The organism is Paenibacillus sp. XP01 (assembly GCF_057364885.1).
In genome coordinates, this window is the sequence record NZ_CP139481.1 from 5118439 (window position 1) to 5233781 (window position 115343).

94 protein-coding genes and 3 rRNA genes (2 of these 97 only partly in view) are annotated in these 115343 nt (G+C 50.6%); 33 read left to right on the top strand and 64 right to left on the bottom strand.

Annotated elements, in window-relative coordinates:
* Together SNR34_RS23165 and SNR34_RS23170 are read right to left on the bottom strand one after the other, a co-directional pair.
* Positions 1-339, bottom strand: partial view of a membrane-associated protease 1 gene (locus SNR34_RS23165; protein ID WP_236421108.1) — the 5' portion only. 87 nt of this gene lie to the left of the window's left edge; only the first 339 of its 426 coding nucleotides appear in the window; it begins with the start codon at positions 337-339; its stop codon lies beyond the left edge, outside the window.
* 131 nt (positions 340-470) lie between these two features.
* On the bottom strand, positions 471-2639 hold the full coding sequence (locus SNR34_RS23170) for a transcriptional regulator (RefSeq protein WP_343262672.1): 2169 nt from the start codon (positions 2637-2639) through the stop codon (positions 471-473).
* Positions 2640-3449: 810 nt separating this feature from the next.
* On the opposite strand from SNR34_RS23170, the gene SNR34_RS23175 reads away from it, so the two are divergent.
* Positions 3450-5525 carry a vWA domain-containing protein gene (locus tag SNR34_RS23175; RefSeq protein WP_486180260.1) on the top strand — a complete coding sequence of 692 codons (2076 nt, stop codon included), beginning with the start codon at positions 3450-3452 and terminating at the stop codon, positions 5523-5525.
* On the opposite strand, the gene SNR34_RS23180 is transcribed toward SNR34_RS23175, so the two are convergent.
* The 4 genes from SNR34_RS23180 to SNR34_RS23195 all read right to left on the bottom strand — a co-directional run bounded on the left by SNR34_RS23180 (position 5498) and on the right by SNR34_RS23195 (position 8160).
* The gene (locus SNR34_RS23180; RefSeq protein WP_486180261.1) at positions 5498-5644 is read right to left on the bottom strand and encodes a hypothetical protein; all 147 of its coding nucleotides are present in this window, start codon (positions 5642-5644) and stop codon (positions 5498-5500) included. The two genes, SNR34_RS23175 and SNR34_RS23180, sit on opposite strands and share 28 nt — an antisense overlap.
* Positions 5631-6620 carry a serine/threonine protein kinase gene (locus SNR34_RS23185; protein WP_236421111.1) on the bottom strand — a complete coding sequence of 330 codons (990 nt, stop codon included), beginning with the start codon at positions 6618-6620 and terminating at the stop codon, positions 5631-5633. Before SNR34_RS23185 ends, SNR34_RS23180 begins: the two co-directional genes overlap by 14 nt.
* A 238-nt stretch (positions 6621-6858) precedes the next feature.
* A complete protein-coding gene (locus SNR34_RS23190) occupies positions 6859-7734 on the bottom strand; it encodes an alpha/beta fold hydrolase (protein ID WP_236421112.1) in 876 nt (291 codons plus the stop codon).
* Positions 7735-7959: 225 nt separating this feature from the next.
* Positions 7960-8160, bottom strand: coding sequence for a hypothetical protein (locus SNR34_RS23195; RefSeq protein WP_486180262.1), 201 nt, complete (start codon positions 8158-8160; stop codon positions 7960-7962).
* A gap of 55 nt (positions 8161-8215) precedes the next feature.
* On the opposite strand from SNR34_RS23195, the gene SNR34_RS23200 reads away from it, so the two are divergent.
* Positions 8216-9220: an outer membrane protein assembly factor BamB family protein gene (locus tag SNR34_RS23200; protein ID WP_339278458.1), complete on the top strand. Its 1005-nt coding sequence runs from the start codon at positions 8216-8218 to the stop codon at positions 9218-9220.
* 85 nt (positions 9221-9305) lie between these two features.
* Here SNR34_RS23200 and rnhA read toward each other — a convergent pair whose 3' ends face one another.
* Entirely contained in the window at positions 9306-9968 is a 663-nt protein-coding gene (gene rnhA / locus SNR34_RS23205; protein WP_339273934.1) for a ribonuclease H, read from the bottom strand.
* 118 nt (positions 9969-10086) lie between these two features.
* Positions 10087-10470, bottom strand: coding sequence for a hypothetical protein (locus tag SNR34_RS23210; protein ID WP_339273935.1), 384 nt, complete (start codon positions 10468-10470; stop codon positions 10087-10089).
* A gap of 225 nt (positions 10471-10695) precedes the next feature.
* On the opposite strand from SNR34_RS23210, the gene SNR34_RS23215 reads away from it, so the two are divergent.
* The gene (locus SNR34_RS23215) at positions 10696-11352 is read left to right on the top strand and encodes a DUF421 domain-containing protein (protein ID WP_236421116.1); all 657 of its coding nucleotides are present in this window, start codon (positions 10696-10698) and stop codon (positions 11350-11352) included.
* Positions 11353-11439: 87 nt separating this feature from the next.
* Here SNR34_RS23215 and SNR34_RS23220 read toward each other — a convergent pair whose 3' ends face one another.
* The 4 genes from SNR34_RS23220 to SNR34_RS23235 all read right to left on the bottom strand — a co-directional run bounded on the left by SNR34_RS23220 (position 11440) and on the right by SNR34_RS23235 (position 14877).
* Positions 11440-12030, bottom strand: a complete 591-nt coding sequence (locus tag SNR34_RS23220) for an NADPH-dependent FMN reductase (RefSeq protein ID WP_339273936.1) — start codon at positions 12028-12030, stop codon at positions 11440-11442.
* 363 nt (positions 12031-12393) lie between these two features.
* Positions 12394-12960, bottom strand: a complete 567-nt coding sequence (locus SNR34_RS23225) for a nitroreductase family protein (RefSeq protein WP_339273937.1) — start codon at positions 12958-12960, stop codon at positions 12394-12396.
* Positions 12961-12998: 38 nt separating this feature from the next.
* Positions 12999-13766, bottom strand: coding sequence for an ABC transporter ATP-binding protein (locus SNR34_RS23230; RefSeq protein WP_236421120.1), 768 nt, complete (start codon positions 13764-13766; stop codon positions 12999-13001).
* Between the two features lies 1 nt (position 13767).
* The gene (locus SNR34_RS23235) at positions 13768-14877 is read right to left on the bottom strand and encodes a FecCD family ABC transporter permease (RefSeq protein ID WP_339273939.1); all 1110 of its coding nucleotides are present in this window, start codon (positions 14875-14877) and stop codon (positions 13768-13770) included.
* A gap of 147 nt (positions 14878-15024) precedes the next feature.
* Here SNR34_RS23235 and SNR34_RS23240 point away from each other — a divergent pair, with 147 nt between their 5' ends.
* The gene (locus tag SNR34_RS23240; RefSeq protein WP_486180263.1) at positions 15025-16104 is read left to right on the top strand and encodes an ABC transporter substrate-binding protein; all 1080 of its coding nucleotides are present in this window, start codon (positions 15025-15027) and stop codon (positions 16102-16104) included.
* Positions 16105-16200: 96 nt separating this feature from the next.
* Here SNR34_RS23240 and SNR34_RS23245 read toward each other — a convergent pair whose 3' ends face one another.
* A complete protein-coding gene (locus SNR34_RS23245; protein ID WP_236421142.1) occupies positions 16201-17559 on the bottom strand; it encodes an amino acid permease in 1359 nt (452 codons plus the stop codon).
* 297 nt (positions 17560-17856) lie between these two features.
* On the opposite strand from SNR34_RS23245, the gene sigK reads away from it, so the two are divergent.
* Positions 17857-18558: an RNA polymerase sporulation sigma factor SigK gene (sigK, locus tag SNR34_RS23250; protein WP_236421123.1), complete on the top strand. Its 702-nt coding sequence runs from the start codon at positions 17857-17859 to the stop codon at positions 18556-18558.
* A gap of 121 nt (positions 18559-18679) precedes the next feature.
* On the opposite strand, the gene SNR34_RS23255 is transcribed toward sigK, so the two are convergent.
* The 5 genes from SNR34_RS23255 to SNR34_RS23275 all read right to left on the bottom strand — a co-directional run bounded on the left by SNR34_RS23255 (position 18680) and on the right by SNR34_RS23275 (position 23871).
* Positions 18680-19921, bottom strand: coding sequence for an MFS transporter (locus SNR34_RS23255; RefSeq protein WP_343262678.1), 1242 nt, complete (start codon positions 19919-19921; stop codon positions 18680-18682).
* Between the two features lie 37 nt (positions 19922-19958).
* Entirely contained in the window at positions 19959-20882 is a 924-nt protein-coding gene (locus SNR34_RS23260; protein WP_236421125.1) for an ADP-ribosylglycohydrolase family protein, read from the bottom strand.
* A gap of 331 nt (positions 20883-21213) precedes the next feature.
* Positions 21214-22119, bottom strand: coding sequence for a hypothetical protein (locus SNR34_RS23265; RefSeq protein WP_486180264.1), 906 nt, complete (start codon positions 22117-22119; stop codon positions 21214-21216).
* A gap of 151 nt (positions 22120-22270) precedes the next feature.
* Positions 22271-22927 carry a YkyA family protein gene (locus SNR34_RS23270; protein WP_486180265.1) on the bottom strand — a complete coding sequence of 219 codons (657 nt, stop codon included), beginning with the start codon at positions 22925-22927 and terminating at the stop codon, positions 22271-22273.
* Between the two features lie 41 nt (positions 22928-22968).
* Positions 22969-23871, bottom strand: coding sequence for a polysaccharide deacetylase family protein (locus SNR34_RS23275; RefSeq protein WP_486180266.1), 903 nt, complete (start codon positions 23869-23871; stop codon positions 22969-22971).
* A 234-nt stretch (positions 23872-24105) separates the two neighbouring features.
* Here SNR34_RS23275 and SNR34_RS23280 point away from each other — a divergent pair, with 234 nt between their 5' ends.
* Both SNR34_RS23280 and SNR34_RS23285 read left to right on the top strand, forming a co-directional pair.
* Entirely contained in the window at positions 24106-25044 is a 939-nt protein-coding gene (locus SNR34_RS23280) for a DMT family transporter (protein WP_486182506.1), read from the top strand.
* Positions 25045-25057: 13 nt separating this feature from the next.
* Positions 25058-25894: a sulfurtransferase gene (locus SNR34_RS23285; protein WP_486180267.1), complete on the top strand. Its 837-nt coding sequence runs from the start codon at positions 25058-25060 to the stop codon at positions 25892-25894.
* An 80-nt stretch (positions 25895-25974) separates the two neighbouring features.
* Here SNR34_RS23285 and SNR34_RS23290 read toward each other — a convergent pair whose 3' ends face one another.
* From SNR34_RS23290 to SNR34_RS23305, 4 genes are all read right to left on the bottom strand, one after another.
* Entirely contained in the window at positions 25975-26436 is a 462-nt protein-coding gene (locus SNR34_RS23290) for a hypothetical protein (RefSeq protein ID WP_486180268.1), read from the bottom strand.
* A gap of 47 nt (positions 26437-26483) precedes the next feature.
* Positions 26484-26825 (bottom strand): hypothetical protein, encoded by a 342-nt coding sequence (locus tag SNR34_RS23295; protein WP_486180269.1) that lies wholly within the window; start codon positions 26823-26825, stop codon positions 26484-26486.
* A gap of 891 nt (positions 26826-27716) precedes the next feature.
* Positions 27717-29849 (bottom strand): RHS repeat domain-containing protein, encoded by a 2133-nt coding sequence (locus SNR34_RS23300; protein WP_486180270.1) that lies wholly within the window; start codon positions 29847-29849, stop codon positions 27717-27719.
* Entirely contained in the window at positions 29846-31072 is a 1227-nt protein-coding gene (locus tag SNR34_RS23305) for a hypothetical protein (protein ID WP_486180271.1), read from the bottom strand. The genes SNR34_RS23300 and SNR34_RS23305 overlap by 4 nt, the downstream gene beginning before the upstream one ends.
* A gap of 506 nt (positions 31073-31578) precedes the next feature.
* On the opposite strand from SNR34_RS23305, the gene SNR34_RS23310 reads away from it, so the two are divergent.
* Positions 31579-31962: a hypothetical protein gene (locus SNR34_RS23310; RefSeq protein WP_486180272.1), complete on the top strand. Its 384-nt coding sequence runs from the start codon at positions 31579-31581 to the stop codon at positions 31960-31962.
* 129 nt (positions 31963-32091) lie between these two features.
* Here SNR34_RS23310 and SNR34_RS23315 read toward each other — a convergent pair whose 3' ends face one another.
* The 3 genes from SNR34_RS23315 to SNR34_RS23325 form a co-directional block, all read right to left on the bottom strand.
* A complete protein-coding gene (locus SNR34_RS23315; RefSeq protein ID WP_486180273.1) occupies positions 32092-33699 on the bottom strand; it encodes a WG repeat-containing protein in 1608 nt (535 codons plus the stop codon).
* Between the two features lie 210 nt (positions 33700-33909).
* Entirely contained in the window at positions 33910-35832 is a 1923-nt protein-coding gene (locus SNR34_RS23320; protein WP_486180274.1) for a serine hydrolase, read from the bottom strand.
* A 391-nt stretch (positions 35833-36223) separates the two neighbouring features.
* Positions 36224-36925, bottom strand: a complete 702-nt coding sequence (locus tag SNR34_RS23325) for a CPBP family intramembrane glutamic endopeptidase (protein ID WP_486180275.1) — start codon at positions 36923-36925, stop codon at positions 36224-36226.
* 92 nt (positions 36926-37017) lie between these two features.
* On the opposite strand from SNR34_RS23325, the gene SNR34_RS23330 reads away from it, so the two are divergent.
* Positions 37018-37761, top strand: a complete 744-nt coding sequence (locus tag SNR34_RS23330; protein WP_339273953.1) for a MerR family transcriptional regulator — start codon at positions 37018-37020, stop codon at positions 37759-37761.
* A 185-nt stretch (positions 37762-37946) separates the two neighbouring features.
* On the opposite strand, the gene rrf is transcribed toward SNR34_RS23330, so the two are convergent.
* The 4 genes from rrf to SNR34_RS23350 form a co-directional block, all read right to left on the bottom strand.
* Positions 37947-38063: ribosomal RNA gene (gene rrf / locus SNR34_RS23335) — 5S ribosomal RNA — on the bottom strand.
* A gap of 141 nt (positions 38064-38204) precedes the next feature.
* Positions 38205-41253, bottom strand: a 23S ribosomal RNA gene (locus SNR34_RS23340).
* Between the two features lie 382 nt (positions 41254-41635).
* A 16S ribosomal RNA gene (locus tag SNR34_RS23345) occupies positions 41636-43187 on the bottom strand.
* The 16S, 23S and 5S rRNA genes sit together here, the layout of an rRNA operon.
* A gap of 362 nt (positions 43188-43549) precedes the next feature.
* Positions 43550-44092 carry an AAA family ATPase gene (locus SNR34_RS23350; protein WP_236415820.1) on the bottom strand — a complete coding sequence of 181 codons (543 nt, stop codon included), beginning with the start codon at positions 44090-44092 and terminating at the stop codon, positions 43550-43552.
* A gap of 317 nt (positions 44093-44409) precedes the next feature.
* Here SNR34_RS23350 and SNR34_RS23355 point away from each other — a divergent pair, with 317 nt between their 5' ends.
* On the top strand, positions 44410-44925 hold the full coding sequence (locus tag SNR34_RS23355) for a MerR family transcriptional regulator (RefSeq protein WP_339273954.1): 516 nt from the start codon (positions 44410-44412) through the stop codon (positions 44923-44925).
* Between the two features lie 4 nt (positions 44926-44929).
* A complete protein-coding gene (locus SNR34_RS23360; RefSeq protein WP_486180276.1) occupies positions 44930-45841 on the top strand; it encodes an SRPBCC family protein in 912 nt (303 codons plus the stop codon).
* Between the two features lie 411 nt (positions 45842-46252).
* On the opposite strand, the gene SNR34_RS23365 is transcribed toward SNR34_RS23360, so the two are convergent.
* The 3 genes from SNR34_RS23365 to SNR34_RS23375 form a co-directional block, all read right to left on the bottom strand.
* On the bottom strand, positions 46253-46774 hold the full coding sequence (locus SNR34_RS23365; RefSeq protein WP_486180277.1) for a DUF4303 domain-containing protein: 522 nt from the start codon (positions 46772-46774) through the stop codon (positions 46253-46255).
* A 119-nt stretch (positions 46775-46893) separates the two neighbouring features.
* Positions 46894-47505: an NUDIX hydrolase gene (locus SNR34_RS23370; RefSeq protein ID WP_486180278.1), complete on the bottom strand. Its 612-nt coding sequence runs from the start codon at positions 47503-47505 to the stop codon at positions 46894-46896.
* A gap of 356 nt (positions 47506-47861) precedes the next feature.
* On the bottom strand, positions 47862-48656 hold the full coding sequence (locus SNR34_RS23375) for a HipA family kinase (protein ID WP_486180279.1): 795 nt from the start codon (positions 48654-48656) through the stop codon (positions 47862-47864).
* Positions 48657-48911: 255 nt separating this feature from the next.
* Between SNR34_RS23375 and SNR34_RS23380 the strand changes: the two genes are divergently transcribed.
* Positions 48912-49919, top strand: coding sequence for a phosphotransferase enzyme family protein (locus tag SNR34_RS23380; protein ID WP_486180280.1), 1008 nt, complete (start codon positions 48912-48914; stop codon positions 49917-49919).
* A 162-nt stretch (positions 49920-50081) separates the two neighbouring features.
* On the opposite strand, the gene SNR34_RS23385 is transcribed toward SNR34_RS23380, so the two are convergent.
* Entirely contained in the window at positions 50082-51047 is a 966-nt protein-coding gene (locus SNR34_RS23385) for an alpha/beta hydrolase (protein ID WP_236415804.1), read from the bottom strand.
* Positions 51048-51391: 344 nt separating this feature from the next.
* Here SNR34_RS23385 and SNR34_RS23390 point away from each other — a divergent pair, with 344 nt between their 5' ends.
* Both SNR34_RS23390 and SNR34_RS23395 read left to right on the top strand, forming a co-directional pair.
* A complete protein-coding gene (locus SNR34_RS23390; protein ID WP_486180281.1) occupies positions 51392-52567 on the top strand; it encodes an aminotransferase class I/II-fold pyridoxal phosphate-dependent enzyme in 1176 nt (391 codons plus the stop codon).
* A 213-nt stretch (positions 52568-52780) separates the two neighbouring features.
* A complete protein-coding gene (locus SNR34_RS23395) occupies positions 52781-54865 on the top strand; it encodes a methyl-accepting chemotaxis protein (protein ID WP_486180282.1) in 2085 nt (694 codons plus the stop codon).
* Positions 54866-55359: 494 nt separating this feature from the next.
* Here the strand turns inward: SNR34_RS23395 and SNR34_RS23400 are convergent, their stop codons facing one another.
* From SNR34_RS23400 to SNR34_RS23420, 5 genes are all read right to left on the bottom strand, one after another.
* Positions 55360-57411, bottom strand: coding sequence for an iron ABC transporter permease (locus SNR34_RS23400; RefSeq protein ID WP_486180283.1), 2052 nt, complete (start codon positions 57409-57411; stop codon positions 55360-55362).
* Positions 57408-58418, bottom strand: coding sequence for an ABC transporter substrate-binding protein (locus SNR34_RS23405; RefSeq protein ID WP_486180284.1), 1011 nt, complete (start codon positions 58416-58418; stop codon positions 57408-57410). Before SNR34_RS23405 ends, SNR34_RS23400 begins: the two co-directional genes overlap by 4 nt.
* A gap of 235 nt (positions 58419-58653) precedes the next feature.
* Positions 58654-59199 carry a CueP family metal-binding protein gene (locus SNR34_RS23410; protein WP_236415794.1) on the bottom strand — a complete coding sequence of 182 codons (546 nt, stop codon included), beginning with the start codon at positions 59197-59199 and terminating at the stop codon, positions 58654-58656.
* Positions 59200-59375: 176 nt separating this feature from the next.
* A complete protein-coding gene (locus SNR34_RS23415; protein ID WP_486180285.1) occupies positions 59376-60026 on the bottom strand; it encodes a hypothetical protein in 651 nt (216 codons plus the stop codon).
* 48 nt (positions 60027-60074) lie between these two features.
* On the bottom strand, positions 60075-60959 hold the full coding sequence (locus SNR34_RS23420) for an alpha/beta fold hydrolase (RefSeq protein WP_486180286.1): 885 nt from the start codon (positions 60957-60959) through the stop codon (positions 60075-60077).
* A 156-nt stretch (positions 60960-61115) separates the two neighbouring features.
* Between SNR34_RS23420 and SNR34_RS23425 the strand changes: the two genes are divergently transcribed.
* Entirely contained in the window at positions 61116-61829 is a 714-nt protein-coding gene (locus SNR34_RS23425; RefSeq protein WP_486180287.1) for a MerR family DNA-binding transcriptional regulator, read from the top strand.
* 182 nt (positions 61830-62011) lie between these two features.
* On the opposite strand, the gene SNR34_RS23430 is transcribed toward SNR34_RS23425, so the two are convergent.
* From SNR34_RS23430 to hcp, 7 genes are all read right to left on the bottom strand, one after another.
* Positions 62012-63385 (bottom strand): glycoside hydrolase family 30 protein, encoded by a 1374-nt coding sequence (locus SNR34_RS23430; RefSeq protein ID WP_486180288.1) that lies wholly within the window; start codon positions 63383-63385, stop codon positions 62012-62014.
* A gap of 21 nt (positions 63386-63406) precedes the next feature.
* Positions 63407-65044, bottom strand: a complete 1638-nt coding sequence (locus SNR34_RS23435) for a type 2 periplasmic-binding domain-containing protein (RefSeq protein WP_486180289.1) — start codon at positions 65042-65044, stop codon at positions 63407-63409.
* A 31-nt stretch (positions 65045-65075) separates the two neighbouring features.
* Positions 65076-65963 (bottom strand): carbohydrate ABC transporter permease, encoded by an 888-nt coding sequence (locus SNR34_RS23440; RefSeq protein WP_486180290.1) that lies wholly within the window; start codon positions 65961-65963, stop codon positions 65076-65078.
* Between the two features lie 29 nt (positions 65964-65992).
* Positions 65993-66988 (bottom strand): ABC transporter permease, encoded by a 996-nt coding sequence (locus tag SNR34_RS23445; RefSeq protein ID WP_236415780.1) that lies wholly within the window; start codon positions 66986-66988, stop codon positions 65993-65995.
* 304 nt (positions 66989-67292) lie between these two features.
* On the bottom strand, positions 67293-68303 hold the full coding sequence (locus SNR34_RS23450; protein ID WP_236415778.1) for a LacI family DNA-binding transcriptional regulator: 1011 nt from the start codon (positions 68301-68303) through the stop codon (positions 67293-67295).
* A 172-nt stretch (positions 68304-68475) separates the two neighbouring features.
* The gene (locus tag SNR34_RS23455; protein WP_486180291.1) at positions 68476-69882 is read right to left on the bottom strand and encodes a PTS transporter subunit EIIC; all 1407 of its coding nucleotides are present in this window, start codon (positions 69880-69882) and stop codon (positions 68476-68478) included.
* A 198-nt stretch (positions 69883-70080) separates the two neighbouring features.
* Positions 70081-71373, bottom strand: coding sequence for a hydroxylamine reductase (hcp, locus tag SNR34_RS23460; protein ID WP_486180292.1), 1293 nt, complete (start codon positions 71371-71373; stop codon positions 70081-70083).
* A 273-nt stretch (positions 71374-71646) separates the two neighbouring features.
* On the opposite strand from hcp, the gene SNR34_RS23465 reads away from it, so the two are divergent.
* Positions 71647-72027: a BlaI/MecI/CopY family transcriptional regulator gene (locus SNR34_RS23465; protein WP_236415774.1), complete on the top strand. Its 381-nt coding sequence runs from the start codon at positions 71647-71649 to the stop codon at positions 72025-72027.
* Positions 72024-73577 carry a M56 family metallopeptidase gene (locus tag SNR34_RS23470; RefSeq protein ID WP_486180293.1) on the top strand — a complete coding sequence of 518 codons (1554 nt, stop codon included), beginning with the start codon at positions 72024-72026 and terminating at the stop codon, positions 73575-73577. Before SNR34_RS23465 ends, SNR34_RS23470 begins: the two co-directional genes overlap by 4 nt.
* 72 nt (positions 73578-73649) lie before the next feature.
* Here SNR34_RS23470 and SNR34_RS23475 read toward each other — a convergent pair whose 3' ends face one another.
* Positions 73650-74039 carry a VOC family protein gene (locus SNR34_RS23475; RefSeq protein WP_236415772.1) on the bottom strand — a complete coding sequence of 130 codons (390 nt, stop codon included), beginning with the start codon at positions 74037-74039 and terminating at the stop codon, positions 73650-73652.
* Positions 74040-74296: 257 nt separating this feature from the next.
* On the opposite strand from SNR34_RS23475, the gene SNR34_RS23480 reads away from it, so the two are divergent.
* On the top strand, positions 74297-75637 hold the full coding sequence (locus tag SNR34_RS23480) for an MFS transporter (RefSeq protein ID WP_343261086.1): 1341 nt from the start codon (positions 74297-74299) through the stop codon (positions 75635-75637).
* Between the two features lie 118 nt (positions 75638-75755).
* Here the strand turns inward: SNR34_RS23480 and SNR34_RS23485 are convergent, their stop codons facing one another.
* Both SNR34_RS23485 and SNR34_RS23490 read right to left on the bottom strand, forming a co-directional pair.
* The gene (locus tag SNR34_RS23485) at positions 75756-76421 is read right to left on the bottom strand and encodes a DUF2625 family protein (protein WP_236415844.1); all 666 of its coding nucleotides are present in this window, start codon (positions 76419-76421) and stop codon (positions 75756-75758) included.
* A gap of 58 nt (positions 76422-76479) precedes the next feature.
* Positions 76480-77019, bottom strand: a complete 540-nt coding sequence (locus SNR34_RS23490; RefSeq protein WP_339273976.1) for an SMI1/KNR4 family protein — start codon at positions 77017-77019, stop codon at positions 76480-76482.
* A gap of 264 nt (positions 77020-77283) precedes the next feature.
* Here SNR34_RS23490 and SNR34_RS23495 point away from each other — a divergent pair, with 264 nt between their 5' ends.
* Together SNR34_RS23495 and SNR34_RS23500 are read left to right on the top strand one after the other, a co-directional pair.
* Positions 77284-78495, top strand: coding sequence for an MFS transporter (locus SNR34_RS23495; RefSeq protein ID WP_486180294.1), 1212 nt, complete (start codon positions 77284-77286; stop codon positions 78493-78495).
* A complete protein-coding gene (locus SNR34_RS23500; RefSeq protein ID WP_339273978.1) occupies positions 78492-79067 on the top strand; it encodes a TetR/AcrR family transcriptional regulator in 576 nt (191 codons plus the stop codon). The genes SNR34_RS23495 and SNR34_RS23500 overlap by 4 nt, the downstream gene beginning before the upstream one ends.
* Before the next feature lie 64 nt (positions 79068-79131).
* Here SNR34_RS23500 and SNR34_RS23505 read toward each other — a convergent pair whose 3' ends face one another.
* The gene (locus SNR34_RS23505; RefSeq protein WP_486180295.1) at positions 79132-80763 is read right to left on the bottom strand and encodes a DUF1593 domain-containing protein; all 1632 of its coding nucleotides are present in this window, start codon (positions 80761-80763) and stop codon (positions 79132-79134) included.
* Positions 80764-81177: 414 nt separating this feature from the next.
* Between SNR34_RS23505 and SNR34_RS23510 the strand changes: the two genes are divergently transcribed.
* Together SNR34_RS23510 and SNR34_RS23515 are read left to right on the top strand one after the other, a co-directional pair.
* The gene (locus tag SNR34_RS23510; protein WP_236415766.1) at positions 81178-81741 is read left to right on the top strand and encodes a DUF1697 domain-containing protein; all 564 of its coding nucleotides are present in this window, start codon (positions 81178-81180) and stop codon (positions 81739-81741) included.
* Between the two features lie 117 nt (positions 81742-81858).
* Positions 81859-83445 carry a choice-of-anchor I domain-containing protein gene (locus SNR34_RS23515; RefSeq protein WP_486180296.1) on the top strand — a complete coding sequence of 529 codons (1587 nt, stop codon included), beginning with the start codon at positions 81859-81861 and terminating at the stop codon, positions 83443-83445.
* A gap of 211 nt (positions 83446-83656) precedes the next feature.
* On the opposite strand, the gene SNR34_RS23520 is transcribed toward SNR34_RS23515, so the two are convergent.
* The 5 genes from SNR34_RS23520 to SNR34_RS23540 all read right to left on the bottom strand — a co-directional run bounded on the left by SNR34_RS23520 (position 83657) and on the right by SNR34_RS23540 (position 91517).
* A complete protein-coding gene (locus SNR34_RS23520) occupies positions 83657-85906 on the bottom strand; it encodes a carboxylesterase/lipase family protein (protein WP_486180297.1) in 2250 nt (749 codons plus the stop codon).
* A 537-nt stretch (positions 85907-86443) separates the two neighbouring features.
* Entirely contained in the window at positions 86444-87721 is a 1278-nt protein-coding gene (locus SNR34_RS23525) for an amidohydrolase (protein WP_486180298.1), read from the bottom strand.
* Positions 87722-87758: 37 nt separating this feature from the next.
* Positions 87759-89273 carry an AbgT family transporter gene (locus SNR34_RS23530; protein ID WP_236415762.1) on the bottom strand — a complete coding sequence of 505 codons (1515 nt, stop codon included), beginning with the start codon at positions 89271-89273 and terminating at the stop codon, positions 87759-87761.
* 311 nt (positions 89274-89584) lie between these two features.
* A complete protein-coding gene (locus SNR34_RS23535) occupies positions 89585-90889 on the bottom strand; it encodes a hypothetical protein (RefSeq protein ID WP_486180299.1) in 1305 nt (434 codons plus the stop codon).
* A 37-nt stretch (positions 90890-90926) separates the two neighbouring features.
* Positions 90927-91517 carry a TetR/AcrR family transcriptional regulator gene (locus SNR34_RS23540; protein WP_486180300.1) on the bottom strand — a complete coding sequence of 197 codons (591 nt, stop codon included), beginning with the start codon at positions 91515-91517 and terminating at the stop codon, positions 90927-90929.
* A 169-nt stretch (positions 91518-91686) separates the two neighbouring features.
* Between SNR34_RS23540 and SNR34_RS23545 the strand changes: the two genes are divergently transcribed.
* The 3 genes from SNR34_RS23545 to SNR34_RS23555 all read left to right on the top strand — a co-directional run bounded on the left by SNR34_RS23545 (position 91687) and on the right by SNR34_RS23555 (position 95165).
* A complete protein-coding gene (locus SNR34_RS23545) occupies positions 91687-92619 on the top strand; it encodes a ketopantoate reductase family protein (protein WP_486180301.1) in 933 nt (310 codons plus the stop codon).
* A gap of 352 nt (positions 92620-92971) precedes the next feature.
* On the top strand, positions 92972-94555 hold the full coding sequence (locus tag SNR34_RS23550) for an alkaline phosphatase (RefSeq protein WP_486182507.1): 1584 nt from the start codon (positions 92972-92974) through the stop codon (positions 94553-94555).
* 244 nt (positions 94556-94799) lie between these two features.
* Positions 94800-95165: a VOC family protein gene (locus SNR34_RS23555; protein WP_343261100.1), complete on the top strand. Its 366-nt coding sequence runs from the start codon at positions 94800-94802 to the stop codon at positions 95163-95165.
* A 27-nt stretch (positions 95166-95192) separates the two neighbouring features.
* Here SNR34_RS23555 and SNR34_RS23560 read toward each other — a convergent pair whose 3' ends face one another.
* On the bottom strand, positions 95193-96440 hold the full coding sequence (locus SNR34_RS23560; protein WP_486180302.1) for a GNAT family N-acetyltransferase: 1248 nt from the start codon (positions 96438-96440) through the stop codon (positions 95193-95195).
* Between the two features lie 90 nt (positions 96441-96530).
* On the bottom strand, positions 96531-97226 hold the full coding sequence (locus tag SNR34_RS23565) for a DUF4274 domain-containing protein (RefSeq protein WP_486180303.1): 696 nt from the start codon (positions 97224-97226) through the stop codon (positions 96531-96533).
* A 465-nt stretch (positions 97227-97691) separates the two neighbouring features.
* Between SNR34_RS23565 and SNR34_RS23570 the strand changes: the two genes are divergently transcribed.
* Complete coding sequence (locus SNR34_RS23570) at positions 97692-98072, top strand: hypothetical protein (protein ID WP_486180304.1); 381 nt, start codon at positions 97692-97694, stop codon at positions 98070-98072.
* Between the two features lie 150 nt (positions 98073-98222).
* On the opposite strand, the gene SNR34_RS23575 is transcribed toward SNR34_RS23570, so the two are convergent.
* Complete coding sequence (locus tag SNR34_RS23575; RefSeq protein WP_486180305.1) at positions 98223-99698, bottom strand: methyl-accepting chemotaxis protein; 1476 nt, start codon at positions 99696-99698, stop codon at positions 98223-98225.
* A gap of 308 nt (positions 99699-100006) precedes the next feature.
* On the opposite strand from SNR34_RS23575, the gene SNR34_RS23580 reads away from it, so the two are divergent.
* Positions 100007-100606, top strand: a complete 600-nt coding sequence (locus tag SNR34_RS23580; protein WP_486180306.1) for a hypothetical protein — start codon at positions 100007-100009, stop codon at positions 100604-100606.
* Between the two features lie 38 nt (positions 100607-100644).
* Here SNR34_RS23580 and SNR34_RS23585 read toward each other — a convergent pair whose 3' ends face one another.
* On the bottom strand, positions 100645-101052 hold the full coding sequence (locus tag SNR34_RS23585) for a hypothetical protein (RefSeq protein ID WP_339273992.1): 408 nt from the start codon (positions 101050-101052) through the stop codon (positions 100645-100647).
* Between the two features lie 93 nt (positions 101053-101145).
* Complete coding sequence (locus SNR34_RS23590; protein ID WP_486180307.1) at positions 101146-101787, bottom strand: SMI1/KNR4 family protein; 642 nt, start codon at positions 101785-101787, stop codon at positions 101146-101148.
* Between the two features lie 281 nt (positions 101788-102068).
* Between SNR34_RS23590 and SNR34_RS23595 the strand changes: the two genes are divergently transcribed.
* The gene (locus tag SNR34_RS23595; protein ID WP_486180308.1) at positions 102069-102446 is read left to right on the top strand and encodes a PilZ domain-containing protein; all 378 of its coding nucleotides are present in this window, start codon (positions 102069-102071) and stop codon (positions 102444-102446) included.
* 148 nt (positions 102447-102594) lie between these two features.
* On the opposite strand, the gene SNR34_RS23600 is transcribed toward SNR34_RS23595, so the two are convergent.
* The 4 genes from SNR34_RS23600 to SNR34_RS23615 form a co-directional block, all read right to left on the bottom strand.
* Complete coding sequence (locus SNR34_RS23600) at positions 102595-103047, bottom strand: collagen-like protein (RefSeq protein WP_236415747.1); 453 nt, start codon at positions 103045-103047, stop codon at positions 102595-102597.
* A 220-nt stretch (positions 103048-103267) separates the two neighbouring features.
* Positions 103268-105163, bottom strand: a complete 1896-nt coding sequence (locus SNR34_RS23605) for a beta-glucoside-specific PTS transporter subunit IIABC (RefSeq protein ID WP_486180309.1) — start codon at positions 105161-105163, stop codon at positions 103268-103270.
* 131 nt (positions 105164-105294) lie between these two features.
* Positions 105295-106146: a BglG family transcription antiterminator LicT gene (licT, locus tag SNR34_RS23610; RefSeq protein WP_236415745.1), complete on the bottom strand. Its 852-nt coding sequence runs from the start codon at positions 106144-106146 to the stop codon at positions 105295-105297.
* A 475-nt stretch (positions 106147-106621) separates the two neighbouring features.
* Positions 106622-108079, bottom strand: coding sequence for a glycoside hydrolase family 1 protein (locus tag SNR34_RS23615; protein WP_236415744.1), 1458 nt, complete (start codon positions 108077-108079; stop codon positions 106622-106624).
* A 724-nt stretch (positions 108080-108803) separates the two neighbouring features.
* Here SNR34_RS23615 and SNR34_RS23620 point away from each other — a divergent pair.
* The 3 genes from SNR34_RS23620 (at position 108804) to SNR34_RS23630 (ending at position 111571) form a co-directional block, all read left to right on the top strand.
* The gene (locus SNR34_RS23620; protein WP_486180310.1) at positions 108804-109868 is read left to right on the top strand and encodes a suppressor of fused domain protein; all 1065 of its coding nucleotides are present in this window, start codon (positions 108804-108806) and stop codon (positions 109866-109868) included.
* A 17-nt stretch (positions 109869-109885) separates the two neighbouring features.
* Positions 109886-110641 (top strand): LuxR C-terminal-related transcriptional regulator, encoded by a 756-nt coding sequence (locus SNR34_RS23625; protein ID WP_339273996.1) that lies wholly within the window; start codon positions 109886-109888, stop codon positions 110639-110641.
* 111 nt (positions 110642-110752) lie between these two features.
* Positions 110753-111571, top strand: a complete 819-nt coding sequence (locus SNR34_RS23630; protein ID WP_236415740.1) for a hypothetical protein — start codon at positions 110753-110755, stop codon at positions 111569-111571.
* Positions 111572-111729: 158 nt separating this feature from the next.
* On the opposite strand, the gene SNR34_RS23635 is transcribed toward SNR34_RS23630, so the two are convergent.
* Positions 111730-113475, bottom strand: coding sequence for an ABC transporter ATP-binding protein (locus tag SNR34_RS23635; RefSeq protein WP_339273997.1), 1746 nt, complete (start codon positions 113473-113475; stop codon positions 111730-111732).
* Positions 113476-113621: 146 nt separating this feature from the next.
* Here SNR34_RS23635 and SNR34_RS23640 point away from each other — a divergent pair, with 146 nt between their 5' ends.
* Together SNR34_RS23640 and SNR34_RS23645 are read left to right on the top strand one after the other, a co-directional pair.
* On the top strand, positions 113622-115064 hold the full coding sequence (locus tag SNR34_RS23640; protein ID WP_486180311.1) for an ABC transporter permease: 1443 nt from the start codon (positions 113622-113624) through the stop codon (positions 115062-115064).
* 12 nt (positions 115065-115076) lie between these two features.
* Positions 115077-115343, top strand: the start of a protein-coding gene (locus SNR34_RS23645) for an ABC transporter permease (RefSeq protein WP_486180312.1). The gene runs 1248 nt beyond the window's last position; the window shows 267 of its 1515 coding nt (coding positions 1-267); it begins with the start codon at positions 115077-115079; its stop codon lies beyond the right edge, outside the window.

A 115343-nucleotide genomic window follows, 5' to 3' on the forward strand; every position in this document is an offset into this window, starting at 1 on the left:
GGTATCACCGAAACGTTCGTTGTAATCCACGACGAATGCGTTCGGGAAGTAGATTTTGCGTACCACTTGATCGGCTGCAATGACTTCCAGCGTCACTTTGCGGTAGCAATCCGCCTTCTCGGCAGGAACGAGGGACCACAGCGCAAGCTTCATCGTGTCGTCGGCATTGTCGCCGTCCGTTGCGGTGATGATTTTGCCGCTGATGCGCAATGTTGCGCCCACATCCGTGGATCTTGCGTTGGAGTCATCCGGTGTATCCGTGTCGTAAGCGACCGTGCGGATGTTATCCATTCCCAGCTCGATTGTTTCTGCGCCTTCCACTTTCAATACAAAACCCATGAATTGTTACCTCCTTGGAATGATAAAATGTCTCCGGCCTTGGCCCGTTGAACGGAACCATTCCGGAATATATATGTTATAAAGGTACGCCCTGAGGCGAGACCTCTAAAACCGAAATGAATGGGTGCCCACTACGCTCTCATGGCGCTGGTGCCTTTGGTAATCATGACCTCGAGGTTCTTCACGTTGCCGTTGAACACCAGGTCAATGTGGCACATGTTGCTCTTCTCGTCGATGATATAGCTCATGTCGTCGCCTTCCTGAATGATCGAATTGACCGATCCCCGGCTGCCAAGCCATTTGCTCTTCTGGCTGCTCGGATTGTTGCTGAAGAACTTGACGATGTTTTCATGCTTGAAATCACCGGTTTGGAAACGCAGCAGGCGCTCGATGTAGGTGCTGACCAGCGTTTTGTAGATCGAATCATAACCGTCCTCGGACATGGCCATGCTTCTGGCTTTGTACACCGTAATCCGTTTGATGTCGCTGTCCTGCAGCTGCGCGTTCTCCGAAGAGAAAATGAAGCCGAAGTTTTTCCGGTTGATGGCATCCTTGATCGTATTCGTGAACCCGGAAATTTCCTTCGTCATCGTGGTTACGACGCGCAAGCTGTTGTCGCCCGCCTCGATATCGAAGCGCACCCCCGGATAATCGCGATTGACGTTTTTGAACGCGGCCCGCAAATATTCCGGACACTGGTACGCGGCAACGATACCCGCAGCGACATAGGAAGCCCCTACATACACGCCTTCGATCCAAAGCTTCAAAATGTCTTCCTTCTCTTTGGACAGTTCCACGCCATGTTCGGTCTGGAGCATCCGGCTGTCGATAATGACGCCTGACTTCTCCTTCGGAATGATCGTGAAATTCGGTGCGCTCGGAATGGCGAATTCGCTGTATTCCTTTCGGGTCAACATGGCGCATTTGTCGACGTACTTGTCGATCCCGGCCGTCGCCATGCTGCTGAACGTGGAATCTTCCCCGGATTCGAAGCTGAAGAAGACCTGGATTTTGTAATCCTTGATGACGTTGAGCAGCATTGACAGCGATTCCATGCTGTTGCCGTCCTGTTTCACAACCTTGTCGTTACCCCGGAAGCGTTCGCGGCTTACTTTGACGTTGCCGGTATTTTCAAGCTCCACCGAAGGGACGATGCCGAACCAGATCGTATCGGTGAAATCGTTTTTGGCATTGACCGTGTTCAGGTACGTTTCGAGCCGCGGAATATTGCTGCTTTTCACCAGCATGTCAAGTTTGGCATTGGTGATCAGCATGGACGGCTGCATGCCTTTGTTTTTGATCGCATATTGGTCAAAGTACATTTTGACGCCCAAAATTTTCTCGACGAGCGGTTTGACCGTTTTCACGAAATCATCCTTGGCCGTCTTGTAGAACTCCAGGTATGTATTGTAGTTCTGCACCTCAACGGCCGTATCCACTTCACTCTGTACCGCCGGAAGCGGGCAGAATGTACGGACAACCAGATCCTGAACGTAAGGGGATGGCGATTCGGACAAGGAATCGTAATCATCCGCGAACACCTGTGTCAGATCCGTGCTGGAAGACTCATCGAGTAGCATCAACTCGTTGTTATCACTCTTCGGAGCTTCGATGATTTTCAATTCTCCGCTCTCGCCGATCGTCAGTTGACCAACTTGAATCGCCTCGGATGCCGTCTCTTCCTGGGCCCTGCCGAGCAGAAGCCGGGTTTTGATATCTTCGATCGCGAGCGGCAGCATCGCCATCACGTTGTTGTAGTTCCGGCTGGCTTCCTCGAACATGACGTTCAGCTTGTCCCCGACATCCAGCTTCTTCGGATCTCCGTCGTCCAGCTTCTCGTATTGCCCGTACATGTAATGGATTTCCTTCCGGACTTGCCGGATGTCGTCCATCACCTTTTTCGGCGAAATCATGTCGAGCAGGTTCTCGAACTTGAAGTCGACGTTGGTAATTCCCTGGCTGCGCTTGGTATCGATCAACGTAAACAGCATTCTCAGGAAATCGTTGCTGTGATCGATCTTGATCTCCGAAACGGCCTCGTCCGGAATGTTTTCCGGCTTTTTAAGCGTATACATGACCTTCTGATTTACCGCATTGAAGAAAGAGTACACGCTGGGAGAGAACTTGTCGAGAAACTCGTCAAAGCTGCGAACCAGCAAATGCTCGTTGATTTCTTTGACCTTGTCGTCACTCAGACTGTCGATGCCTTTGACATCGCCCACAATCGTGATCAGGTCCAGCTTCTCCGGGTTGATCTCTTCGAAAAGCATCGTTCGATTGGTTTGATTAATAATGTCCATTCAGTCAGCGCTTGCCCGGAAACATGGGCATTTGGAGCAAACGCTTACCTCCCTCCATCAATTTTTGACACTCCGCCCGCCTCCATCCGCCTTTGGTCATGAGCTTGCAGAATCATCAGGATTCGGCAGACATGCGACTGATAGATCGTGCCGTCAACATACACCCGGAACTTGCGAACCAGATTTATGCCGTTTGTTTGGAGATTTATGGAATTCATCTTAATCATCAGCAATATGTTTTGTCAATATTCCCCTATATAGGACTAAAAGCTCAATTTTGCCTGTCGAATATTCCTAAAGGACTAATTTTTGTAATTTACTTCATTTCCTGACGGAGCGTGCCGATGATATAGAATATACTAGAATTTGGATGAGATACAATCTTTTTAAACGGATGGGGTTTAGCCCCTATTCAAGATTTAAAATACTTGTAAACAAACCGATTCGCTTAGCTTTTATATACATAACGACATGTAACCCGGTTAAATCGAGCACCAGCAAAGACTTAAAAAACACATAATTTATCACGTTTATATAAACCGCAAAATACAAACACACGTTAACGGAGAGGCAGAACCAATCTGGAGAAGCAAAGCGTTCGCTAAAAGCTTTCTGAAAGAAAGCTGCATCGGAAGCATAGGCTGTTCACCGGATTTTCCCCCTTAGAAAAGGGGAATCCCAAAAATCTGGGGATAACAGCGATCGGAAGATGGTACTGCACTCGCAGTGCCCTAGTGTGAATGATTAGTGCGGTCTATATAGCTTGAAACAATCATGTACTCGACCAGAAAGGAGCTTCAAATGCCTCTCATGAAACGAAAAACACTCAAACTATGGATGATGATCATGCTCTTCATCCCCCTGATTTTGCCTCCATTTCATTCGGATCGAGCTTCTGCCGCTTCGGCAGTCAAGACCCAGTCATATCAGGGCCTCGATGCCATGTTTGTACTGGATGTCAGCTATTCCATGAATGAGACCGACAAGGATCGCATTGCCGAAGAAGTCATCCATATGTTTATGGACATGAGCAGCGGACCCAAGACAAGGCTGGGCTTTGTCGCTTATAACGACAGGGTCACTTCCTCCATACCGTTAACGGATATCTCCTCTTCCGGAGCCCGGAACGCTCTTCGGGGCCGCATTGACGGTCTGAAACGTTCCGGTTATACGGATCTGGGACTTGGATTGCGACGCGGTGCGAGTCTCCTTGCCCAATCGGGCGATGATCAGCGCAAACCGTTCATGATCTTGCTTTCCGATGGCGAAACGGATTTGCGCGGGTCCACGAACCGAACGGTCTCCGATTCTTCCAAGGATGTGGACAACGTGATCGAAATGGCCCAAAAGGCCGGCTACCCGATATACACGGTCGGGCTGAACGGGGATGGCACGGTCGATCCGGCAGAGCTTGAACGCATCGCTTCCGAGACGGGCGGTTCATCATACATTACCGGCAGCGCGGACGATCTGCCCGAAATCTTCAATCGGATCTTCGCGGATCAGATTCAATCCGTTCTGGTATCGGTCGCTGCGGTTACCGCCACCGGGGCGATGCAGGAGGTCACGGTGGATATTCCGAATTCAAGCATGGCCGACGCCAATATCATCATGCTCTCTGACCATGCCGTTTCGGAGGCCCAGCTGTATTACCAGTCCAGCAACGTCAGCTTCATCCGATCGGACAAATACGCCCTGATGAAGATTATTCGGCCGGTCAAGGGACAGTTCAAACTGAAATTCAAGGGGCGCAGCGGCGATTTGGTTAAAATCAACTTGCTGGGCAACTATAACTTGTCCGCAGCAGCCGCCATGGCAACGGAGAAGCCGGCGAAAGGCACAACGATCACCTTTGAAGCGGCACTGCATGACCAGACTGCGGAATCCAAACCGATTGAAGATTTGAACGTGTACAAAGGCCTCAAAGCCGAACTGGTCATTACACCATTGAAGGGAAACACGGAGCGCGTTCCTTTGAAAAATACCGGAAAAGGTTTTACAGGGGAGTATGTGTTTGCCCAATCGGGTTTGTATACATGGGGTGTGCGAATCGATGGACCTGATTTCTACAGGGAGATCACGCCAGTCAAGGTGGATATTACGAATCAGGCTCCTGCCGCAACGGGGAAAATCATGGACTTGTCGAAGGATGATGGCGACGCGCTCGTTGATCTGAATGCTTATTTTGAAGACGCCAATAAGGACCCTCTTACCTACCAGCTCGTTGAAGGTGACAACGGCAAGTTCGAGAGAGCTTCGATTAACGGAAATCTATTGCAGTTGTCGTCCCTTCGTACAGGAAATTCCACCATCCAGATTACGGCAACAGACCCCGAAGGAGCAAGCACCACGGCGGAGATTTCGCTTCAGGTTCATTCCTTCCGCGAGAAACTGATGCTGTATTCGGGGCTGGCTATCGTTGTTGCGTGCGGACTGTTCGCGCTGTATTGGTTCGTGCTGAAACCGAAGCCCGCGTTCCGCGGCAGATTGGAAGGATATTTTCTCGCAACGGCAAGCGGGGAGGACATTCCGGTTACCCATTGGCCGCTGACCTCGATTGACCGCCGCAAAGTGAATCTTGGGGAGTTGTTCGACCGGATGGACATCGGCATCAAGGTGCCGGAATCCGGACGAATCTGGCTGGAAGCAGGTAAAAAAGAAACGCTGCTGGTCAGACACGACACCAATTGTACCGTGGTTCGGGGCCGGACGCCAATTCAACGCAAACAAACCGCTGCACTGGAATACAATGATAAATTGTATATCACGTTTGAAGACGGCGTTACCGAAATCGAAATTAGGTACAAAGCAATCAAGCCGAGCACTAACATTTATGTAGGGCAATCCAGAGAACCGCATCAGAAGTCCGGAACATCGGCGATGTAAAAAAGAAAGCCGACTTCGCCTTGCGCGCAAGGCACTCCCATTGTTTTCAATTCAATGAAGAGTGCCTTGCCGCTATAAGGCGAGGCCGGCTTTTTGAGTTTTCGTTCATGCTGTTTCATGCTTGGAGCCGGTTCGGGCTTCGTACACTTGCGTATGCTCCTGATCCGACTCGGCCCATTCCACATTCCCCGGTTTGCGCACTTTCCACACCATGGCCTGAAGCTGAAGGGCGCGTTTGATCCAGCTTAGGGAAGAGCAGCGTTTCTCGGAACGGACCGTCAACCCCCAGCGAATGACGGAAGAAAGCCATCGGGTTACATACTCGTTATAGGCACGAACCGCGAGCAGTTCATCCCGGAACAAACGCTGTTTTACATCCGTCGGCGGCTGGCCGCACGTCCAATAATACAACAAGGCTGCCAAACTATACAGATCCGAGGTCGGTCCTTGCACCGATTTCTCGGAATAAAACTCAAGCGGCGAATACCCTGCTGATGTAAAAATCGTTTGCTTCTGCCCGGCGTCCACCGGACAGCGCACGGCAGAGCCGAAATCGATCAGCTTTGGCGTGCCGTCTTCCAGCACCATAATGTTGGTCGGTTTGATATCCCGATGAAGGATGCCCTGCTTATGCACGTATTCGATCGTATCCACCAGCGGCAGCAGCGTCGTGCCGATAAAGTCGGCATCAAGCCGGTGGTTATGCTCCTTCAGGTAGTCATTCATCGGCACGCCGTCGCAATACTCCATGATCACATACCCTGTGTCATTGGCTTCAAAATGGTCCACATGCCGAACGATGTGTGGATGATCCAGTGCCGACAGCAGTTCACCTTCCAGCATAAACGCAGCGAGAAGCTCCCGATATTGCCCGCCATATCCCCGCGAAGCGCAATATGCGCTTTTGTGATCCGACTTGCGGCCCGCCAATCTTCGTGGAAAAAACTCTTTGACGACAACCTTGGCACCCGTGGACCGATCTCTTCCGGCATATACGATGGTCAGTTCGCTTCGGGCGATCACCCGTCTTACCTGATATGTATTGTTCAAAACGGTGTTGCGCTGCAGCGCGTCTTTTTCGTTGCCTTTTCGCATGACTTACCTCTTTTCAAGCTATTCCTGCACAACCGGTTTCATGTGCACCATTTGAAGCACCCACAGGGATCCAGCTGGAAACGTAATCCCATGGTTTACCCCAAACGATGCACTTTGAAACACGGTCCTGCTGTTCAAGGCTTAAATCCCGTCGTTTTAACATGGTTGAACTACCGAATGGCATCAGGTCACTTCGGTCCCAACACCCGTCCTTTAAATTTACTTTTACAGCTGGATGCTATGATCCATAGTTCTCCCGAAGAAACTGACCGATGTCCTTATTCATTTGCACCAGCGCTTCCTGGGATGGATAATGGCCCGTATCATACGTGATCGTCCGTACGTTCGGAATAATCTCCCGCGCACGTTCCACCAGTCTGTCTGCCGGGAAAAAGATGTCTCTTTCCCCTGCCAGCAGCAGAGTGGGCGCTGCATAATCCTTTAGTTCTTCCTTCTCCGTCAGCTTGGGCAGATCCTGCTCCAAACTGACGTGTTTGAATATTTTGCCGACGATATTTTTATCCGATTCTTTCATGCAGCCACAGGACACGTTATCCGCGATCTTTTGCAGTGAAGCGGCAGAAGAAGTCATTTTGTATTTGAAGAACGGAAGGATGACGTCTTGCGCCATTTTGATCTTTGAACCGGCAGCAATTCCCGCAGGCATGACCAACACAGAGCAGGCGATCCGGTCCGGAATGTACGTAGCCAGCCTCAGTACGATGCCGCCGCCAAAAGAAGCCCCGATAAACGCGCTTTTTGGGATCTCGTAATGGTCCAGCAGATCGGCAGCCCACATCGCAAAGCTGTCAAACCTCGCAGAGATTCGCGCTTCCTCACTGTAGCCTGGATGTCCGATCGTGTCTGGAGCAATAATCCGGTAATCGCCGAACAACGAAGAGAACCATGCCAACGTCATCGGATTCACGCAATTGCCGCCTTGCAAAATAAACAGCGGTTTGCCATCCTCCGGTCCAGTCAATAACACATGGGTTTTGCCGAAGCGCGTGTCCACGTACTCCCGCCGAATATCCCCGCCGAGCTGCCCCAAACAGGCCTCGTATTCCTCCAGAATGCTGCTCTTTCCTTCTTCACTTCTATAAATGGAACTCATGTCTGCCTCCTGCAATATAATGCCATTCTTCTTGACATAGAAAAAAGCCCGTCAGTGACAAGCTCCCTCGCATGTAACTATCATTTGGAACTGATTATAAATTGGAAACTGGAAAATGTAAATAACGATTATTGCAGACGTTGTTTTTACGTCATTATGGCCCCTTAATTTGCGATATGGACGGGATTTCACCCCTTTTTATAAGAAAAAAAGGCTTTGTTTTCGTTAAGCTCCTTTTCGCTGTTTCTTTTCCTCGCTTCCGGCATTATACTTATCGAGGTAAAAATAACCAAAATTAAATCCAAGGAGGAGTACTATGCGTAAAGGAAAATGGTTGTATTTCATGTTGATGGCAGGATTAGCTGCAGTCCTATCCTTAAGTGGGCCAGCATCTGCATCCGCCGGATCATCATTGCCCAAGCCCAATTGGGGAAAAACGTTAGCATCTGAAGCATACGGATTTCCCCAAGCACCTTATCACGTGCCAAATACCAATACGGTATACATTCATTCAACATCATCCGTCCAATCGGAAACCAAGATATGGGAAGTGGGGATCGTTTCAGCCGTCGATCGAACAACGGGAAAAGAAAAGTGGTCTTATCCTTTTTATAAAAAAGGGATGGCCTATCCTTGGAGTACCAAAATGGCTTATAGCGCTAAAGGCTCCGTATATGCCCTCGTAGAAGATGGCAGGGGTACAAAGCTATATTCGGTCAATTCGTCCGGTAAACTGAATTGGATGCTGCCTGTACCTGCAGCCAATGAACTTGTTGTGATGAACGATGGAACCATTATATTGATCAACCCCAGCAAACGGGATGCCAATGGAAAATTTGTCCCATGGGCCTACGCCTACGGCACAAACGGGAAAAAGCTGTCGGAGCGGGCTCTCGGGGATCAGTACAGCGTAGTGGACGGGACATATCTGGTTTCACAGGTTGGAGGTTTGGTTAAATCAAAGATTGACGTCTACGGCTCCAAATTGAACAAGCAGTTTACATATACACCACCTAGCAATGCGTATATTGATGTTGCGGGATTTTCCTGGGTTTATAATAGCAGCGATCTCCTTCTCCGCATGAACGTGCCTTCCAAGGGGAACCAGTTAATTGCTCTCAATGCTAAAGGAAAAACATTATGGGTCCGCAGCATCGCCGGGAATGCCACGGTTCAGTCCGTAGGAAAGAACTATGTGGTGTATGAGAACGGAGAAATGAAGGTATACGGCGCCAAAGGATTGCTTCTTAAAAAATCCATGAAACTGACCGATCCGATGCAGGTCGTCCATAAAACGATCGACCATCAATTGTTAATCAACGAGAACGAGTACAAGAGTGTCTTGGACCCTGCCACGTTGAAAACGATCTATCATCTCCCTTATGACGAAGAAACATCAGAATATTACTATGCGGGGAATGGCTACTTGTATGAGGTAAAAGATTTCTTTAAGTTGTCCCAGTACACATTGCCAGCTGTACAATAGGTTTAAAAAAACAGCAGCCGTTTCTGCAACGGACTGCTGTTTTTTTTGTTATATCGTTCCTTTTGGAAAATGGAGCATGCCGGCCTTATTTACGTCCGTAATCCGCCTTGATTTCGCCCCATTCCTTCGTTTGCCATTTCAATACCTTGTTGGGGTACGTATTCGTCTGCAGCCACCGCTCCGCACGGTCGATCATCAGCCAGATTTCTTCCGTTGAAGCATCGCGCGGCAACGTCGTGGATACCTTTTTCTGCTTCAGCCATTTCATGGCATTGACGGAATCAGAGTATACCGTCTTGCTGCTTCCTCTTTGTTTGAGGTATGCCAAGGCATGCACGATGGCCAAAAATTCTCCCAAATTGTTCGTTCCCTTGTTAATCGGGCCCACCGAGAACAGAATCTCTCCCGTCTTGGTATCCACGCCCTTGTATTCCACCGGCCCCGGGTTGCCGCGGGTACCCACATCCACCGAGATGCTGTCGTAATCGACGGTTTCTGACGTTTCCATCCCTGCACTCCGTCCGGCGCTGCCCGAGCGGGCTTTGGACGAAGCGCCCGAACCGGCAGCGCCGGAGCCCCAATTGCCTTTCCAGCCTGCATGGTAAGCCTGCTCTGCCGCTGCTTTGGATTCGTATGACTTGTATTTTGCACCTGCATATTGATCGGTCTGAGCCTTGCATTCGGCCCAAGTGCTATATACGCCGGGTTTCTTGCCTTCCCAAACGACATAATATTTCTGCTTTGCCATATCCCTTTACCGCTCCTCGGTTTACTGCATTCAATACATTCAATAACCTATTGTAAACGATCGGAAGGACGGAATGAAAGCCGTTGTTTCATCTTTTTCCTATGTATGACGGTTATCTTCATCCCTTTAATATTTCCGAGGCAACGACCAAAAGCTTATTTTCATTATGTTTGATCTGGCATTCCAAGCTTTCCAGGCAGCTCTGGATTTGTTGGTCGGATAGCCTGTCCTTGATTTGCTCCAACAACATCAATGCCTGTGCGCTCACTTCCAGAGCGGGATCACCGATATATGGAATGATGTATTCTATATGTAAAATATAATCCTGTTGATCAAGTGAGGATAATGCAATGGCGATTTCGTTTCGCAATCTGTCGTTTTCCGTTGTTTTCAGCAGTTCAAATAGTACATTTAATGGAGAAATGTCCTTGTTCTGGGCCATTTCCGTTACTTGTTGAATCACGTCTTCAGAATCTTCCCCGGAAAGAAGTTCTTGGATCATGTTCGAATACATCGTATCTATCTTGCATCACTCCTCATTGGTTGGAAAGGCTACCTTATATTAATATCGGTCATTCCCGCATCCTGGAATCTAGGATAATGGTCCTTTTTATCACTTGGGACTTTTTTCCTCGCCCCCTTCCTTTCGGGGATAGAACTGCATAATTCACCCATACCGCGAGAAGACTAAAAAAAGAACAGGACCGTACAGAAAGGAAGGCTGCTCATGGACTGGATATGGAAATCCATCTTGCTTGCGCTGACGGGCATCATTCTGCTGCGGATTGCGGGACGCAAATCCATCTCGCAAATGAGCGTCGCCACGACGGTCATCATGATCTCGATCGGAACCACGATCGTACAGCCCATTGCGAATCACGAACTCGGCAAAGCGATTGGATCAGCGGCGGTTTTTATTGCGATTTTGCTCGTGGTCGAGCAGCTTCAGCTGAAATTCAATATTTTCGAGCGGCTCATGAGTGGAAGTTCCAAAATGGTGGTAGAAGACGGAAAGGTGATTATCCCCAACCTGAAACGCATGCGTTACACCGTGGACCACTTGGAGATGCAGCTGCGGCAAAATGGCATTTCGAGCATCAGTGATCTGGAATCGGCTACAGTCGAGCCCAATGGTCAATTGGGCTACGTATTGAAACGCCATGCGCGTCCCGTAACGATCGGGGAACTGGAAGAACTGCTGAACGGCAAAATGCTCCTGGATGCCCAGCATGCGGGAGTCAAGGCAGCGGCCAACGAAGCATCCAGCGATGTGCAGCCAAAACACCCCCTCGGTCCTTTGCCCGAAAACGGTAACTCCACGGATATTTTCGAGGAAGTCGGCACGGGCGGTCACACCATACCGATCGATCCCAAACTGCAATAATCGTTATGATGAACAGATCGCCTGCGGCGGCTCCCAAATAAAAAACTGACGCCGGTGATTACCGACGTCAGTTTTCAGTTAGGTACATTATCTTAATGTTTTTAAAGCGCCGCTCCAAGCATTCACTTGGTCCAGCATGGCATTCACATTATCCAGGTGCAGCGCCTGCGGTTTGAAGGCTCCGTTCTCGAAATCCGTGAACAAAGACAGTGTCGGGTGTACCCGCACGTCGGCGATCAACAGTTCGCCCATAATGCCGCGCAGATGTTCAGCCGCACGCGCACCGCCCGTCGAACCGTAACTTACGATCCCCGCCGCTTTGTTGTTCCATGCTTCGCGCGCGAAATCCAGGGCGTTTTTCAATGCACCGGTAATGCTGTGGTTATACTCTTGCACGATGAACACAAATCCATCCAGCTCGTTGAGCTTTTGGTTCCATGCTGCGATGCCCGGTTCTGAACCGTCGGTTGTGCCAAGGAATGGCAATTGGTAATCCGAGATATCCACGATTTCATAATTGGCATCTCCACGTTTGTCTGCAATTTCTTTGACCCATGCCCCTACCTGCGGGCTAACGCGGCCTTCGCGAGTGCTTCCCAAAATGATTCCGATGTTCAATTTAGTCATGGTTACTTCCTCCTCGGACGTTTGTCCAAATATTTTTTTCAAGAAACCCATCTTTCATCCATCCAATCCATATTACAGGTATTTTATTATTGACCTACAAATCAATGCGGCTCTGTTCATCCTGCTGACTTCCTTCATTGATCACTACATGGAAAAGGCAATTCTCCTTACGGATCGTGTCCTCTTAATGTCGTGTGCTCAATTTAAGTTACTTTATGTAAGTGATTATAATTTCTTCACTGAGTATTGTCAAGTAAGTTGGTGAAATATTTTTAAGCGAGTATAGACGACATATATTATGCGTACAAAAACAAAAAAAGACCACTTCTAGCCATCCCAATGGCTTGGAAATGATCCATGCTATTCCACGCTGCTTATAGCAACCCCCCCTCCGAAACCTCACGGGCTACGGACCTAATTGTAAATGGTAAGCTTCTCTTCGGCTGCCGTTCTTGGACGCGGCTTGGGTACAACCTCCGGATAACCGATATGCAGCACGCCGACGACCCGTTCTCCGGGCTGAACGCCCGCCATCTCGCGGAACGAAGGCGCGAACTGATAAGCATTCGTTTTCCATACGACGCCAAGCCCCTGTTCCCACGCAGCCAACTGAAAGCATTGCACCCAGCTGCACACTGCGCCGAAGTCTTCGATCCATTGTTTCGGACGCGAGTCCTCTTTCATCACAACCACCAGGTGAACGGGAATCGTCATGTACTCGGCTCTTCGCGACTCTTCCACCCTTCTGCGGTCGTCCGCGGATAATGCATCCAGCACGGCTTCCGTGAAAATATGGCGGGAATCGCCCGAAAACTGAATATATCGCCAGGGTTCGCGCAATCCATGCGTAGGTGCCCAATTGGCCGTATCGAGCAAGGAAAGCAGCATGTCCTGGGATACGGGATCACTTTTGAACTGCCGGATTGACCGGCGTTCTTTGATGGCTTTGGCAACAGGTGTATGCTCCACCGTGTATTTCACGCTATCCCTCTCTTTCCGGACTCCCTCTTTATCGTGTATTAGCGCGCGTTAAGATACGCAATACCAAGCCCGCCCGTAACCGGGTTTTGATAGATTTCGCAGTCGACGTCGAACACTTCTCCAATCATTTCGCGGGTGAGAATATCTGCCGGCTTCCCATGCACCACGATCTGCCCCTTCTTCACTACGTAGAGGTAGTCGCAGTATTCTGCCGCCAGTTCAAGGTCATGCAGCGCAGCCAAAATGCCGATGCCCAGCTCGCGGACCGTGTTCAGGATCTGCAGCTGGTATTTGATGTCCAGATGGTTCGTCGGTTCGTCCAAAATAAGAAATTCGGGCTGCTGCGCCAGTACGCGGGCAAGCACCACGCGCTGCTTCTCTCCGCCGGACAAGGAAATGTAATTGCGATCCGCATGTCCGGTCAAATTCACCTTGGCTAGGGCCTGCTCCACAATTTCGTAATCCTGATCATTGTCGGTTTCAAGCAACCGTTTATGCGGGGTTCGCCCCATCATGACCATTTCGCGCACCGTAAAATCAAAGCTCAGCTCATTGAACTGGCCTACCACGCCCATATGTCGGGATACGGCCTTTGGGCTTGATTTCAGAATGTCCATGTCGTCCAGAAAAACGCTGCCCTGCTGCGGCTTGATCACCTTGTATATGCTCTTGAGCAAGGTGGACTTTCCGCAGCCGTTCGGGCCGATCAGGCCGACGAATTGTTTGCCGTTGACCTGCAGCGAAATGTTGCGGATGATGTCGGTGTTCAGCACCGAGATGGATACATTTTCAACGTTCAGTTTCATTTTACTTTCCTCCAAAGCCGTATCCTTTTTTGACCAGCATATACATAAACATCGGCGCACCGATCATGGCCGTGATGATTCCGATCGGCAGCTCTACGCTGGAAATCAGCGAGCGCGCAATGACGTCCGTCCAGATCAGGAAGAGCGACCCGAACAGGATCGATACCGGCATGACTTTCCGGTGATCCGAACCGACGAGGCCCCTCACGATATGCGGAATGATCAATCCGACAAAACCGATCATGCCGCAGCTTGCCACCATAACCCCTGTCACCAGGGCGGTCAGCAGCATATAGATCCGGCGGAATACGCTAAGGTTGATGCCCAGCGTCACGGCTGCTTCATCGCCAAGCAGCATGGTGTTAAGCACGCGGGACTGCAGCAGGAAGAACAGAATGCCTGCCAGCACAACGGTTGCAATTAACGGCAGTTTGTTCCAGCCGGAAGCGGCAAGGCTGCCCATCGTCCAGAAGGTGACCGTTTTGATGCCCTCGGCATTGTTGGCAAAATAAATAATAAAGTTGGAAAAGGCGGTACAAAGCGCGTTAATGACCATCCCGGCAAGCACCAGCTTGACCGATGTCATTTTGCCCCGGATGCCCGCAAGAGCGAGAACCAATAGCGAGGCCCCCATAGCACCGGCAAAGGCCCAAAAAGCTACACCCGTCTGACCCAGCCAACCTGCCGCGCCAAAACCGATCAGAATCGCAAAGGTCGCTCCCAAGGAAGCACCGGAGGAGATGCCCAAAATATACGGGTCGGCAAGCGGATTCTGCACGGCAGCCTGCATCACCGTACCGCACAGCGCAAGACCGGCACCGATGAACATTGCCATCAGCACGCGCGGGAAACGGATCTGCCAAATAATATCGGTAAATGATCCCGCTTCAACAGGCGTCGCTCCCCACTGGAATCCCGTCAATTTGTACCATAAAATTCGGTAAGACTCGGTTAGCGGAATACCCACCTGACCAATGGACACTGCAATGCCTACCGAAATGAGCGTCAAAACCAGCAATGCTGCAATCAGCAGAGCAAAGCCTGCACGACTGTGGATCAAAGACTTTCTTTTCCCCGCTTGCGGTGCATGAACCTGAACTGTCTGTCCCATCTTTTCCCCCATCATTCCGTTAGATATGAATACATTTGACTTCCAAAATCAATAACGCTGCATTTTCCTCTTTACAACGCATTTTCTCGGATTATAATTGAGAATGATTATCTTTGTCAATTCAAAAAAAGAAAAGGGGATCATCCAATGTCGAACATTGTATTCAGAAAAACGGCGCTGCTCTGCTTGAGTCTTATGCTTGTCCTGCTCGCGGCATGCTCCAATGCAGCATCCACCAGCACCACCGAAAAAGACGCCGACACGGCAGCTTCTTCCGCCACAGCAACGCCAACCGAAACAACAACGGAAACGGTTGGCAAAACGACCTATCCGCTCACCATTGAAAACTTCACGATCTCCGGCGAAGGCGGCGAATGGAAGCCGAAATCCCAAACGTTCGAAAAAGCGCCTGAACGCGTCGTGGCCAACACCCAATCGGCAGCCGAAATGCTGATCAAGCTAGGCTTGACCGATAAAATGGTCGGCGTCGCCGCCCTGTACGGCACGGTTACCCCTGACGTGGCGGACGAATTTGCGAAAATTCCGGTATTGTCCAAGGACTATGTCGGCAAAGAGCTCGTTGTCGGGGCCAACCCGGATCTCGTCCTGGGTCGCGGCGACCTGTTCGCAGATGCCGATTGGGGCGTAGGTACGGTGGATGGTCTGAACGAAATGAACATTCGCACATTCCTGCAAACAACCAACCACAAAGGAACACTCGACAGCCTGTACAACGACATCAAGCAGCTCGGCCAAATCTTTGACGTACAAGCCAAGGCGCAAGAGTTCACGGACAGCCTGAAAGCCCGCGCCGAAGCGATCAAAGCCGGCGTGGCCGCTCAGCCTGAACGCACATTTGCTTATATCGTTCCGGCGACCGAAGATTCCGTTACGGTGAGCAGCATGGCAAACGACACGTATCAGTTGGACGCGCTCAGCCTGTTGAAGCTGAAAAACACATTTGACGGGGTACAAGGCGAAGTGAGCGTGGAGCAGCTGATCACCGCCAACCCGGATTACCTGCTGCTGTCCGGTTATGCCGGTTCCCCGGATTTGGACAAGCTGGTCAACAATCTGTACGCAAACCCGGCGTTCCAAAGCATGAATGCCATCAAAAACAAACAAATCTACGTCACCGACTTCAGCCAGTTCTGGGGTTACGGCTATCAAATTTTCGACGGCATCGAGAAGCTGAAACAGGAAATGGACGCAAATCCGATCAAATAATCGATCTTGGCATGCAGTCATCAAAAAGAGCAAGAGGAAACGCAATTCCCCTTGCTCTTTCTTTCATTTCAAACCCCGGAATCCGATCTTATCCGATCAGCGTCTTGCCTTCCCATTACGCATTCGGAAAGCATAGATGCCGAGAAGAAGGACAAACCACACTGGCGTGACAAACAATGCCGTTCGCGTATCGTCCGCCAATGCCAGAATGACCAGCACAAACGCCAGAAATGCCAGGATGACGATATTGGAGAACGGGTACAGCGGCAATCTGAACGGATTGTTCCTGGCCAGCTCTGGCCGGGTACGGCGGTATTTCCAATGGCAAATGACCATGATCCCCCATACGAAAATAAAACATACGGTGGAAACACTCGTCACCAGCGTGAATACCCCTTCGGGCATAATATAGTTCAGGACAATCGCGATCAAAATGACGGAGGTGGAGAAAAATAAGGCATTGGACGGGATCTTCCGTCCATTCAGACGGCCCGTCATACGCGGAGCATTGCCGTCTTTGGCCATCGAATAGATCATGCGGCTTGTACTGAAGATGGCGCTGTTGCATGCCGAGGCTGCCGACGTCAGCACGACGAAGTTAACCACGCCTGCGGCGGCTGCAATCCCCACTGCGGCGAACACTTGCACAAAAGGACTCTCGCTCGGTACGATCGCGTTCCAAGGATAGATGCTCATGATAATCAGCAGCGCACCCACGTAGAAGATGAGCACCCGGATCGGAATCTGATTGATTGCCTTCGGAATGACCTTCTGCGGGTCACGGGTCTCTCCTGCCGTCAGGCCGACAAGCTCCATGCCAACAAACGCAAAAACGACCATTTGGAACGACAACAGGAAGCCATGCGCCCCATGCGGGAACCATCCGCCGTGAGCCCACAGATTGGTAAAGCTCGCGGCCCCTTTGTCCGTGGTGAAACCCTGAATGATCATGTAAAGACCGACGACGATCAGCGCAACGATCGCCAGCACCTTGACAAGCGCAAACCAGAATTCCATTTCCCCGAACAGTTTTACGGTAGCCAGGTTCATCAGCAGCAGAATCACAAGCCCGATGAGTCCCGGCATCCATTGGGGAACTTCCGGAAACCAGAATTGCGTATACAGCCCCACCGCCGTAATGTCCGCCATCGCGATGGATACCCAGCAGAACCAATACGTCCATCCCGTAACGAACGCGGCCGTATTTCCCAGGTAATCACGCACGAAATCCACGAAGGAATGATACTGCAAATTGCTCAATAACAGCTCACCCAGCGCCCGCATCACGAAAAACAATACGATGCCTGTGATGATGTAGGCGAACAGAATGGAAGGCCCCGTAAGCTGGATCGTTTTCCCGGCCCCGAGAAAGAGCCCCGTTCCGATTGCACCCCCAATCGCCATGAGCTGGACATGCCTGTTTTTTAATCCTCTCGTTAACGTTTCTTCCTGCATGGTTGCAATCACTACTCTCTCTCTTTCTTTCTGTACATGCTCTCTTGGTTGTAAAATAGTTTATCCATTATCATATAATAAAAGAGGCGGAATACCTATCATTTTTTTCATGCTCGCACCGTCCTAACAGACATCCCATTTTTAATATTCAAATTCAGTTTAAGCCTTCTTGCAAGCGAATCCGCTCCTTTTTGCGGCGTACATGCACTTCTGGGCAACCGCCTACATACAATAGATCGACCCTGTTCCTTCACATGCTCAGGCCAGATCGTTGTAAAACTGCAGGAGGTGTCACCCGTGCCCGGATTATTTACTGCCATTGCCCTGTTTATCAAAGAGTTAACGCTGCTTGTATCGTATGTCAAAAACAACGCCTTCCCCCAGCCCCTCGCCGAGGACGAGGAAGCCAAGCATTTGCGCCTCATGGCTGAAGGCAACGCCCACTCCCGCAATCTGCTGATCGAACACAATTTGCGCCTCGTCGCGCACATTGTGAAGAAATTCGACAATACCGGCGAAGACCTGGAAGATCTCATCTCCATCGGCACCATCGGTTTGATCAAGGCGATCGAAAGCTTCCAGCAAGGCAAAGGGACCAAACTGGCTACATTCGCAGCCCGCTGCATCGAAAACGAAATTCTGATGCACCTTCGTTCGTTAAAGAAAACCCGCAAGGACGTTTCCCTTCATGATCCGATCGGTACCGATAAAGAAGGCAATGAAATCACCTTAATTGATATCCTCGGAAGCGAAGCCGACGACGTCGTTGACAAGGTGCAGCTAAAAATCGAGAAAAGCAAAATTTATCGCAACCTGGACATTCTCGATGACCGTGAAAAAGAAGTCGTGATTGGCCGTTTCGGCCTCGAAGCAGGCGGCGAGGAGCGCACCCAGCGCGAAATCGCCAAGGAACTGGGCATCTCCCGTTCTTACGTCTCCCGCATCGAGAAACGGGCGTTAATGAAGCTTTATCACGAATTTTATAAACAAAAGAACTAAACGACAAAACCTCCGCTCCACGAAGACCCGTGGTAACGGAGGTTTTGCCATAGAATCAGATGTTATGCTGAGGAATACCGGGTATGCTCAAACTCGCCTCTATGTCATGCCGTACACAAATTTAGTGGACAGGCACCGTCTCCGTCCCGTCTGCCGTTTCCGGAAGCCCTTTTTTGCGCTCAGTGGCCACGCTAAGCAGCAGTCCGAGCAGCCCGAGGGCGGCAATCGCTGCCCCATAGAGCGGAACCGAGATCAGTCCCGTATGCGTGATCGCCAGCCCGCCAAGGTACGCGCCGCCAGCGTTTCCAAGATTGAAAGCCGAGTGGCTGGACGTGGTCGCCAGGAGCGGAGCTTCGCGAGTCATGTTCATGATGCGAATCTGCAGTCCAGGCATGATGCCAAAAGCAGCGACGCCCCAACAGAAAACGGTCGCAACCCCCAAAATCGGATTGCCGAGCGTCAACGTTAACAGAGCAAGGATCGCGGCCAACACGCCGAAGTTGACGACCAAGGACGGCATAAGCTTCCAGTCTGCCAAACGGCCGCCAACGATGTTGCCCAGCGTAACTCCGACGCCGAACAGCACCAGGATCCATGTCACGCTCTGTTCGGCAAACCCGCTAATGTCAGTCAGGAGCGGCGTAATGTAAGTAAAGACCACGAACAGGCTGCCGGTGCCGAGCGCGCCGACCAACAGTCCAAGCAGTACCTGCGGACGAACCAGATTGCGGAACTGCTGCCCCAGATTTGCCGGTGCCCCCTGCTCAAGCACGGGAATGAAACGAATAATCCCGAGCAGCGACACGATGCCGAGAATCGTGATTGCGCCGAATGAGGCGCGCCATCCCAGCTGCTGGCCGATGAATGTGCCAAAAGGAACGCCGACGATGTTGGCGATCGTGAGCCCTGCCAGCACGACCGACACCGCTGCCGCCCTCCTCTCGGGAGCAACCAGGCGCGTAGCCATCAGCGAGCCAACGCCCAGAAATGTGCCGTGGGCGAAAGCAGTCAAGATCCGGGCCGAAATCAACAATCCGTACGTTGGCGCAACCACGGATAATGCATTGCCTGCGATGAAAATGCACATCAGCAGCACCAGCAGTTTTTTCTGCTGAATTTTATGCGTGAATACGGTAAGCAAAGGAGCTCCGACCGCAACGCCAAGCGCGTACCCGGTGATCAGCTGGCCTGCTTGCGGAATGCTTACGCCCAAATCCTGCGCCACATTGGGCAGCAGCCCCATGATGATAAATTCGGTCATGCCGATGGCAAAAGCGCCGATCGTCAAACATAACAGCGATAACGGAAACGCCCGCTGTTTGCCGGAGCCTTTTCTTGAAGCTGTTGAAGCCGTGTTTTTCATATGATGTTCTCTTCTCCCATCCCGCTTGTCTGTCTCTCTATGTGTTCCCATGCTTCTTCCATAAACCCTGTATCAGGTCATGCAGCGTATCTTTCATGGCCAGCTGCTCGCGCCAGCGCTGCGGGATGCCTTCCACACCGTAATAGGCGCCTGCAATCTGGCCGTATACGGCGCCCGTCGTATCCGCATCGTCGCCGAGATTGACGGCGAGCAGCGCTCCCTCTTCAAAAGAATCGGATCGGTCAAACGCCCAGAGCGCCGCTTCGAGCGAACGAACGACATACCCGCTGCCTTGAATCTGCGGAGGCTCCTTATGACGGTACGAGCCTTGGACAATCTCTTCGATGGCTGGCACATAAGGGCGACCTGCCCGCCAGCGATGCCCCGTCTCCGCATGCAGCATCTGCTGCTTGTCCGCCCCTCGAATGCCGGCGACCAGGATGGCGGCGAGCAGTTCGCACGCTTCCACGCTCTCGGCAGCGGCATGCGTCGTGCGTGAACTCAGCCCCGCATAATGCACGGCATCCTCCGGTACGTGCGCGTACGCCATCGCAACCGGAGCCAGACGCATGATGGAACCGTTGCCTGCCGTCATCGGGTCCGTCGACCCGCTGTAAGGCTCGCCGGTCAACTCGAAACGGTGCAGCGCATTTCGGGTAGCCCCGCCTATGTCGAAGCAGGTGCCCGTGCTGCTCATGTAACCGACTTTGTACCAATTCGTATACCTGCGCATCTGGTCTGCAGGGTCGAAGCTTTCTTTTCGAATCAGACTCTCTGCCAGACACAACGCCATCGACGTATCATCCGTCCATTCGCCTGCTTTCAAACCAAATACGCCCCCGCCAACCATGTCGGTCATCGGTTCGAATGTACCAGGCTTGCTGAACTCCACCGTCGTGCCGAGCGCATCTCCCGCAGCCAGTCCGATCAGACAACCTGCGAAACGATCCTTTTGCAGCATGTCAAGCACCTCCTTTGTTACTGTCAGCTGCCAGGATTGAAGGGTCGAATCGACAATCCATGAACAAAGCTTCTTTTTTATTGTAAAATGTCGAATCGTGTTGATTTGCCCAGCGGGCTCTTTGACTCAAAAAAAATCCCATAAAATACAGCTGGACATAAGTGTATCCGGTTCACTGCTATCATGTAAAGGGCATAGCGCTAATGCGGCCTCCGAAACTTTTACGATACGTGCCATATCAGCGCTAATGACATGCTTAAGAATTAAGAAATACGCAAGAAAACCGGAAGGATTCCATGCGCGATGCATCGTTCCTTCCGGTTTTTTACGATTATTTGGCGATCTCGGCATCGTTCTTGATGGAGTTCAGCGAAGCATATGCCATAGGCAGGAAGCCTTCGGACGGCTCGCCTACCGGTGCATCGATTCGGAAAACGAATCCATGGCCGTCAAGTTCCTTCACGATAAAATACTGCGATTTATGCTCATTCTGGGCCATCATGTAGAGACGGGCATCGGCCATTGGGCCCTTCGCCAGCTCTTCTTTGCTCAGCTCTCTGACTTCCCCCGTCTCCGACAGCTCTTCCTTTGCATCCATTGCCAGTTGATCCAGATTAAAATCCGCAGGCAGCTTTTCAATGTTTACGACGTATTCGGGATCGATCTTCATCGTTAATGCATTCTTGCTCGCGTTAAACGCCATCGGTTCGAACACGTAGAGCGAGTATCCGTCGCCTCTCGTCAAAGTAACCGGGCGCTTTTCCGTCATGCCTTCAACCGTGACTTCAAGCTCTGCTTTCCCGGCCCGGTTCGCGCCTGTGCCGCCATCCGTTCCGCCAGCGGTTGCCTCATCGTCTGTATTGATTTTGGTGATATCCTTCAGCACGAGCTGTTTGGTCGAAGCATCGCCTTCGAACGTTTTTTCAACATATTTAAAATGCACCTTGTCTTCATCATCGATATCGTCGAACAACTTCTGCACGTCCTCGCCCACCTGGAAAGCCATGGCCTCCCCGTTCACGCGAATCTCGACCGTATGCGGATCGGCCCATCCCGTCAAAATGCCTTCTGCCTCAATCACAGCACTTTCTTGTTCTTGCGGCTGCTCCGGTGCCGGCTGCTGCTCTTTCGTATCGTTTGCGGGCGGCTGCATGGCAGGACTGTTGCCACAGGCCACCAGCGAAAAACCCATCATCAAAACGACCAATGATGCACCAAGTTTCATTTTTGCTCCCATATCAACACCTCCGTTAGCTTATACGCATCGCTGCTTGTCCATGTTGCTGACGTCTAATCGGCTGTCTGGAGAATGCAAAATGCTCTTATAGTAACTTACACCGCTGGATGAGGGATCAATCACGAGCCGTCAGCATCCTGATCGGCATACGCTAGCTTGGCTGTTCCATGTTGACCAGCTTGGCGTTGGCGTTATTGAACGCTTTCGTTTGCTGGTTGAATTGTTCCCTTAACTCTGCCAGCTTGCCGTACTCGCTATTGCGCAATCGGATGGCCCGTTTAATCTTCACCAAATTGGGCTCTGCCTTCTTGCGCATCATATCGTATAGCTGCTGGTCGGCATCCAGGCTTTGTTGGTACGCCGCGACATATTCCTCAAATGTGCCTGCTCTGGTCTCATAACGCTCCAGCACCGCTTGCGCCTGGGCAAGTGTTTCCTCTTTTTCAAAGGAAAGCTCTCCAATGGATTCCCGCAGCCCATCCAGCTGCTGCTTCGTCTGCTCCATCACCGCCATGGCCTGATCCAGCAGTTCCCTGCGCTGATCCACATGATCCTGCGCCTGATCCAGCAAGACTTCCAGATTGCTGTTTTTGTTCTTGCCCTTCTGCAGAATCGTTGCATATAACTCCAGATCCTCCCGTTCATGACGGGCAATCTCTTTTAAGCTCTCGTTGATCTGCTGGTCGCCCAGCACCAGCTGATTGATTTGATTCGCTGCCGGTTCTTGCGGCTCGCCGCAGGCACTGACCACCATCATCAGCAGCAGCATGCTCGCAACAACAAGAAGCGCCCTTCCTTTTCTGGCCACTTTCGTCTCTCCTCTCTCGATCTACAGGTCCGTCATGGATGTCACAAACGTGTGTCCCCGCTGAAATTGGCCGTGAAATGCGCATTCGGATCGTATACTTCGAACTCGTACCCTTTATTCTCCAGCAATTTCAGAATGCGCGGCAACGCCTGTACCGTTTGTTCACGCTCGTGCATCAGGATCACTTCCCTGTCCCGGTGCACGGAGCTGCGCACGCGTTCCACGATTTTATCGGGCTGGCCGGGCAGGTTCCAATCGAGCGAATCTACCGTCCAATCCCACATTCTGAATCCGGCCGCGGCAATGTCTCCGCGGAAGGTTTCCCCGATTTGCGGGCTGCTTCCATATGGCGCTCGAATCAAGTCCGGCGTGAACCCGACGATGTCCTTCACCATCTTCTGCTCCTTCTGGAACTCCTTCACAAAGTTCGCGGAGCTGCCGCTCTTGTAGAGCTTTTTATAGTTGTGCGTCATGCTGTGAAGCCCCGGATAGCTGCCTTCTTCCACAAGACGTTTCACCGCCGATTTATGCTGGTTCAGCTGGCTTCCGATCATGAAAAAGGTTGCCTTCGCTTCATGCTGCTTCAAAATGTTAAGAAGAGTGTCCGTATATTCGCTTGGCCCGTCGTCGAACGTTATGTATACCACCTTGCGCACCTGCCCGAGAAACCGGGTAGGCTCCTCTTTGGTGCCTGAAGTCATTTCCATCATACCCAGCCGTGCAGGCTGTTCGATAGCTGCCGTCGGCGGCGGTGCCATGTAACTTTTAACCCAATCGGTCATTCCGGCAAATATGTAGGTTACTCCGAGCACGAACACAGCCAATAGCATGACTGCCGTGATCACTCTGCCGTATCGGATGCGTCTTCGTTTATGCGTCTTTACTCGGCTTGTTCTACTTGAAAAAGTTCCATTCTCTCTCGCTGTCTGTTGTTGAAATCCCACTTCCCGGCCACTTCCTTAACTTCATTTTTTCACGATTATTGGTATATTATATCGGTTCTTGTCTCTATATAGAAGATTAATAGAAAAGAAGACGCGGTGAATGACAGAAAAGTTACAAGGCCGGTTACAATCTGCTTATTTATTTTTCCGGATTCTTTTCCTGTACGGCATTCCACTGTATAATGAATTGATTTAGGCAATTGACAACAAGAAGGAGTTACATTCATGACAAGCTTGAACCGTGCCGGGAAGCCCATCTTCCTGCTGTTTTTTCTCGGCATAATCGCCATCTCGTTTTCTTCCATTTTTGTGCGCTGGTCCTCGGCCGACGTGGCCGTGATTGCCATGTACAGACTGTATCTGACCAACCTGCTGATGCTTCCCTTTGTGTGGAAATACAGGCATGAGATGCTTGGCCTGAAATTCAGGCAGTGGCTGCTGCTGCTTGCTTCCGGAGTCATGCTTGCCCTGCACTTCTTGCTCTGGATGGGCTCGCTTCGACTGACGAGCGTTGCCAGCTCCACCGTCATTCTGGCTCTGGAGCCCATTCTCATTCTGGCCGGCTCGGTGTGGCTGTTCCAAGCTAAAGTCAATCGCATGATGCTCATCGGCATGGGCATTGCCCTGCTCGGGTCGATTGCAATCGGCGCAGGCGATTTCCAGGTGTCCGGAACGGCGCTGAAAGGAGATTTCCTATCCTTGCTCGGCACGATTGCCGTAGCGATTCATATGCTGCTGGGACAATCGTTGCGTTCCGGGCTGAGCGCTTTTTCGTATAATTTCTGGGTGTTTTTCGTTGCCGCAAGCTCCCTGGCGATTTATAATCTGGCCAACGGACATGCGTTTGGCGGTTATGCCGCCAGCGAGTGGGGCATCTTTCTGCTGCTTGCCATCGTGCCTACGCTCTTTGGGCATTACTTGTTCAACTGGCTGCTGAAATACATGAATGCCACCACGGTATCCATGGGCGTGCTCGGGGAACCCGTATTCTCTTCGTTGCTGGCATGGATGCTGCTCGGCGAATCGCTCAGCGCACTGCAAATGTCTGCGGGCGTGGTCATCATTTTCGGGGTATGGATCTTTATCCGTTATGGCAAAACCGAACCCAAACCTGCATCCCCGGATGCTTCTGCGGGACAAGGTTCAGGTATATTAACCAATCAATCTACCTAAGGCGGTGTATGTTATGAAAAATATCGTGTCCATGCGCTGGCTGCTCGCCAGAATGTACGAACCGGATATCGTCATTGTCGACTGCCGGTTCCTGCTCGGCCAGCCGAATGCCGGCAAAGAAGCTTATGACACAGCCCACATTCCAGGGGCGGTGTATCTCGACCTGGAGCAGGATCTGTCCGCTCCCGTTTCAACCCATGGCGGGCGTCACCCGCTGCCCGACCCGGCCGAACTCGCTGCGCGGCTGACCAAAGCCGGCATCGGCTCCAATGCCCGCATCGTCGCTTACGACGATCAAGGCGGCATGAACGCCGCCCGGCTCTGGTGGCTGCTCCGTTACCTGGGCCATGAACAAGCTTACGTCATGGACGAAGGCTTCACGGCCTGGCAAAACGCCAAGTTCCCGGTAACTGCGGACGTGCCTGTGCGGATTCCGTCCACGTTCGATGCGAACGTGCAGCCGCACATGCTTGCCAGCGTAGAGGATGCACAGCATGCCTCGGCGAACGGCTCAGCCGTGCTGATCGACTCCCGCGATGCCCGCCGCTATGCGGGGCTCGAGGAACCGATCGACGCCAAGGCCGGACATGTTCCGGGCGCGGTGAACTATTTTTGGAAAGACGTGCTCGGCCCCGAAGGCCGCTGGCTTAGCGTGGAGCAGCTGCAGGAACGCTTTGGCAACTTGGGTAAAGATGAGCCGATCATCGTGTACTGCGGCTCCGGCGTCTCCGCCTGCCCGAACGTGATCGCGCTGGAAGAAGCCGGATATACAAATGTGAAACTGTATGCCGGAAGCTGGAGCGATTGGATTAGTTATGAGGGGAATCCGGTGGCGACGGGGGAGAGGTAGAAACAGTATATACAATACAAAGGCCCGTGAAGATCGCGGGCCTTTTGGCATTTTCACATCGGCAGTTTAAGTCCAGAATATCAATTACTATAGCTTTTTATATTGGATGCCCTTAGATAGTGCTTTATCTTAGGTAAAACTACATGCTTAAAGTCTGATTTCTGATCGAAAACAACTAAAACTGGTGAATCCTCATCTTCGATCATATAGAACAGATAATCGAACTGAGCCAGTTCGGCGCCTTTAGGAAGAACGATACATCTAAAGAAATTGTCAATCCACATTGCACGCTCAAGATCCGTCTTCGTTTTCGTTTTATACCAAATGATTTCGTTAATATAGCCCAAGTTTACGCCAAGGATAATCCATTCATCACTCACAATCACTTGATTTGAAAGAATGAAATTTTTATCTTCTTCTGATTCATGACATAAATTACTCTCAATCATATGCAAACAGAATTTCCTCGTTCTCAGTACAACAATCAAAGATCGCCAGCTGTTTTTGACTTTATGAAATTTTTTCAAATAAGTATTACTCAAAGTTTGTCCCTCCGAATTTACGGCGCTAAATAAATTTCATCAGGGCGTTATTTAAGTTTCAAAATTGATTTCACTTGATTCAACCCATATGACATTTTTTGATTTATTAAAAACAATAAAGAAGTAATTTCTATATACACCCTGCTATCTTCTGGATTTTGCGCAAAAATTTCATTAGTTTCGTTTAAAATAATTACCTCAAAATCACTTTTTTTAATGACAAAATGATCAGTTAATTCCAACTCTTCTCCTAAAGAAGCGTTATTTAGAAAGTAAACAATGTCACTAACCATGTGTTCTCTAACCTCAATATCCATAAAAGATAATAGCATGTTAACCGCTTTCGCTTTATTCTTATCATAAAATTTTTCAATATCAAACTTGTTCATGTACTCCCCTCCTAATATCATTTAGGATAAACACTCCAAATATTGCTCAGACCAAATCAGAAAGGACCATCGGTAAAGAAATTAACTAACATTGCACCAATAGGTACTGTGCTTCATTAGAGACCTTCTATGATAAAAAAATCGTCTTCTACTTCCCATCGAAAGTAAGCAATATTTTATAAATTCCTTTTTTATCTTGGTTATACATTATAGGAACGATTAAAATCACATGGTTATAGTCATAATCTGGGTAATTATCATTAGTGAAAGAGATGCTTTTAACATAAACTTCTATTAATTCTGGATCAAAGTTTGGAAAAACTTCGTTGAATTCATCTGCATCTTCGATTCTATAATTGTTTATATTTAGCCAGAAGCCATCTATTGCTTTTTGTTCTGCATCAATTTTATTAAAAAATAATCCGAAATGACACCATGTTATTGTCCTTTTGGCAATGGAACAATGTTCCAGTCCCTCGACATTAAAGGACAGCCGGCTAATTAGCCGGCTGTTTAAAAAAACTTACACATGTGGCTCTACTTTCTACCGTCCTGCAGTGTGTTGTACAGCGTTTATAAAGGCTGGGACAAAGTACCATAATACAAGGATGGACACCACTCCCAAAATCATGGTAGATACGTTCAAATTGGAATTCCATTTCTTTATCAGAATGATAAATGAAATAATGTCAATAATTAAGGAAGGTATACCATAAAATAACAATATCGGCATGCCAATCAAGTCTAGTGATTTTTGAAAATTAGATGTTGTCCTTAATAAAAACCATATAAATACGGAGAAATTAATGAACGTAGTGGCGATCCAAATATATTTAATCCATATCGACATTCTGTCACCTCCAAATTCCGTAACTCTTAGAACTATCACTGTCATTTCAGTTTCGGTTCAATATATTTCTTCCATACATTAACATTACTATGCATAGAGGAATGATTTACGATTCCCTGCCCTTTCCAATATAATTCTCTCTCTTTTTCTGGAAGTATGACTTCGATATTTAGAGCATTTTCAAAAGTTCTTTTTGCTTTCGCACTCTTTTTAATGCTACCTCCATTATTTTGAACAATATCATAACTGTTATATACTTGTAGATGTTGCCCAACTTTTGTTGTCAGTTGATATTCACGTACTGGAGTAGCTATAGTGATCAATGTTTCAACATGAACCCCTAAATCAGCCAAATTGTTGGCTACCATAATTGCAACATTTCCCCCGTGACTATGCCCTATAAGTCTGATTGGTTCCGTAGGATCAGATAAGTAATATTTGTATATTCTATCTGTTATATCTTTTGCTGCTTCATCACGAGCTGAAACATTATTATCTCCACTCCAACTTAGTCTCGTAACAGACTCATCTAACATCCCCTCAAGATAACTACGAAAATCCTTAGTCCAAGTATCCTTATCGCTCCATGTCCCATGAATTAACCAAGCGACATGACCACTCGGATCCACATACTTCAACGGATTATTGCTTACATACGAATACAAGTTCAAACTCAACGGATCATTAAGTTCACCTTCGTACGTATCCTCGCCAATAAACCGTGCCATACCAGGATCATACCAACGAGCTCTCAAGTACTGAAGTCCTACCGTCTCGTCCCAATACTCGCCCGCATAACGGAGAACATTCGGAACGGATTCATCCGTTGTGAGCGGGCCTCCCCAGATGTCATACGTGTACTCGTTCAACACTTGTCCGGCCTCATCCACAAGTCCGACCACATCACCGTGCCCATTGAATTGGTAGTATTCCAATTTTCCAGTTTTTTTGTCCTGGCGTGCCCATAGTTGTCCATATAGGTCATAGATATAGGCATAGGTCAGTTCAGCTTTCCCAGAAGTCACTTTAGCTTCCGCCATCAGTTTGGCTTCTTCATCGTAGTAATAACGGGTGGATTTGTCTCCTTCATTGCGTTCATACAGCAAACCATCCCCGTTATAGCTATAGGTTACTGTTTTGCCTTCCCCGGTCGCTTTAACCAATCGATTTTGACTATCATACGTATATTCTGCATCTTTCAGTCCATATACCTTACCGCTGCCGGTACTGTATCGGTTGCCATTGGAATCGTACGTGTATGTTTCCTTCTGTGAACCAGCTTCCGTTTGAATGCGGCTGAGTTCATCATACGTAAACTGATCACTTGTCCCATTTTGAGTTCGGGACGTAATGTTTTTGTTTCCATCGTATTCATAGTTGAATTGATGGATAGCGGTCGTTCCTTGTGAAACGGTGACTCCTGACAGATCGTAACCATCGAACTGATAACTGGTACTAAGGCCTTTGCCAAACGATACGTTTTCCAGCAAACTGTTCGACGCGTAGCTAAAGGTCATTCGATCTACAGGCGTCTGAGCCGATGCTGCGAGTGTTGAAGCGCCCCCTGTTCCCGAGGAGATATCCATGGAAGTGACCCGGTTCATCGTGTCCAGTTCACCGTGTACCCGCAAGGATTGTCCTTTCGCATCAGTAAGGGTATATCCCAAACGCTGCTGGGTATTGTTTTCATACTCCAGCTGGGTACCATCCGAGAAGGTCAGCCCACTGAGCATACCGTCCGTATCACGGTAAGAATAAGTCGTTTTGCCGTGATCATCCGTCATCGACGTTCTACGTCCCATTTCGTCGTACGTATACGATACGGACGTATCCGGGCCTTTGTAACCCGTAAGCATGTTGTCGCTGTTATACGTGTACTCGGTGATCTTCCCGAGCCGATCCTGCTTTTTGATCAGATTGCTTTTTTTATCATAATAATACGTTGTCGCAGAACCATCCAACTTAGGTGGTGTTTGCTTTATGATCCGACCCAATTCATCATACTGTTTGGTTACCCTTTGCCCGTTGGCAGATACCACTTGGGTCACCTGCCCTTGATAACTGTAGAAATAACGGCTGGTTTCTTGTTTGGGCGTTGTTGCCGTTGCGATTTGTCCAAGTGCATCGTACGTATAGGTCGTCCGCTCCCCATTACCATCAATGGAAGCAGTCACGTTTCCGCTAAGATCATACTCGTTTTGTTGCAATGGTACAAATGGCCGTTCCGATATTCCTCTACTGCTGTCGTCCGTCCCAACAAGTCCATTTTCTCACGAGTCTGGTATCCGGAAGCATCCTGAATCGTTACGGTTTGTCCAACAGGATCAATCGTTGTTTTATCCGTGGTTCCATCCGGATATTGGGTCTCTGTCGTTTGCCCAAACGCATTGACCACATATCTCGTCACATTCCCTTCGGCATCTTCCGAAGCCGTCACGTTTCCTTCGCCATCATAAGCATATTTATATGTCGCGTCTGCAGTTTGCTCTTCTACAAGCAAACCTAACGGATTGTAACGCTCGGAAGTCACAATGCCGTCTGGCGATGTGCTTGTAATGATGTTATTGGAATCATCGTATGCGGTCGTCGATTGCGTACCGTCGGCATGCGTAATTTGAACTAGACGCCCTGCCTTGTCGTATTGATTGGTTTCCTGTTCTCCAGCAGCGTTCGTCGTTGTCTCCAGTTCACCGGCAGACGTATAGCTATACAACTCCACCAAAGTTTCTGCTTTGCCAGCAGCATCATGCACGGTCATCGATGTCGATTCCAACAAATGCCCTGCATTCGGTTGATAGCTGAATGTTGCTGTACGATCTTTGGCCAGCGTACCACCTTTGTCGGTTGTGCTAATGACGCGGCCTTTGTCATCGAGCTTTACTTCCGAGTCAGAAAGCACTTGCCCTCCATATCCGTTTTTGGTGGTGGTCTGTATCATGTCTCCTTGATTGTTGTATGTTGTTTCAGTATACCGCTCCAACGTACTGTTCACTTTAGTGGTAATTCGTACAGGTTTGATCCAATGGTAAGGAGCTTTGCCCGTTTCGTACGCATAGGTGGATTCCTGTCCTGTGCTTTGTTTTTTGGACGTCACCATACCGTTTGTATCGTATGTGATAGACGTAGTCAACTTCTCACCAGAACGACCACCCTCGCTCACCCACTCTGTCGTCTGAGTCGGGAGATTTCGTTTCGTTTGGCTATCGTACTGGAACGTTGTGGAATAGGTCACATCATCGCCAGTTAGCGTATGTTGATCTGCGAAAACCAAATCAGGCTTAGCAGCGGCACTAAACGTCTTGGAGAATGTCCAGGCTTCGTTGTCCATGTTGCCGATTGGCCATAAGATTCCAGATCTTCTCAGGAGTGCATTAATGGAGGAACGGCTCTTTCTCATGCCTAAGAAATCAAGGAAACATGATGACCTTATGGACGAAACAAGAGCTGCGAAGATGGTATAAAGCGGAGCACAACATGCAAGAAAGACAAATGAGAGGAAAGAAATAGAAACCGTAGGCCTGTTTGGGCGTAATAATACAAAGTTTAAGAGCTTACAAGGAAAGCCAAGATTTCTGTAACATGTTACCCTTTATAAAATAAATAAAAAGGAGAGGAATAGATATGGCGGATCACCAAACCGGCAAGGATATTTTTCGGGAATGTTGCTCAAGGATTGCTGCGGCCTGCGCGCCATGCGGGTTCAAATATTATAAATCCAGGCGGAGCATGGTCAAGCACGTGGGCCCCTTTACAGCTGAGGTACGTTTTTCAAGTCACTCTTCCAATGTGGCCGGCAGTTATTTGGAGTTTAATACCAATTCCCGAATCATAAATACGGACAGCGGAAAAGTATACTGGGAGATCAGCTTGAGCAGCTTCCGGGACAAAGGCAAGGTATGGAATTTGGCCAAGGAAGCCACCCGAGAGCGGGAACTGGCAGAAATAATCACCTTGATTCAAAATAAGGTCGCTCCATTGATGGACAAGTATGAGACTAATCTTGAGGAGATCCTTGAGGAGGTCATCCAGACTGGATGGTTTTTGCCGCAGGCGAATCCAATGGAATTCTATGTGCTTGACGTTTTAGACCTGGTGGTTGATTTCGGCTCACCTGAACAGATACGTGAATGCGCGCATCGATACATCCGCCACTTATCGGAGGAAATGCAGGAAACCTTCAAGAACGATTATGATGCATATCAACGGGATGGACAGGCTGCAAGCACGATCGCATTTCGCAAATTGATCCCTTTTATGATAAAAAGAAACATTCCCTTGCCGTTGTAAAAGGGAAGAGCGACTGGATTAGTTATATGGAGAATCCGGTGGCGACTTGAGAGAAGTTATGGAAAGAGCCCGCGCTGGACGCGAGCTCTTTTTGTTGGGGATTTTACGATGGAATTGACGCAAATAATCTCAACCGTCGATTCCTGAGGAGAAGACCGTTTTTCCGTTTGCATTAAAAATAGCGTATTTGGATGGGTTCGCCAGCGGGAAGCCGCTGTACATGCCATCGCCAAGATAATAAACCGAACTGTATTGCGGAAATATACGTTTGCCCTTTTGGATGTCGATTGAAGTGGATATCATGTCGCCCTTGGCGTTCACCGTATACCAGACAGTTGCTATCGGACCGATATCATGAAAATATTCGACGTAATCGAGATACAAATCCGGGTATTTGACATCCATAACGATTTTTCCACGGCTATCCAAGATGCCGATATTATTATTTAGTTTGACTCTATATAACGGATTCAAGGTCGTGACTTTTTCCGAGGAACTGTTGATAAAGCCGTCATGTTGGACAAGCGGAACCATTTCATCGTATTTGGCAGGAACGATCATCTCGCCTTTTTGTCCAATCAGACCATACTTTCCGCCTTTACGTATAACGGCGCTGCCGCCCAGAAAAAGATTTGCTTCCTCATACTGATTAGGCACTTTGATCTGACCCTGCTTTGTGATGTATCCCCATTTCTGATCCAGTTTGACTGCTGCCAGACCTTCCGAGAATGCTTTCGCATCCGCAAAATATGTATCGGATAGCGCAGTTTGATTCTTGTTGTAATATTTCCAACCTATATCTTTCTCGCTCATCTCTTTTACCGCATAGCTACCATCTCCCGACAGAATGATCTTCTGCTCATCTTGCGGTTCAACCACAACATGCCCGGTCACGTCGATAATCCCTTCGCCTCCCCACTGCACTTTCCACAATCCGGCCTGCGGCTCGCCGAAAGCACGATAATTTTTGTCCAAATGGATGATCGAACCGTCTTTTTGAATGATCGCGCTGTGACTGTCTTTGTATAGACCAAATTCAATATCACTTTCTGTAAACTCTACCTTACTCTCAAATTCAGCAGGAATGACCATCTTGCCCTTATTGTCGATACAGCCCCAAAGGCCGTCGATCTTCACGGGATAAAGCCCGAATTTACCGTATGTAGGTCCAAACTCCTTCGCTTCGATGTTAAACGGCGTAAGCGTCTTGCCATTAGTGTCAATGAGCGCCCATTTCCCGTCCTTTTTCACAAATGCCACTTGATTATAAAATCCGGTTCCTTCCTCATACGACGGAGCAATAACAAAGGTTCCTTTCGTATTCATAAACCCTATTTTCCCCTTTTTCTTCGCAATGGCAAGTCCGTCGTTGAAACTACCTATGTATTCAATGTTTTTGTCCTGAAATACAACTTTCCCAGCCCTATTAATCAGCTGGTTTTTGTTCACCACCGCTACGCCTTGATAAAAAGGTTCTCTGGCTAATTGGTACTGAGGCTTGAGTACAAATTTCCCTTGGTAGTTGATGAATCCCCATTTTTGCTTTTGGCGTACCGGAATCAGCCCGTTTTCTGCCCGGTCCGCGAACCAGATTTGGTAAAGCTCGACATGTTCCTGTGCTTTATCCCACGGTTGCATTACCGAGGCTGATGCAGCATCCGCCGGCCATGATGGAGGTATCATCACCACGGATGCGATGAGCGTTGCACCAAGGATTTTAAATAACGTTTTCTTCAAATCTACTCCCCCTATTAGTTATGGAAAAACGCGCCGATTCACGAAGACGCATTTTCATGGATTACAGCTTATTAGGCTGAAACCCTGCCCATACTATAACACACTCGAGTCTGATAGCTCTATTCCCCTTATGACCATACAACCACGGCTCTGATATATAACTAAAACGGACACTGATAAACTCAGTGCCCATTAACAGTGACAGTTACCTCACGGAATAAAATTAAAAAAGTTCCAATGGGCTAGAATTAAAGTGAAGCCGATAAACAAACTTCCCGCGACAGCGTGAGATACTTTGCTCCATGTCGATCTCGAAGTATTACTGTCCTTTACCATGGAGACCCCAAACAGTACGATGGCAAGCAAGGTCATAATCCAATTGATCGATACCCCCAAGTTCATTTGTTCCACCGTTACGTCTTCATTAAACATTGCGTTTACCAGCTGATACAGGACGTTAATAACCAAAATGGTCCCGGACAAGATAAAGGAAGACGTAAAATGGTTCATTGTTAGCGGAGTCCTCTTTCTTATACGCAGGAGCCACCGAATCAGTATAACCAATGGAGCCAACAGAAAAAATAGGATCGATAAAAGAGCCCATACTAAATAAAAAATCAGAGCGGGAAGCGACCGACTTCCCTTGATCGGCAATATATCCGTGGCAATCCCTTTGCTCAATCGCATTACACGATCATCGGAAATTTCAGCATACAGAATCGGTGCCAATCTTTCAAATCTTGAATGGTCCGACTTGGAAAATTGAAATACATTCGGACTTGTTTGTTTAAGTTCTCCCGTCATTCCCATAACGCTTAAAATAAGATCGTGCTCCCCTTTGGGCTGCACCTTAATTAATCCAAGGTAGTTAATGACCTCATGATACGTAGAGTAAGTGCCCCCTGACTGTACATAATATCCGGCCAGTTTCTCGGATGGGGCCAACTCGGTAGCGGGTACGGATAGATCCCCTTCTTTGGTTGGTTCTTGAATCAGCAGATTAATAATCCCAGACGTAAGCTCCTGCTCGATCTCCATGTTGGTTAAGACCACGATGCCGAGCTGATTTTCGGGAACGACAGCAAAGTTGCCGGAGAAACCCTTAACATTCCCGCTATGTCCGACAACGTGCGGCACTGCCCGATATTCCCAGAATCCGTGGGCGTTGGACAGAATCGCTTCATTCGGAGTATAACTTCGGGAGAGCATCGTCCGTCCGGTATCCGGGTGCTCGAATAATGGACTATCCGTGGTATTAAGGGCCATGACGAAACGAGCTAAATCTTCTGCCGTTCCTTCCATCCCTCCCGCAGGATATAGAGGAACATAATAGCGTTCTCTAGCTTCAAATCCGCCGCCCGGCTTCGCCGCGTAACCTGTCGCTCTTGCCTGCAGCAAATCCGGGTGATCCGCTAACGCAGGATGTCCTGAACTACGCTTCATCCCTAAGGGTTTAAGGATATGATTCATCTCATAGTCGAAGAAGGACTCTCCGCTCACCTTCTCCACTGCCAAGGCAGCCAGCGCTGTTGCAAAGTTGGAATAGGCGATGACTTTACCGGGATCATAGATTTGTCTCGGCTGGTTGGATAGTACGGTCTCTTCCAGTGAAGTCAGGTTCTCTTTCGACAGCGTAAATGTACTGAGCGGATGCTGCTCATAACCAGCCGTGTGGCTCATAATATCAAGCATTGTAATTGGCTTGTCATAACGCAGCTGATCTGCAACCTCTTTAGGAAAATAGGTCCGAATATCTTGATCCAGCTTCATTTTTCCTGCTTCCACCATCTGCATGATCGAAGTCCAGACGAACGCTTTATTCATGGAGCCGTAGGCAAAGACGGTTGAAGAGGGGTCCACAGACGTCTTTCGATCGATATCGGCATATCCATAGCCCTTGGAGAAAATGATCTCATTCCCTTTGGTGACGACAACCGCAGCGCCAGGCGTTGATTTTCCAATATGGGAATTTACGTAGTTATCCACTTCCTGCTCAAGCCGGTTATAGGGAATGCCGGAAGGCGTAGCTTCTGTTTCCATTTTCGTTGCTGCATGAGCCGGAAGCGAGAAGTTGAAAAAAAGAATCACGCACATACCAAACAATATAACGGGTCTCCATATGTTCAATTTCATTTGGTTCTACTCCTTTTTATGTATTGATGCATGGTACCAACCGTGTTCGTGAACTTCGTCTCTTTTTCATAATAGAACCTCATCCCTCAGCATCAAATTATTTACTTGTATATCATATTATTTTTTCCTTTGTTTCCCATCCTCCTCAAGAAGGAATACAATTTATTATTTAAGGCTAGGAACCTCCCCCTGCATAAGTCCAGCCCGCTTCCCAGCTCTTACACAACCAAAGAGTCGACCTCGAAGCCTAAAGTTCTTATCTATGGTATATAGCATTCATGTCCCCAGATGGGGGAAGTTCCTTCATAACAAAAAAAAGCCGCTAAATAGCGACTTGGTATGGTACTAAACGTTTTTGCCCCATGAAAATTGACGGTCTTGAGTAGCGGGCTTAACTCATCGCTGTTAACAACACGGCAATGGTATTAAACACACCGTGTACGATCATAGCAGGCACGACCGATCCCGTACGTTCATAGGTCCATGCAAATACAACTCCACTGATAAAATTGACGGGCATGGCATTCACAGTGGGAAAATGGGCAAACGTAAAGATTAGCGAACTAATCACAATCGCCCATCTCATACTAACACGAGTCCGCAGCCAACGATATATAAATCCACGGTAAAATATCTCCTCATAATAGGGTGACACGATTCCTGCCGACACAATACCAATAATCATAGTACATATAGTGACATGTTGCTTTAGACTCTCTGTTTTGCTGTTGTCCATCGTATTCCCAAGAAAACTCGTGAGATAGAGCGTCGCCACACTGGATATGATGAGAATGAGTATCCATAACGCAATCCGCCACCAGTCTTTCGCAGGAAATCCCTTTACGCCTACCTCTGTCCAGGACATTTTCTTGGGTCGTAAAGCTATAAAATATAATCCTAACCAAAGTACAATCGCGATCGTAAGCCCTGTAAGAGTTCCTGAGTAAAGCGTATTCCCCAACCATCGCTCATACATGGACTGTACTGGATATTTGATAACGAATATAACGAATACAAATTCAAGCGCAAGCAAAGTAGTAAACTCACGCCATGTCCAATGATCCATCTTCTTCCACATTTCCGTACCAGTCATCCTTAATCCCTCAATCCTCTGTGATATAATTTAATGTTATTAGGTGACGTTACGTCACCTGCAAGCATTATTTTCGGGAGGAACGAAGAAACATGAATAGATGGACAACAGGACAAGTATCCAAGCAGAGGAACATTTCTGTTCGAACCCTGCGTTATTATGATCAGATTGGTCTTCTTACACCGAGTTATAAGGAAGATAACGGCCGCCGTTTTTATTCGGAGGAAGACTTATTCACGCTCGAAAAGATAACGTTGCTTAAATCACTATCACTACCGCTCGATGACATTCAGAAAGTAATAGATAAGCTATCTTTTCGTCATATTCTCATCGCTCACCATAATCATCTTCAGGAGCAGCTCACTTCTCTTCAGAGCAGTATTGCAAATACTACGTCTTTGATCAACATGATTGATCTAGAAGGTACCCTCTCCTGGGATCGGGTTTCTCATCTGGTCCATGACGTACAACCCATTTCCAAACAGTGGATCGATTACTTCAACGATGACGAAAGTGCATTTCTACAAAATGCTCTGCCCCATCTCAACCGTAACGACCAGACCACTCAGCAATATGCCTCTTTGCTGCGCCGAATTGAGTGGTGTATACAGCAATCTATTCCACCTAAATCTGAGGAAGGTTATAACATTGCCTGCGAGTTAATGAAGCTGTCACACGAAACCTTTAATGGAGACGAGAAATTGATGGAGAAGTTTTGGGAAGTGAGAAAGCTCCCTACAGCAGAGTCAGGACTATACCCCGTATCCGACGAAGTGCTGAACTTTGTGGAGATAAGCATTGCTCACGCTGTAGAAAAGGGAGAAGAACAGAAATAGGAAATGAGGAATTATTATTGAAATCATGCGTACAACCGAGGGTGTTAATGGATGGTCATATTTTCTTTAAAAAAGCCGTTCCCTTATTGGAACGGCTTTAAAGACGATGTAGTTATAGAACAATAAATTCAGAACATAACATCGCTCAATTAAATAGGCAAAAAAAATACCCCACAAGGGGTTTCGCTTGGCGGCTTCCTACTCTCCCAGGACCCTGCGGTCCAAGTACCATCGGCGCTAGAGGGCTTAACGGTCGTGTTCGGGATGGGAACGTGTGGAACCCCTCCGCCATCGCCACCAAACATGATTTTTCGAAGCCTACGCTTCTCGAAATCGCTGCGAGAAAACATCAGCCCTTAAAGGACAGCCTATTCTCAAGCCCAGAGATTGCTCTCTGAAAACTGGATTCGAAACGAAACTTGCGATCTTAGAACCTGCATTTCTTGGATAAGCCCTCGACCGATTAGTACTGGTCAGCTCCATGCATTGCTGCACTTCCACCCCCAGCCTATCTACCTCGTCGTCTTCAAGGGGTCTTACATACTGGGAAATCTCATCTTGAGGGGGGCTTCACGCTTAGATGCTTTCAGCGCTTATCCCGTCCGTACATAGCTACCCAGCGGTGCTCCTGGCGGAACAACTGGTACACCAGCGGTACGTCCATCCCGGTCCTCTCGTACTAAGGACAGCTCCTCTCAAATTTCCTACGCCCACGACAGATAGGGACCGAACTGTCTCACGACGTTCTGAACCCAGCTCGCGTACCGCTTTAATGGGCGAACAGCCCAACCCTTGGGACCTACTTCAGCCCCAGGATGCGATGAGCCGACATCGAGGTGCCAAACCTCCCCGTCGATGTGGACTCTTGGGGGAGATAAGCCTGTTATCCCCAGGGTAGCTTTTATCCGTTGAGCGATGGCCCTTCCATGCGGTACCACCGGATCACTAAGCCCGACTTTCGTCCCTGCTCGACTTGTAGGTCTCGCAGTCAAGCTCCCTTATGCCTTTGCACTCTTCGAATGATTTCCAACCATTCTGAGGGAACCTTTGGGCGCCTCCGTTACTCTTTAGGAGGCGACCGCCCCAGTCAAACTGCCCACCTGACACTGTCCCCGTACCCGATTAGGGCACCAGGTTAGAACCTAGATACGATCAGGGTGGTATCCCAACGGTGCCTCCACACAAGCTGGCGCTCATGCTTCTCAGGCTCCCACCTATCCTGTACAGATCGTACCCAAATTCAATATCAAGCTGCAGTAAAGCTCCATGGGGTCTTTCCGTCTTGTCGCGGGTAACCTGCATCTTCACAGGTATTAAAATTTCACCGGATCTCTCGTTGAGACAGCGCCCAAGTCGTTACGCCATTCGTGCGGGTCAGAATTTACCTGACAAGGAATTTCGCTACCTTAGGACCGTTATAGTTACGGCCGCCGTTTACTGGGGCTTCGGTTCACAGCTTCGGGATTGCTCCCTAACCGCTCCCCTTAACCTTCCAGCACCGGGCAGGCGTCAGCCCGTATACTTCGCCTTACGGCTTCGCACAGACCTGTGTTTTTGCTAAACAGTCGCTTGGGCCTTTTCACTGCGGCCCCCTCGTGCTATTCACACTACCGGGGCACCCCTTCTCCCGAAGTTACGGGGTCATTTTGCCGAGTTCCTTAACGAGAGTTCTTCCGCGCGCCTTAGAATTCTCTTCTCGCCTACCTGTGTCGGTTTGCGGTACGGGCACCTTCATCTGGCTAGAGGCTTTTCTTGGCAGTGTGAGATCATGACCTTCGCTACTGTAATTTTCACTCCCCATCACAGCTCAGCCTTGCGGTTAGCGGATTTGCCTACTAACCAGCCTCACTGCTTGGACAGGCATCCATCAGCCTGCGTCACTACCCTACTGCGTCCCCCCATCGCTCATAACGATTTACGGTGGTACAGGAATTTCGACCTGTTGTCCTTCGACTACGCCTTTCGGCCTCGCCTTAGGTCCCGACTTACCCTGAGCGGACGAGCCTTCCTCAGGAACCCTTAGGCTTTCGGCGGATCAGATTCTCACTGATCTTTTCGTTACTCATACCGGCATTCTCACTTGTATAATGTCCAGCGCTCCTTACGGTACACCTTCAACCCTTATACAACGCTCCCCTACCCCTGGATCGACTTCACTCCAGCTTCGAAGCCCTGTGTTTATCCCCTGGGAAGCATTTGGTCATTCAAGATTATTTCTCTTGCCTGACAAAAATGTCCTAGTGGTAAACACCGCCTCAAAGAAGCAGTGAAGTCGATCCAAGCCATAGCTTCGGTGGTGTGTTTAGCCCCGTTACATTTTCGGCGCAGAGTCACTCGACCAGTGAGCTATTACGCACTCTTTCAATGATGGCTGCTTCTAAGCCAACATCCTGGTTGTCTGTGCAACTCCACATCCTTTCCCACTTAACACACACTTGGGGACCTTAGCTGATGGTCTGGGCTGTTTCCCTTTTGACAATGGATCTTAGCACTCACTGTCTGACTCCCGGAAGTAAGTCTATGGCATTCGGAGTTTGACTGAGCTTGGTAACCCTTGCGGGCCCCGCACCCAATCAGTGCTCTACCTCCACGACTCTGTTTTCCGAGGCTAGCCCTAAAGCTATTTCGGGGAGAACCAGCTATCTCCGAGTTCGATTGGAATTTCTCCGCTACCCCCACCTCATCCCCGCACTTTTCAACGTGCGTGGGTTCGGGCCTCCAGTGCGTGTTACCGCACCTTCACCCTGGACAGGGGTAGATCACCCGGTTTCGGGTCTACGTCCACGTACTATGTCGCCCTATTCAGACTCGCTTTCGCTGCGGCTCCGGCTTCTCACCTTAACCTTGCACGGGAACGTAACTCGCCGGTTCATTCTACAAAAGGCACGCCATCACCCCTAAAATGGGCTCTGACTTCTTGTAAGCACACGGTTTCAGGTTCTATTTCACTCCCCTTCCGGGGTGCTTTTCACCTTTCCCTCACGGTACTGCTTCACTATCGGTCGCTAGGAAGTATTTAGCCTTGGCAGATGGTCCTGCCGGATTCATACGGGGTTTCACGTGCCCCGCACTACTCGGGATCCGTCTCGGAGGGAACCAACTTTCAATTACAGGGCTTTTACCTTCTATGGCGGGCCTTTCCAGACCTCTTCGTTTAACCGGCTCCTTTGTAACTCCATGTGAGACGTCCCACAACCCCAGAGAGCAAGCTCCCTGGTTTGGGCTGTTCCGCGTTCGCTCGCCGCTACTGACGGAATCACTATTGTTTTCTCTTCCTCAGGGTACTTAGATGTTTCAGTTCCCCTGGTATGCCTCTCCTGCCCTATGTATTCAGACAAGAGTAACTGGGTATTACGCCAGCTGGGTTTCCCCATTCGGACATCCCCGGATCAAAGCTTGCTTACAGCTCCCCGAGGCAGTATCGTTGTTCGCCACGTCCTTCATCGGCTCCTAGCGCCTAGGCATCCTCCGTGTGCTCTTAGTAGCTTAACCGTTTCGCTCATATTTGGGCTTTCACTCCCCTTGTTTTGCTTCGCAAAGCCAAAAGTCGTTCAATCCCAATTATTCGCTCATGCAATCTTCGCTAATGTATAAACTTGTTGACACAAGTTCAGCTAGGATGATTGTTCATCGGTTGCTTGAACCGAATGAGCATTCATCCGAAAAGGAATGTTCTAATTCGCATTTTTCGTTTCGATATCCAGTTTTCAAGGAACAATCTCGTTTGCTTTCGGGCCGTTCACGGAATGTGTCGGTCGAAAGTTACGAGCATGTGTTTGAGAGTTTGAACTCTCAAAACTGAGCAACGAGTGAGTAAGTTTGCAGCTGAGCTGCTTATTTGAATGTCTTCATCGCAGAAGACGATTCTCCATAGAAAGGAGGTGATCCAGCCGCACCTTCCGATACGGCTACCTTGTTACGACTTCACCCCAATCATCTACCCCACCTTCGGCGGCTGGCTCCTTGCGGTTACCCCACCGACTTCGGGTGTTGTAAACTCTCGTGGTGTGACGGGCGGTGTGTACAAGACCCGGGAACGTATTCACCGCGGCATGCTGATCCGCGATTACTAGCAATTCCGACTTCATGCAGGCGAGTTGCAGCCTGCAATCCGAACTGAGACCGGCTTTTTAGGATTAGCTCCACCTCGCGGCTTCGCAGCCCGTTGTACCGGCCATTGTAGTACGTGTGTAGCCCAGGTCATAAGGGGCATGATGATTTGACGTCATCCCCACCTTCCTCCGGTTTGTCACCGGCAGTCACCTTAGAGTGCCCACCCGAAGTGCTGGCAACTAAGATCAAGGGTTGCGCTCGTTGCGGGACTTAACCCAACATCTCACGACACGAGCTGACGACAACCATGCACCACCTGTCTCCTCTGTCCCGAAGGAAAGGTACATCTCTGTACCGGTCAGAGGGATGTCAAGACCTGGTAAGGTTCTTCGCGTTGCTTCGAATTAAACCACATACTCCACTGCTTGTGCGGGTCCCCGTCAATTCCTTTGAGTTTCAGTCTTGCGACCGTACTCCCCAGGCGGAATGCTTAATGTGTTAACTTCGGCACCAAGGGTATCGAAACCCCTAACACCTAGCATTCATCGTTTACGGCGTGGACTACCAGGGTATCTAATCCTGTTTGCTCCCCACGCTTTCGCGCCTCAGCGTCAGTTACAGCCCAGAGAGTCGCCTTCGCCACTGGTGTTCCTCCACATCTCTACGCATTTCACCGCTACACGTGGAATTCCACTCTCCTCTTCTGCACTCAAGTCATCCAGTTTCCAGTGCGATCCGGGGTTGAGCCCCGGGATTAAACACCAGACTTAAATGACCGCCTGCGCGCGCTTTACGCCCAATAATTCCGGACAACGCTTGCCCCCTACGTATTACCGCGGCTGCTGGCACGTAGTTAGCCGGGGCTTTCTTCTCAGGTACCGTCACCTTGAGAGCAGTTACTCTCCCAAGCGTTCTTCCCTGGCAACAGAGCTTTACGATCCGAAAACCTTCATCACTCACGCGGCATTGCTCCGTCAGGCTTTCGCCCATTGCGGAAGATTCCCTACTGCTGCCTCCCGTAGGAGTCTGGGCCGTGTCTCAGTCCCAGTGTGGCCGATCACCCTCTCAGGTCGGCTACGCATCGTCGCCTTGGTGAGCCGTTACCTCACCAACTAGCTAATGCGCCGCAGGCCCATCCTCAAGTGACAGATTGCTCCGTCTTTCCAGTTCTCTTCAGGCGAAGAAAACAAGTATTCGGTATTAGCTACCGTTTCCGGTAGTTGTCCCAAGCTTGAGGGCAGGTTGCCTACGTGTTACTCACCCGTCCGCCGCTAAGCATCAAGGAAGCAAGCTTCCTATCAACTCCGCTCGACTTGCATGTATTAGGCATGCCGCCAGCGTTCGTCCTGAGCCAGGATCAAACTCTCCAATAAAGATGAATTTCGGTCACGAGGTTAATCGTGATGAAAATCATCTGAGGTATTGAAAAGAGCGATTAGCTCATTTTGAATCTGACGAGATAAAATATCTCAATGTCGCTCCGGTTTTCATACAGTCATACGACATGCACCAAAAACCTTCGCATTACTCACTCGTTGTTCAGTTTTCAAAGATCAAACAATTTCTTACCGTCCGTCTCGCGGCCGGAATAAAAATATAACATGTTTCAATAAGCAATTGCAACTTGTAAAAAAAACCATTTACTCAAACGACAATTCAACGAAAAATGATCAGCTTCCCAAACTACAGAATGCTCATTGATTTGTTGAACTACTTTTCCCGTTAACGTAATAGTTTATTCTATTACTGCCTCATTTTTTAGCCGCTTGATAATTTCATTAACCGTCTCTTCAGGGGACAAATCTGATGAATCCAACCACAGTCCCAAGCGTGGAGTTTCATTTCGCAGTACGCGATCTAACTCATCAACGCTCCATATCCCATAACCTTTCTTTGTGCGGTTTGCCTCTCTCGTTGCAACCACAGCAGTGTTTGGACATAGCACTACTAAATACAATGGGCGGTTATTAATATATGAGATGAAATCAGTAAGTAGTGGTCCGATGACAACATCTTGTACAACAACTGTATATCCCGACTTATAGTACATCTCCGCTGACAGAGCAGCGAGCTGATATCGCAGCCTCAGCTGATCGAACTCGTCACTTCCTGAATCAGGACGAACTTCTTTGCGGTTATTTACAATCATTCTCCGAAAAATGTCTCCACGTAAATGTACCGAATTATCAAATTGTTCAGAAAGTAACTGCGCTACGGTAGATTTTCCACTAGCCATGATTCCGGTGACCAGTATGATGCTTGGACTCTCCACTAACATAAAACCACCATCCTTTAAGTAATTACATAAACATAATATTTGATAAGAAAAAACGATAAAAGGTGACGAATAGATATATTCAGTTATTACGCCCTTCAGCCTGTTAGACGAATGAAAGCAGCCAGTCACAATGATCGACTGCTTTTTATTGTTATTGAACTAACGTTTCCCGTTAGCGGAACGTTTGTATGTAAGTTATCTCATCACGTTTTTTATTTTGAGAAAAATATTAAAATAAATCGCTTGCACCTTACGTTACGTAAGGTTTTATAATCAGGCTACCGGGATCAAGCTAGCGACAAAGAACGGAGATGATCATGAAACCATATTGGAAGGTCGGGGATCTGGCCAAGCTGACGGGGTTAACCGTGCGTACGTTGCGCTTCTACGACCAGATTGGACTGCTCTCGCCGTCGGCTGCCACGGAATCGGGACATCGGCTCTACGACGACGATGATTTGTCACGACTCTATCAAATTATATCGCTGAAGGAGTTGGGCCTGTCGCTCGACGAAGTGAAAGCTGCACTAACGGGCCCCGGAATTGACCCGCTCGAGGTCGTCGATATGCAGATCGAGCGCGCGCAAGAGCAAATACGGCGGCAGCAGAAGCTACTTGATCAGCTGAGGCACGTATCTAAGTTGATGAAAGGAAAGCAGCAGGTGACGGTAGACGATTTCACCACACTGCTGCAAGCGATGAAGAACGACTACGAGAAGCCGATCCTGAATCGTCAACACAGTTGGGAGCAACGCTTGGGCCTGCTGGGAATGTTTTTAGCAGGCGGGAATGAGGGAACAAACCCTACAAAAAAAGAACACAAGGAGGATTAAGAGCATGAAAGAAAAATTCGTAAGACATGGAACATTTGTAATTGAAAAAACGTATCCGGCATCCAGGGAGCAGGTATACCAAGCAATGGCTGACGCTGAAGCCAAAGCACGCTGGTTCACGAAGCCGGAAGTGTTCGAATTCCGGGTAGGCGGACGGGAATTCAGCAGCGGCGAAACGCCGGACGGCGGATTGTTCACATTTGACGCGACTTATCAGGAGATCGTTCCGCTTGAGCGGATTGTTTATACGTACATAATGGACTTTAACGGCGTGCGGTTCTCGGTGTCCATTACTACGATTGAGCTTGCAGACACGGACGGAGGCACGAAGCTGACCTTTACGGAGCAAGGCACCTTCTTCGATGGGCTCGATGCGGTGGAGAATCGGGAACACGGGTCAAGGGAGCTGCTAGAGCTGCTGGGTCATTCGCTTGCTCAGAGCGGAGATGCGGTTGCTGCGGAAGACGACGCCGATCTGATTCCCGGCCAATTGGAGTTTGCTCATACGCGTTTGTACTACTTCCCGAGCGAAGATGTTTACCGGGCGTGGGCGCAACCGGAGCTTCTGGCGCAGTGGTGGGGGCCTAACGGCTTCACAAGTACATTCCACGAATTCGACTTCCGCGAGGGCGGCTTCTGGCGCTTTACCTTTCACGGACCGGACGGCAAGGATTATCCGAACGAGAACAAGTTCATCGAAATCGAGTCGGGGAAACGCATCGTACTGGAGCATCAAGGCACTCCTGAATTCAGGTTGACGGCAACATTTACCGATATGGCCGGTCGGACGCGTGTGACATTCCGTCAACAGTTCAAAGACGAAAACTTATTCCAGCAAGCAAAATCATATTGCCCGGACAGCAACGAGCAGAACCTGGACCGTCTTCAAGCTGTGCTAGAAGGACGGCGCATATAGTAACCACGCGGAAGGACGGCCAGCCAGCGCCTGGATTTAGGTGTCGCGAGCAGGATTCATAAGCACCTCTGCTTGGAAAACGTCATTAAATTGATATACCGCAAATTGGAACCTTCCTACCCGTTAGATGAGGAAAAAGGCGGCCGGCTTTTGGGGCGGCTGCCTTCAAATGCTTCATTGAGCTAACGTTTGGATGTGGGGCCCAGTTCATTTCTTATTTAGTCTCCATAGAAGTTGTAGTCCTACTACTGCTCACATTTTTCTCAATCCTTTTCGCTAAATGGACACAGGCCGCACCCGAATTCATCCTCTTTTCCGTCAATGTCTTTCCACAACACAACCTGAGGGCCTTGAATCTGCTGCCGAATTTCCGTTGTTAATAAAAGATTCAATTGACGAAATCACGTTCCCTTATTGCTCATACCGCTTCAAAAATCCCTCAATCAGCTCCGGGCGGGTCATCAGCGCAACCGATTCGTTCTCCAGCTCCTCTGCCTGATCGTCATCCGTCATGGACACAAAAAAGACGATGTCTTCCTTGGATTGCCCGTATTCGGCAAAAACTGACGGTTCCGTTTCCTGAACCACCCTTGCAATGATCTCGATCAATTGGTCCTTGTAGTCATATGCATTTTCTACGGCATACAACAGCTTGCTGATATCATTGAAATGCGTGTCGTCACCATATTGGTACTCCGAACAACCCCACCTGAAATAAATTTCATCCTCTTTCGAGTTACACAGCCCTTTCTTCTTCATGTCGGCAATATGCCGAGCCAGCGATTCCTCCGTATTTACGGCCAAAAATAAGGTGACGAAGTCGCTATCCGTGCCAAAAGCACAGGCATACACGCGTTCATTTCGCGTTTGTTCCAACGTTCTTTTCAAATCTTCCACAAAGCTTGCCCGAAAGCGCTCCTCAAATTGCTTCAAAAAAACAGTCATGATGGTTCGTCCTTTCCCCAATTTATTCCCTTCCACCCTAGCAACGCAGCAGGTCCAAATAAACTTCCCACTCCTCAATCGTCGACGTATTGATGCCATCTTAACGTTTAATCCAAAATAACGGTTTTGCTCGGATCATCCAGAAACTGAAACATCGTTTGAATCTGCTTCACCGTATTTCGCTCCAACGAGAGCTCTGGCAACCGGTCTCTATCAAAAAAGGCAACTTCGCTCGTTTCAACCCCGCCATTGGGCTGTCCGGCCACAATCTGGCATTCGATAAAGATTTTATACACGTGATATTGTTCCGGGGGATGATCGTGGAATTTTTTATCCATCACGGCAAGTATCCGCTTGGGTACCGTAATGTAACCTGATTCTTCTTCGATTTCTTTTACGGCGATTTCCGAAGGAGAATGTCCAATGTCAGCCCACCCGCCCGGCAATGCCCAGGCATTGTCGGCTTTTTCCCGCACCAGCAATATTTTTCCCTCTTTAAAGACGACTCCGCGTATGTCCACCTTAGGCGTGGCATATCCCGTTTCGCTTCCGAAGTGAAGCTTGATTTTCTCCCGGCTGACATTCGTATAATTCGCAAGCATTTCCATGCTAAGTTCTCTTAACTCTTCAAATCGTTCAAGGTCGTACACGTCCTTGGAGTATGTCAGCCCGGTTTGGGCGATCGCTTGAATTCGCTTAACCCAATCAAGCCATTGCATGTCTGAGCTCAACCCCTTTGCATACGGCTTGTTTCCATCAATTGTAAATCAAATTCATGCGTTTGGAAACCAGATGCCTGGTGCCAGCATGACCTTCTGCGATGCACAATACCAAAATATATGTCAATGCAAAAAAAGGCGAGGATGGCGGAGTTTCCTCCTTTCCTTGCCTTTGACGATTCCTGCAACCAAATGCCAACGTTTATTCGGCCATCATTTTAGGGAATTGGTCGGCCCCTTGTGCTCCTGCCCCAAGAAAAGGATATCCATCCGGGTTACGCCACTGTACGATATAAGGAAGATTAGGACTATGAATGCCAGGATACACTTGGATATTGAAGACGGTTATCATTCTATCACCACCCTCTATGTTGACTTCTCCACATAGGGAAATGGTCTTGCAAATGGCTTATCCAATAGGGAAGATAATTCTTTCGCACTTCTAATGCATGTGACACCGCAGCTATTTCCTCGTGACTAACCCCCCATTCAGCTGGCATTACAGCCATAACTTCGATCAGTTCGCCTGTGGGTAGAGCTATAATATTAGCTATTGCTTTGCCAAAAGGATCGGGACCATCCAAGAAAGGAACAAACATCGCATACAGTGCCCCCCAAAACATGCGATGTACTGAAACCGAATTAAACATCGACTGAATCGTCCAGTTGGGACCAGCGAATATATTGGCATTATCAATCATCCACAACTTTGGAGTTGGCGTTCGTGAAACCAAAATATTTTGTCCATTATCCCGCCTCAAATAACGGTCATTGTTATCCAACCAATAATCAAAAGCGATAATATCTGCCGCTTGACCAATATTGCAACAACTAGCAAGCTCTGATTGTGAGGGGTAACTTGTACTATTAAAAATAAATTGACTGCCGAAATGAGGGCCATGTCCGAGATCGTACCCAAGTTCTAAATATTGTTTCCTTAATGAATCATTGATATAGATTACCTGACTGCAAGGAACAGGGATCCCCAATCGTCCTGCCAACCAGCAGCAAATCATCTCATTCGCTAAAGCGCGACTTCCTTGGGGATTCTTATTAAGTTTAACAACGTAGTAGTTACCATCATCACATTGCATAAGATGAGGTAAACTGGTACCCGTAAGTGATTGGACATAGGTAACGGCTTGAAGCATGAATCCACCTCCCCGAAAGCGAACCAATCTGATTTTACTAATATATGTTTCCTATAAACTTTTGGTATAGACATGCTCCTATTGAAATACTCTGACCTCAACCGCTAGATAAGCCAAATTATTTCACATTCTTCTCTACTGGTTCTTCTCGGGAAAACACGTTTATAATCAATGTTTCCATTTCGTGAACCGCAGACTTGGGATAGCATGATCGTATCGAATAAAGAGGGTCAGATTTAGCGGAGGGGATAATACATGCCACGTACGTTTCAAATCAGCTCAAAGGAAAATGTAAGAAAAATACTCGCCCATTCCAAACATGCAGCGCTCAGAGCACTGCAAAGTTACGATTTGGATTGGGATCATATCCGGTTCAATCAATTGTCCGATACGTGTACGTTTGTTGTGCAAACAAGTAAAAGCCAGACCTTATTGCTGCGCATTCATCCGGGAATGAACAAGGAGGAACTGCGTTCTGAACTCGTTTGGCTGGATGCGCTGAATAGGTTGACGAACATTCCCGTTCCCCAAGGCGTTCCGAATCGGCATGGCGACAGCGTGTTGGAACTTAAAGGGGACCATGGCGACGATCTGCCCGTTTATGCGACATTAATGCGCTGGGTCGATGGCATAAACGAGGGCCGGGAACTTTCCGAGGAACAGGTTTTTAATGAAGGAGTCCTGCTTGCAAAGCTTCACCATGCATCCCGGCAATTCGAACCCCCAGCCGATTTCACTCGGCCTGAATGGGGTTTGCCAAGCTTCAATGCATCGATGATACGCCTGGCAGAGCATCACAAAGCCTTTCTCTCCCATGACGGGTTTGGGCTGTATCAATCCGCTGCCGAAAAAGTACGCACCCACTTGGCCGGACTTGTCAAAGACACTACAAATTACGGATTAATCCACGGCGATCTGCATCAAGGAAACATCGTGTTTGACGGCAAGCATCCGCGTCCCATCGATTTCGGCAGATGCGGATTCGGATATTTCCTGTACGACGTGGCTCATACGATCTTGGGCCTGTATCCGGCTCAACGAAAACTTGTGCTTGAGGGGTACCAAAGCATTCGGAAACCAGCCGCGGATGGGCTGCAGGAACTGGAGTCGTTTTCCGTGATGGCCATGCTCGAAAATTTCGCCCACCATGCACCCGATCCAAGGGAGACCGACAGTCTGAAAGAAGAACAGTCGTATGCGCAAGCCATCTTGCGTCATTATTTGAGTGGCAACCCCTTTCTATTTCAAGCGATAGAGCTATAGTCTCTTGCCGTGATTCTGCCTAAATGCGTGTATCAATATGGAACACGCGGTTGTTTTGAACGGCTTTCAGCGCGTTTGACGCACGAAGCTCCATCCCATTCCCCACGCCAAAGAGGGCCGCACATGAAGTGCAGCCCTCTATTTGGAAAGCCGGGACGAACGTTATTGGCGGATCCAGGCATTGGCCAGGAGCATTGCGCCTTTGGCGGCATGGGTATCGGCCAGCGCATTCAGCATGACAAAGTCATGAATGATGCCTTGGAAGCGAACCGCCGTTACCGGTACACCCGCTTCACGCAATTTGTTGGCATATGCCTCGCCTTCATCGCGAAGCACGTCAGCTTCACCGGTAATCACCAGCGCCTCAGGCAAGCCTTGCAATTGATTCAGGTTTGCGCGCAGCGGGGAAGCGTAGATTTCCGCTCTTTGTGCCGGATCGGTCGTATATTGGTCCCAGAACCATTGCATCCCATCCCGGCGCAGGAAGTAACCTTCCGCGAATTGGTGATAAGACGGTGTGTCGAACGACGCATCGGTTACTGGATAGAACAGAAGCTGTTTGCTGATTTTCGGGCCTTTGCGGTCTTTGGCCATCAGTGTAATAGCCGCCGTCATGTTGCCGCCGACGCTGTCCCCCGCTGCCGCAATAGCGTCGGATTTCAGGTTATGGCTGGCGCCTTCACTCGAGATCCACTCCAACACGGCGTAAATTTGCTCGATCGCAACAGGATAACGGACCTCTGGAGACAGGTCGTAGTTCGTGAACACGACGGCCGAATTCGAACCTACAGCCAGTTCGCGAATCAAACGGTCATGCGTATGGGCATTGCCGAACACCCATCCGGCCCCGTGAGTGTATAGAATGACCGGCAAAGCCCCGTTAGCGTTTTGCGGACGTACGATTCGGATCGATACTTCGCCCGTTGGTCCGCCCTGGATCGTTAAATCTTCAATATCAACCGCAGGTTTCGCGATATCACCGGACTGCACTTCGTCGACGGTTTCGCGTCCTTTGGCTGGACCCAGGTCAAACAAATACGGAGGATTGGCGGTATCTTCCACGAATTTTTGCGCTGCCGGTTCAAGAACTACCTTGTTTTCATTGTTTGGGTTGTTTGCTGTTGTCATGATAAATTCCTCCTAAAATGTGATGTTTGTTTTTATTCATATACAACGAAATAAAGAATCTTAAATTTAAAATACTTAATTTATAAACGAATTATAACCCGTTTAAAACCCATTGTCAACACTCTCCATTTTTTTACCCAAATCCATCCTGTTTTACGCGCCGGAGTCGCCTTGAATGCACGTAAAAAGTCTCAATATTATCAACCATCTGATTTCAGGATGGCGTTTATCCGCTCCCATTGCGATTTCGAAACGAATATGCTCTGACCTCCCTTCTCATTTGACCCAAGTCCCTTTATGATAGAAGAATACTATTGGACAACAGGTTTGGAGGCTGCATCATCATGAAATTCGCCAATCGCATGAACCATTTTCAGGAAGGCATCTTTTCCCGACTGCTCGAAATCAAGCGCCAACGGATCGAGAACGGGCAGACCGTGATCGATCTAAGTGTCGGAACTCCGAATACCCCTCCCGCGCAGCATATTATCGATGCATTGCTCGAAGCTGCCGGGGATACCCAAAATTATATTTACGCCATCAACGATCAGAGCGAGCTGCTGCAAGCGGTCAGCGAATGGTATGCACGGCGCTATCAGGTAGAATTGAACCCGGCTACGCAAATCTGCTCACTTCTTGGCTCACAGGAAGGCCTTGCCCATATTTCCTTGGCCATCGTGGACGAGGGCGACCTGGTGCTGGTCCCGGACCCTTGTTATCCGGTGTTCGCCGATGGGCCTCTTCTGGCAGGTGCAGAGCTTTATTACATGCCGCAAAAAGAGGAACACGGTTATGTCATCCAGCTGCAGGATATTCCGGAAGAAATCGCGAAACGAGCTAAGTTCATGCTCGTATCCTATCCGAACAATCCAACCACGGCCATGGCGCCCGAGCAGTTTTACCTGGATCTGATCGCGTTTGCCAAGCAGCATGACATTATCGTTCTGCACGACAACGCTTATAGCGAGCTGGTATTTGACGGGAACAGCTGCGGCAGCTTTCTTTCCTATCCCGGAGCCATGGAGGTCGGGGTCGAGTTCAATTCCCTCTCCAAAACATATGGACTCGCCGGTGCCCGGATCGGATTCTGCGTCGGCAATTCGTCCGTCGTATCTATCCTGAAAAAGCTGAAATCCAACATGGACTATGGCATGTTCCTGCCGATCCAGAAGGCGGCCATCGCAGCCATTACCGGGGATCAGTCCGACGTGGACCGGGTAAGGGCGATCTATGAGGAACGCCGGGACATTCTCTGCGAAGGCTTCGGCAAACTGGGCTGGCCTATTGCCAAACCAGATGCCACTATGTTTATTTGGAGCCGGATTCCCGACCATTACGCCACTTCCGAACAATTTGCCATGGACCTGGTAAGCCGGGCCGGCGTAATCGTGACACCCGGCAGTGCATTCGGTCCTTCCGGCGAAGGATATGTCCGCCTCGCGCTTGTTCAGGATCGTGAACAGCTCGAACAGGCGCTGCAATCCGTGGAAAGCAGCGGCATTCTGACATCAAACGAATAGAGTCAGCAAAGGAACCGTTCCTTATTAGCAGGAACGGTTCTTTTTGTGCAATTAGGGATGAACGTGAGTCCTTCCCTACCGTTGATCGTACACCCTCCAGGTAATGAATAAAAACAAACATTTTCCATCCCTTGCCTCTATCGAAACGGATTCGAAATTCCGAAATATATGCTAAGAGCATAGCTCAATATCCGATTTTGGGGAGATGGCCGCATGGTACAGCCAGTCAAAAAAAGGGGTAACAAAGCAACGAGCATCGCCAATACACTGTCCATGGTGTTGTTGGCCATTATCGTTGTCGTCTTTTCGATTTTGGGGACATTCATGTTTACCGGCACGCGAAGCATTCTGGTCAACCAGCAGGAGGCCCAGCTTCAGACGAAAACGCAGGCGATCGTCAGCCAATTCGATGCGTTATTCAAAGAAAAAGGCTCGCTTGTCAAACAGATGTCCACAAATCATTTGTTCGAACAATATATTGAAACGACCGAATCGGCAGCGACGGCCACAACATCGCCTTATGCCGCAGAGGTTCAAGCCACGCTGGCCGCGATCGTCAAGGAAGAGCCTTCCTTTGCCGATGCATGGGTCGCGGGCATCGACGGAAACGGCTTCTGGCTGCAAAATGACGGCGTAGCCTCCGCCGCCGACTTCGATATCAAGACCCGTCCGTATTATGAACCGGTGATGGCCGCAGACGGGCTTTATTTTTCCGAACCCTATAAGGACCTGGCATCCGGCAATATTCTGATAGGCATTTTCTACCCGGTCAAAAACGATGGGGGCGAACTGATCGGCTTTGTGGCAGCGGATATCGCATTCAAAGACATTCCGGCCATCATGAAGAGCTACTCGCTTGGCAGCACGGGATATTCCATCCTTGCATCCAAAACGGGAGATATTCTATATCACCCGGACGAGAGCAAAGTGCTGAACGAAAAAATCAATGAAATTCCAGGCGACCTCGGGAACGTCGGCAAAGAAATGCTTGCAGGCAAATCCGGCATACAGCTCATGGATGATCAAGGAGAACGCCGCTATATTGGATACGCCACCAGCAAAGATACCGGATGGTCCGTCGGACTGACCATTACCGAGAAGGAAGTGCTTTCGGAGCTGGCCAGCTTCAACCGGATTCTGATCGGCGGTTTCGTGGTCGCCGCGATCCTGCTTGTCCTGATTTGTTATGTTACGCTCCGCGCCCTGCTCCGGTCGATACCGAAGCTGCTGGCCAAAATCAAACAAGTGGAAGACGGAGATCTCACCGTTCAATTCGATATAAGTTCCAGCAATGAGATCGGACAGATCTCGCAGGGCATGCACAACATGACGCAAAAACTTCAAGCCATGATGCAAACGGTCGGCAGCACCGGTTCGGTGCTCAGCCAATCGTCCAAGGATTTGCAGGCCATATCCTCCAGAACGGCCGTCACGATGAATGATACCGCTACGGCCATTAACGAAATCGCCAATGCAACCAACTATCAGTCCGTTGAATCGGAGAACATTCTGCAAAAAACCGGCTCGTTGTCCGTACAAATCGACGAAATCGCCAGCGATGCCCGAGCCATTGAAACGATGGTCCAAGCGACTGCTGAACAAAGCGGACGAGGAATCGGCGTACTGGACCAGCTGTCCAGATGGGCAGAGGAAAACCACCAATCCACGCAGGCCATGTCGTCCATCATCCATGAGATTGACTTGAGTCGGGATGCCATATCAGGCATCGTGGACACCGTCCATCAAATTGCAACCCAGACGAACCTGCTGGCTCTCAACGCTTCCATCGAAGCGGCGCGTGCGGGAGAACACGGGCGCGGATTTGCCGTCGTTGCCGGAGAAGTCCGCAAACTTGCCGAGCAGACCACTCTGGCCACAGAGGAGATTGGCCGGAAAGTGGGCGAAATTGCGGAGAAAACGAACGTATCGGTGGAGCATACCGCGCGCGGCCTGAGCATCGCCGAAGGAAACGCGCGATCCGTCGAGGAGACGAAGCAAGTCTTTTTCAGCATCAACAACGAACTCGAAGAACTGAGACAGCGCATGATCCAGATCAGCAGCAATACGGCCAAAGTGCACCGGCACAAAGATGAAATCGTGCAGGCGCTGGAGATCATCTCATCCACCACCGAAGAAAATTCTGCTTCCACCGAAGAAGTCAGCGCGAGCACGCAGGAGCAGCTGGAAAGCATCGAGCAGGTGGCGGAGCTGTCGCAGCGGTTAAACACGTTGTCCATCAAACTGCAAGAGGAGCTCAGCCAGTTCCGCATCGATTCCGTGCAAGGGGCTGATCGCTGATCCGCAGGGAGACACGGTGCGCGTTCGCCGAGAGCTGCGTGTAGAGCGTTTCCCCTAGCTTCAACTAGCCCGTAACTACTCACGTATAACAAGTTGAACAAAGCACATCGGATGCATTACATTATTGGCTTGGGAGTAACCCTGCTATATGGGGATCAGTAACACCGCGCATGCCACGCAGCTCGACGATATCTGTAATTATCTGTAATGAACCTGCCCCACCTTATTTGGGGTATTTTCACTCATTTAGAATTTTGACGAACCTGACACACGCTATTCGGCCAACATTGCTACTCATAGGCTATAAAACTGCTGAATAAGGTGACTGAGTTTCGTTAGAAATTTTAGACAGCAAAAAAGCCTCAATATAAGGTGTCTGAAGTTCGTTAGCGCACGATGAAAAAGAGCCTGCATGACCAACCATGCAGGCTCTTTCAGTATGTTTATTTCGTAAAAGGGAAGAACGTTCAAGCAGCCGGCAGAAACGCGCGATATTATTTTACGGGTCTGCGCCAGTTGGAACGGTACATGAGATACAGGAAGTACGGCGCGCCGATGATCGCGATCAGCAATCCCGAAGGAATTTCCGTCGGTGCCATGACCGTTCGTCCGATGGTGTCTGTCAGCACCAGCAGCAAGGCGCCGACCAGCGCGGACAGAAACATCGAACGGCGCAGATGATGACCGGTCAGCAACCGGACCATATGCGGCGCAATCAGCCCGATGAATCCGACGGTCCCTACGCAAGCAACCGCGCCGGCTGCAAGCAGTACGCCCGTCGCCATCGCAAGCAGGCGCGTCCGGCGCACATGCAGGCCCAGTCCCGAAGCGCTCTGATCATCAAACACAAGCAGTTCGAACCGGCGGGCCAGCCACCAGGCCACGGGAATCAGAATCACCAGGAAGACAGCGATGATTTTCACCTGATCCCATGTGCGGGCATACGTGCTTCCGGTCAGCCAAATGTAGCTGCTTCCTCCGTATAATGAGCCTACGATGATCAGAATCTGAATGCCGGCTCCCGTAATGGCCGAGATTGCGATGCCGACCAGCAGCACGGCCGACGGATTCAGCCCTTTGTTCCAGGATAACGAGAAAATGATTCCCGCCGCAATGACTGCGCCGACGATAGCTGCCAAAGGCACCATGTAGATCGGAACGCCGGTCCACAATATCATGACCATCATCGCCCCAAGTCCCGCCCCGGACGTGACGCCTACGACCGAGGCGTCGGCGAGCGGATTGCGAACCGCCATCTGAATAAGCACGCCGGCAATGGCCAGAGCCGCTCCCGCCCCGGCGGCTACAAGCGTACGCGGAATGCGAAGCTGCACCATGGCCGAAAACGGACCGTCCGAGCTGAACAGGCTTGGCAGCAGATCTGCCAGCGGAATGCGCATTCCGCCAAACATCGTGCTCAGCAGCGTCACTCCAACGGTAACTACCGTGAACAGCACGGCCAGCCGCCGGAAAGGCCAGCGTCGCCCGCGCGAACCGGTGCTCATCGACGTGTTGGCGGCCGGTCCGTTCGCCGCTTTCATGCGGGTCAGCACCAGCCAGATCAACCAAGGCGCGCCGATGATCGCCATCATTGCCCCTGTAGGCAGTTCCAGGCTCGACTTGTGAATCATTTTGGAAAGAACGTCCGCCGCAATTAACAGCGCTGCTCCCCATACAAAAGCGCCTGGCAAAAGCCAGCGATGGGAGCGGGCGCCGCTCAGTCGAACGAGATGCGGCGCGACCAGCCCGACGAATCCGATCGGGCCGATGACGCTTACGATGACTGCCGCAAGAAGTACCGATACGAGCAAACCTACGGCACGAATCATCCCTACCCGCTGTCCGAGCGACGCCGCCGTCGATTCGTCCAAATCAAGCACGTCCCACTGCCTGGACAAGAAAAAAGCAACCAGCGTAATGCCGATGACCCAAGGCCAGGCATAGGTTACGCCGCTCCAATCGTTTTGCACGAGCGTACCGGAACCCCATAGAAACAGACCTTGCGTTTCCATCGAAAAAAAGATATGTAAAGCACTCGTAAACGAACCGAGCACCATGGATATGATCATGCCCGAGAGCGCGAGCCTGACCGGGCTTGAAGACCGCCCTCCGCCCATAACGTAGGCCGCAACAGCAGCCAGGAGCCCACCGAGCGCTGCGAACAAAAACGGAGACTTTTGCAGTACGCCCGGGAACATCACCGTTCCGAACACAACGGCGAAATAAGCGCCGGCATTGATGCCAAGCGTGTCCGATGCAGCCAGCGGATTACGCGTGATCGTTTGCAGCATCGCACCTGCCACGGCAAGCGCTCCGCCGGCCAAAATGCCGATGACCGTGCGCGGCATGCGCAGATCCCAGACCATGTTATGTTCCAGCGTATCCTGTCTGCCGGTCAGCGCATCAAAAACGGTATGCAGCGGGATCGAAGCTTCCCCGAAACACAAACTTACAAAAAAAAGCACGATGAGAGCGGTCAAGCCGCCCCCATAAATGCTTATCATTCGCCAGTTGAAAGATTGGCGCGCTGTCTGAACGGAACTCATTTCGTGATCGCCCCAACGACTTCGTCAACGAGCACTTTGGAAGACAGCGGACCGCCAAACGTCCAAGTTGTGCTCGCAATCGGGTAAGTGCGGTTTTCTTTCACAAAGTTCAAACCATTCCATACGGAATTATTTTTCACGCCTTCGCCAAAAACATCATCGTCCGGCTGCGTAATATAAATGAAGTTGCTATCCTGTACGTCCGACAATGCTTCGATGCCTACCGTCGTAAAACCGTAATCTTCAAGCTTTTCCGGCTGCCAGTCATTGATCAGGCCAATCTTCGCCAGCGTGCTGGAAACGACGGAATTGTCCGTGAACATGCGCAGCGATGCTGCATTTTGGTACGTGAACGCTTGGGTCAGCACGTAGTGGAAATCGGATTTGCCGGCAGCAGCCAGTTTTTCCTTGGCATCCGCATAGTGCTGGTCAAGGTCAGCCAACACTTCCTTCGCTTTGTCTTCTTTGCCCAGCGCAGTTGCGATGGTATTAAAAATGGAGACCATGTGGTCGTGATCGTAACCGCCTTTGTACGTATCGAATTCCAGCGTAGGTGCAATAGCTTTCAGTTGATCGTGAATCGCCTCATGGGATCTTTTATCGGAAATGATGAGATCCGGCTTCAGAGAAGCAATCGTCTCCAGGTTCGGCTCGTTGCGTGCGCCGACATCGGTTACGTTGCTATCCAGCGCAGCTTCGGAAGTGACGTATACTTTATAATTTTCATTATCCGCGTTACCGACAGGCTGTACGCCCAGAGCAATGACATCTTCCGTAAATGTCCATTCCAGAACAACAACGCGTTCTGCCGGCTTGTCGAGTTTTACCTCGCCGCGATCGTCTGTTACTGTGATCGGACCTGCAGCATTTTCAGTCTGCGCACCGCCCGTATTTTGTTGGCCCGCTTCGGATGCGCTCCCGCCAGCACTATTATTCGAAGATCCACATCCCGCCAGCGCAAGAGCAAAAACAACCAATAGCGCAATTCCGTTCCAACCTTTTCTCATGTTCGTAAGTCTCCCCCTGTTTATATGTATAGACATGATAATAATTCTCATTATCACTCATAAAATTATGCGACATGATTGGGGGTTTGTCAACAACATTGATGATATCACTCAACAATTCTAGGAATGACAACTTAAAGGCCCGCCGGAAGCGAGCCCTTTTCTGCGGGATATTCTTCTTTGACGTGATTGTTCACGCAAAGCCCTTCTTTTTACCTTTGTACAACTTATGGAATCAGCTTAACTGCATCGTTGTAATGCATGTATTGTCTTGGTCGTATGTAGAGATCTGTGCTTCGGCGACCTTTCCGTCATGAACCATCTTGACAAGATAACTTCTGTCTCTGGGCAGCCAAATGTCAACGAAACCATTGGATGCCGTCTTGAGCGAAGAATCTTTCATGAGCGTATTTCCTTCGGAATCGAGAATGGTGACGAGAAAATCCTCGTTTTTCATTTCCCCTTGGCAACCGGTCAGACTGTGGATCTCGCAGGGATGGGTTTGCTGTACATACGGGGCAATGGATAAAAAGAAGGCATCTTCCGGCAAATCATAATCCGCCGTTTGACCGTCGTTCCCTACGACCGTCAGCGTTTTTGCATCAATGGAGGCCGATTGGGCGGACACCTTGCCTGCCCCGATATCCTCGACCAGCTGTTTGATATTGATATGATCCCCGGATGGCAGCGCCGTTTCTTCTTTCTGCAAGTTTCCGGCAATCAGATACGTTCCCAATGCAACGACAACTAACACCCCTGCGGCCCACGTCGCTTTTTTCATTCTGGCGTTCATCTCCTTGTCCGTTTTATTTTATTATAAAGGAGAAGCTGTCCAAGTGAGCGATTCGACCGCCCATTTCACCATATTTTCACACTTTTAACCGATTGTTCCTGCCCCGTCGTTTCAGCGCTTTCCGTTCAAATCTCAGAGAGTACACGATCCGTTTTTATGCGCCATTAGCTGAACTGCCAAAAGCCTGCCACCAGCTCTTTCCCTCCACCCTTGTGGAACCCGGAATAAAGAAACAACGCCCCATAACCAAAAACATACTCTTCGGCGAGACCATCCGCATAACCGTCTTCATCGATCTGAATGAAGAAATCATATCCCTCCTCCAGAAGAGCGGAAGTATAGTGTCTTTCATCCTGAATTAATCGGGGATTGCCCCCGATTTTCACGAGAAAAGCTTGCTCCCTCGCTTCTTCATCAGCCTTGCGTATTGGTGCGCTCAGTGCATGCCTTTCCAAATCGGGATGGGCATATCGTGCTGACAGGCTTGGCGGTGAATGCGGGTGGCGAATGACCCTGACGGCGCAAGCCGGATAGATGTTATTTTCGAAATGCGTGTCCTCGTCGCAGGGCACAAAGACCGACAGCATGTCTCCAGCCTGCCCACCCCGTTCCAGCCCTGCAGTAACTTCAGCCGGCATAACCAGGGCCATGTAAAAGCGATAATCCCCGTCTGCAAGATTGTCTTGCTCCCGCTCATTGTCGAAATAAGCTGGTGCGCTGCCGCCAATCCACCCCGACGTAAAAACGTCCGATCGTTCGGCGTAATATAACAAGCTGTGAGTCCGTTCTTCGAAAAGCTCTTTCCAGAGTGACATATCTAAGCTCCCTTCCATATACAGCATCTTTCCACAAATAACGTAATATCAGGTTCGTTTGGCAAGCCAACGTTTAAGCAAAGGCAAAACCACGGCAGGCTGCATCGCCCCGGTATGGTCCATTCGCTCTCCTTTGACGATCTCAACGTCCCACCCATATGCTTCGAGTTCATGCCTGTGCCGCTTCAAGCGATCCGCGATATCTACCCTGACGTTTCCAAACGATTCACCATATTCTATCAAATCAAGTTCCCCTGCAAAGGCCAATTTGGGCATGCCCGAGACGGGATGGATGATTCGGTCATCGAAATCGGCAAGATGCTGGTACATGGTCATGAACTGTTTGCATTGATCGGGATGGATGCTCACCTCCACCTCGTTCCAATCGATGTCTTCGGGTTCTACGAGCTTTTTGTCCTGCGCTCCCGTTTCCTGCCCTGCTCCTTCCTTGTTCTGATTCGATAGCGCCTGTTCATAGGTTTTCGTCGTTACGGTCAACATTTCTTTATAGGGTCCGCCGTAGGGCGGGAAACCTCCCATGATCAGTCCGTTCAGCCGATCCGTGCGAATGGAAAGTTGGAGTCCGGCAAGCGCAAGCCAGGAGTAACCGTAGTACCAGAATCGGTCCACTTGCATCTGGTCCGCGATTCGCAGCATATCATTGGTGATATGCTCAGGCGTAAAACGGTCAGGTTCAGGCTGTGCCATGTAATGTCCTTCATAATCAAAATACAGCACGCAAAAGTCGTCCGACAACCCTTGTACCAGTTTCTCGCCCAGTTCGGGGTCCACCCCCCACAATCGCAGCATTTCCGCCTCTTCGCCATATACGGCAGGTTTGGTCCCCGGCAGCATGACGACGCCCTCTTTCGGGTTACCCACCAAGCCAACCTCGATCATTGAACCATTGGGCAGCGTTACCTTCTTTTTCAACAAACTCACTCCTTTTTCTTCACTTGTCTTCAGTCTATAACATGGATGCAATCTTTCGGTTCGGGTGCAAGTTTTCCTTAAAGAATGGTACCTGCAGCGGGAATATGTTATCGTAGCACTTTAAGGTTTAAGTTCAAGGTTAAGGAGCAGATGGACATGGACAGGATATTCACTCCCAGCGAGATGGCTTCCGCGTTAAACGTCAGCACGACCACGCTGCGCCGTTACGAGGAACAAGGACTGATTCCCGATGTACCGCGTACTCCCGGCAATCGCAGAACATACATGGGCGTTCATTTACACGCATTTGTCGCGATCCGGAGCCTGCTGAGTGCTTATGATATTCCCGTGGTGTACGCAGCTATGCGGGAAATCAGGCAAGGTGAGAAGCTGAAGGCGTTATGGCTCGTAAACGGGCAGCTGACCCACGCACAGTCGGAGAAAGAACGGGTTGAAAAGATCTGGTCCATGCTGCGCGATTCAAACCGGGGAAATCCGATGGCGGCAGACGTGCCGGACGGACTGACGATTGGCAAGGCTGCAGGGCTGGCCGGGGTCAATGCCTCTGCCATTCGCCATTGGGAGAAGGAAGGGTTGATTCATTCGGAACGTGACCCCATGAACGGTTATCGGACCTACCCGGCAAACCAAACGAGAAGAATTTTGCTGATCAGCAGTTTGCGCAAAACGGTGTATTATATCGGCCATATGAAGCAGCTCCTCGAACTGTTGGAAGAACGTGACCCTGTTCAGGTCGAAAGCTCGCTCAGTCTTGCCATGACAAAGCTGAACGAGCGGCTCGTGCGGCAGTATGCAGGCATCCAGGCCCTTATGCGATACATCGAAGCACTTGATGAATATAAATCGTAACCGAACAACGTTCCATATTCGCCAAAACGCCATTACGGTCTGCCTTATCCATGATGAACGGAAAACAGGCGAGGAACATTCCCCGCCTGTTTTCTTTGTACAGCGACTGTTTTGGCACGAGCTGGCCTCACATCACCTTTGCTGTTTTGAGTTCCATTTCCCCATCCGACCCTGGCAGCCCCTCAGTCCCTCACGCCAAAGGCAAGCGTTAACGCGCTCTTGGCCTCCATGCCGAAACTCATCGTTTCGTATCCCGGCACCCTTACTTCCACGCTCTCCGAATGAGACCGGTCATTGAACAGCACCACGGCAATCGATCCGTCCACGTTCCGGAACGCTACCGTTGGCACGGCATCGTCACTGTTTGAACCTATGCGTACGGCTCCGGGACGAATATGTTTGCTGAAATGAGCCAGCGCGTAATAATCAAGCGTATAGGTGAGCTCCCGCGTTTGCTGGTTGATCTTCACGATGCCCCGGCATGTACTGTTGCCGAATCCTGGCACCGTCGGTCCGTTCTCTTCGTCCAGCGCCATATTCCACAGCACGAACGAACGGCTGTGATTGCGCAGAATGCCGATGCCCGTCCGCATCACGTTGCTGAACGCCTGCTCGAACGGCGGTATCCATTCTCCGCCAGATCCTTCCGTAAAGTGCACTTCTTTCTCCGGAAAAGCAGCCCACACATCGCTCTGCGCCGAGGAGCTTCCGCCGTACCAATGCCATGCCACTCCGTCTACCGCGTCGCTCGCCTGTTCCAACACTTCCAGCGGATATTCCGGCTTATCCCAGTTGTGGTCATAACAGAAAATTTTGGTGCTGATGCCGTTCGCTGCGAACTTCGGTTTCAGATGCTCGCGGACAAATCTGGCCTGATCGGCGGCCGGGAAAATCATGCCCGGATAATGCGGCGGCGAAAACAGCGCCTCGTTCTGAGGCGTTACGGCGTATACGGGGATGCCGTGCTCCGCGTAAGCCTGTACATAGCGGACGAAATAATCGGCGTACGTCGCGTACCACTCTTCTTTCAGCGTGCCGCCGATCATGGAGCCGCTGGTTTTCATCCAGCCTGGCGGGCTCCAGGGCGAGCCCATCATTTTAAGCTGCGGATTCAGCTGCAACGCCTCTTTCATCAGCGGAACGACGTCCTGCTCATCATGGGCGATCGTAAACCACTCCAGTTCGGGGTCGGTCTCGCCCTCGGGCAGATCATTATAACTATAGAACTCGCGGGCATAATCGGAAGCGCCCATCGGATTGCGAATGACGGACAGGCCGATCCCCCGTTTATCGTCAAACAGCTTGGGCATCAGCTCCGCGCGCTGTTCCGCGCTCAACACCTGATGGATCAGATAAGCGGCCGAATCCGTGAATGACGCGCCGAATCCGTCCATTTCCTGATACCGCTCGCGGTCGTCAACGACGATGACGCGTGCATCGACGGAAGAAGGAGCCGGGGCCAGCTCCGCTTTCGTTTTTTTCGCAAACAATTGCCCTTCCCCGTTCGATTCGTAGATCAAAACTTCGCTTTTGCCCCTATCCATGTTCGTGTTCATGTTCACGCCTCCTGTCCCCGGTTACAGACCGAGCTTTTCCTTGTTGGCTTTCATTTTTTCACTGCGAATGTCCACGATTTTGCTCCAACCGTTGCTGTCCAAAAACTGCTTGTAATCGTTCAGAATGGCCTCGAACTGCGCATCATCCTTGGCCCGGATCATGCTGACCATCGTGCTGTTCCATTTGGTGTTGATCGCGGTCAGTCCGAGGGCTTCCGGCGTGCCCTGATCCGGGTCGATGTTTTCCAGAATAAAGTGGGGTACCAATTTGCCCTCGCCCCATTGCTGCATTTGCTTGATCGATTCCGGGAAGGCGTCTTCGCTATAGGCTTTGTGTTTGTCGTGCCCGAAGAACATGAATTCGCCCATGCGGTACTCCTTTTTGAATTTGTCCGCATTGGTCTGCTGCAGCTCCTTGATTTCCGGCGTGAACTGAACCGAACCATCCGCATTCTTCACATAGGTCTCGCCTTCGATGCCGTAGTTCATGAGCATCTGTCCTTCCTCGCTCAGCAGGTACGTGAACAACTGCATCGATTTGGCCGGATCGGCATTTTGTTTGGTGATAAAACTCACCATCCAGCCGGAGATCCCGGATTGGTTCAGCTTGGGCTTGTTGCCCGCCGTGCTTTGCGGCCCGTCCACGGCCATATATGCCTTGTCCGGATTAGCCGACATGAAAATTTGCAGGTTGCCCCCCTGCTGCGGCGTGCCGTCCAGCAGAATCGTCGCGTATTTGCCGGACTTGACCTTCTCTTCGAATGCAGTGCCGTCATCCGCAAAGCTGTCGTCGCTGATGTTCCCGTCCCGGTGAACCTGGTTCAGCGTCCGGAGCCATGCCAAATAATCGTCGTCCAGGTTGCGGTTGTAGAAACCGCCATTGCCGTCCTCCAGCGGAACGCCGATAAAATCCTGCAGCACGTCGCCGAGGGACCCGGTGCCTTCGCCGATCGAGTTGAACCCGAACGGGATCAGCTCTGGAAACCGTTCCTTGATCTGCTGCATGGCAGAACGGAATTCCTCCGGCGTGCCGAAGTCGGGACGACCAAGCGCCTCATAGACGTCCTTGCGAATGATGAACGCCGTTTTGGCCGGGATCGTGCCATCGTTGTAATCCGCCTGCGTATTGGAGTAATTCGGATATCCATACGTTTTGCCGTCGGACAGCTGGAACCATTTGAGCGTATCCTGGGCGGCGACGGTGTTAAAATAAGGATCGTACTTTTCCGCCAGATCGTTCAACGGAAGCGCCCATGAGGAAGCTTTTTGCACAACCGGGGAGTTGATGCCAAACGTCGTGATAAGATCCGGCATCTCTCCGCCTGCAAAAAACGTGTTCAACTTCGTGTCGTCTCCGGTAATGAACTTGATGTCCAGGTTCAGGTCTTCCTTGATTTTTTTCGTCACGACATCTTTGCCGTAATCCGTGTTCCACCAGTCCGCGTTGACATACCAGGTAAGCTGCGTCGGTTCCTCCTTGGTATCCAGCTTCCAGGCAGGTGTGCTTGCATCCGGCGTGTAGCGCCCTTCAATGGATACCCAGTTATCTCCCTTGGAGCCGCTCCCCCCTCCGCAGGCGCTGGCAACGAGCATAAAAGCCATTAGAACAGCGGTCAGGGTAATCCTTTTCGATCTTTTGCGTTGCATTTTCGTGGTCATGTTACATTCCCTCCTTTTGGATATAAAGCGCTTACTCTTTGACAGCACCAAGCATCATGCCGGAGATAAAGTACTTTTGCAGCAGCGGATAAATAATGACGATCGGCAATGTCGTGATCACGATGGTAGCCAGCTGCACACCCTTGGTCGCCGTTTCGATCACAACAGACCCCGCCACATTTTGCATCGATTGCGTTTGCGACTGAACGATGATTTCGTACAGCTTCATCTGCAGCGGATACAATGCTTCGCTCGTGACATACAGCTTCGTCGTCATAAAGTCGTTCCATTGGCCAACCCCGTTAAATAGTGCAATCGTCGCCATGGCCGGCATCGATAACGGAATGAACAGGCTGAGGAAAATGCGCCAATCCCCCGCACCGTCAATCTTTGCCGACTCCTCCAGCGAATCGGGCACCCCTCTGAAAAAATTCATCAGAATGATCACGTCGTAGTAACTTAGCAGGGCAGGAATGATGTACACCCAGAAGCTGTCCAGCATGCCCAGGTCCTTAATCAGCAAATAGGTCGGAATCATGCCGCCTGAGAAAAACATCGTAATGACGCCCATGGAAACGTACACTTTGCGCCCCCGCACGTATTGTTTGCTGAGGCCGTACGCCACCATCGCACAGAAGAAAACATGGGTCACAACGCCGATGACCGTTTTGGAGATCGAGATGAAGAAGGCCTGCCATATGGAGGAATCCCGGAACACGGCCCGATAGTTTTCCAGGGACAGCTCGGAGGGCCAGAAGATGTACCCTCCCTCTGCCAGCGCTCTGCTGGAAGCGAATGATGAAACGATGACGTTCCATAGCGGAACCACAATCGCGATCATCGTGATGACGAGCAGCACGACATTCACCGCGTTAAAAATTCGGCTGTCGGTATCGCCCTTGATTGCTTTTGAACTCACGGATTTCCCTCCTTTTGTCGCTCTCCGCTTTACAGAACGGATTGATTGTCGTTAAGCTTGCTTGTTATTTTGTTGGCGGTGACGAGCAGAATGACCGAAACGATCGATACGCCAAGACCGACTGCAGTCGCGTAGGAAAAGTCTCCCTGCGTCATCCCCATGCGGTACACGTAAGAATTGATGACCTCCGCCTTTTCCCTGTTCTGGGAGTTCATCAGCACGAGCGTCTGATCGAGGTTAGACCCCAACAAGCCGCTGACGGTCAGGATCAGATTCAGGCTGATGATCATCTTCATGTTCGGAATCGTGATGTTCCAGATTTGACGCATCCGGTTCGCTCCGTCGATTTTGGCCGCTTCGTAATACGTCGGGTCGATTTTGGCCATCACCGCGAGGTACAGAATCGTGCCCCAGCCCGCCTCCTTCCAAATGTCGGAGAGAACCGCGATCCACCAATATTTGCTCGGGTCAAGCAAAATGTTTTGCGGCTGGCTGATGAGGCCTAAGGACAACAGGATCTGGTTGAAGAGGCCGGTCGTCGACACCCAGGTGATCAGCATGCCGCCAAGCACGATCCAGGACAGAAAATGCGGAAGATACGATATCGTCTGCACGATTTTTTTGAAACGGCTCCCGCTGACCTCGTAAATCATGATCGCCAGAATGATCGGCACCACGAAGCCGATGGCCAGCTTCAGAAAGCTGATGCCCAGCGTATTGACGACCGAATCCCAGAAATACGGATCGGTCAGGATGATCCTGAAGTTATCCAGCCCCACCCAAGGGGCGCTGTCGATCGTATCGATGACCGTATAATTTTTGAAAGCAATGGTCAGACCGTAGATCGGGATAAAATTGAATACGATCATGAAAATGACGCCAGGCAAAATCATGGATTGAAGCTCCCACTGCCTGATGAAATCCGTGCAAAATGCCTTGGCACGCTGCACGACAGGCTTTTTGCCCGGCGGCCGCACCATTGCGCCCGCTGCCTCAGCCGACGTAGCCGCCGCTGGTTTGCTCATGTGTCTCGCCCCTTTTTATTCGTTTTTATAAAATTCGCCCAAATAATAAAAACGTTTTTATTTTTGAGCAAAAAAATTTATCCCCAGATTTTTTTCAAATCCCCTTTTTCAAAGGGAAAATCCGGTGATAAGCCTATGCTTCCGAAGCAGCTTTCTTTCAGAAAGCTTTTAGAACGCTTCGCTTCTCCAGATTGTTCTGCCTCTCCGTTAACGTGTGCATCTTTTTTGCGGTTTATATCCTTTCCTTATCCCTGACATGAAAGCGTTTACCATTTTGCCAAAGGAGGCCCTCTTATCGCGAGGGTTACTCCCGTGCCATCTTGATCTGCGTGGAATTGCGCACGACCAGCTCGCCCGGCAGCTTTTCATGACGGCCTTTCTCGTCTTTCTCGATCATGCGAATCAGATCGTTCACGACGAGCATCCCTTGTCTTGCAATTTGGTTGCGTACCGTTGTGAGCGGAGGCGTGAAATACTGTGCAATGTCGATATCGTCGAATCCAACGACGCTGACGTCTCCCGGAATGTCGTAGCCAAGCGACTTCAGCGCACGCATCGCTCCGATGGCGCTCAAGTCATTGCCTGCTAGGAACGCGTCAGGCAGCTTGCCGGCATGCACGTTAACGAATGATTTGACTGCGCCGTACGAGCTTTCTTCCTCGAAGTATCCCTGCAAAATGTAATCCTCATCCTGCGGCAGATTGTAATCGCGCAAAGCATCCAAGTAACCGGCCTTCCGCTGCTCGCTGTCGAACATCGTTTCAACGCCGGAAATGTAGGCGATTTTTTTGTGCCCGAGGCTGATCAAATATTTCGTGGCCTCATACGCATCGACATAGGAATCGAAGATGATGCTGCCCATCGATTCGCTCTGGATTTCGCGGTCCAGGAACATGGCCTTGACCCGGTTTTGCTCCATGACGGCAATGTCGTTTTCATTCACCCGCATCTCCTCGTACACGATGACTCCGTCCACGCGTCCGCCCAATATGTTGCTCATGATGACCTGCTTATCCTTCGTTACGAAGATGTTCAGCCCGTATCCATGGCGGTCGCATTCGCGGGACATCGTCTCGACGAGCGTATAGAAATATGGCCCCGACACACTGGTCGTGAAAAAGCCGAGCATTTTCGATTTGCCGGATTTCAGCAGCTTGCCGTTGATGTTCGGTACATAATTCAACCGTTTCGCCACGTCGAGAATATGCGATTTGGTCTCGGGATTCAGCACGTCCACGCCATTAAGCGCATTGGAGACCGTAGAGATGGACACGCCGGCTTCCTTTGCTACATCTTTGATCGTTACCTTTCTCATCTGCGACTTCCTTTTTATAAAAACGTTTTTATGGAATGAATATACTATACAAGCGTTTTCATGGCAATCCTTTTTTTCGTACACATCGATTTTTTTTCAGGAAAACTCTCTCGCAAAAATGAAAAAGGCTGCACCAAATGATCTTATCTCATCTGGAGCAGCCCTTCTTTTATTACTTATTTCGAGGTTGAACGTTCCTGCCCAGCAGCCAGAAAGCCAGTGCACCGGCCGAAACAAAGGCAAGCGCCATGCCGACGAGCCCTTGCAGCAAATTCAGGCTGCCTTCTTCGATCCACAAAGGGAGTTCAAGCAGCCCGAGCGTACTGCCCAGCGCAAACGTCTTTACCTTCAGCAGTCCCATGTACAAGCCGCCAACCGCGCCTCCCGCAAGGGCCGAAACAAAAGCGGCTCGCCGCCTCATGTTTACGGCATACATCGCGGGTTCGATAAAACCAATCAGCGCTGTGCCAGCAGCCCAGTAGGCAAGCCTCCTGTGATCAGACTTGCGCTCGCGCAATGCAGCGGCCATGGCCGCTCCAGCCTGTCCCATCACAGCCACCGTGAAAGCCGGCAATAACATCATGGAACCATTCGTGACCAATTCACTGATCAAAATCGGAACAACCGCAAATTGCATCCCCAGCAGCATCAACAACGCGTAGAACGCACCGACAAGAACGATCGTGAGCACTGGAGTCTTATCCATCATCGAAGTGATGGTTTCCGTCAAATGGTTCTGCGCATACATGCCAATGGGACCTAACACAAGCAGCATGACCGGGATCATCACCAGTAACGCCAGCGCGGCGGGCAAAACGCCTTGAAGCTCCTTCGGCAATACGCGCCCCAGCGCTCGTTCGATCCATGCAGCGCCCACTACCGCCAGAATGACCCACAGAGGGGCCGTATAGAATGATGACACCGGGACAAGATCAACGCCAAACAGACTGAATGCCTGCTCCCCGCTCATCACTCCTGCCACGGTTGGATACAAAGTAAAAACACCAATGCCAGCCGCTGCGTATGGATTGCTGTTCATCCTCCGAGCCGTACTGAACGCGACCAACACAGGCAAAAAATAAATCAAAGCGTCCGCTATGCTGCTAAATACGATGTATACCGTGCTATTCATATCCACAATATCCGTCACATCAAGCGTATCCAGTAACACAAACGTCAAAAGCACGAACTTGATCAAGAGCACTCCCAAAAGAGCAGGCATTAAAGGCCTGAATACGTCGGAAACAAAATGCATGATCGAAAAAGGTTTCCTTCTTTTTCCCGTTCGCCCCGCTTCTTGCGACCCAATGGCGTTTGCATGATCCTCCCCTTCAATACCCAGGAATGCCGACAAAGCTTGATATCCATCTGATGCCTCGTCCCGAAGTACGATCTGTGCGCCGCTTTTGCTTGCGTGAATCTCTGCCTCCATCTCGGCGACATCCATCGCCGACAGATTCATGTCGCTACTACGCTTTAACTCTACAACGGTTTTGCCGTTCTCGTGCTTGACTTGCTTGATGTTCTCCATTCCTCCTGCGAGTCGTAAAACGGAGTCCATCAGTACTCTGTCATTCATATGTACAATCTCCTTATGCTGCGGTAAAACCGAGTTTTGTGAAGCTACTATTCTATATACACATTTCCACAAAAAAACTTCAATAGGCAATATAAACTAATTTCCCTTTTATGAGTATTCGCATATATTCAGAAAAAAAGAGCTGTACATTTGCCCAAGATGGCAAACATACAGCCCTGTTCAACGGGTGAAAACCGACTACGACAATGCCAACATGGCGTTCATGTCTTCCTCTGCTGTCGTTATCAGTTTAAGTCCAAACATGTCGACGAGCACGTCGAGCACGCCTTGCGAGATGAATTCCGGCGGCTTCGGTCCGATCCGGATATCCTGAATGCCCAGGCTGAACAGTCCCAGCAAAATGGCCACGGCTTTTTGCTCGAACCAGGACAATACGATGCTGACCGGCAGCTCGTTCACGGTGCAGCCGAAGGCATCGGCGAGGGCAAGCGCGATTTTGACCGTCGAACCGGAATTGTTGCATTGGCCCAGATCGATATAACGCGGAATGCCTGTGTCGCCAACCGTCCCGTAATCCACGTCGTTGAAGCGGAATTTACCGCAAGAGGTCGTCAAAATCACCGTATCGTTCGGCAGGCTCGTTGCCAGTTCCCGATAATAGTTTCCGCCTTTGCCCGGCGCATCGCAGCCTGCAATGACGAAGAAGCGGCGAATATGCCCGTCTTTAACCGCTTGAATGATTTCGGGAGCCAGACCGATGACCGTTTCGTGGTGATATCCTGTCGTCAATACCTGCTCCGACTGTACATCTGCCGCGGGCAAGGACAAAGCACGCTCGATCAGCGGCGCGAAGTCGTCATTCACGATTTTGGTCACGCCCTCCAGTCCGGCAACCTCGTAGGAGAAAAAGCGGTCCGCGTAACTGCCCTTGATCGGCATAACGCAGTTCGTGGTGGCCAGAATGGCGCCCGGGAACTGCTCGAACAGCCTGCGCTGGTCATACCATGCTTTGCCGATGTTGCCTTTCAAATGGGCATATTTCTTGAGCGCGGGATAACCGTGCGCCGGCAGCATCTCCGAATGGGTATAAATGTTGATGCCTGTTCCTTCCGTCTGGCGCAGCAATTCTTCCAGCGCATATAGATTGTGCCCTGTCACGACGATGCACTGTCCTTCGATCCGGTTCTGGCTGACGGTAATCGGCTGCGGGATGCCGAAACGGTCCGTATGGGCGCGATCCAGCACATCCATAATACGTATGGCCGCATTCCCTACCCTCATTGCCATGTCCAGATGTTCCTGCACGTTGAAATTCGAGTTCGTTAACGTCATATATAACGCTTCATGCGTAACACGGTTTACCTCGGGGTCTTCATAACCCAGCTGTCTGGCATGCGTGGCATATGCTGCGATTCCCTTCAACGCAAAGATCATCGTATCCTGCAGGCTGGCAATCGTCTCGTCTTTGCCGCACACCCCGATCACCTTGCAGCCGCCCGTTGGTGTCTGCTCGCACTGGTAACAAAACATAACATTCCCTCCATGCATGATCAGTCTGTTTTTCTCCCATTCAGGGTAACAGACAACGACACGGGCAAGTGTGACGGCGCACACATTTACCAATCATTTTCCATGCCGTTCCCAAGATCAGCCGGGACGCTTTTTTCGTTCCAACGATCATTTATTGAGCAGCTTTATGCCAGAGGGTCAATGCCCTCGTTGACAATTAACGATTACATGTGTAATCTATTCACTAGCGACAATTGATTACATATGTAATCGAAGAAAGAAGGATGATCATCCATGAAGAAACTCCCTCGTATTTCGGAAGCGGAATGGGAAGTGATGAAGGTGTTATGGAGCAGGTCTCCTGCATCCGCCCAGGAAGTCATTGAACGACTCAACCCTGAATCATCTTGGAAGCCGGCCACCGTGAAAACCTTGATCAGCCGCTTGCTCAAGAAGGAAGTGATCGGATTCGAACAGGAGGGAAAGAGTTACCTCTATTATCCGCTGGTCAGTGAAGAGGAGTGTCAGCGGGCAGAGAGCCATTCATTCCTTGAGCGACTGTACGGAGGGGCCATAAAGCCGATGCTAGTCCAATTTCTCAAAGAGGAGAAGCTGTCCCGCGAGGAAATCGAAGAGTTGAAGCGGATCCTCGACGAGAGGAAGGGCTCATCATGAATGCCATCGCTGCGTGGATACCCTCCTTTGTAAAGTGGGTCATTGAGACCTCGTTCATGGCAACCGTGATGGCCATTCTTATTTTGGCGATCCGAATGGTGCTGAAGCATCGTTTGCCGATCAAATGGCAATACGGGATGTGGTTTGTGTTGATGGCAAGAATGATCCTTCCTTGGGCACCTGAGAGCGGTATGAGCATGTATAACATGTTCCCGTTCTTGGAACGGCAAACTCCCGTAGCGATTATGAATCCCGTGCAGGACATATCCGGAGGACTGCCGCCCATGCAGACATTGTCGCCGCCGAATAGAGAAGCGAACGACGCATCCGAGATCCCTTCAAACATTGGAATTCCAACGCTGGATCTCGTCATGTTCATCCTATGGGCAGCCGGCTCACTCGCCCTTGTCGGAACCCTGTTCAAGGCGAATCGGGATTATGGACGACGACTTGGAAAGGCGCAACCTATGCCCGCCGAGTCCGATCTCGTCCGGCTGCTGGACCGATGCAAAGACGAACTGGGAATCAGACGCCGCGTTCCGCTTCTTGTTTCGGCCGAGGTGGACGGGCCGAGTTTGTACGGACTCGTGCGCCCCCGAATTTTGCTGCCCGCCCATAGCCCTGAGACGTTTGGCTCCAAGGAATTGCGTTATATCTTCCTGCATGAGCTGGTGCACTTGAAACGCAAAGACATCGCAGCCAATGTGATGATGACCGCATTGCTCCTTGTACAGTGGTTTAACCCGATTCTTTGGTATGCCTATCGTAAAATGCGGGAAGATCAAGAGCTGTCGTGCGATGCGGCGGCCATCTCACATATCGGCGCGGGCGAAGTACAGGACTACGGCTACACCATCGTTAAACTGCTTGAGCGCAACGTTTCGCGTCCTGTGCCACTGCTGGCTGCCACCAAGTTTTCGCCGAAACTACCCCAACTGAAGAGGAGAGTTACGATGATTGCAACATTCAAAAAACATTCAATAAAGTGGACCGCTGCCGGATTCGTCCTTATTCTGCTGTTAGTTTCCGTGTCGCTCACAAACGCCAGAGCTGAAGAGGCAAACCCTGCCTTGATGAGAGAGCTCGCCGAAATGGAACAAGCGAATGCGCCTCTTCTTAAGACGGTTGACCCCGCCATTCGCGGCCAGGTTGAAGACACCATCCGTGAGGTGATGACCGATCTTGGCATGGCGCTGCCATTAAAGAGAGCAGAGCATGTTCCGAATTCGAACCAATGGTTTCTCGAGTTCGAAGGCGATGGAACCGGAATGACGTCGCTGTGGGTAAACGATGAGACAGGCAAGTTCGAGAACGCTTCGATCGGAATCGATTTGTCCCAGGATCGCTTGGAAGCTGCGCTGATGCATCAATACGAGCAAGCTTTGAAGAAGCAGGGCTACGCTAAACAAGCGGATATTTCGGTGCATCGCGTCATCGACAATATGCTGGAGAACGGCCCGTATCAGGTCCAGACCAACATAACAGATGCGAATACGCAGGTTGTTTTTTTGGACGGGAAGATCATCCAATTTATCGCAGATGGCTCTTAACAGCACAACGAGCGAGCACCTTGCATCCACAACGATTAAGCGCTACTGCGGCGCTTTTTTTCGTTCCAACGATCATTTATCGAGCAGCTTTATGCCAAAGGCAATCCATCTGCCGTCAATGTCCTCGACGACAAAATCGCGGTTCGCATAATCGGTTTGCCTCAACTCCCGAACAATGCGGACATCGGCTTGTTTGAATTCATGCTGCAGAGCTTCCTGATTACGGGTGATAAAATAAGCGTCATACCCATAGCCATATAACTCCCTGTTCGGAATCACCCTTTGCCCGTTTGACATGGTCAAAATGACCTCGGTAGCATCCCGGTACAAGCAAATATGCGGCTCCTCTGTATGCAAATATTCATAGGCCCGGAAACCGAGTTTTTGCACATAAAATGCTGCAGTACGTTTGATATCGGTTGTCGGAAAAACCGAATGCGACATCAACAAATCGTGACTCATTTTCATTTCTCCTTTATGTAATACTTCCATTTCGTAAATATACCGCCCCTCCATCGTATATACCTGTCCGGGACAGCGTCCATGCCAAACATGATTATGAGCCATCTTTACCAGCCTGCATTTTAATTATGACATTATTGCCATATATAAATTTCAAGGTTACAATGAATTATTAGAATCGCGGCAGCCTGCAGGTTCGTTTGATTCATAGGCTGCCTTTGCGAACATACTATAGAAAAACAGACAGGAAGGATCCAATGAAAGACAAAATCGTCATGCCGCTATGGACATGCTGCCTCTTCATCGTGGTCATGAACACTACCATGTTTAACGTTTCCCTGCCCGTGATCATTCAGGATTTGCACATCACCTCGGATCTTGGGTCGTGGGTTATTTCGAGTTATTCTATCGGCTATGCGCTCTCTACCGTTATTTTCAGCCGACTCTCCGACCATGTGCCTGTACGCAAACTGGTTACGGTTGGACTGATCATCCTCGGTTGTTCATCCGTGCTGGGACTGTTCGCCCACAATTTCACCCTGTTATTGATCACGCGCATCCTGCAATCGGCAGGAGCCGGAGTCATGGCCGGACTGGGTTTGGTCATCGCGAGCCGTTATGTTCCGGTGGAGCGCAGGGGCGCCGCCATCGCGATGATTTCGTCCGGGAGCGCCATGGCCTTCGGACTTGGCCCGATTGTCGGCGGACTTGTCAGTGAATACTTGGGCTGGAACGGACTGTTTGCGATTACCGTGCTGGTGCTTGCGGCCTTGCCGTTTTTGCTGCGTTTTTTGCCGCGAGAAACGATTCGGGCCGAAAAATCGTTCGATATCACCGGTGCAGCACTTACCGTAGTGAACGCCACGACGGTGCTTGTGGCCGTGACGCAGCAGTCGTTGATCTGGCTGCTCATCGGCCTGGTTTCGCTCGCCGTGCATATTGCTTATATCCGCAAAGCAAACGGCTCGTTCATCAATCGTGAGGTGTTTGCAACCAAAGGTTATTCCCGCCTGCTGATCATCGGCTTTTGCGTGCTGATCGTCAATCTGGGTAATCTGTTCCTGATGCCGCTTGTGCTTGCCGACCTGTTCGGACGCTCGTCGCTGGCGATTGGACTGCTGATTGCTCCAGGAGCGATCGTTGCGACATTCCTGGCGCGGTTTGTCGGCCGCTGGATTGATCGTTTCGGAAACATGCGCTTCCTGATCATCGGCCATATATTGCTTGCCAGTGTATTGCTTTTATACGTATTCGGGTTGAAATATTCGGCCTTGATCATCACCGTGGGTTACTTGTTTTTCTCCCCTGCATTGTCGGCCTCCATCGCCTCAATGAACAACGAGGCTTCACGGGTGCTGCCCAAAGCGCGGATCGGTGCCGGCATGGGTCTTCTGCAATTGATCCAGTTTTTCGGCGGCTCTCTCTCCGTGGCTGTCTGCGGGCTGCTGCTGCACAGCTTTCCGGGGGTCCCGGTGAAAGAAGCCTATCCTTACGTGTACGGCTGCCTGCTGCTCGTTTGCCTGATTTCGCTCACGCTTGTGCTTCTCTACGCTCGCTCTACGCGCAGTAATTCAGCAGCATCCGCAGCTGCAAACTGACACCTCCCTATAAGGCACGATCCAGAAAATCGAATGCATCAACACCGGTCATGCCGCATATAGCAAAAAAGGTCCGCTTCAACAGCGGGCCTTTTCCCATTTTCATATTAAATAATAATCACGGAGACGGTTTCGCGGACAAAGCGGTTTTCCATGCCTCCGTGACGGAAACAGGAGCTTTGGTGCTATTCTCGCCTCCACCCTCTTTCGACCAAAGCGGCGGATAATAGGCAAATACTTCGCCTGGCCGGAGCTGCCCCATCGTATCCTGCCAGTCATTCCAACGAAACGTCTCGTAAAACTGCTGCAAATTTCCGTTGGCCAGCCAATGGATGAACCCTGAATAGGCCAGCTCCGTCGATTCCCATTCCATCGTGTCCGGCGCAAAATAATAGATATGACCGGTGCGTCCGAACCTGCCCGTATCGAGCGCAAAAAATCCGCCTGCCGCATCATAAGCCACCACCAACACGCCCGGTAACGCCGGAACGGTAGACTGCTCGTCCAATCCGTTCCAGAATGTCAGGCTGCCGTAGCTGCCTTCGCCTCCGGAACCAAGCAACGTGATCCAGCCATGGTCGAATCGCATTCCCCCGGTCTCATACGCTACGGTACCCAAATAAGAACGGGTGCTGACTTGCAGCCGCACAAGCGTTTCTTCTGCCGCTTCGCGCCGTGCAGGGACGTAGTTCCATGTATTCTCGCCGCTGTCCAGCAGCTCCCGCAATTCCTCCCAGGCGTGATGCTCCCGATCATATAGCTGATCCGCATTCAATGCATCCATCATAAAACTCCTTTCATGCGTCAAAACTTGCGTTGATGACGTTCATGTACAATATTCCTTACAGCTCAATCGCCTGTTTGCTGCGGCACAGCTCAGGCAGCGAGGTCGCAACCTGCACGCCATCTTCGTAACTCAAATTGCCCGAATGGGCCATCAAAATGGGGTATTCCCCCTTAACCGCCGCTGACCGCATATCGAACATGTAGTGATTGCCGTTTCCGTCCAAGGCAAAGGATACGGCACCCGGCATATACTCCGGCAGTTCGTATGCCAGGTTCATTTCCCTGAAATCCGCCGTGCCAAAAAGCTGAAAGTAACGCTCCCCGTTCTGAAACTCGCCGCCATTGGAGAACAGCAGCAGTTCGATATAACTTTCCGGCAGCATCCTCTCGGGGAACGACCAATCCGCCGGATCAGGCCGTCCTCCATGGACATGCAGCGCGGGCATGCTCGCCAAAAGCTTCTCCCGCCCTGCCCGAATCTCTCCGACCTCCTCTTCGTTCAGCCGGGCATTCCACTGTCCCAAAAATTGCTCGAGCTCTGCCTTCGACGCCCCCGGCTGCCTGGACCACTCATGTTCAAATACATCGCTCCACATGCTCGTCCCTCCTTCTCCTGCACATTTGGCATGCACCAAGAAAACGCAGCATACATCTTGGGCCGCCATTCGTTCTTTCCCTTTTTTACCATTCCGACTATGAGCATATCACGGCCTTTTTCCCCGTTCAAACCCTGTCCATCTTTCCGTTCGTCCCGTAAGAAAAAACAAAAAGTCTGTTCGCACCCTTTACAATCTGACCATCGTCAGGTAATATCAATAAATCATGCCGCGCGGCAACAATAAAAAAGACGGAGGTTAAACATGGTTACCCTGACTCATAACAAAACGAATGCACGATTATGGGGAAAATCGTTCATTTTCATCATGCTGGCCAACGCCCTGCTGTTCATGGCCTTCGAAATGCTGCTCCCTACCTTGCCGCTGTTCGTATCAAGCTTGGGTGGTGACGCATCGCAGATCGGACTCGTCACAGGCATCTTCATGTTTTCGGCAATCCTGGTCCGCCCTTTCACCGCAATCCTGGCAACCAAATGGAATAAAAAAATGCTGCTCATCGCAGGCATCGCCATCTGCGCACTGGTTACCGGTTCATACTACCTCGCGTCAGGCATCGGCATGATTTTGCTGCTCCGGGTCATTCATGGCTTTGGCTTCGGACTCGCGACAACATACTTCGCAACCATTGCCACCGAGAACATTCCCAAGCAGCGCCGGGGTGAAGGCATGGGTTACTTCGGCGTCGGCGAGACGGTGGCCATTTCCGTCGGCCCCTTGATCGGAACGAGCCTGCTGCTGCAATTCAACTACCAAAGCCTGTTTATGGGCGGCATGTGCATTTTGCTGCTGGCGCTGCTCATGACCGTGTTTGTATCCCGAAAACCGGTGCAGCAAAATGATTCTCAAACGTCGGAGACGCCTCATACAGCCGTCAAACTCATCGAAAAAAAGGTGCTGTTCCCCTCTATTCTCATCATGCTGGTCGGTATTGCGGCAGGTTCGATCATGTCGTTTGTCGCGTTGTTCGCTGAAGAAAAAGGCTTTACGCAGGTCGCCTGGTTTTTCTTCGTCATCGCCATCGCCAGCTTTGTCGTCCGGCTGTTTTCCGGCAAAATGTTTGACCGGCTGGGGCCCGGCTCTGTGCTCGTGCCATCGGCCGTCTTCGCCATCGCAGGCTTGTCGGTGCTGACCCTCGCGCAAAATGACGTGCACTTCCTCGTCGCCGGCGCGTTGTACGGCTTCGGGTTTGGAGCCATTTTCCCCGCGATCCAGACGTGGTGCGTAAATTTGGTGGAAGAGCATGAGCATGAAAATGCCATGGCATCGTTTTTCAACTTTTTCGATCTCGGCATCGGCGGCGGCTCGCTCGTACTGGGTATGTTGGCATCTGCATTTTCTTATACGTTGGTGTATGATATAGCCATAGGCATCTTCGTGGTGTACATCTTGCTGTACGTCATGTACGCCCGAAGACGGCGCCAAACGACCCATCATTCACTGGAGGCAGACATTTGAGCAAACAACGAATCAAGGATATTGCCATACAACATTTTATCCGCTTCGGGTACGAGGGCACCAAAATGGCCCAGATTGCCGAGGAAACCGGGATTCGCAAACAATCCCTTTCCTACCATTTTGCATCCAAAAAAGCGCTGCTTGTGGAAATTTACGAGGAAGTGGTACAGGAAGAGCAGCAGTTCGTGCGCGAGTTTTTCGCTCAATCGGCAGGGCAGACCCTGGAACAGCAGCTGCACTCGTTTTTGCAGGAGCATAAAAATCGTTTCCTCACGCATCCCAACGTGGCTTTTATGTACATTCTGTCTTTCATTACGCCCTTGGAAGTCCATGACTTCGTGCTGGCTCAGTACCGGACCTATCTGCGCACGCTCAAGGAAGAACTTGCTGGCGTGTTCGTGCAGCACCCTGACATTCGCCTGAGTCCCGAGGAAGCGACCGTCGCTTTTGTCACGCTGATGGACGGCCTTGACGTTCAGCTCGTGTACGAAACGCGGCAATCTTTCGAACAGGCACTCGCCATCGCCTGGAACGTGTTCTGGACCGGCATCCAGCGGAGCATTTCTTCCTGAACGACAAAGAGCCTTCTCCCTAGGGAAAGGCTTCTTTGTCGTTTGCGCTGCCAACTAACGATTATTATTTAACCGTCAGAATGACGCGTTGGTACCGTTTCAACTGATGTTTGCCGTTATCCTGAACCTCGGCTACGATATGGATCGTATCGCCTGCCTTGGCATCTTGGGGCACGGTAAAGGTAACCGTGTCGGTGTCGCTGCCTTGCAACTTGATCGTGTCGATTTTCTCGTCTTTGCCGACCTCGCGATGCAAGCCCAGCAGCAGGTTTCCGGCTTTCTCTTCCACGACCTTATTCTCCACCGGGGAATCCTGATACGTATCGGCTTCGGCGTATCTCCACCATGTATACGTAAGTTGGTCCCCATCCGGGTCCGTACCTTCCGCATGCAGCGTCACCTGTTCGCCAGGGCTTGCTTTCAAGTCGATGCCTTCCTTGACGGTCAGCGCCGGATTATGGTTTGCGCCTTCGAACGTGTCTGCAGCGGCCCAATCGGCACGTGCGGCAAAGTCATCCTGAATGTCGTCAAACCATCTCATCAGGGAATATTCCGCTTCGTAACGTTTGGTGTACGGATCGTAATCCAGCACGTTGTTGCGGAACAGCTTGTCATTCACGACGCCGAAGCGTCCGCCCCAGCCGCCGTAGGAAGGATCCTCCATGCTGCGCAGGCCGTTATCGATCAAATAGAAGAAGGACGGGGAGTCCCCTTCGGAAATAAAGTCGTATTTTGCATACTGCGGGTTCTTCTTGATATACTCCGGATCTCCGCGCTGCTCTTCAGGCAGCTCGCCTTCGATCATTTTGCCGTCGGCCATCGTTGCATACATGTCCAACAGCTTGCCATGCCCGGTCAACAGGTTTTCTTTCATCCAGTCGCCGTGCAGCTTGCCATTGACTTCCTCGGCATGCATTTTCCATGCATAAGCGAAGTGCCAGAAGTTCGATTGATCGTTCAGGATGCGGATGTCCGGCCAGCTTTTGGCGATGTAATCGTTATAGCTGTCATCCTGGTCAAGAATGATGTAGAGCACCAGTTTGTCGCTGACTTTTTTGCGAATGTCATCCCACTCGTCCGTGCCTTTATATTGATCCTCAATCGATTTGAGCGCACGGGCCGTCGTATTGGTCCCGCCCCACGTTTGCACGTACAGATCACGCTGATCGTCGTCGAGGAACAATGTTTTCAGAAATTCGGAGCCTTCGGTTTCTTTTTCCATTTCGCCTTTGTTGGAGATGTTCCCGATTTTCGTCATGGCGCGCAGATCTTCCGGTTTAGGATAACCGTCCGCATGTTTGATCAGGTTGGGGTAAATTTCGCCATAGGCATCAATCATGTCGTACACCCACTGCGTGCCCGTCCAGCGGAATGGCTTGATTCCCGCATCCGGATCTCCGGCGTAGTGGTACACCGAGCTGGTCAGCACGATGCCTGCCAGGTCCATTTCATTGGAGTACAGCAGGAAGCGAATGACCGAGTTCATATCATCGACTTCGCCGTCGGTCGTAATGACCGTTCTCGCTTTAGCTGCCGTCGTTTGATCCGTTGTTCCCTTGTCTTCATTTTGCCCTTGCTGCGCTGACGGGCTCGGTGTCTCATTGCCCGCCTGCGGCGTTTTGGAGGCGCATCCGCTAATGACCAACGTGCAGATGCAGCATGTGATCAACGTCCTGAGCCACATTGGTTTCTTCATCCTCTTCTCCCTTTCTGCGTTCGACCTGATGTGTGGTGCCGAAGGGTTTTTCTTACAGCCTTTCTTTTAATATCGGCCAAAAAAACAAAAAAACCCGAGTATCTATGCATGCGGACAGAGTCCGTGCACGTGATAATCAGGTTTTGCCTGCGCTAGCAGTCACAATCCTTCGTATGAATAAGACTGTAACACATTTCTGCACAAATGTAAACGTTACCAATGGAAATTTAGTTCGTCATTGCGAATAACGATGGATGGCATTCATTCAAAAAGCGGCTGCAGCATGCCGGCCGGAATCGTGCTGCTTGTTCTGTTTTCTCGGGAAATCCTCCCATTTGGTATACTGTGCATGTAGCAATCTATGATAAAAGAAGGCATACCGGTCCATTCATTGTCGCAGAGGAGGAACCATTTATGATCTATGTTGCATTGCTTCGGGGCATCAATGTCGGGGGCAACAACAAAATCAACATGAAACAACTGAAAGAGACGTTTGAAAAATCAGGCTTCACCGACGTGGTGACCTACATCAACTCCGGTAACATCATCTTTGTTGATCATCGCGAACGAGCCAACGCCCATGCCGAAATCTCCCGCCAGCTTGAACAAGCGATTGCGGACGATTTTGGCTTGCAAATCCCGGTCATCGTGCGGAACATCCATGAAGTCGAAGTGGTCATCAAGGCACTTCCGGAGGACTGGAGCAACGGTGACCAGAGCAAAAGCGACGTTCTGTTCCTCTGGGACGAAATCAATGATGTTTCGGTGTTGGACAAGCTGCCCATCAAACCCGGAATCGGGACGCTGATCTACGTTTCGGGAGCCGTATTATATTCCGTCAGCAGGGAAGATGCCGCCAAAAGCGGCATGAACAAACTCGTCGGCTCCAAGCTCTACAAATTCATTACGGTCCGAAACGTCAATACGACGCGACAAATTTACAAGCTGATGCAAGCGATCGACGAGAAAAAGAATTAACTTTCACTGATTTAACACAACGCGCCCTTTCATTTTACCTGATTTTAACGTTTCCTCGTTAACATGATAAACATCACTATCATATTTCCACACAAACGTTAAAGGGGATCGGTCCATTTGAAAAAGAAGACGCCTTGGCTGGCCATGATGTCCATGTCAGCCATTCTGGCTGCGGGCACGGCAGCTTATGCACCACACACTCATGCATCCGGCACGTCTGAAGCCACTAGCGATCATGTCATTTTGCGTACGGCCATTCAGAACATGCAGGGTGCCGTTACCTGGGACAGCAGCAGCCGCAGCGTCGAGATCCGGATGGACGGCGTCCGCGCACAGCTCCCGGTCGGCTCGGACGCCATCACCATCAATGGTTCAACATTGGCTCTGGACAGCAAGGCGTATCTTCAAAACGGAACCACTTACGTTTCTCCAAATACATTGAAGCAGATCCAGAAGCAGGTGATCGCGGCCCAAAACAACACCGGCTTCGAACTCGCAGCATCGTTTCAAATGCCGAGCGGCAAAGCCGAAATCGCAGCTTCCACCCCTGATGGACAGCGTTTGCTGGTAACCGAAGCGGATGAAGGCAGCATCTCCGTATTGGACATCTCGGATCTGGGCCAAGTGAGCGTACTGCAAACCGTGAGTTTCCATGACCTCTCGCCAAAGGCCGAAGTGACGAGCGTTACGGTATCCAAAGACGGCAAATACGGACTGGCGGTCGTTCGAACCGGCGATACGGACACCGAAGCGAACAAAGGCATTTTGGCCGTTGTTGACCTTGACAGCTATCGTACCGTCAAAACGTACGAGCTCGGCATCGGTCCGGATTCCATCGCGCTTTCGCCGGACGGACAACATGCCGTCATCGCCATCGAAGACGAGGAGATCAACAAAGCCACAGACGAAATCGATTACGCCAACGCCAAACGGCCTGGCAGCATCATGATCGTTTCGTTTGCTGGGGGCAATCCGCTGGAAGGCAAAGTCACGAATGTGCCCGTATCCCTGGAAGATGTGAAAGGCGCAGCCTATCCGCATGATCCGCAGCCCGAATACGTTGCGATTAGCCCTGACAGCAAAACCGCGGCCATCACCCTGCAAGAAAACAATGCCGTGGCCATCGTTGATCTGCAAACCAAAACGCTGAGCACCATTTTTGCTCTCGGCACGACGTCTCACGCGGCAGACCTGAAGGATGACGGCATCGTACAATTTACGGACAGCCTCACTGCACGTTATGAACCGGACGGCGTCGCGTTTACGCCAGACGGAAAGTATATCCTTACCGCCAATGAAGGAGATCTGGGCAAAAACGAATTCGATGACGGCGTGAAGGCGGGCGGACGCGGCATCAGCGTCTGGGATCTGCAAGGGAAACGCGTCTATGACAGCCAAAACCTGATCGATGAAGCGACGGCCAAAGCAGGCCTGTACCCGGATGATCGCAGTCCGAACAAAGGCAGCGAGGTGGAAAACCTGACCGTATCCACGGTGGACGGCCGTACCTATGCCGCCGTTGCGTCCGAACGTGCCGATGCAATCCTTTTCTTCGATCTGACAGACCCTGCGAACCCGGATTATCTCGGACTGATCCGGGCGGCCGGCGAATCCCCTGAAGGCATTCATCGCGTGAATGGCCGCAGTCTGTTCGTCAGCGCGGACGAAAGCACGGGAACGATCAGCTTTTACGAGAAAAAGTAAATAAACGGCTGGATTGGCCATAGTCTGTTATCTCATCGACATAACAACACATGAGTAACCAACGAAGGAGCGAATTCCCGTGACATCATTGTCAAAGGGAGATTCGCTCCTTCTTCTTTGTGAGGAAGCTGCTCATGGGCAGCTCCCTAGCTACTTCGAAATGTCCTTGTTGATCAGACTCTTTCGTTCGTAAATGTAATGCCCCCTGCGTTCATTCCCAGAAGAAACGACCGTTGAACACTTTTTCGTCGAGCAGCTTGAACGTTTCCTCTGACAATTCCTTTTTCATTTTGGCACGGACGGCTGCTTTGTCCAGATTGTATTGGGAGGACATGCCGATTTCGGTCTCTTCGTTGTTTGCATCAAAACGCATGATTGGTGCCGTCGCATCCTTCGTCCACGGCGTCCATGCCGCGAGCTCATTGCTGCCGCCATTGCCTGGATGACCCGTGTACAGGAATTGTTTCAGGTACGCCGCCATCGCATCGGACAACGCTTCGCGGCCCGGCTTGTTGGCGTCCGTGAAGTAACCTTCCGGGAAGTAGGACGCAATGCCGTCTGCGCGGCCGGTGTAGAAGTCCATGTCCGCTCCGTGCGGCGCGCCGAGCAGCGTTCGGAGCTTGTCGGAAATGACGCCAGGCTGCGTGCCCCATGCAAAACGGTATGCGTATACGGACGGTTGCCCGGAAACCGTGGTCAACCGTTCGGCTACGCGCTCCGCGTTGAAGCCCGCATAGGCTTCGCTGCCGTATTTGAGCGCTGCGGCATACTGCTCGGCTTTCGTTTTGTCCGTAAACAACGTGCCGTCATTGATCGCCGGGGAGAAGTTCGGATCGCCGAAGGCAAAGCCGGAAAACTCGGTTTCCAGGCTGCCCAGCAGGACGGGCACTTTGGCATAATCCCCGCTGCCGATCGCGTCGAAGCCCTGCTTCGGAATCACCGTCCCGTCACGGAACAGATGCGGGAACGGCTCCATGCGGATGGCCGTGCCGCCGAATGCGCTCACCAGCTTATCCGCAGGCAAGCCGCGCAGATAAGCAGCCAGTTCTTCCTTGGACTGCTTGGCGATCCACGCTTTCGCCTCTTCGGCAGTCGCCGCCTTGCCTTCATCCACGAGCAGCTTCTCCAGCACGTCGCCGGACTTCTTCTCGCCCTCTTCCGGCGCTGCCGTCGTCAAACCGCCGCTGAATGCCGCGACCTTCTGGAACAGCCCCTCGCCCAGCGGCGAAATCATGGCCGCGAGCACGTCGCGCGCACCTGCCGACTGTCCGGCGAGCGTAACGTTATCCGTGTCGCCGCCGAAGCCTTTAATATTTTCCTGGACCCATTTCAAGGCTTGAAGGGTATCCAGCAGACCGAAGTTGCCCGAATCGTCGAGGGCGTCACCGGTCTCCAGCGCAGCGTTTTTGAAAAATCCGAGCGCACCGAGGCGGTACTCCACCGAAATGATGATGCTGTTCGTTTTGCGGGCCAATTGCTCGCCCTGGAACTCCTTGGTGGACCCGGTCATATTGCCGCCCCCATGCACGAATACCATGACCGGAAGCTTGGAGCTCGTTGTATTCGGACGCCAGATGTTCAGATACAGCGAATCCTCGCTGCCCACCGTCCCGGCACCGGACAGCTGCAGGCTTTTCTCCGCAAACTCCTTCGCCGATCTCGTTTCCGTCCATGCCTCCGGATCAACCGGTGCTTTCCAGCGCAATTCGCCTACCGGCGGTGCCGCGTAAGGAACGCCCAACCAGCCGAGGGTGCCGTATTGCTCGTATGCCACGCCGTCGATCGGGCCGTACTTGGTCTGCTGCAGCGTTTGCGGCGTGAACGCCTTGGGTTCGGCGCTGTTTTTCCAGCTTTGTTCCAAGGTGCCGCTGCCATTTTTGAGCTGGGCCTGCAGCGCCTGCGCGGTGGCCTCCGCCAACTGGCGGTTGGTCAACTCGCCGGCTTGCCCCAGCGCCGCAATACCTTTGCCGACAGCAAACGCGGCCGCACCGCCTGTTTCGTAATCCGTGCCTTCTTCGTATCCAAGCGCTTTCAGCAGCATGAACGCATACCCTTCTGCCGTAATCGGCGCGGACGGCTCAAATCGGTTGTCCGACGCTCCTTGCTGCAAATAGGGATGAAGTTTGAGATATCCAACGACCGGCTGCAACACTTTGCCCGCAAGCTGCGCATCATCGTATGTATCCGTCCCTTGATAAGAGAGCGCTTCCTTCTCCAGTCCGGATAAACGCAAGTACATGACTGCGGCCTGAATGCGGGTTGCTTTTTTATTCAAATACGCTGCGGTAACCCCCTGTCCGCTGCCACGGATCAGCTGGGATTGGATCAGTTTGTCGATGGCCGCGGACGAAGCGGAAGCCGCTCCGGAAGTTTCGGCCGCATAGGCAGGCAAACCGGATACGCATAATCCCAAAATGCTGGCGATGGCCATCGTGCGTTTCATTTTTTTCATTTTTCTCATGTGCAAAATCTCCTCGCTGTCGGATAATGTGTGATGTGCTGTCACCATTGCTTAAGTCAAAAACGGCTGTCCCTATGAAGCATTCCAAGGTTCGTCTGCGATCTCTCTATCTGCCCTTGTAAGCCTGATGCCCCTTCTCCTTTCCTGCGAATTTCGGCTGCGATGGGTGCTTTGAATTGTACCTCCAGGCAAACGATACTAAAAAAACCCGAATCAAAGGCAAATCGTCGCATCTTGCGCCGTGATCTGCCCTCAATCCAGGTTTTGCCTGCAATCAGTTACAACCCTTGGGTATGAGGTGAATGAAGTATCAAATACGGTGTCCCGATCCCCATTGGAAGCTGTTATGCTTCATCATTGGAAGCCGGTAACCTACAGGTATTGCCCGAATATAAGCGGTTACAATCCTGTTGTTATCGTGATGTTAGCACACAATGTAAGCGATATCAATACCAAATTTCATATTTCGCGCAAAAAAATGGCCAGCAGGAAGCCGCCTTGTCCGGAGAATATTCTCCGGCATAGACGGCCTGTACATTACTGATTTCCGTTTCCGCTTTCGGCAGACCTCGCCAATCGCTCCAGCAGCTCGACCGCCGGCATGAGAACACGCTCGTCGATATCGAAAGAAGGATGATGATGCGGTGCCGGCAGGTCGCTGCCAACGATCATGTACGTTGCCTTGCCGCCTTGCTCCTGCACACGTCGGATCATGTAACTTGCATCTTCGCTGCCCAGGGCAGCGCTGTCTTCAAGGACGACAGCACGGCGGAATCCTTCGATGCTCTCCGCTTCCTTCGCCGCCAGCTCGGCCAGCTCCAGATCGCAATGAATCGGAATGGCGCCGCCGATCACCTCCACCGTTGCTTCCAGTTCATGCATGGCCGCGCTGCTCTCGATGATGTTGCGCACGCGCCGTTCCAGCTCGCGATTCGTCTCATCGCTCGTCGAGCGGGTCTCGATGACCATGCGCGCCTGTTCGGGAATGATGTTCGCTCCCGTTCCGCCCTCCAAAATGCCGACATTGATGCGGGTATCCGCCGAGCTGAAACGCGGTAGCGCATGAATGTTCAGCAGGGCCGTCGCCGCGCCAAGCAGCGCATTTCGGCCCTCTTCCGGGGAAGCTCCCGCATGGGAAGACACGCCGGTGAATCGCGCCTCCAGCTTGGTCGTGGCCAGGAAGCCGCCGGACGCGCCGCGGAATTCGCCGGACGGCACATCGGTGCCGAGGTGCATGCAGAACAGGCGGTCCACCTGCTCCAGCATGCCTTTTTCGACCATGGCGTAAGCACCGCGCACCCCTTCCTCGGCAGGTTGGAACAACAGGCGGATTTTGCCTGCGAACTGCCTGTCGCGCAGCCGTTCGGCCAAGGCAAGGCCGATCGCCGTATGGCCGTCATGCGCGCAGGCATGCATCAGCCCTTCATGCCGCGAGCGGAACCCCCCCGCTTGCGGAACATGCTGTTCCGAGGCGCTTTCGCGGATCGGCAGGGCGTCCATGTCAAAGCGGAACGCGGTGGTCGGTCCTGCGTGTACACCCTCCAGTTCCGCCACGACCGCGGTGAAGCCGCCGCGCATATGCTGAACGATCGACGGCTCCGCTCCTTCACTTAGAGCACGCTGATACGCGTCTTCAAGCACCTCCGGTTTGGGAAGGCCCCGTCTCGATGCATCGTCAATCGCATCTTTGCCATAGATGACCTGATACCCCCATTCCGTCAATAGCTGCACCACTTTGGTGGCCGTGCGAAATTCGGTGAAGCCCAGTTCGGGATATTGGTGCAAATCCCGGCGAAGCGTAATAATGTCCATCATTTGGTTTTACCCCTTTCTTGTTTGATCTCCTGATCGGTTACAGTCTCGGATATACTCCCGGACCCAGCGGCAGGTTGAATACGTACCACAGAACGACCATGATGACCCAAGCTGCGAAGAATACGATCGAATACGGCAAAATCAAGGAATAATACGTCCCCATCTTCGCGTCCTTGCGATACTCCTGCAGGAAACCGACGAAGAGCGGCACGAAAGGCGATACGGGCGCGAGCGGAATGATGACCGAATCGGATACGCGGAAAATGACTTGCGTGAATGCTGGATGGAAGCCGAGCAGCATCATCATCGGAATGAACACCGGTGCCAGAATCGACCAGATCGCCGATCCGCTCGCAATGAACATGGTCAGCAGCGCGGACAGGAAGATGAGTCCGATAACGACCGGAATCCCGTTGACGCCGAGCTTCTCCAGCAGATCGGTAATCGTCAATGCCAGAAACTTGCCCATGTTGCTCCAGTTGAACATGGCGACGAATTGGGCGAGCGGGAATACCATGACGATGAACCCGGCCATCGTTTTGATCGGTTCGACCAGCAGTTTCGGCAGATCATTCTGGTTTTGGATCACTTTTAATTTAATGCCATAAGTCAGCGCTACGGTAAAGAAGAAAAGCAAAATGACAGGAACAATCCCTGAAAGGAACGGCGACCCCATCACGCCGCCCGTCTCCGGGTTGCGCAGAATGCCATTGGACGGAACGACCAACAATGCCACGACGGCGATAAAGATCAGTGCCGCAATGCCTGCGGCGCGCAAAGCGCGATTTTCTTCCGGCGTAGGCGCTTCGAGCTTATAGATGCGCTCTCCTTCATATTTTCCCAGTCTTGGCTCCAGGAACTTATCCGTCATGAATCCGGCGACCAGCGTAAGCACAATGACCGAAACGGACATGAAATACCAGTTGTCCAATACCGTTACGCCAACGTTCGGGTCGACGGAAGCGGCTATTTCGGTGCTGATACCTGACAAAAGCACGTCCGTGGTCACGATCAGCATATTCGCGGTGAATCCGGCCCCGACTCCCGCAATCGCGGCGATCAATCCCGCTACGGGGTGCCTGCCTACGGCCAAAAAGATGAGCGCTCCCAGCGGGGGCATGATTACCAGCGCCGCATCCGACGACACGTGGCTGAAGAACGCGATGAAAATGACGAGGTAGCTTGCATAACGTGCAGGCACGCGAACAGCCATTTTGCGCATGACCGCTTCCAGAAGCCCTACTTTCTCGGCAAGACCGATCCCCAGTACAAGGGACAGAATCGAAGCCAGAGGTTTGAAATCGGCAAAGTTTTTAACCACATTCGGCAGCAGCCACTGAATCCCTTCCGCGCTGAGCAGATTTTTGACCTGCACCTTCTCTCCGTCGATCGGATTGTGGGCCGTTGCATTAAAAAACGATAAAATCAGTGTGGCAACCATAAGTGCGGCGATCAGATAAATAAACAAGATAAACGGATTGGGAAGTTTGTTCCCGACTCTCTCGACCCAACCAAAAAGCCCTGTGTTCTCATGTCTTTCCGCTTTGACCATGCATTTTACCCCCTGACTGAGATGGAACTGCACCCGGATGACTGAACCTGTCCGCAGGAACGATCCTTGTCCCCTTTGCAGAACAATAACGCACATTTAACGAAAATGTCGCAATTAATTTAGGACATTATATAATTAATGCCGAGAAAAACTCAATACCTGTGTTACGTATTTTGACACAAAATAAAAAAACGATGTGCCGTCCTCCTTTGCTCCTGTCCTCCACTGGCGGACATGACAACTTAGATGGCATCATCGCTTAGGTTCTTGATCATTGGTATGGATTCATCTTGAAATGGATGTCCTTATATCTAACACGTTAGCCGGTACCGATTGCTTGGCCTTCCACGGCGGGTGTTCAGTTCGTTTCCGGTAATTTCCGCCAAAGAAAAAGCGGTCAGGCTGCCCATGATGCGCTGCACGTGTCTAATGGTCATGGACAGTCCGGAAGCCAAGTCGCTGGCCGTAAATTCTTCCTTGCCCATCCTTCGGACATATACTTTGATCTTCTGGAAGGTGCGAATGCTGACGCCGGCCTTGTTCAGCTTCTCCAACAGCTCCGCGTCGTTGGAAAACGTTTCGTACGCCAGCTCCTGTTCCTCGCCGGGCGCTTCCACGATCGTTCCGTCCGTTTCATAAACGATGATTCGTCCGGCTTCATCATCCTTTGCGTACTGAATCGCCTTGCGGGCATGACGCTCCGCATCGAAGGCCGTTTCGCCGAAGCCGATGCCTGCATAACAAGGCAAATCCGTATCCAGTTCAAGCTGATGCAAGGTGGAGTGCAGCGAATCCATGCTGCGGGCCATGCCGCCCCTGGAGCCGTACATCAGGTATCTGCCCGTTCCGTCCTGATGCAGGGAACCATCGATTTGCTCGCAATGGTGCAGGAGCAGGCTGCGGATTTTCAATTCCATGTATTGCAGTTGGTATCGCTCCGCTCCATGTTCACCCGCCTCATGCAGGCGATCCACCTCAACCATCAGCACGCCGATCTGGCTTTCCTTGAAAGCAGAGCTGCGGATCCGTTCCACCAGCATACGTACCGCCTGCACCGTTTCCAGTTTGGTAGAGTTGATTTTAAACACGGGGATCCCCCGTTTAAGCAAACCCTCATAGACGGCATACAAGCAGGTAATCGCCGCTTTGACGGTTCCGCGCTCGAAATGCCCGACATGGAATGCGATCATTTCCTCCACATCGTAATCGGTCGAAAAGACGTATTTGCGTAATCGTTCCTCGGGAAAGTCAAGCTCGTGCAGGCTGTCCATCAGCCCCCAGCCCTCATTTTCCGTCATATCGATGGAAATGTCCTGGATGGCTTCTTCCGAAGCGTATATAGCCTGCAGTATGGCTTTGTACAGACTTGCGCCCGTAGGCGGGCAATAAATGGCGTGTTCCTGTTCCCGCAGAACGGCCTGGGCCGCCAGATAAGGAATGGGCCCCGTGAATACCCACCCATGAACATGTCCACGGTATTTTTCGATAATGTCTGCAGTTTCCCGCGCATGCTCGTAGGGATACAGCTCATAGCTTGTTCCCAGCTCCTGCCCCTGCAAGGCATTCATTGTCCGCTCAATCGACGGCTGCGGCCCGACGATGCCGATTCGGTACATTCGCGCCCCTCCTCATCCCCAATTGGATTGTTCATAACTACTTATTGTAAAAAGGTGAATCCTTCCCTTGAAATTGGCCCAATGATAGCAAATTATGCTCCAGAATGATCATCAACTGATCCGTCATTTCCGCCGGCGTGTAGGGCATGGATTGCACAACCCACCATTCCACCAAGCCGGCGACCGATAGGCTTAAAAACTGGATGAGAACGTCCTTTTTCACGTTCGTATGAACTTGTACGCGCTGAACCTGCTCCAGAATGCCCTGCTCCATCAATGAGATCATTTTCTTTCGAAAAGCCGGAACGCCCTTGCTCGTCATCAGCGTGGAATAGATGGTGGCATGCCGCTCCAGAAATTCGAACGTTCGCAGCAGCAGAGCACGCGACTGATCGCGGTCAGGCTCCCCGTCCGGCATGCAGCTGTCGTACAGTAACTGCAAGTACGTTTCGACGCATTCGTCCAACAGGGCGTATTTATCCGCAAAATGCAAATAGATGGTTCCCCGGTTTACGTTCGCTCGGTCCGCAATCGCTTGAATCGTGATTTTCTCGAAGCCGAGCTCCTCCACCAAACCGATAAAAGCTTCCATGATGGCTTGTCTCGTCCTTTGAATACGTCTGTCCATATGCGTACCTCTCTATTTTTATTAGACAACTAAGACCCATTTTGTTGAATTCTCAACAGAATGCAAGAGATCGGCGATTGATCCGCTGTTTTGTCAGATGATATGTTTATTTTAGTCAACAAACGTCATTTATTCAACAATTGTTTATTCGATATAAGGAGGTTCATTTATGAACGTATTGGTTTATGGAGCAGGTGTTCTAGGCAGCTATTTGGCACATGTTCTTGCACGAGGAGGCAACGAGGTTAGCCTGCTGGCTCGAGGAAAACGGGCAGAAGAGCTGGAGAAAGACGGCCTGGTGATCCGCCACTATTTCCAGCGCAAAACAACGGTGGATCGGATCCGCGTCATCCGGAGCTTGGAGCCGGACCATCATTTCGATCTTATCTTTGTGGTCATGAAATATACGGACTTCGCCTCGATTCTGCCGATTCTGGCCGCCAACAAAAGTGAAAATATCGTCCTCGTCGGAAACAATGTGGATGCAGATGAGATGCAAACCTACGTACACGAACACAGTCCTATACCCAAAAACATCGCTTTCGGATTCCAAACGACGGCAGGACGTCGCGAAAACGGTCGTGTAGACTGTATTCGCATAGGCCCCGGGCAGATGGTTATCGGCGGGCTCGACGGGGAAATCCCTTTCCGGTCGGCTCTTGATCAAGCATTTTCGAAAACAAAGTACAAGCTTATCTATGAGGAAAATATCGACGCTTGGTTAAAGAATCATATCATACTGATCGTGGCGATGAACTTCGTTATCGTGATCCATAGCTATCAGATGAAAAACATCGCCCGCGATAGCCAGATGCTGCGCCAGATGATCGCAGCGATGGACGAAGGATTTCAGGTCCTCGAATCCCTCGGTTATCCGCTGATCCCCGCCGCACAAGCTTCGCTGGTCCGCAAGTACCCTGGCCTCATGCGGCTGGTCATGAAAATATTCCATATGCTGCCCGCCAGCCAGCTGGTTGACGGATCAGTAGATGAAATTGCGGCTTTAAGCCGCGTATTTCGTCGCTGGAAGAAGCAGACAGGGGTCCGGACTCCGCATTGGGACGCATTGGAGGAACAGTTCAACAACGCAATGACGCCGTAAGATAACGAAAAAGCATTTTTCTCTGCAGGCTGCGTCAAAAAAACCAAAAGGGACTGATCATGACCGGCAAGGATTGTCAGGCATGATCAGCCCCTTTTATGTTTTATTTCAGCATTGCAATTTTGACGAATTGCACGTGTATCCGATCATCAAGCCGATATATTCGCCCCACTAATCGTAAAATTTACACTTGGTTAACTTAGGGAAAACGTCCATTTATTATTTCGCCTGTACACTAGGTTCAGTACATACAAACACAACCCATTTTTAGGAGGCTGTATTCATGTTAAACCGGTTGAATGCCCGTGCGGCTAAAATGCTGCTCGCGATGACCACGATCGTTGCGGCAAGCATGGGAAGCACCAGCGCTGCCTGGGCTGAAGAAAACACTGCAGCGACATCGTCTTCTTCCCCGATCAAAAACGTAATCATCCTGATCCCGGACGGCATGGCGCATGAAGCGACCACGCTGGCCCGTTGGTACAAAGGCTCTGCCCTGACGCTCGATTCCATGGCAAGCGGTCTCGTGCGCACCTATTCTGCAGACGCGGCAATTGCGGATTCCGCGCCGGCAGGTACGGCATTTGCGACAGGCCACAAATCCCATACCGGATATGTTGGCGTCCTGCCGGATAAAGCCACCATGCCAGGGCAAAAGGCAATCGCTGCCGGCGATGCCAAAAAACCGATCGCTTCCGTGCTGGAAGCATCCAAACTGGCAGGCAAAGCAACCGGCATCATCGCTACTTCGGAAATCATGCATGCCACGCCAGCCGATTTCTCGGCACATTACCCGGATCGTAAAAATTACGACGCACTCAGCAAACAACAAGTGTTTAACGGCATCGACGTCGTGCTTGGCGGCGGAAGCAGCTACCTGGTACCCGACGGACGGAAAGACGGCGAAAACCTGGTCTCTTCCATCAAAGCGCTGGGATACGATTACGTTACGACGCCAGAGGCGATGAAAGCTTCCAATTCGAACAAGCTCTGGGGGATGTTCGCTCCAGCGGGCATGTCGTACGACATGGATCGTGATCCTGCGAAACAGCCAAGCTTGGCCGAAATGACGTCCAAAGCCATCGACGTTCTTTCCAAGGACGAGGACGGTTTCTTCCTGATGGTCGAAGGCAGCAAAGTCGACTGGGCTTCCCATGCCAATGATCCGATCGGCGTCATCAGCGACGTACTGGCATTCGACGATGCCGTGAAAGTAGCGCTCGACTTTGCGAAAGCCGACGGCGAAACGGCGGTCGTTGCGGTAACCGACCATGCGAACGGCGGTCTGACCATCGGTAATGCGGCTACAACGGGCACGTACGATGAAGAGCCATTGTCCACGTTTATCGGCCCGCTGAAAAAAGCCAAACTGACCGGCGAGGGCTTGGAATCCAAGCTCAATGCCAAACGCACCAACATCAAAGCCGTCATGAAACAATATTTCGGCATCACGGATCTGACGACCGAAGAAGTGGCCGCCATCAAAGCGGCGAAACCGGGCAGCCTGAACTATGTCGTCGGTCCAATGATCAGCAAACGTTCCGGCATCGGCTGGACGACCGGCGGACATACGGGCGGAGACGTCGTTCTCTATACGTACGCACCGAATAATGACCGCCCATTCGGCGTCATCGACAATACCGATGTGGCCAAATACATGGCACGCGTGCTCGGACTGGATCTGGAAAGCACCAGCAAACAATTGTTTGTGCCTGCGAAACAAGCCTTTACGGCCAAAGGCGCGACCTACAAGCTGGACCTGAAGGATGCCAAAAATCCGAAGATCCTCGTGACTAAAGGCAGCACCAAGCTGGAACTGCAAATTTACAAAAACGTCGCCCTGGTCAATGGCAAAAAGACGGCACTGGAAGGCGTGATCGTGTATAACGGCGTTGACGCTTTCGTACCGCAAGGTGCTGTGGATTTGATCCGGTAAACGCTGACCGCATTTAATGTTCACGCAATAAAGAGCACTGCCAGCAATATGCAGCACTCTGCCTGCAAACTTTATGGGCTGCCGAATCCTCGGCAGTCTTTTGTTGTCTGTCGAAGTGAATTCGCTGCAGCAGCTTCGCCTCGTGATGGCCCCTCTTTCGTTTCCATGGTAGGACCACGTTCCAGCTTGTCGTATAATGGGCATAACATCCTGAATTTTCATGACAAAAAGGAGAGAATTCCCCATGTTGATTGGACTAAACTGGATTACCCTGCGGGTGCGGGATTTGGAGGCATCGCTTGCTTTTTATCACGGCGTGCTTGGCCTGCCTGTTCACCGCAGGTTCGAAAGCCGGGGACGGCAAATCGCCATGCTTGGCACGGAGAACGAAACGAAGCTGGAACTGATCGAAAACAGCGGGACCATTCTGAAGCCGGAAGCAGGCATTTCTATTGGCTACGAGGTATCGTCGCTGGAGGAAACCATAGCCAGGCTGAAAGAGCTGGGCGTCCCGGTCGCACGCGGACCCATCGAACCCAACCCCCGTTTGCGGTTTATTTACATTGTCGATCCGGACGGCTTCGAAGTTCAGCTTGCCGAGCATTCCTAAGAAGATCCCAACAACCGCCTGCGCGGCTTACAGCTTCATTTTGCGCATGATCGGCACGCCTACCCGGTTCAGCAGCCTGTCCAGCAGCGACCAGCACCAACGCCTTGCCAGCGGCAGATGTCGGTCGTACACGGCTGAATATTCGAAATCGGCCACTGCGCCGCGATTGCGTTTGAACTGTGCTGCACCTGCGCTCTCATGAAGCAGGCAGCCGTTCTCCTTGGCTTGCCCGATTAGGCAGGCCGACAGCATCCGGTACAGGCCGACGGACTGCGGCAGCGCCGTGTCATAGCCGAACAACGGGGTTGTCATCATGCCGTTGCGGCAGAAATAACCCATGACCGCGTCGAGCCGCCCCTCTTTTCGCAAACCGTAAAGCGTCAGCGTGCCAGAGGCTTTCGCCAGCGCGATGAACGGCTCGCCGAACTGGGGATTGTCGTACGAATACTTTTCCAGGTAAAGCAGTCGGTACAGCTCGGCAATTCGCGGAATGTCCGCATCCGTCATCTCCGCTTCGGAGACAAGGGTATATCCGTTTTTGGCCAGCAGGTCGTAATCGCGCTTCAGCAGCCACCGCGACTTCGAATTGCCGAATGTCGGGTCATTCGCCCGGTACAGATAAATCTGCCTGCTCGGAATCATTTTGCAGCCGGCCTCGCCGAGAGCGGCCGTAATTTCGGGATGCAAGCCGGGGCATAAGGAGCGAAAAACGACGGCATGGTCCGGGAAGCGTTCCCGTACCGCATGCATCACGGCGACCGCCTGCTCGCCCGTCATGGCAGGAAACAGATTCGTGGACAACAGCCAGTTGTTGACGTGCACGACCTTGTTGAATTTCGAACGGCGCATCCCCCAGCCGACCAGATTCAGCAGCCCGGACAACCCTTTTTCGAGCAGCGGACGTTGAAGCAGCGACAATTCCTGTTTCGCATAACGCACATAATGCGTGTACGGGGAGCAAACATAAGCATTTTCGTATTGCGCATCGTTTACGGTCAAAGGAAGAATAAGGTCATCGATCCGGACGAGCATTAGCGTCGTCTCAACGTTTGCCATGTAATGCTTCGTGCCCTCCAGCATAAGCGGCTCCAGATATGCTCTCGCATATCGGCCATCATCCCTATCAGGCCAATCCATGTGACCGACGTCGGTCCGATCATAAATGTGCACGCGTACGCCGAGGCTGCTTCCTCCCCTGCCGCCCGTTCGCTCTGCTGCTTCATGGAGGACACTTCCCCCTTTGACTCCACTCCCGTTAGTTATGTCTCGTTCCATCTTGGTTGCTCCTCGCATTTCCGCAATCATTGTATCCCTGACCGTTAAGGCCAAGGTATCACATTCCATCAGTCTCGCGAATCTTCCGGCTCATAGCGAGCATTTCTCTTTAATCAACAGGGCCAGCCTGCGATAAGTCGCACCATCCATGTGGCTTTCGGCCTCTTCTTCGTCCATATCCAGCCAATATTCGGCTTCCATAAGCTCATACATGTCAAGCATCGTTATTTCCGCGCATGCGGGGTGCTCAAACACGGCAACCATAGGTTCCGGTCCGTCGTCCCAGTTGTACCCGTCCACAACCGCATGCAGCAGTACGTCCGAATCTAGCTTACGAATTCGCGTGATGACCTCATCCATGGATTCCTCATATAGAATCGCATCGACCCGCTCCTGCTCTTCATCCGTCAAGGTTAGCCTAACCGCTCCCGGCGTCTCGAGCAGCAGGTCCGCGATTTTCGGATGGTTTCGGGAGGCATACCATGCCGTTCCTGCGATCCCCATCGGCGAATCCAATCTCGCCCCATGCTCGATCAGCAGCCGGATCGCCTCCTCCTGTTTGAACTTGACCGCCTTTTTAAGCGCCGTGTCCCCTAGTTTATCCGCGACTTCCAGGTCCGGATTTTGCTGTAACACGTAGCGAATGCCTTCGATCGGCATGCGGTGCGTCAGCAGCAGCATGAGCGGTGTCCGTCCTCGTTCATCCGTTTCATCCACGTCCAACATTGTCACGGCTTCTCGAACCTGTTCAGCGTTTTTCGATTTGCTGATTTCCTGCCAATTCATCTATTCGTTTACCTCCTGGTGTAGGAAAGAAGGGCGATCTCTCCAGCATTTTTGACAAATTCTTCATTCTCCCATTATAGTGGGATTTCATATACGTGCACAAATGCTTCTAATGTTCATTGCGTTCACAAGGAGGTAGATTCAGGGCATTTCATTCGATTTCTTTCCTGAATTTTATCCTTCGCCGGGGGACATCATCGCTCTGCACGAACTGCCCGGCGATCCATTCGACAGTTTAGGAGCTGGGCACGATGGGCATTCTCTCAATGTTATCATGATATTTCTCTTAGTATGAGTTCGAGAGAGACAGCGATACATGCATATGTGGCTCATGAAATACACATACAGTCTCGAATATGGAGGAAAAAAAGCACGGGTCCAGCTTGGTCCGAGCGGCTGCTGATTGAACGCGTTGGGAATGGTCGCGAAAAAAAAGGTTTAGGCCTTTAGGGGGGATGAAAGAAGTTGATTACAAAAAAGAAGTGGTTTGTACTGCCTTGTAGTCTTGTTCTGTTGCTAGCACTTGGTATTTGGTATGTTCTAAGTTCTGATATGTTGCTTAGATGGTCATCCCCATCTAAGCAACAGGAATATTACACAGGTACAGTTGTTGAAATCGTTGAGAAAAATTCCACAATTGATGGCGATAAAGTACTTCATTCTATTAAACTCGACACGGGAGATGTGCTAAACATAACCAAAAATACGATGTTCTTTGATCAGACAAGTGACGTCAAACGAACAGAAACCGATTTTGATGTAATACAAAAAGGTGTTGAAGTCGAAGCGTGGAGTAGACAAGTCAATAATCATATGTTTGAAGCATTTGAAATAACAGCAAAATAGAAAACAAGCCTTTATCAAGGCTTCAGGCTGTCGAGACTTTCTCGACAGCCTGAGAACCGGCCCCGGCCGGTTTTGTCCTTGTATAGATTTAAAAGGTTCTGAAGTTTGTACGCTTCGTGCCCGTTATTCTTTACTCCGCCCAGCCAGTTCTTATTGAGCGCTATCCTGCGATTCTTCCTGATCGGTTACCAAATTGTTCAGTCCGTGTATCAACTGCTCCAGCTCGCCGAAGCTGGCGACCATCCGCTGAGTCAACATACGCTGCTCTTCCATGCTGGCCAAAATTTGTGCTGCCGCCGCGCTGGACTGCTCGGTGACGCTGGAAATTTCCGACACCTCATTGACCACTCTGGTGGAGGATGCCTTCATCGTTTCGGAGCTGCCCTCGATATCCGCGGCTTGGCTCAGCACCAATCGGGAATTTTGGCTGATGGTGCGGAATGCCTCTTCCGTCAGCCTTGCATTCTCTTTCCCCTCTTTCAAGGTAAGGCGGAGATTTTCGAATCGATCCGTAAGTGCCTGCGTCTGTTCCCTGAGCCTGGACAGAATGCCTGCAATATCAGACGCAGATTGCCCGGAATGCTCTGCCAGCTTGCGCACCTCTTCGGATACAACGGCGAACCCCCTGCCATGCTCGCCCGCGCGTGCCGCTTCGATGGCCGCATTGAGCGCAAGCAGATTCGTCTGGCTTGCAATGTCCAAAATGCTGTCCAGCATCAAGCCGATGGATTCGCTCTCATCATTGAACTTCTTCATGTCATCGGCCGTCGTGTTGATCGCATCGTATAATTCAAGCATTTTCAGGTTGAGCTGGTCCATGTTGGCCGTTCCGTTCTCGGTGCTTTCAGCCATGCTGGAAGACAGCTCTTTCATTTTGTTCGAGTTGGACGCAACCTCGCGAATGTGCTGATCGGAGACGGCAAGCGATTCGGAAATTTCCGCCACGCTGCTGGCCTGGAATTCGACGCCTCTCGCCACTTCGGTGAAACCGATGGTCACCTCATTGGTGATGGAGCCTGTTTCTTCGACCTTGCGTTTCAACTGCTCCGTAAAGGTCGACAGACCCGATACGGCGCTTTTGACATGCTCCAGCATTTCCTCCACCCGCTCCCGGGATTGCTGCATTTCAGCCCAGCGTTGCTCGCTTTTCAGAAATAATCTTTGATTCAAGTGAGACACCATAAACAGAATAGCTCCCGTTACGGCAAGCAGGCCCGCGTTAATGGCATTACCGGTCCATTGATCTGCCGTAGCCGTCGGAACGATCAACAATTGAAGAATGTTGCCTGCAAGGGCAACCACAAAACCGACCGCAAATTTTTTGTTATCCGGATAGATCAACAGAATGGACGAGATCAGAATGCTGACCAAGGGATCATTGCTTCCCCATCCGGCAAATACGCCGCTTAACGATATAAGAACGGTAACCAGCCAGGGAATCAGATGGATATGTTTTTTCTTGGCGTTCGCATAGGTGATCCATGCCGTGAACAGAATCACGACAACGCTGGAAACGATAAGTTTCGGTTCCATAAAGGCGAGCGAGGCTCCCAGAACCAGGACGATCCATAGGATGATGGCGATTATTTTGTTTCTTTTCAAGATGATTTCATCAAAACGATTCATTCAAACCCCGTCCTTCTGGTAAAATTGAAACTGCGATTGTAGGACGCTTTCCCTTACATCGGTTGACCTAGGCCGATTCGCACGTTCCCTGCTTCTCCCGAATCAGTCCGTATTTCTTAATCGTCTATCGTTACTTCACAAAGATGAAAGCAGCGCTACATACCTAATATCGGAATGTGATTCGCAAAAATCAATATTCTGCCAAAAATCACTTCTACCCATAGCGAAAAGGAACAAGCTATCTGAGAATTGGCCTGTTCCTTTCTAAAGTTCAATGTTTATTCAACTTATTTCTGGAGCTGATTTTCATGAGATTTCAAAGAAGCATTATTTGTTTGATTGCTGTTTTTTCTATCGCTGTTTCAACAGGATGTGGTCAACAGAGTGAAAGCCTTCAGGGTCACAAAGTGACTACTTCTAATAACATGCAAACAGAGAACCCTACTGCTGCTTCAACAGCCGACAAAGTTGGTAGCAAAATTCTTCTCTATTCGAAAGAGTTTAATCAACAAAAGCCTGAGCTCTCTAATTTCAAAGAAGGGATCTCGTTTAACTTATCCGAGCATGTCGAGGATTTCTTCACAGCTGACCTATCTAATATGATTAACAACAACATGGAAGCAATCGTGAATCACGACGAAAAAAAGTTTAAAGAAAACATGATTGATGCGGGTTCCATTACATTTAATATGGATTGGTTCAATTATAAGTATGAAGAAGGTGTCAAATACGAATTTAAAGAACTACATGAGATCTCTTTCGATGAAGATGCCAAGCGTATCCAAGTTGTGGTGACTTTCGATAGAAACATAAAAAATGAAGAAATGGAACAGGGAATCATGACTTACTCTTTATTAGAAGACGCAGGTAGCGGAGATTGGAAAATTGCAACTATGGATGGAAGTTGAATGTTAGTGCGGAGCATGGCTTGGGACGATGCGCGATTCTACAAATTGCCTTCCACATCGATCCCGTCCGCCGTCTCAAGCGTTTTCGAGGCCCATGCCACGAATCGGTCCATGAACGATCGCAAATCCGGTTCCTCGAACGTTTGCAGGTTCAGTTCGTCCAGCACGCTGAGCCATACTGCTTTGCTTATCGGATTATCGAAACAATGGTCGAAGCTTTCCATCATCTCTCCGCGATGCATGTCCTCCAGCGGAAAATATCGTTCCAATACCTCCAGAATCGGCACAAAATCTTCCGCGTAGATAAACAACATTTCTTCTTCTACCACCTGGGACTGAGCCTGTTCATCCATATACAATGGGGAGAGGGTATATCCGATATTCCTGCCGGGTCCCTCGTAACGGTATAGAAGTACAGGTATTTGCTTCTTTGGTTGCCGTGTCATGGGCAAGTCCCCCCCTATCTCCGAGTTTTAACCGTATGCCTAGTGTCGCATCCACAATCAATGGATCGTTTTAACTGACCCTATCACAGCTCATTACGGCTCTTCAACAGCCACATTTTCGTCTTCTGTCATTTCTTTTAGCGAGCGGTCCAGCCATAGCTCATACCAGTCCAAAAATCCAAGCCGCTCCGCATTGCCGAAATAATGGTCAGGATAAATGCCATTGCTGTTGCCGCGGTCATCCGTCCAGATCTCGCCGTAAGAATCACCCTTGACGATCAGATTGATCGACACCCCGCAGCCGAAATTGCTGATTCGCAGCATGCCCGCAGACCACTTCGGATCATAATATTCGTGCTCCAGCGCGGCCCATTCGTCTTCGTCCTTGCTATCATCATACCAGTCATAATCCCAGTTCCATGCTTCCGTGAACAGAAAAGGATCTGAGATCGCATTCAGCTCGTCCGGGTAATCCAATACCGCATACACGCCATCCTCCGGCTTCTCCAGGCCATAGAACGGCCCTGCTCCGCCAGCGCCAATCGTCGAAAGAAACTCCCTGTACCCGTCAGGCAGCCGGATGTCCCACTTCCGTTCAAATGCTGTGATCTGCTCCTGAGTCATGACAGGCAGCATTTCATATTCGTGATGATCCGCCCCGAACAATTCAAGCTCAGCATCAAGCACTCTTAAAAGACTCCATTTCTCGCGGATGCGCGTCAATTGTTCATTCATCCAATCCTGCCTCCCCAGATTCAACATCTCCCAAAAGGAGCCCTATGTATGCCTGACTCTTCCAACATCCTGTTAAATCCGGATGCATTCCTTCCATTAATTATCATATCGTTTATTATATCAAGCCACCCGCTTCGGTTAAAGGAACTATGGAGCTATTCCCCGCTTGCCCCGGATTACCCGCATTCTATTTTCACGGATCATGCCGCATCTCTTCATTTCCTTGATAAAATTGACGATATATCCTATACTTACTTTTTTTGAATCTGGTGGAGGAAGCCATGTCGATCAACCTTAGAAGAGAACCGTTTCGTTATACTTTAAAAGAACCACTCGACTTTGACATCTATATTCTCAGCATAAACGGTGTATCTGCGCCGCATAAACCGATTCAAGCCGAATTATGCGATATTAGCCGTTCCGGATGCCAATTGTCGTTCCCGCTCGCTCTGCACGTCGAGAGCAACAATATCCGAATCGGAATGGATATGACTTTGTCCGAGGATCCCATCCATTTGGAAGGCATGATCCGTTGGGGCCAGCAAATTGACGGCAAGTGGCATTACGGCGTGCAGCTCGATATGACCGAAGGCAACAGCGAACGTTTCTATAAAGAGATGCGCATGCTTGCCGGCCAAGGCCGAATCATCGTCAAGTGAGTAACACGCGGCATGTCGCCACCCTTGATCTTAACGAAAATCAAGTCAGCTGATTGCATTTGTTGGATTCGGAGCAAATGCGAAAACCAGCGAGCATGAACACCCTGCATACGTTGAAGTCGTATGCAGGGTGTTTTGGCATTCCGGGTTAGAAACAGGTAAACGAGCCGATCTGCTGCAGATCTATGCCAGTGTACATCCAGAAGAAACCGGTCCAGCGGAAGCCGGCTACCGAGTTTCTGCCGACGAATATGGGGTACATCCAGAAACCGGGACCGCGAGTCGGCCAAATGTACGTATAACGGAACAAGCACCCGGATATAGCTCCCGGATCTACCGCGAACGCCGAAACAGGCTGCTGGGGAGTAAACGAAGGCGGCGGCGAGGTAGGAGCCTGCACGCCTTGCGGTCCGCCACCACCACCGCCAGGGAAAAACGGTGGCGTTGAAGGACCGCCGGGACCGCCTGGTCCAAATCCTCCAGGACCACCAGGTCCAAATCCGCCGGGGCCTCCACCAGGACCTCCGGGTCCAAAAATTCCTCCAGGTCCTACACCAGGTCCGCCCGGTCCTCCGGGTCCAAAAGGGGGAAACATTGCCATGCAAAATCACTCCAGTTCATTAGGCTAATGCATAGTATGTAGGCACCCGTGTAGAGGAACCGGGCAAATGCCCATTTATATGCCGAAAAAAAAGTGAAATCCAAATGTTTGACCTGCTGGAATCCGCCCCTTCCGTTGGATGCTTCCGTCATTCTCGTCGAAAACAGCAACAGCGGCACTTCCCGGTAAATCCGGAAGTACCGCTGTTGCCTTAGGTCGTTTATGCTTTGGCCGTGTAGATCAACTCTTTTTCTTTGATCGTTGTGCGTCCAGCCGATTCAATGGTGGAGTATTGGTGCATGTTGGTGATGATCACCGGTGTAATCGTGTTATATCCCGCTTTTTCGATCTCTTCGCGGTCAAACTCCATCAACACGTCGCCAACGGTCACCTTCGCGCCAGCTTGTACTTTTGGCGTGAAAAATTGCCCTTTCAATTTCACTGTATCGATTCCGATATGGATTAGCATCTCTGCCCCTTCGTCACTGACAAGACCGATGGCATGTCCGCTCTTTGAAAGGGAGAATACGGTACCATTGACCGGCGATACAGCACGACTGCCAGCAGGCTGGATCGCAAAACCTTTACCCATGATTTCTTCGGAGAATGCAGGGTCAGGCACCTCGCTAAGCGATTTGACTTCCCCATCCATCGGGCTGAAGATTTGTGCAGCTTGAACCGTGCTTGGAGCTTCGACGACAGCTGCAGGTGCGGAAGAAGTGCTGTTGTTCGCAACCGGTGCAGCAGGTGCAGCCGCCGGAGCGTCTTCTTCTTTGATTCCCAAAATGTACGTAATCAGCGCTGCGGCCGCCATCGCAATCAGACCGCCGACAATGGCCAAGATCAATGTGCTGATCGCCGGACTAATGAAGGCAGCAACGCCCGGCAAACCGACCAGACCTGTAATGACGTAAGCTTTGACATGGAAAATCCCCATAAATGCACCGCCGATCGCTCCTCCAAGCAGAGCAGCAATAAACGGCTTTTTATATTTCATGTTTACGCCATACATGGCAGGTTCGGTGATCCCCATAATCGCCGTCAACCCTGTAGAGAAGGCCAACGATTTGGATTGCAGGTTTTTGGCGCGGAATCCGACACCGAGCGCACCGCCGGCTTGAGCCCAGTTGGCTACAAACATCAGCGGTATGATAAAGTCATAACCCAGGCTTGTAATGGAGCCGATAACGATCGGCGTAAGGGCATAGTGCATCCCTGTAATAATGAGCAGCGACATCGTTCCGCCAATCAGAATGCTGGCAACGATAGACATGTTATCGAACAGCCATGAAATACCGCCGGACAACCCGTTACCAATAATGGAACCCAGCGGCCCAATGGCAATCAGCGTGAGTGGAACCATGATCAACAGCGTTACCGTAGGTACAACGATCAATTTCAGCGAAGCATGCGTGATGCGGTCAACCGCTTTTTCCACGTAGGATGCAATCCAGATCGCAATAACGATCGGAATCACCGTGGATGAGTACGTTGCGGCGACGACTTTAATACCTGCGAAAGACGAATCTCCGTTAGCAAGCAATGCCGTAATCGTCGGGTGCATGATGCCCGCGCCCAGAGCCGCGCCGATAAACATGTTGCTGCCCAATTTTTTGGCTGCGCTGACTGCCAGAATGATGGGCAGGAAGTAGAATGCGCCATCACCGATCGCAGACAAGATGATATACGTGGAGCTGGAATCGCTCATCCAGCCAAGGGCTACCAGGATCGCCACGATCCCTTTGATCATACCCGCGCCCGTGATGGCCGGCAGGATCGGCGTGAACATCCCCGCGATGAAATCAAACAAAGCACTTACGGGATTTCTTTTCTTTTTTGTTCCGGTCGAAGCTCCTTCTCCTGTCGGAGCCTTGCTCATATTACTCACAAGCGCGTTGTATACGACGGGTACGTCGTTCCCGATGATGACCTGGAACTGTCCGCCGTTTTCCATGACGCCCATAACGCCCGGTGTATTTTTCAGCGTCGCTTTGTCCGCTTTTTTGTTGTCGTTCAAGTTGAATCTCAATCTGGTCATACAGTGCGTGACTTGGTCAATATTTTCTTCGCCGCCAACCAGCTTCAGGATCTCTTTGGACAATTGTTGTTTATCCATTGCGTATTGCTCCTTTGATGTGTAATGAAAGGTGTAAAAAAAACCTAAACACTGGATAATGAGAGAGCCGCCCGGCTTATCATTATACAACGTTTAGGTTTTGCCTTTTTTGGTTAGTAACAATCCCAATGTTATTCGATTGTTTGTTCATTGCGGACGACCCGTTCAATATGAATCGTCAAGTACAGCACTTCTTCCTTGGAAAGGACCCGGCCATAGATTTTGCGCGTATAATCGCTGATCTTCACCGCACAGGCATGCGCCTCGGGGTATTGCTTGCTGACCAGATCATGAAGCGGATTGTCTTCCACCTTGTCTTCGATCGACGTGCCTTGCAGCACGCGCTGGGCGAAGAACTTCAGATGGGTCAAGAAGCGATAATAGCTCAGAGAGTCCTCATCCAGTTCCACGACAAAGCTCCGTCTGACAATGTTAAGAATATCTTTCACGATATTCGTAATGCTGATCGTTTCGCGCATCTCGCCGTTCATTTGGGCATTTACCAGATGCATGGCGATAAATGCACACTCGTCTTCAGGCAGCAACACGCCCAACGTTTCCTCAATAATCTGAAGTGCCTTAAGCCCGATCGCATATTCCTTGCGGTACATGCGCTTGATCTCCCAAAACAATGCGTTGCGAAGCTGCATACCCTGACGATGGCGATCAATGGCGAAATGAATATGGTCGGTCAGCGAAATGTAAATGCTCTCATGCAATTTCTCGCCAAGCACCGTTTCCGCATAGCGGATAATCTCGTCCGAGCACTCGACATATTCGACAGGAATATCGGACAGAAGCGTTTTCAGTTTCTGGGATACTTCCTTGCTTTCCAACGAGAATATTTTTTCGACCAGACTTTCGTCAATCGATTCACCTGTATGCTTTTTGAACGCAATTCCACGTCCCATGACAACAAGCTCGTTGCCTGCGGGATCAACCACGGTAACTACGTTGTTGTTCAGCACCTTCTCGATTTTCATTTCTTCACATCACCTTGCACCGTCAAAGTAGTAAAAGGCAAAACCCCGGCAGGGCAATAAGATGTCCCTGCTTCTGGTTTTGCCTGATTGAACAGTAACAATCCAGTATTCATTAGCCTTAGGCCCATACTACCATACATTAATGAATCTGACAAGGTTTTTGTGAAAGCGGTTAATGATGCGGAAACGTATGCGTGGAGATGCTCTTCAACCCACCCCAGAAAACCGAATGAGTCAGATTATTGCTTTTTCAGGCTTGCGCCATTGGTACTATGGACCTCTTTTCATACCGGCTGTCGATACGCTCCCCCCAGGTCGAAGCAGCTCCTTGTCGAAACGCAAAAAACGGGCAAAACGCCAGCCAAAAGCAGGCTTTCGGAGCATGGCTCCATAAGCGACCTGTTTTCGCATTGGGTTTTGCCCGCCACTATGCGGTTACAATCCATCTATAGTATAGAGAAAGTTATTTTTGCAATTACAGCTGCTCGCCATTGCTTGCAATGACGTTTTTGTACCAGTCAAAAGAATCCTTTTTCGAACGGGCCAGCGTACCATTTCCTTCATCGTCCAGATCAACGTAAATGAAACCGTAACGTTTAGACATTTCGGACGTGGACATGCTCACGAGGTCGATGGGTCCCCATGCCGTAAAACCCATGAGTTCAACGCCGTCTTTAACGGCTTCCTTCATTTGTTCGATGTGTTTTTTGAGGTAGTCGATGCGGTAAGAGTCATGGATGGAACCGTCCTCTTCCACTTTATCGTATGCCCCGAGTCCGTTTTCAACGATAAATAGCGGCTTCTGATAACGATCCCAGAAGTTGTTGAGCGTTATGCGCAGACCGATCGGGTCGATTTCCCATCCCCAGTCGGACGCTTCCAAATAAGGATTTTTCACGCCTCCGGTCAAGTTGCCGGATGTTTCCGCTTCGGTCGCCGACGCCGATTTGGTCACGGACATATAATAGCTGAAGGAGATGAAATCCACGGTGTTGTTCTCCATGATTTCTTCGTCGCCTGGCTGGATGTCGATCACAATGTTGTTTTCTTCGAAATAACGCGCCATGTAGTTCGGATATTTTCCGCGAGCATGCATATCCGTGAAGAACAGGTTGATTTGGTTCTCGAATTGCGCCAAACGCACGTCAACCGGATTACATGTGTTTGCATAAGTTTCCATGCGAGCCAGCATGCAGCCCACTTTTACGTCAGGAATGATCTCATGCGCCAATTTCGTTACGGTTGCACTTGCTACAAATTGGTGGTGCAGCGCTTGATACGTCGTTTGCAGCTTATTATCCACTTTATCGATCAAGATGCCCCCGCCAGTATACGGGCTGAAGAGCATCACGTTGATTTCGTTGAACGTCAGCCAATATTTGACTTTGTCTTTGTAGCGTTTGAACACCGTTTCAGCGTATCTTACGTAATGTCCGATGACTTCACGGCCAGCCCAACCGTTGTATTTCAGGGTCAAACCGAGCGGAGTTTCATAGTGAGACAGCGTAACGAGCGGCTCGATGCCATGCTTCAACAACTCATCGAACACTTCATCGTAAAATTTCAGACCCGCTTCGTTCGGTTCCGCATCATAACCGTTCGGGAAAATGCGCGCCCAATGGATCGACATACGGAACACTTTGAAGCCCATTTCCGCAAACAAAGCGATATCTTCTTTGAAACGATGGTAGAAATCGATGCCGAAGCGTTTCGGGAAACGTTCTTCGATTTTGCCCGCCAGGATCTCTTCGATCCGGGAAGAGGAAATTTCCATGGCGTGCCCGCCTGTGCGTTTCTCTTTCGGCACGTGGGCGATCATGTCTGCCGTGGACAATCCTTTGCCGTCTTTATCAAAAGCGCCCTCCAATTGGTTCGCCGCCGTTGCGCCTCCCCAGAGGAAATTTTCAGGAAATCCTTTTCTTGCTGTAATCATGAGCAACAACCTCTTTTCAGATAGATATGCATGATGGTTTTGCCGGAAAACAAGAAAAACCTAAACTCAAGGTAAAATAGCGCCTAATAAAAGGAGCGTTCATTTCACCATCAGTTTAGGTTTTGCCTGTCTTCGCAGTAACAACCCATCACACGATGTTATGGATCATATGTTGTTTTTAGCTGTGATGTAAGCGTAACATAATTGCTTTTCGAAATCAACTTGTCCTTCAGCATGAACTTGTTCAGGACTTTTTTTGGGACCTGAGTCACCGGAGCATCGCAGCATGGCAGCTCTCGGTGTATCGATATCCCGCCAATTAGTTTAGTTCGTTTTCAGGACTTTCGTCTCCCTAAAAGCCGGGATGCATTGCGTGGCCCAATCCAGCGTGCACTCTCCCATGCCCCATAACAGCACTGGTTTATGTCGTCCAGAATTCCCCGCCGTGCCGCCTGTTCCAGCCGTTCTCTCCCAAGGCCCAGGCTCTGTTCTTCAAACAACGCTGCGAATGCATCCTGATGTTTTGAATGGTTTTGAATTACACTCTGCAAGGTAAATATCTTTCATACTCATGTAAGTGTCCTTCCTGTTTTCTGGGGCCATCCACCCCATCTGTTCGATTTGCGGATTTCATTCTTAAGCTCCTTGAAACAAAACTCTCAAATAGTAGACTATTCTTTAACGTGTTTTCATAGAGATATAGAGAGTCAAGGAGGAAGCAGCAGTGACTGAAGAAATAAATACATCCGGTTGGGACGCCATCGAAGCAGCCTGCACCGAAGTATACGGAGCTCAGGAGCCCAAACATTATGGCACGGCCATCCCTTACATGCTTGGCGGACCTGATCCGCTGGATGGCATTAGCGTCTATCAGGCCGAGGCGCCTGTCCCTCATTGGCATTTCGTGACCTATGGTTTTTCCGAGCTTTATGAGAAGGAATCGGAAAACAAGGAATGGAGCGGCTATGGATTCGAACTCACCTTTCGTCTGCTGAGAAATGAAAATGACACCGAACCTCCTGCCTGGGCGCTCAATCTTCTGCAAAATATGGGACGCTACGTCTTCAATAGCGGGAATGTCTTTCATGCCGGGGATTACCTGGATGCCAACGGCCCGATCTGTCTCGGATCCGATACGCTGCTGACAGCGCTGGCTTTCGTGGAGGACGAGGATCTCAAGGAATGCTCCAGTCCCAACGGGCGAGTGCAGTTTCTGCAAATGATCGGCATCACCGGACCGGAACTCGAAACGATGCAAACGTGGAATACGCGTGGATTTCTTGCCGCCTGTAAAGCGTATATGCCGAAGTACATCACGGATTTGGCAAGAAACTCGTACGAACAGCTCCCTTCGGTGGCGAAAGCCGTGCAGCAAGGCATTAGGGAGGAAGGATCAAGCACGGCATTTTTGTACATTCAACAGCTTGGTTGGACTGCCGGACGGAAGCGTATGCTGCAAAAGAATATTCCTGCAGAACTGCAGCTCGGAGCCAAACAGGCCGGTTTGATCGGCAAAATATTGCACAGCCGCATTTCAAAAAAAGCGCCTCTGTCCCTTATCGGTCCCGACCTCAATGTAACCTTCGAAGCCGGGGAGGATGCCTCGATCCATGAGGATGAGGGCCGGATAACGATAACGGTTCATGAGCAGGCCGTTGCGGAACTATGCGAACAATTGCGCCCCAAAGCACGGACATTCGAGCTCGCCTCGCTGCCGGGCATTCTTTTCCGCATCGAACCGACGGAAATCAAAGATCAGGAAGGTCGCGTCGTCGAAACGATCGGTTAATCAGCAAGGAGGAAAACATGTCATCCAACACAGCAACTTTGAGGAAACGATGGGCATGCCCCGGTAGTTCTTCGAAGCCAGCCATACAATATGTAACTCACGACCATCTCAACGTTGTAATTCAAATCAATCATGTTCTGATTCAAGCCTTCCGGGACAGCCTCTCGGCAATCAAAGCAAACTTGACCGCATCCCATCTCTTTCTCTTAACCGATTCGGAGGGTGTATTGCTGGATCTGGAATACAGCAGCGACCTTGAACAGGAGGTTTTACGATCACCGATTCGCAAGGGCATGGTATTTACCGCCGAAAGCTGCGGCACTAACGCCATTTCGGAAACGATGGACTTCAATCAAGCGACCTTTTTGCCTCCAGAGAGGCATGAGAGTCCTCTGTTTCAACAATGGCATTGTTACGCCACACCATTGTCCATAGGCTCGGGGCATGCCGGATATTTGGACGTATCGACCATCGATGCGCACATGCAAGGTGAACTGATTGCCATCGCCAAGCTGATTCCGGCTCAAATGCAGAACTGTTACGAAAACCTGGCAGCGCAAGAGGGAGTCGGCGAAACGGGCATAGAATTCACGGAAAGGCAGCGCACCATTTTGAAGTTGATCGCCCGGGGACTGACGGTCAAGGCGATTGCCCTCAAGCTCAAAATCAAGGAATGCACCGTCAACCACCATAAAAAAGTCATTTTCAACAAATTGGGCGTTCAATCGAGCACGGAGGCCGTTTCGCTGGCGAGCCGCCTTTCATGCCTGTAAGCCACCTATAGATTTCTATAGGTGTGATACGGGAACGTTTGTTGCTATACTTTTTGCATGGAATCGCCTAACAGGGAAAAAACAGGCATATTTATTTTACAGGAGGGTATTATGTTTACAACCAAAAAGATGTCTTTGATTGCCATGCTGATCATGGTTATGCTCGTAGCTGCCGCTTGCGGCGACAAGGCGAAGGAAAGTAACAGCGCAGAAGAAAAGGTCCAAACGGAAAACGCCGCAAAGACGGACAATGCTGCCACCGATGATGCAAAGAAAGAAGCAGCGGATAACGAAACAGCCGATAACGAAGCAGGCGAAAGCAAAGAAACATCCGCAGAAGCTTCCACGGACGAAGACAAAACCAAAAACGTCGAGCTGGGCACGACCGAAAAAGGATCTTATACGAATGATTACTTTGGCGTATCCCTGAAATTTCCCGAAACGTGGGAGTTCCAGGACGCTGCCGGAATGAACGAGCTGACGAATGCTTCTTCCGAAGCGATCGCCGGCGACGATGCAACGAAGAAGAAACAGATGGAGCTGTCGATGCAAAAAACGTTGAACCTGTTGATGGCATCGGAATTGCCGCTCGGTGGTCAAGAAGTTGGACCGTCCGCGATGGCCATTGCCGAGAAAGTAAGCCTGCTGCAAGGTATTCGCAACGGCAAGGATTATCTCGAAGCCACCAAAAAATTCATGCAGGACAGCCAGTTCCCGTATGAATACAACGATATCACTACCGAAACCATCGGCGGCAAAGAGATGGATCTGATGAAAATCACGATGGATGCCGGCAATGGCACCACCCTTACGCAGGAATACTACAGCACCATTCTTGAAGGCTATGCGTTCAACTTCATCTTTACGTATTTGGATGACAAGAGCAAAGCCACCATTGATGAAATCAAACAATCCGTGCAATTCAAATAATCGTTTGAAGCAAACGCACATGCAAGCTTGAAGCAGCCCCGTGTCCATGATCGGCAACGATCGGGACCGGGGCTTTTTGTTTAGGATCACTCCGAATGCGAATGCATAATGCTATGCTGCAATAACGTTCAAGCTTCACCCCACTACCCTCGGCCCTCTTACCCCGACATCGCTACCCAGTGTCCTTCCGTGACTTCGACCCAGCGGGATTGCTCCAGGTTGTAACGATCTCCGCCGTTTTCCCCGGCGTTGTCCTCTGCGGCAATGCGTTTTTTCTTCGACTCCACGGCCGGATCGGGTACCGGAATTGCCGAAAGCAGCGCTTTGGTATAGGCATGCTGCGGGTTGGAGTATAATTCCTCGCTTTCCGCCAGCTCCACGATTTTGCCTTGATACATGACGGCCACGCGGTCGCTGATATGTTTGACCATCGACAGGTCATGCGCAATGAACAGATATGTCAGACCAAGGCGCTGCTGCAGTTCCTGGAGCAGTTGCACGATTTGGGACTGAATGGATACGTCGAGGGCGGACAGGGGTTCATCGCACACGATAAACTCCGGCTCCACGGCCAATGCCCGGGCGATGCCGATGCGCTGGCGCTGCCCGCCCGAAAATTCATGCGGATAACGATGCGCATGGGACGGATCTAATCCCACCAGTTCCAGCAATTCTTCCACCCGTTTCTCCCGTTCGGACGTACTGCTGACGAGTTGATGAATATCCAGCGCCTCGCCGATAATGTCCATAATTTTGAATTTGGGATTGAGCGATGCATACGGATCCTGGAATATGATCTGCATATGTCGTCTCATCTTTTTCATTTCCTGCTTGGAAAGACGGCTCATCGGCACGCCCTTGAACAATACCTCGCCGCCTGTAGGTTCGTGCAGCCGCAAAATGGCACGGCCCGTCGTTGATTTTCCGCTGCCTGATTCCCCGACCACGCCTAACGTTTCCCCTTGCCGGATGTGGAAGCTGATGTCGTTGACGGCCTTCAGCGTATTGCCCTTGCCGAGATTGAAATGCTGGCGAAGCGATTGGACTTCAAGAAGCGGCGCTGCGTCCTCTCCATGGCCCGCTACAAGCGAAGCGGGCTTCGGTTTTTTCTTTTCGTCCAGCCGCGGCAGCGCATTCAGGAGCTTGATCGTGTAAGGATGCTTCGGATGGGCAAAAATTTCAGCCGTCGTGCCCGTCTCCACGATTTCACCGTTTTTCATAACGACGACGCGGTCGCACATCCCCGCCACAACCCCCAAGTCGTGCGTAATGAGAATGATCGACGTGCCAAGCTGCTCCTGCATATTTTTCATCAAATTCAGAATCTGTGCCTGAATGGTCACGTCGAGCGCCGTTGTCGGTTCATCCGCAATCAACAGCTCAGGGCGGCAAGCCAAAGCGATGGCGATCATCACCCGCTGGCGCATGCCTCCGGAAAATTCATGCGGATATTGGTTATATCGTACCTCGCTATGCGGAATGCCCACCAATTTCAGCATCTCGATCGCTTGTTTCTTCGCTTCCCGTTTGGATAAACGCTGGTGTTTGATCAGACTTTCCGCGATTTGTTTTCCGATCTTCACGGTCGGATTAAGCGAGCTCATCGGGTCCTGAAAGATCATGCCGATGTCGCGCCCGCGGATGCTTTCCATTTCCTTCTGCGTTTTGTGGGCCAGGTCCGTGCCTTTGAACAAAATCTCCCCGCTCTTCATCTGCGAAGGCGGAGACGGAAGCAGCCTCATGATCGAACGCGCCGTGACGCTCTTGCCGCTGCCTGATTCTCCGACGATGCCCAGCGTCTCGCCCTTGCGCACCTCGAACGACACCCCTCGGACCGCATGGAACTCGTCTTCACCTGAATGAAAAGAGACGGAAAGATCATTGATTTTCAATAAAGGCTGCATGCCGTCACCTGCTCTCTTTCAATTTATGGATTGCACTCATATGTACCGATTTCCACGTCTTGACAATGTTTGAACCCTGAAATAATATATACTATATTCATCGGAATAATGCAATTTAAACTTCAGCGAAAGGGGGATTACTACATTTGAACGTTGCAGAAGGCAGCAAAACGTCACGGCTAGCGGACACCTTGGGTTTCATTTACGGCAAAATGCTGCAGCACCCCTCGTACCGATATGTTCTGTTCATACTAGGTCTGCCGATCCATTTGATCGTGCTTTTTGTATGGCTTAAGGAACGAAAGCAGGATGGCTGGCTCGCTGCCGAGCAGGCCGCAAAGCAGGATCTGCTCGACCCATCCTATCGCGATTCGTTGCGCTCCCGGGTGGAAGATCAGCTCAGGCGCAAGCACCTGTTCTTCAAACAGCAGGTCAGCGAGCAGGAATTCAAACGCCAGGCTGATGAGTGGATGGAAGAAACGTTTCACAAGGAACTCCGGGAACGTACCGCCATTCGTCTTCAAGAGCAAGGACGGCAGCGGTTAACTTTGGCGGATGCGTACCGCTCGTTGATCAGCCACCGTTGGTTTCTCGCGCTCTCGATCATTCCGGGATGTCTGATGTATCTCATGTTGTTCTTGTACGGGAATTCGTACCTCAAGTACATATTCGAAAGGATTTTGATGACGGTATTCGTCATCTTCGGCGTAGCTACGCTTGTCTTCACCATTTTGTACCTGTCCCCGTTTAACCCGGCGGCGAACATCTTGGGCGAAACAGCGACGCCGGAACAGATCGCGAACTTTAATCGCGTGTATGGGCTGGATCAGTCCTACCTGTCTCAACTGTGGAACAACATCAAGGGAATCGCGCTGTTCGATTTGGGCAAATCCTTCACCGGGAACGAAGACGTCACGGCAACGATTGCCAGAAAATTCCCGATCACGCTGACCTTGGCGGCTATTTCGCTGCTGCTGGCACTGGTGATCGCTCTGCCGATCGGCATTATTTCGGCGATCAAGCCGAATTCATGGTTCGATTATACGTTTATGTTTATCGCACTCATCGGGTTGTCCATTCCGAACTTTTGGCAAGGCCTTATCTTTATTTTGAATTTTTCGATCAAAATGCAGTGGCTGCCCCCTACCTTCAATCCGCAAAATTGGCTATCCATCATCATGCCAACGATTGTGCTGGGAACGGGACTGACGGCGGCGGTGGCCCGTATGACGCGTTCTTCCACCCTGGAGGTCATTCATGAGGATTACGTCATGACAGCCCGAGCCAAAGGTTTGAACGAACGCACCGTCATGTTGAAACACGCCGTTCGCAATGCGCTCATCCCGATTATCACGGTAGTTGGCTTGCAATTTGGGGGCATGCTCGGCGGAGCGGCCGTCACGGAAAAAGTGTTCAATATTAGCGGACTCGGCAGCTACATCGTCGACAAACAATTTATACCTGATATTCCGAGTATAATGGGCGGAGTAGTATACACTGCCATTACGATTTCCATCATCAACGTCATCGTTGATCTGTTGTATGCCTTCATTGATCCGCGTGTACGTTCCAAGATGAAACAATATTAAAGCAGGTGCATCATGACAAAATCGGATTCTACCCTATCGTCCATGCGCTTCCGGCTGAAGTCTTCGCAGGAATACCGTCAGGCAGGCTTCGCCTGGATCGCCACCGTATTGTTGACTTTGCTGCTGCTGTTGAACAGTTACGACTGGAGCCTCGGGGAGATGAAGCCCTTTGTGCTCACGGCAGCGTTGGTTTATCTGTTTTTCGTGCTCGTCCAGACCTTGCTGACGCTGAAGCTTCGAGGCGATTTGCTCCAACATGGACAGGTCGGCACGCTCGTT

What these genes read in the sequence shown, in the direction of transcription:
- SNR34_RS23170 (WP_343262672.1), bottom strand. Translation starts at nt 2,639, where the DNA reads ATGGACATTATTAATCAAACCAATCGAACGATGCTTTTCGAAGAGATC.
- SNR34_RS23175 (WP_486180260.1), top strand. Translation starts at nt 3,450, where the DNA reads ATGAAACGAAAAACACTCAAACTATGGATGATGATCATGCTCTTCATC.
- SNR34_RS23180 (WP_486180261.1), bottom strand. Translation starts at nt 5,644, where the DNA reads ATGAAACAGCATGAACGAAAACTCAAAAAGCCGGCCTCGCCTTATAGC.
- SNR34_RS23185 (WP_236421111.1), bottom strand. Translation starts at nt 6,620, where the DNA reads ATGCGAAAAGGCAACGAAAAAGACGCGCTGCAGCGCAACACCGTTTTG.
- SNR34_RS23190 (WP_236421112.1), bottom strand. Translation starts at nt 7,734, where the DNA reads ATGAGTTCCATTTATAGAAGTGAAGAAGGAAAGAGCAGCATTCTGGAG.
- rnhA (WP_339273934.1), bottom strand. Translation starts at nt 9,968, where the DNA reads ATGGCAAAGCAGAAATATTATGTCGTTTGGGAAGGCAAGAAACCCGGC.
- SNR34_RS23210 (WP_339273935.1), bottom strand. Translation starts at nt 10,470, where the DNA reads ATGATCCAAGAACTTCTTTCCGGGGAAGATTCTGAAGACGTGATTCAA.
- SNR34_RS23215 (WP_236421116.1), top strand. Translation starts at nt 10,696, where the DNA reads ATGGACTGGATATGGAAATCCATCTTGCTTGCGCTGACGGGCATCATT.
- SNR34_RS23220 (WP_339273936.1), bottom strand. Translation starts at nt 12,030, where the DNA reads ATGGGTTTCTTGAAAAAAATATTTGGACAAACGTCCGAGGAGGAAGTA.
- SNR34_RS23230 (WP_236421120.1), bottom strand. Translation starts at nt 13,766, where the DNA reads ATGAAACTGAACGTTGAAAATGTATCCATCTCGGTGCTGAACACCGAC.
- SNR34_RS23235 (WP_339273939.1), bottom strand. Translation starts at nt 14,877, where the DNA reads ATGGGACAGACAGTTCAGGTTCATGCACCGCAAGCGGGGAAAAGAAAG.
- SNR34_RS23240 (WP_486180263.1), top strand. Translation starts at nt 15,025, where the DNA reads ATGTCGAACATTGTATTCAGAAAAACGGCGCTGCTCTGCTTGAGTCTT.
- SNR34_RS23245 (WP_236421142.1), bottom strand. Translation starts at nt 17,559, where the DNA reads ATGCAGGAAGAAACGTTAACGAGAGGATTAAAAAACAGGCATGTCCAG.
- SNR34_RS23255 (WP_343262678.1), bottom strand. Translation starts at nt 19,921, where the DNA reads ATGAAAAACACGGCTTCAACAGCTTCAAGAAAAGGCTCCGGCAAACAG.
- SNR34_RS23260 (WP_236421125.1), bottom strand. Translation starts at nt 20,882, where the DNA reads ATGCTGCAAAAGGATCGTTTCGCAGGTTGTCTGATCGGACTGGCTGCG.
- SNR34_RS23265 (WP_486180264.1), bottom strand. Translation starts at nt 22,119, where the DNA reads ATGGGAGCAAAAATGAAACTTGGTGCATCATTGGTCGTTTTGATGATG.
- SNR34_RS23285 (WP_486180267.1), top strand. Translation starts at nt 25,058, where the DNA reads ATGAAAAATATCGTGTCCATGCGCTGGCTGCTCGCCAGAATGTACGAA.
- SNR34_RS23295 (WP_486180269.1), bottom strand. Translation starts at nt 26,825, where the DNA reads ATGAACAAGTTTGATATTGAAAAATTTTATGATAAGAATAAAGCGAAA.
- SNR34_RS23305 (WP_486180271.1), bottom strand. Translation starts at nt 31,072, where the DNA reads ATGAGAAAGAGCCGTTCCTCCATTAATGCACTCCTGAGAAGATCTGGA.
- SNR34_RS23320 (WP_486180274.1), bottom strand. Translation starts at nt 35,832, where the DNA reads ATGAAATTGAACATATGGAGACCCGTTATATTGTTTGGTATGTGCGTG.
- SNR34_RS23325 (WP_486180275.1), bottom strand. Translation starts at nt 36,925, where the DNA reads ATGACTGGTACGGAAATGTGGAAGAAGATGGATCATTGGACATGGCGT.
- SNR34_RS23330 (WP_339273953.1), top strand. Translation starts at nt 37,018, where the DNA reads ATGAATAGATGGACAACAGGACAAGTATCCAAGCAGAGGAACATTTCT.
- SNR34_RS23350 (WP_236415820.1), bottom strand. Translation starts at nt 44,092, where the DNA reads ATGTTAGTGGAGAGTCCAAGCATCATACTGGTCACCGGAATCATGGCT.
- SNR34_RS23355 (WP_339273954.1), top strand. Translation starts at nt 44,410, where the DNA reads ATGAAACCATATTGGAAGGTCGGGGATCTGGCCAAGCTGACGGGGTTA.
- SNR34_RS23360 (WP_486180276.1), top strand. Translation starts at nt 44,930, where the DNA reads ATGAAAGAAAAATTCGTAAGACATGGAACATTTGTAATTGAAAAAACG.
- SNR34_RS23370 (WP_486180278.1), bottom strand. Translation starts at nt 47,505, where the DNA reads ATGCAATGGCTTGATTGGGTTAAGCGAATTCAAGCGATCGCCCAAACC.
- SNR34_RS23375 (WP_486180279.1), bottom strand. Translation starts at nt 48,656, where the DNA reads ATGCTTCAAGCCGTTACCTATGTCCAATCACTTACGGGTACCAGTTTA.
- SNR34_RS23380 (WP_486180280.1), top strand. Translation starts at nt 48,912, where the DNA reads ATGCCACGTACGTTTCAAATCAGCTCAAAGGAAAATGTAAGAAAAATA.
- SNR34_RS23385 (WP_236415804.1), bottom strand. Translation starts at nt 51,047, where the DNA reads ATGACAACAGCAAACAACCCAAACAATGAAAACAAGGTAGTTCTTGAA.
- SNR34_RS23390 (WP_486180281.1), top strand. Translation starts at nt 51,392, where the DNA reads ATGAAATTCGCCAATCGCATGAACCATTTTCAGGAAGGCATCTTTTCC.
- SNR34_RS23395 (WP_486180282.1), top strand. Translation starts at nt 52,781, where the DNA reads ATGGTACAGCCAGTCAAAAAAAGGGGTAACAAAGCAACGAGCATCGCC.
- SNR34_RS23400 (WP_486180283.1), bottom strand. Translation starts at nt 57,411, where the DNA reads ATGAGTTCCGTTCAGACAGCGCGCCAATCTTTCAACTGGCGAATGATA.
- SNR34_RS23405 (WP_486180284.1), bottom strand. Translation starts at nt 58,418, where the DNA reads ATGAGAAAAGGTTGGAACGGAATTGCGCTATTGGTTGTTTTTGCTCTT.
- SNR34_RS23410 (WP_236415794.1), bottom strand. Translation starts at nt 59,199, where the DNA reads ATGAAAAAAGCGACGTGGGCCGCAGGGGTGTTAGTTGTCGTTGCATTG.
- SNR34_RS23415 (WP_486180285.1), bottom strand. Translation starts at nt 60,026, where the DNA reads ATGTCACTCTGGAAAGAGCTTTTCGAAGAACGGACTCACAGCTTGTTA.
- SNR34_RS23425 (WP_486180287.1), top strand. Translation starts at nt 61,116, where the DNA reads ATGGACAGGATATTCACTCCCAGCGAGATGGCTTCCGCGTTAAACGTC.
- SNR34_RS23430 (WP_486180288.1), bottom strand. Translation starts at nt 63,385, where the DNA reads ATGAACACGAACATGGATAGGGGCAAAAGCGAAGTTTTGATCTACGAA.
- SNR34_RS23435 (WP_486180289.1), bottom strand. Translation starts at nt 65,044, where the DNA reads ATGACCACGAAAATGCAACGCAAAAGATCGAAAAGGATTACCCTGACC.
- SNR34_RS23445 (WP_236415780.1), bottom strand. Translation starts at nt 66,988, where the DNA reads ATGAGCAAACCAGCGGCGGCTACGTCGGCTGAGGCAGCGGGCGCAATG.
- SNR34_RS23450 (WP_236415778.1), bottom strand. Translation starts at nt 68,303, where the DNA reads ATGAGAAAGGTAACGATCAAAGATGTAGCAAAGGAAGCCGGCGTGTCC.
- SNR34_RS23455 (WP_486180291.1), bottom strand. Translation starts at nt 69,882, where the DNA reads ATGAATGACAGAGTACTGATGGACTCCGTTTTACGACTCGCAGGAGGA.
- hcp (WP_486180292.1), bottom strand. Translation starts at nt 71,373, where the DNA reads ATGTTTTGTTACCAGTGCGAGCAGACACCAACGGGCGGCTGCAAGGTG.
- SNR34_RS23465 (WP_236415774.1), top strand. Translation starts at nt 71,647, where the DNA reads ATGAAGAAACTCCCTCGTATTTCGGAAGCGGAATGGGAAGTGATGAAG.
- SNR34_RS23470 (WP_486180293.1), top strand. Translation starts at nt 72,024, where the DNA reads ATGAATGCCATCGCTGCGTGGATACCCTCCTTTGTAAAGTGGGTCATT.
- SNR34_RS23475 (WP_236415772.1), bottom strand. Translation starts at nt 74,039, where the DNA reads ATGAGTCACGATTTGTTGATGTCGCATTCGGTTTTTCCGACAACCGAT.
- SNR34_RS23480 (WP_343261086.1), top strand. Translation starts at nt 74,297, where the DNA reads ATGAAAGACAAAATCGTCATGCCGCTATGGACATGCTGCCTCTTCATC.
- SNR34_RS23485 (WP_236415844.1), bottom strand. Translation starts at nt 76,421, where the DNA reads ATGGATGCATTGAATGCGGATCAGCTATATGATCGGGAGCATCACGCC.
- SNR34_RS23490 (WP_339273976.1), bottom strand. Translation starts at nt 77,019, where the DNA reads ATGTGGAGCGATGTATTTGAACATGAGTGGTCCAGGCAGCCGGGGGCG.
- SNR34_RS23495 (WP_486180294.1), top strand. Translation starts at nt 77,284, where the DNA reads ATGGTTACCCTGACTCATAACAAAACGAATGCACGATTATGGGGAAAA.
- SNR34_RS23505 (WP_486180295.1), bottom strand. Translation starts at nt 80,763, where the DNA reads ATGAAGAAACCAATGTGGCTCAGGACGTTGATCACATGCTGCATCTGC.
- SNR34_RS23510 (WP_236415766.1), top strand. Translation starts at nt 81,178, where the DNA reads ATGATCTATGTTGCATTGCTTCGGGGCATCAATGTCGGGGGCAACAAC.
- SNR34_RS23520 (WP_486180297.1), bottom strand. Translation starts at nt 85,906, where the DNA reads ATGAGAAAAATGAAAAAAATGAAACGCACGATGGCCATCGCCAGCATT.
- SNR34_RS23525 (WP_486180298.1), bottom strand. Translation starts at nt 87,721, where the DNA reads ATGATGGACATTATTACGCTTCGCCGGGATTTGCACCAATATCCCGAA.
- SNR34_RS23530 (WP_236415762.1), bottom strand. Translation starts at nt 89,273, where the DNA reads ATGGTCAAAGCGGAAAGACATGAGAACACAGGGCTTTTTGGTTGGGTC.
- SNR34_RS23535 (WP_486180299.1), bottom strand. Translation starts at nt 90,889, where the DNA reads ATGTACCGAATCGGCATCGTCGGGCCGCAGCCGTCGATTGAGCGGACA.
- SNR34_RS23540 (WP_486180300.1), bottom strand. Translation starts at nt 91,517, where the DNA reads ATGGACAGACGTATTCAAAGGACGAGACAAGCCATCATGGAAGCTTTT.
- SNR34_RS23545 (WP_486180301.1), top strand. Translation starts at nt 91,687, where the DNA reads ATGAACGTATTGGTTTATGGAGCAGGTGTTCTAGGCAGCTATTTGGCA.
- SNR34_RS23550 (WP_486182507.1), top strand. Translation starts at nt 92,972, where the DNA reads ATGGGAAGCACCAGCGCTGCCTGGGCTGAAGAAAACACTGCAGCGACA.
- SNR34_RS23555 (WP_343261100.1), top strand. Translation starts at nt 94,800, where the DNA reads ATGTTGATTGGACTAAACTGGATTACCCTGCGGGTGCGGGATTTGGAG.
- SNR34_RS23560 (WP_486180302.1), bottom strand. Translation starts at nt 96,440, where the DNA reads ATGGAACGAGACATAACTAACGGGAGTGGAGTCAAAGGGGGAAGTGTC.
- SNR34_RS23565 (WP_486180303.1), bottom strand. Translation starts at nt 97,226, where the DNA reads ATGAATTGGCAGGAAATCAGCAAATCGAAAAACGCTGAACAGGTTCGA.
- SNR34_RS23575 (WP_486180305.1), bottom strand. Translation starts at nt 99,698, where the DNA reads ATGAATCGTTTTGATGAAATCATCTTGAAAAGAAACAAAATAATCGCC.
- SNR34_RS23580 (WP_486180306.1), top strand. Translation starts at nt 100,007, where the DNA reads ATGAGATTTCAAAGAAGCATTATTTGTTTGATTGCTGTTTTTTCTATC.
- SNR34_RS23585 (WP_339273992.1), bottom strand. Translation starts at nt 101,052, where the DNA reads ATGACACGGCAACCAAAGAAGCAAATACCTGTACTTCTATACCGTTAC.
- SNR34_RS23590 (WP_486180307.1), bottom strand. Translation starts at nt 101,787, where the DNA reads ATGAATGAACAATTGACGCGCATCCGCGAGAAATGGAGTCTTTTAAGA.
- SNR34_RS23595 (WP_486180308.1), top strand. Translation starts at nt 102,069, where the DNA reads ATGTCGATCAACCTTAGAAGAGAACCGTTTCGTTATACTTTAAAAGAA.
- SNR34_RS23600 (WP_236415747.1), bottom strand. Translation starts at nt 103,047, where the DNA reads ATGGCAATGTTTCCCCCTTTTGGACCCGGAGGACCGGGCGGACCTGGT.
- SNR34_RS23605 (WP_486180309.1), bottom strand. Translation starts at nt 105,163, where the DNA reads ATGGATAAACAACAATTGTCCAAAGAGATCCTGAAGCTGGTTGGCGGC.
- licT (WP_236415745.1), bottom strand. Translation starts at nt 106,146, where the DNA reads ATGAAAATCGAGAAGGTGCTGAACAACAACGTAGTTACCGTGGTTGAT.
- SNR34_RS23615 (WP_236415744.1), bottom strand. Translation starts at nt 108,079, where the DNA reads ATGATTACAGCAAGAAAAGGATTTCCTGAAAATTTCCTCTGGGGAGGC.
- SNR34_RS23625 (WP_339273996.1), top strand. Translation starts at nt 109,886, where the DNA reads ATGTCATCCAACACAGCAACTTTGAGGAAACGATGGGCATGCCCCGGT.
- SNR34_RS23630 (WP_236415740.1), top strand. Translation starts at nt 110,753, where the DNA reads ATGTTTACAACCAAAAAGATGTCTTTGATTGCCATGCTGATCATGGTT.
- SNR34_RS23635 (WP_339273997.1), bottom strand. Translation starts at nt 113,475, where the DNA reads ATGCAGCCTTTATTGAAAATCAATGATCTTTCCGTCTCTTTTCATTCA.